The 113,829-nt window shown below is 69.0% G+C and carries 109 protein-coding genes and 1 pseudogene (2 of these 110 running past the window's edge); 57 read left to right on the forward strand and 53 right to left on the reverse strand.

Annotated elements, in window-relative coordinates; translation table 11 throughout:
• Both pta and JOF29_RS20490 read left to right on the forward strand, forming a co-directional pair.
• Positions 1-631: the 3' end of a phosphate acetyltransferase gene (gene pta, locus JOF29_RS20485; RefSeq protein ID WP_209695765.1), read on the forward strand. It extends 1,505 nt beyond the left edge of the window; only the last 631 of its 2,136 coding nucleotides appear in the window; the start codon falls outside the window, past its left edge; its stop codon occupies positions 629-631.
• A complete protein-coding gene (locus tag JOF29_RS20490) occupies positions 624-1,814 on the forward strand; it encodes an acetate/propionate family kinase (RefSeq protein ID WP_209695766.1) in 1,191 nt (396 codons plus the stop codon). Before pta ends, JOF29_RS20490 begins: the two co-directional genes overlap by 8 nt.
• Here JOF29_RS20490 and JOF29_RS20495 read toward each other — a convergent pair.
• Positions 1,784-2,521 (reverse strand): site-2 protease family protein, encoded by a 738-nt coding sequence (locus tag JOF29_RS20495; RefSeq protein ID WP_209695767.1) that lies wholly within the window; start codon positions 2,519-2,521, stop codon positions 1,784-1,786. The two genes, JOF29_RS20490 and JOF29_RS20495, sit on opposite strands and share 31 nt — an antisense overlap.
• A gap of 302 nt (positions 2,522-2,823) precedes the next feature.
• The gene (locus JOF29_RS20500; RefSeq protein ID WP_209695768.1) at positions 2,824-3,315 is read right to left on the reverse strand and encodes a DUF2231 domain-containing protein; all 492 of its coding nucleotides are present in this window, start codon (positions 3,313-3,315) and stop codon (positions 2,824-2,826) included.
• Positions 3,316-3,435: 120 nt separating this feature from the next.
• Between JOF29_RS20500 and JOF29_RS20505 the strand changes: the two genes are divergently transcribed.
• Positions 3,436-4,431, forward strand: a complete 996-nt coding sequence (locus JOF29_RS20505; RefSeq protein WP_209695769.1) for a lysylphosphatidylglycerol synthase transmembrane domain-containing protein — start codon at positions 3,436-3,438, stop codon at positions 4,429-4,431.
• Here the strand turns inward: JOF29_RS20505 and JOF29_RS20510 are convergent.
• Positions 4,418-5,062, reverse strand: a complete 645-nt coding sequence (locus JOF29_RS20510) for a response regulator (protein WP_209695770.1) — start codon at positions 5,060-5,062, stop codon at positions 4,418-4,420. The genes JOF29_RS20505 and JOF29_RS20510 overlap by 14 nt on opposite strands.
• Entirely contained in the window at positions 5,059-6,000 is a 942-nt protein-coding gene (locus tag JOF29_RS20515; protein WP_209696240.1) for a sensor histidine kinase, read from the reverse strand. Before JOF29_RS20515 ends, JOF29_RS20510 begins: the two co-directional genes overlap by 4 nt.
• A 190-nt stretch (positions 6,001-6,190) precedes the next feature.
• Between JOF29_RS20515 and JOF29_RS20520 the strand changes: the two genes are divergently transcribed.
• Positions 6,191-6,709 (forward strand): hypothetical protein, encoded by a 519-nt coding sequence (locus tag JOF29_RS20520; RefSeq protein ID WP_209695771.1) that lies wholly within the window; start codon positions 6,191-6,193, stop codon positions 6,707-6,709.
• Here the strand turns inward: JOF29_RS20520 and JOF29_RS20525 are convergent.
• The 6 genes from JOF29_RS20525 to JOF29_RS20550 all read right to left on the reverse strand — a co-directional run bounded on the left by JOF29_RS20525 (position 6,697) and on the right by JOF29_RS20550 (position 10,730).
• Positions 6,697-7,983: an ArsB/NhaD family transporter gene (locus JOF29_RS20525; RefSeq protein WP_307863500.1), complete on the reverse strand. Its 1,287-nt coding sequence runs from the start codon at positions 7,981-7,983 to the stop codon at positions 6,697-6,699. The two genes, JOF29_RS20520 and JOF29_RS20525, sit on opposite strands and share 13 nt — an antisense overlap.
• A complete protein-coding gene (locus tag JOF29_RS20530) occupies positions 7,980-8,480 on the reverse strand; it encodes a CBS domain-containing protein (RefSeq protein WP_307863502.1) in 501 nt (166 codons plus the stop codon). The genes JOF29_RS20525 and JOF29_RS20530 overlap by 4 nt, the downstream gene beginning before the upstream one ends.
• Before the next feature lie 87 nt (positions 8,481-8,567).
• Positions 8,568-9,134, reverse strand: coding sequence for an Asp23/Gls24 family envelope stress response protein (locus JOF29_RS20535; RefSeq protein WP_209695772.1), 567 nt, complete (start codon positions 9,132-9,134; stop codon positions 8,568-8,570).
• A gap of 1 nt (position 9,135) precedes the next feature.
• Positions 9,136-10,026: a DUF6286 domain-containing protein gene (locus tag JOF29_RS45415; protein ID WP_209695773.1), complete on the reverse strand. Its 891-nt coding sequence runs from the start codon at positions 10,024-10,026 to the stop codon at positions 9,136-9,138.
• The gene (locus JOF29_RS20545; RefSeq protein ID WP_209695774.1) at positions 10,019-10,201 is read right to left on the reverse strand and encodes a hypothetical protein; all 183 of its coding nucleotides are present in this window, start codon (positions 10,199-10,201) and stop codon (positions 10,019-10,021) included. Before JOF29_RS20545 ends, JOF29_RS45415 begins: the two co-directional genes overlap by 8 nt.
• A gap of 34 nt (positions 10,202-10,235) precedes the next feature.
• Positions 10,236-10,730 carry an Asp23/Gls24 family envelope stress response protein gene (locus tag JOF29_RS20550; RefSeq protein ID WP_209695775.1) on the reverse strand — a complete coding sequence of 165 codons (495 nt, stop codon included), beginning with the start codon at positions 10,728-10,730 and terminating at the stop codon, positions 10,236-10,238.
• Positions 10,731-10,940: 210 nt separating this feature from the next.
• Here JOF29_RS20550 and JOF29_RS20555 point away from each other — a divergent pair, with 210 nt between their 5' ends.
• The 4 genes from JOF29_RS20555 to JOF29_RS20570 are packed head-to-tail and all read left to right on the forward strand — an operon-like array spanning position 10,941 to position 12,614.
• A complete protein-coding gene (locus JOF29_RS20555) occupies positions 10,941-11,495 on the forward strand; it encodes an RNA polymerase sigma factor (RefSeq protein ID WP_209695776.1) in 555 nt (184 codons plus the stop codon).
• The gene (locus tag JOF29_RS20560) at positions 11,486-12,028 is read left to right on the forward strand and encodes a cupin domain-containing protein (RefSeq protein ID WP_209695777.1); all 543 of its coding nucleotides are present in this window, start codon (positions 11,486-11,488) and stop codon (positions 12,026-12,028) included. Before JOF29_RS20555 ends, JOF29_RS20560 begins: the two co-directional genes overlap by 10 nt.
• Entirely contained in the window at positions 12,025-12,396 is a 372-nt protein-coding gene (locus JOF29_RS20565; protein WP_209695778.1) for a hypothetical protein, read from the forward strand. The genes JOF29_RS20560 and JOF29_RS20565 overlap by 4 nt, the downstream gene beginning before the upstream one ends.
• Before the next feature lie 38 nt (positions 12,397-12,434).
• Positions 12,435-12,614: a hypothetical protein gene (locus JOF29_RS20570; RefSeq protein WP_209695779.1), complete on the forward strand. Its 180-nt coding sequence runs from the start codon at positions 12,435-12,437 to the stop codon at positions 12,612-12,614.
• Here the strand turns inward: JOF29_RS20570 and JOF29_RS20575 are convergent.
• Together JOF29_RS20575 and JOF29_RS20580 are read right to left on the reverse strand one after the other, a co-directional pair.
• On the reverse strand, positions 12,606-13,427 hold the full coding sequence (locus JOF29_RS20575; protein ID WP_209695780.1) for an alpha/beta fold hydrolase: 822 nt from the start codon (positions 13,425-13,427) through the stop codon (positions 12,606-12,608). The two genes, JOF29_RS20570 and JOF29_RS20575, sit on opposite strands and share 9 nt — an antisense overlap.
• Before the next feature lie 26 nt (positions 13,428-13,453).
• Positions 13,454-14,515 carry a substrate-binding domain-containing protein gene (locus tag JOF29_RS20580; RefSeq protein ID WP_307863504.1) on the reverse strand — a complete coding sequence of 354 codons (1,062 nt, stop codon included), beginning with the start codon at positions 14,513-14,515 and terminating at the stop codon, positions 13,454-13,456.
• Between the two features lie 101 nt (positions 14,516-14,616).
• Between JOF29_RS20580 and JOF29_RS20585 the strand changes: the two genes are divergently transcribed.
• The 8 genes from JOF29_RS20585 to JOF29_RS20620 all read left to right on the forward strand — a co-directional run bounded on the left by JOF29_RS20585 (position 14,617) and on the right by JOF29_RS20620 (position 22,071).
• A complete protein-coding gene (locus tag JOF29_RS20585) occupies positions 14,617-15,000 on the forward strand; it encodes a MarR family winged helix-turn-helix transcriptional regulator (protein ID WP_209695781.1) in 384 nt (127 codons plus the stop codon).
• Between the two features lie 102 nt (positions 15,001-15,102).
• A complete protein-coding gene (locus JOF29_RS20590) occupies positions 15,103-16,737 on the forward strand; it encodes a purine-cytosine permease family protein (protein WP_209695782.1) in 1,635 nt (544 codons plus the stop codon).
• A gap of 351 nt (positions 16,738-17,088) precedes the next feature.
• Positions 17,089-17,391: an urease subunit gamma gene (locus tag JOF29_RS20595; RefSeq protein ID WP_209695783.1), complete on the forward strand. Its 303-nt coding sequence runs from the start codon at positions 17,089-17,091 to the stop codon at positions 17,389-17,391.
• A gap of 11 nt (positions 17,392-17,402) precedes the next feature.
• On the forward strand, positions 17,403-17,813 hold the full coding sequence (ureB, locus tag JOF29_RS20600; protein WP_209695784.1) for an urease subunit beta: 411 nt from the start codon (positions 17,403-17,405) through the stop codon (positions 17,811-17,813).
• Positions 17,806-19,503: an urease subunit alpha gene (locus JOF29_RS20605; protein WP_209695785.1), complete on the forward strand. Its 1,698-nt coding sequence runs from the start codon at positions 17,806-17,808 to the stop codon at positions 19,501-19,503. Before ureB ends, JOF29_RS20605 begins: the two co-directional genes overlap by 8 nt.
• Positions 19,504-19,864: 361 nt before the next feature.
• Positions 19,865-20,737 carry an urease accessory protein UreF gene (locus tag JOF29_RS20610; protein WP_504739546.1) on the forward strand — a complete coding sequence of 291 codons (873 nt, stop codon included), beginning with the start codon at positions 19,865-19,867 and terminating at the stop codon, positions 20,735-20,737.
• Entirely contained in the window at positions 20,730-21,431 is a 702-nt protein-coding gene (gene ureG / locus JOF29_RS20615; RefSeq protein ID WP_209695786.1) for an urease accessory protein UreG, read from the forward strand. The genes JOF29_RS20610 and ureG overlap by 8 nt, the downstream gene beginning before the upstream one ends.
• Complete coding sequence (locus JOF29_RS20620) at positions 21,415-22,071, forward strand: urease accessory protein UreD (RefSeq protein WP_209695787.1); 657 nt, start codon at positions 21,415-21,417, stop codon at positions 22,069-22,071. The genes ureG and JOF29_RS20620 overlap by 17 nt, the downstream gene beginning before the upstream one ends.
• Before the next feature lie 99 nt (positions 22,072-22,170).
• Here JOF29_RS20620 and JOF29_RS20625 read toward each other — a convergent pair whose 3' ends face one another.
• Positions 22,171-23,721, reverse strand: a complete 1,551-nt coding sequence (locus JOF29_RS20625; RefSeq protein ID WP_209695788.1) for a GntT/GntP/DsdX family permease — start codon at positions 23,719-23,721, stop codon at positions 22,171-22,173.
• Positions 23,722-24,028: 307 nt separating this feature from the next.
• Positions 24,029-24,322, reverse strand: coding sequence for a hypothetical protein (locus JOF29_RS20630; RefSeq protein WP_209695789.1), 294 nt, complete (start codon positions 24,320-24,322; stop codon positions 24,029-24,031).
• 140 nt (positions 24,323-24,462) lie between these two features.
• Between JOF29_RS20630 and JOF29_RS20635 the strand changes: the two genes are divergently transcribed.
• Both JOF29_RS20635 and JOF29_RS20640 read left to right on the forward strand, forming a co-directional pair.
• Entirely contained in the window at positions 24,463-26,676 is a 2,214-nt protein-coding gene (locus tag JOF29_RS20635; RefSeq protein ID WP_209695790.1) for a family 43 glycosylhydrolase, read from the forward strand.
• The gene (locus JOF29_RS20640) at positions 26,673-29,459 is read left to right on the forward strand and encodes an alpha-glucuronidase family glycosyl hydrolase (RefSeq protein WP_209695791.1); all 2,787 of its coding nucleotides are present in this window, start codon (positions 26,673-26,675) and stop codon (positions 29,457-29,459) included. Before JOF29_RS20635 ends, JOF29_RS20640 begins: the two co-directional genes overlap by 4 nt.
• Positions 29,460-29,610: 151 nt before the next feature.
• Here JOF29_RS20640 and JOF29_RS20645 read toward each other — a convergent pair whose 3' ends face one another.
• Complete coding sequence (locus JOF29_RS20645; protein ID WP_209695792.1) at positions 29,611-30,594, reverse strand: LacI family DNA-binding transcriptional regulator; 984 nt, start codon at positions 30,592-30,594, stop codon at positions 29,611-29,613.
• Positions 30,595-30,607: 13 nt separating this feature from the next.
• On the reverse strand, positions 30,608-30,877 hold the full coding sequence (locus tag JOF29_RS20650) for a hypothetical protein (protein ID WP_209695793.1): 270 nt from the start codon (positions 30,875-30,877) through the stop codon (positions 30,608-30,610).
• A 47-nt stretch (positions 30,878-30,924) separates the two neighbouring features.
• Here JOF29_RS20650 and JOF29_RS20655 point away from each other — a divergent pair, with 47 nt between their 5' ends.
• Positions 30,925-31,713 carry a MerR family transcriptional regulator gene (locus JOF29_RS20655; protein ID WP_209695794.1) on the forward strand — a complete coding sequence of 263 codons (789 nt, stop codon included), beginning with the start codon at positions 30,925-30,927 and terminating at the stop codon, positions 31,711-31,713.
• On the opposite strand, the gene JOF29_RS20660 is transcribed toward JOF29_RS20655, so the two are convergent.
• The 6 genes from JOF29_RS20660 to JOF29_RS20685 form a co-directional block, all read right to left on the reverse strand.
• Positions 31,646-33,604 carry an APC family permease gene (locus tag JOF29_RS20660; protein WP_307863509.1) on the reverse strand — a complete coding sequence of 653 codons (1,959 nt, stop codon included), beginning with the start codon at positions 33,602-33,604 and terminating at the stop codon, positions 31,646-31,648. The two genes, JOF29_RS20655 and JOF29_RS20660, sit on opposite strands and share 68 nt — an antisense overlap.
• 87 nt (positions 33,605-33,691) lie before the next feature.
• Positions 33,692-34,366, reverse strand: coding sequence for a response regulator (locus JOF29_RS20665; protein ID WP_209695795.1), 675 nt, complete (start codon positions 34,364-34,366; stop codon positions 33,692-33,694).
• Positions 34,363-35,784 carry a sensor histidine kinase gene (locus JOF29_RS20670; RefSeq protein ID WP_209695796.1) on the reverse strand — a complete coding sequence of 474 codons (1,422 nt, stop codon included), beginning with the start codon at positions 35,782-35,784 and terminating at the stop codon, positions 34,363-34,365. Before JOF29_RS20670 ends, JOF29_RS20665 begins: the two co-directional genes overlap by 4 nt.
• 25 nt (positions 35,785-35,809) lie before the next feature.
• The gene (locus tag JOF29_RS20675) at positions 35,810-37,873 is read right to left on the reverse strand and encodes an APC family permease (RefSeq protein ID WP_307863510.1); all 2,064 of its coding nucleotides are present in this window, start codon (positions 37,871-37,873) and stop codon (positions 35,810-35,812) included.
• A 40-nt stretch (positions 37,874-37,913) separates the two neighbouring features.
• Positions 37,914-38,072: a hypothetical protein gene (locus JOF29_RS43350; RefSeq protein WP_245357685.1), complete on the reverse strand. Its 159-nt coding sequence runs from the start codon at positions 38,070-38,072 to the stop codon at positions 37,914-37,916.
• Positions 38,073-38,871: 799 nt separating this feature from the next.
• Entirely contained in the window at positions 38,872-39,366 is a 495-nt protein-coding gene (locus JOF29_RS20685; protein WP_209695797.1) for a DUF1990 domain-containing protein, read from the reverse strand.
• A gap of 69 nt (positions 39,367-39,435) precedes the next feature.
• Here JOF29_RS20685 and JOF29_RS20690 point away from each other — a divergent pair, with 69 nt between their 5' ends.
• Positions 39,436-41,262 (forward strand): hypothetical protein, encoded by a 1,827-nt coding sequence (locus tag JOF29_RS20690; protein WP_209695798.1) that lies wholly within the window; start codon positions 39,436-39,438, stop codon positions 41,260-41,262.
• A gap of 361 nt (positions 41,263-41,623) precedes the next feature.
• Here the strand turns inward: JOF29_RS20690 and JOF29_RS20695 are convergent, their stop codons facing one another.
• Complete coding sequence (locus JOF29_RS20695) at positions 41,624-42,697, reverse strand: sensor histidine kinase (protein WP_209695799.1); 1,074 nt, start codon at positions 42,695-42,697, stop codon at positions 41,624-41,626.
• Positions 42,690-43,367 carry a response regulator transcription factor gene (locus JOF29_RS20700; RefSeq protein ID WP_209695800.1) on the reverse strand — a complete coding sequence of 226 codons (678 nt, stop codon included), beginning with the start codon at positions 43,365-43,367 and terminating at the stop codon, positions 42,690-42,692. Before JOF29_RS20700 ends, JOF29_RS20695 begins: the two co-directional genes overlap by 8 nt.
• Before the next feature lie 88 nt (positions 43,368-43,455).
• Here JOF29_RS20700 and JOF29_RS20705 point away from each other — a divergent pair, with 88 nt between their 5' ends.
• The 7 genes from JOF29_RS20705 (at position 43,456) to JOF29_RS20735 (ending at position 48,897) form a co-directional block, all read left to right on the forward strand.
• On the forward strand, positions 43,456-44,046 hold the full coding sequence (locus tag JOF29_RS20705; protein WP_209695801.1) for a M15 family metallopeptidase: 591 nt from the start codon (positions 43,456-43,458) through the stop codon (positions 44,044-44,046).
• Positions 44,046-45,146 (forward strand): lipid II:glycine glycyltransferase FemX, encoded by a 1,101-nt coding sequence (locus JOF29_RS20710; protein ID WP_245359244.1) that lies wholly within the window; start codon positions 44,046-44,048, stop codon positions 45,144-45,146. The genes JOF29_RS20705 and JOF29_RS20710 overlap by 1 nt, the downstream gene beginning before the upstream one ends.
• A gap of 95 nt (positions 45,147-45,241) precedes the next feature.
• Positions 45,242-45,784 carry a VanZ family protein gene (locus JOF29_RS20715; RefSeq protein ID WP_307863513.1) on the forward strand — a complete coding sequence of 181 codons (543 nt, stop codon included), beginning with the start codon at positions 45,242-45,244 and terminating at the stop codon, positions 45,782-45,784.
• A gap of 9 nt (positions 45,785-45,793) precedes the next feature.
• The gene (locus tag JOF29_RS20720; protein WP_209695803.1) at positions 45,794-46,801 is read left to right on the forward strand and encodes a D-isomer specific 2-hydroxyacid dehydrogenase family protein; all 1,008 of its coding nucleotides are present in this window, start codon (positions 45,794-45,796) and stop codon (positions 46,799-46,801) included.
• A complete protein-coding gene (gene vanA / locus JOF29_RS20725; protein WP_209695804.1) occupies positions 46,794-47,861 on the forward strand; it encodes a D-alanine--(R)-lactate ligase in 1,068 nt (355 codons plus the stop codon). Before JOF29_RS20720 ends, vanA begins: the two co-directional genes overlap by 8 nt.
• Positions 47,858-48,466 (forward strand): D-Ala-D-Ala dipeptidase VanX, encoded by a 609-nt coding sequence (gene vanX, locus JOF29_RS20730; protein ID WP_209695805.1) that lies wholly within the window; start codon positions 47,858-47,860, stop codon positions 48,464-48,466. The genes vanA and vanX overlap by 4 nt, the downstream gene beginning before the upstream one ends.
• Positions 48,463-48,897: a GNAT family N-acetyltransferase gene (locus JOF29_RS20735; RefSeq protein WP_209695806.1), complete on the forward strand. Its 435-nt coding sequence runs from the start codon at positions 48,463-48,465 to the stop codon at positions 48,895-48,897. Before vanX ends, JOF29_RS20735 begins: the two co-directional genes overlap by 4 nt.
• A gap of 429 nt (positions 48,898-49,326) precedes the next feature.
• Here the strand turns inward: JOF29_RS20735 and nicT are convergent.
• Positions 49,327-50,187, reverse strand: a pseudogene (gene nicT, locus JOF29_RS43355) (Nickel transporter NicT); the annotation flags it as partial.
• A gap of 69 nt (positions 50,188-50,256) precedes the next feature.
• Positions 50,257-50,838: a DUF5134 domain-containing protein gene (locus JOF29_RS20745; RefSeq protein WP_209695807.1), complete on the reverse strand. Its 582-nt coding sequence runs from the start codon at positions 50,836-50,838 to the stop codon at positions 50,257-50,259.
• A gap of 140 nt (positions 50,839-50,978) precedes the next feature.
• On the opposite strand from JOF29_RS20745, the gene JOF29_RS45420 reads away from it, so the two are divergent.
• From JOF29_RS45420 to JOF29_RS20760, 3 genes are all read left to right on the forward strand, one after another.
• Complete coding sequence (locus JOF29_RS45420) at positions 50,979-52,973, forward strand: cytochrome c oxidase assembly protein (protein ID WP_209695808.1); 1,995 nt, start codon at positions 50,979-50,981, stop codon at positions 52,971-52,973.
• Positions 52,970-55,288, forward strand: a complete 2,319-nt coding sequence (locus tag JOF29_RS20755; RefSeq protein WP_486327220.1) for a heavy metal translocating P-type ATPase — start codon at positions 52,970-52,972, stop codon at positions 55,286-55,288. Before JOF29_RS45420 ends, JOF29_RS20755 begins: the two co-directional genes overlap by 4 nt.
• A 110-nt stretch (positions 55,289-55,398) precedes the next feature.
• Positions 55,399-56,919 carry a heavy-metal-associated domain-containing protein gene (locus JOF29_RS20760; protein WP_209695809.1) on the forward strand — a complete coding sequence of 507 codons (1,521 nt, stop codon included), beginning with the start codon at positions 55,399-55,401 and terminating at the stop codon, positions 56,917-56,919.
• Positions 56,920-57,364: 445 nt separating this feature from the next.
• On the opposite strand, the gene JOF29_RS20765 is transcribed toward JOF29_RS20760, so the two are convergent.
• Entirely contained in the window at positions 57,365-57,751 is a 387-nt protein-coding gene (locus JOF29_RS20765; RefSeq protein WP_209695810.1) for an RNHCP domain-containing protein, read from the reverse strand.
• A gap of 435 nt (positions 57,752-58,186) precedes the next feature.
• Here JOF29_RS20765 and JOF29_RS20770 point away from each other — a divergent pair, with 435 nt between their 5' ends.
• From JOF29_RS20770 to JOF29_RS20780, 3 genes are all read left to right on the forward strand, one after another.
• On the forward strand, positions 58,187-59,491 hold the full coding sequence (locus tag JOF29_RS20770) for a globin domain-containing protein (protein WP_209695811.1): 1,305 nt from the start codon (positions 58,187-58,189) through the stop codon (positions 59,489-59,491).
• A complete protein-coding gene (locus JOF29_RS20775; RefSeq protein ID WP_245357687.1) occupies positions 59,439-59,906 on the forward strand; it encodes a DivIVA domain-containing protein in 468 nt (155 codons plus the stop codon). Before JOF29_RS20770 ends, JOF29_RS20775 begins: the two co-directional genes overlap by 53 nt.
• Before the next feature lie 71 nt (positions 59,907-59,977).
• Positions 59,978-61,141 (forward strand): nitric oxide synthase oxygenase, encoded by a 1,164-nt coding sequence (locus tag JOF29_RS20780; protein ID WP_307863515.1) that lies wholly within the window; start codon positions 59,978-59,980, stop codon positions 61,139-61,141.
• A gap of 5 nt (positions 61,142-61,146) precedes the next feature.
• On the opposite strand, the gene JOF29_RS20785 is transcribed toward JOF29_RS20780, so the two are convergent.
• Positions 61,147-62,574 carry an alpha-amylase gene (locus tag JOF29_RS20785; RefSeq protein WP_209695814.1) on the reverse strand — a complete coding sequence of 476 codons (1,428 nt, stop codon included), beginning with the start codon at positions 62,572-62,574 and terminating at the stop codon, positions 61,147-61,149.
• Positions 62,575-62,708: 134 nt separating this feature from the next.
• Complete coding sequence (locus JOF29_RS20790) at positions 62,709-63,365, reverse strand: aldo/keto reductase (protein WP_209695815.1); 657 nt, start codon at positions 63,363-63,365, stop codon at positions 62,709-62,711.
• Between the two features lie 38 nt (positions 63,366-63,403).
• On the opposite strand from JOF29_RS20790, the gene JOF29_RS20795 reads away from it, so the two are divergent.
• From JOF29_RS20795 to JOF29_RS20830, 8 genes are read left to right on the forward strand one after another with little or no spacing between them, the layout of a single operon-like run.
• Positions 63,404-63,823 (forward strand): nitroreductase family deazaflavin-dependent oxidoreductase, encoded by a 420-nt coding sequence (locus tag JOF29_RS20795; RefSeq protein WP_209695816.1) that lies wholly within the window; start codon positions 63,404-63,406, stop codon positions 63,821-63,823.
• A 49-nt stretch (positions 63,824-63,872) separates the two neighbouring features.
• Positions 63,873-64,517: a phosphatase PAP2 family protein gene (locus tag JOF29_RS20800; protein ID WP_209695817.1), complete on the forward strand. Its 645-nt coding sequence runs from the start codon at positions 63,873-63,875 to the stop codon at positions 64,515-64,517.
• 1 nt (position 64,518) lies between these two features.
• Positions 64,519-64,998 (forward strand): GtrA family protein, encoded by a 480-nt coding sequence (locus JOF29_RS20805; RefSeq protein WP_209695818.1) that lies wholly within the window; start codon positions 64,519-64,521, stop codon positions 64,996-64,998.
• 19 nt (positions 64,999-65,017) lie between these two features.
• Positions 65,018-65,389, forward strand: coding sequence for an ArsR/SmtB family transcription factor (locus tag JOF29_RS20810; protein ID WP_209695819.1), 372 nt, complete (start codon positions 65,018-65,020; stop codon positions 65,387-65,389).
• Positions 65,376-66,089: a cation diffusion facilitator family transporter gene (locus tag JOF29_RS20815; RefSeq protein WP_372446318.1), complete on the forward strand. Its 714-nt coding sequence runs from the start codon at positions 65,376-65,378 to the stop codon at positions 66,087-66,089. Before JOF29_RS20810 ends, JOF29_RS20815 begins: the two co-directional genes overlap by 14 nt.
• A complete protein-coding gene (locus tag JOF29_RS20820) occupies positions 66,050-67,285 on the forward strand; it encodes an MFS transporter (RefSeq protein ID WP_209695820.1) in 1,236 nt (411 codons plus the stop codon). Before JOF29_RS20815 ends, JOF29_RS20820 begins: the two co-directional genes overlap by 40 nt.
• A gap of 43 nt (positions 67,286-67,328) precedes the next feature.
• Positions 67,329-68,249 carry a class I SAM-dependent methyltransferase gene (locus tag JOF29_RS20825; RefSeq protein ID WP_209695821.1) on the forward strand — a complete coding sequence of 307 codons (921 nt, stop codon included), beginning with the start codon at positions 67,329-67,331 and terminating at the stop codon, positions 68,247-68,249.
• 12 nt (positions 68,250-68,261) lie between these two features.
• Positions 68,262-69,122 (forward strand): phosphotransferase, encoded by an 861-nt coding sequence (locus JOF29_RS20830; RefSeq protein ID WP_209695822.1) that lies wholly within the window; start codon positions 68,262-68,264, stop codon positions 69,120-69,122.
• Here the strand turns inward: JOF29_RS20830 and JOF29_RS20835 are convergent, their stop codons facing one another.
• On the reverse strand, positions 69,123-69,821 hold the full coding sequence (locus JOF29_RS20835; protein ID WP_209695823.1) for a FadR/GntR family transcriptional regulator: 699 nt from the start codon (positions 69,819-69,821) through the stop codon (positions 69,123-69,125).
• A 91-nt stretch (positions 69,822-69,912) separates the two neighbouring features.
• Here JOF29_RS20835 and JOF29_RS20840 point away from each other — a divergent pair, with 91 nt between their 5' ends.
• Positions 69,913-70,512, forward strand: a complete 600-nt coding sequence (locus JOF29_RS20840; RefSeq protein WP_209695824.1) for an Rv1733c family protein — start codon at positions 69,913-69,915, stop codon at positions 70,510-70,512.
• A 183-nt stretch (positions 70,513-70,695) separates the two neighbouring features.
• Here the strand turns inward: JOF29_RS20840 and JOF29_RS20845 are convergent, their stop codons facing one another.
• The 3 genes from JOF29_RS20845 to JOF29_RS46030 are packed head-to-tail and all read right to left on the reverse strand — an operon-like array spanning position 70,696 to position 72,234.
• Positions 70,696-71,556 carry an alpha/beta hydrolase gene (locus JOF29_RS20845; RefSeq protein WP_209695825.1) on the reverse strand — a complete coding sequence of 287 codons (861 nt, stop codon included), beginning with the start codon at positions 71,554-71,556 and terminating at the stop codon, positions 70,696-70,698.
• Positions 71,557-71,566: 10 nt separating this feature from the next.
• A complete protein-coding gene (locus JOF29_RS46025) occupies positions 71,567-71,995 on the reverse strand; it encodes an SDR family NAD(P)-dependent oxidoreductase (RefSeq protein ID WP_344746388.1) in 429 nt (142 codons plus the stop codon).
• Between the two features lie 29 nt (positions 71,996-72,024).
• Positions 72,025-72,234 carry an SDR family NAD(P)-dependent oxidoreductase gene (locus JOF29_RS46030; protein WP_344746390.1) on the reverse strand — a complete coding sequence of 70 codons (210 nt, stop codon included), beginning with the start codon at positions 72,232-72,234 and terminating at the stop codon, positions 72,025-72,027.
• A 169-nt stretch (positions 72,235-72,403) separates the two neighbouring features.
• Here JOF29_RS46030 and JOF29_RS45425 point away from each other — a divergent pair, with 169 nt between their 5' ends.
• The gene (locus JOF29_RS45425; protein WP_307863516.1) at positions 72,404-73,537 is read left to right on the forward strand and encodes a LuxR family transcriptional regulator; all 1,134 of its coding nucleotides are present in this window, start codon (positions 72,404-72,406) and stop codon (positions 73,535-73,537) included.
• 12 nt (positions 73,538-73,549) lie between these two features.
• Here the strand turns inward: JOF29_RS45425 and JOF29_RS20860 are convergent, their stop codons facing one another.
• Together JOF29_RS20860 and JOF29_RS20865 are read right to left on the reverse strand one after the other, a co-directional pair.
• On the reverse strand, positions 73,550-74,065 hold the full coding sequence (locus JOF29_RS20860; protein ID WP_209695826.1) for a pyridoxamine 5'-phosphate oxidase family protein: 516 nt from the start codon (positions 74,063-74,065) through the stop codon (positions 73,550-73,552).
• A gap of 10 nt (positions 74,066-74,075) precedes the next feature.
• A complete protein-coding gene (locus JOF29_RS20865) occupies positions 74,076-75,104 on the reverse strand; it encodes a serine hydrolase domain-containing protein (protein ID WP_307863517.1) in 1,029 nt (342 codons plus the stop codon).
• A 239-nt stretch (positions 75,105-75,343) separates the two neighbouring features.
• Between JOF29_RS20865 and JOF29_RS20870 the strand changes: the two genes are divergently transcribed.
• Positions 75,344-75,811 (forward strand): glycoside hydrolase family 31 family protein, encoded by a 468-nt coding sequence (locus JOF29_RS20870; RefSeq protein ID WP_245357688.1) that lies wholly within the window; start codon positions 75,344-75,346, stop codon positions 75,809-75,811.
• Positions 75,812-76,018: 207 nt separating this feature from the next.
• Here JOF29_RS20870 and JOF29_RS45430 read toward each other — a convergent pair whose 3' ends face one another.
• Positions 76,019-78,229: a molybdopterin-dependent oxidoreductase gene (locus tag JOF29_RS45430; protein ID WP_307863518.1), complete on the reverse strand. Its 2,211-nt coding sequence runs from the start codon at positions 78,227-78,229 to the stop codon at positions 76,019-76,021.
• A 629-nt stretch (positions 78,230-78,858) separates the two neighbouring features.
• On the opposite strand from JOF29_RS45430, the gene JOF29_RS20880 reads away from it, so the two are divergent.
• Complete coding sequence (locus tag JOF29_RS20880) at positions 78,859-79,650, forward strand: ferritin family protein (protein ID WP_209695828.1); 792 nt, start codon at positions 78,859-78,861, stop codon at positions 79,648-79,650.
• Between the two features lie 173 nt (positions 79,651-79,823).
• On the opposite strand, the gene JOF29_RS20885 is transcribed toward JOF29_RS20880, so the two are convergent.
• The 3 genes from JOF29_RS20885 to JOF29_RS20895 are packed head-to-tail and all read right to left on the reverse strand — an operon-like array spanning position 79,824 to position 81,928.
• The gene (locus JOF29_RS20885) at positions 79,824-80,234 is read right to left on the reverse strand and encodes a hypothetical protein (RefSeq protein WP_209696252.1); all 411 of its coding nucleotides are present in this window, start codon (positions 80,232-80,234) and stop codon (positions 79,824-79,826) included.
• Positions 80,234-81,610 (reverse strand): DUF4331 domain-containing protein, encoded by a 1,377-nt coding sequence (locus JOF29_RS20890; protein ID WP_209695829.1) that lies wholly within the window; start codon positions 81,608-81,610, stop codon positions 80,234-80,236. Before JOF29_RS20890 ends, JOF29_RS20885 begins: the two co-directional genes overlap by 1 nt.
• A 39-nt stretch (positions 81,611-81,649) precedes the next feature.
• Positions 81,650-81,928: a hypothetical protein gene (locus JOF29_RS20895; RefSeq protein WP_209695830.1), complete on the reverse strand. Its 279-nt coding sequence runs from the start codon at positions 81,926-81,928 to the stop codon at positions 81,650-81,652.
• Positions 81,929-82,214: 286 nt separating this feature from the next.
• Between JOF29_RS20895 and JOF29_RS43375 the strand changes: the two genes are divergently transcribed.
• Positions 82,215-82,760, forward strand: coding sequence for a divalent metal cation transporter (locus tag JOF29_RS43375; RefSeq protein WP_307863519.1), 546 nt, complete (start codon positions 82,215-82,217; stop codon positions 82,758-82,760).
• An 891-nt stretch (positions 82,761-83,651) separates the two neighbouring features.
• On the opposite strand, the gene JOF29_RS20905 is transcribed toward JOF29_RS43375, so the two are convergent.
• On the reverse strand, positions 83,652-83,903 hold the full coding sequence (locus tag JOF29_RS20905; protein WP_209695831.1) for a hypothetical protein: 252 nt from the start codon (positions 83,901-83,903) through the stop codon (positions 83,652-83,654).
• A 336-nt stretch (positions 83,904-84,239) separates the two neighbouring features.
• Positions 84,240-86,843, reverse strand: a complete 2,604-nt coding sequence (locus tag JOF29_RS45435) for an AAA family ATPase (protein ID WP_209695832.1) — start codon at positions 86,841-86,843, stop codon at positions 84,240-84,242.
• Positions 86,844-87,796: 953 nt separating this feature from the next.
• Between JOF29_RS45435 and JOF29_RS20915 the strand changes: the two genes are divergently transcribed.
• On the forward strand, positions 87,797-88,414 hold the full coding sequence (locus JOF29_RS20915) for a 3'-5' exonuclease (RefSeq protein ID WP_209695833.1): 618 nt from the start codon (positions 87,797-87,799) through the stop codon (positions 88,412-88,414).
• Between the two features lie 619 nt (positions 88,415-89,033).
• Here JOF29_RS20915 and JOF29_RS20920 read toward each other — a convergent pair.
• Genes JOF29_RS20920 through JOF29_RS20930 form a run of 3 tightly spaced genes read right to left on the reverse strand, consistent with a single transcriptional unit; the run spans position 89,034 to position 90,633 of the window.
• The gene (locus tag JOF29_RS20920; protein WP_209695834.1) at positions 89,034-89,888 is read right to left on the reverse strand and encodes a helix-turn-helix domain-containing protein; all 855 of its coding nucleotides are present in this window, start codon (positions 89,886-89,888) and stop codon (positions 89,034-89,036) included.
• An 18-nt stretch (positions 89,889-89,906) separates the two neighbouring features.
• Positions 89,907-90,419 carry a DUF6879 family protein gene (locus tag JOF29_RS20925; protein WP_209695835.1) on the reverse strand — a complete coding sequence of 171 codons (513 nt, stop codon included), beginning with the start codon at positions 90,417-90,419 and terminating at the stop codon, positions 89,907-89,909.
• The gene (locus JOF29_RS20930) at positions 90,409-90,633 is read right to left on the reverse strand and encodes a hypothetical protein (RefSeq protein WP_209695836.1); all 225 of its coding nucleotides are present in this window, start codon (positions 90,631-90,633) and stop codon (positions 90,409-90,411) included. Before JOF29_RS20930 ends, JOF29_RS20925 begins: the two co-directional genes overlap by 11 nt.
• A gap of 208 nt (positions 90,634-90,841) precedes the next feature.
• Between JOF29_RS20930 and JOF29_RS20935 the strand changes: the two genes are divergently transcribed.
• Positions 90,842-91,645: a tyrosine-type recombinase/integrase gene (locus JOF29_RS20935; protein WP_209695837.1), complete on the forward strand. Its 804-nt coding sequence runs from the start codon at positions 90,842-90,844 to the stop codon at positions 91,643-91,645.
• A complete protein-coding gene (locus JOF29_RS20940; RefSeq protein ID WP_209695838.1) occupies positions 91,591-92,178 on the forward strand; it encodes a tyrosine-type recombinase/integrase in 588 nt (195 codons plus the stop codon). The genes JOF29_RS20935 and JOF29_RS20940 overlap by 55 nt, the downstream gene beginning before the upstream one ends.
• A gap of 13 nt (positions 92,179-92,191) precedes the next feature.
• Here the strand turns inward: JOF29_RS20940 and JOF29_RS20945 are convergent, their stop codons facing one another.
• Positions 92,192-93,553: an acyl-CoA dehydrogenase family protein gene (locus JOF29_RS20945; RefSeq protein WP_245357690.1), complete on the reverse strand. Its 1,362-nt coding sequence runs from the start codon at positions 93,551-93,553 to the stop codon at positions 92,192-92,194.
• Between the two features lie 95 nt (positions 93,554-93,648).
• Here JOF29_RS20945 and JOF29_RS20950 point away from each other — a divergent pair, with 95 nt between their 5' ends.
• Genes JOF29_RS20950 through JOF29_RS20965 form a run of 4 tightly spaced genes read left to right on the forward strand, consistent with a single transcriptional unit; the run spans position 93,649 to position 97,932 of the window.
• Positions 93,649-94,443 carry a TetR/AcrR family transcriptional regulator gene (locus tag JOF29_RS20950; RefSeq protein WP_209695839.1) on the forward strand — a complete coding sequence of 265 codons (795 nt, stop codon included), beginning with the start codon at positions 93,649-93,651 and terminating at the stop codon, positions 94,441-94,443.
• Positions 94,440-95,717 (forward strand): acetyl-CoA C-acetyltransferase, encoded by a 1,278-nt coding sequence (locus JOF29_RS20955; protein WP_209695840.1) that lies wholly within the window; start codon positions 94,440-94,442, stop codon positions 95,715-95,717. The genes JOF29_RS20950 and JOF29_RS20955 overlap by 4 nt, the downstream gene beginning before the upstream one ends.
• 9 nt (positions 95,718-95,726) lie before the next feature.
• Positions 95,727-97,073: a 3-oxoacyl-ACP reductase gene (locus JOF29_RS20960; protein WP_209695841.1), complete on the forward strand. Its 1,347-nt coding sequence runs from the start codon at positions 95,727-95,729 to the stop codon at positions 97,071-97,073.
• Position 97,074: 1 nt separating this feature from the next.
• Positions 97,075-97,932 carry a MaoC/PaaZ C-terminal domain-containing protein gene (locus tag JOF29_RS20965; RefSeq protein WP_209696254.1) on the forward strand — a complete coding sequence of 286 codons (858 nt, stop codon included), beginning with the start codon at positions 97,075-97,077 and terminating at the stop codon, positions 97,930-97,932.
• On the opposite strand, the gene thrS is transcribed toward JOF29_RS20965, so the two are convergent.
• From thrS to JOF29_RS20980, 3 genes are all read right to left on the reverse strand, one after another.
• Complete coding sequence (gene thrS, locus JOF29_RS20970; RefSeq protein WP_307863525.1) at positions 97,842-99,248, reverse strand: threonine--tRNA ligase; 1,407 nt, start codon at positions 99,246-99,248, stop codon at positions 97,842-97,844. The two genes, JOF29_RS20965 and thrS, sit on opposite strands and share 91 nt — an antisense overlap.
• A gap of 115 nt (positions 99,249-99,363) precedes the next feature.
• Entirely contained in the window at positions 99,364-100,209 is an 846-nt protein-coding gene (locus JOF29_RS20975; protein WP_209695842.1) for an acyl-CoA thioesterase, read from the reverse strand.
• Between the two features lie 169 nt (positions 100,210-100,378).
• A complete protein-coding gene (locus JOF29_RS20980) occupies positions 100,379-101,293 on the reverse strand; it encodes a proteasome assembly chaperone family protein (RefSeq protein ID WP_209695843.1) in 915 nt (304 codons plus the stop codon).
• 151 nt (positions 101,294-101,444) lie between these two features.
• Between JOF29_RS20980 and JOF29_RS20985 the strand changes: the two genes are divergently transcribed.
• From JOF29_RS20985 to JOF29_RS20995, 3 genes are all read left to right on the forward strand, one after another.
• The gene (locus JOF29_RS20985) at positions 101,445-102,461 is read left to right on the forward strand and encodes a hydroxyacid dehydrogenase (RefSeq protein ID WP_307863526.1); all 1,017 of its coding nucleotides are present in this window, start codon (positions 101,445-101,447) and stop codon (positions 102,459-102,461) included.
• 121 nt (positions 102,462-102,582) lie between these two features.
• A complete protein-coding gene (locus tag JOF29_RS20990; RefSeq protein ID WP_245357691.1) occupies positions 102,583-104,673 on the forward strand; it encodes a DUF2264 domain-containing protein in 2,091 nt (696 codons plus the stop codon).
• Complete coding sequence (locus tag JOF29_RS20995; RefSeq protein WP_209695844.1) at positions 104,670-105,197, forward strand: ferritin; 528 nt, start codon at positions 104,670-104,672, stop codon at positions 105,195-105,197. The genes JOF29_RS20990 and JOF29_RS20995 overlap by 4 nt, the downstream gene beginning before the upstream one ends.
• A 1-nt stretch (position 105,198) precedes the next feature.
• Here JOF29_RS20995 and JOF29_RS21000 read toward each other — a convergent pair whose 3' ends face one another.
• Positions 105,199-107,109 carry a DUF2207 domain-containing protein gene (locus JOF29_RS21000; RefSeq protein ID WP_209695845.1) on the reverse strand — a complete coding sequence of 637 codons (1,911 nt, stop codon included), beginning with the start codon at positions 107,107-107,109 and terminating at the stop codon, positions 105,199-105,201.
• A gap of 32 nt (positions 107,110-107,141) precedes the next feature.
• A complete protein-coding gene (locus tag JOF29_RS21005; protein WP_209695846.1) occupies positions 107,142-109,046 on the reverse strand; it encodes a DUF2207 domain-containing protein in 1,905 nt (634 codons plus the stop codon).
• A gap of 94 nt (positions 109,047-109,140) precedes the next feature.
• On the opposite strand from JOF29_RS21005, the gene JOF29_RS21010 reads away from it, so the two are divergent.
• On the forward strand, positions 109,141-111,291 hold the full coding sequence (locus JOF29_RS21010; protein WP_209695847.1) for an elongation factor G-like protein EF-G2: 2,151 nt from the start codon (positions 109,141-109,143) through the stop codon (positions 111,289-111,291).
• Here JOF29_RS21010 and JOF29_RS21015 read toward each other — a convergent pair.
• The 3 genes in view from JOF29_RS21015 to JOF29_RS21025 are tightly spaced (each overlapping or abutting the next) and all read right to left on the reverse strand, a layout consistent with a single transcriptional unit that may run on beyond the window.
• Positions 111,249-112,541 carry an AAA family ATPase gene (locus JOF29_RS21015; RefSeq protein WP_209695848.1) on the reverse strand — a complete coding sequence of 431 codons (1,293 nt, stop codon included), beginning with the start codon at positions 112,539-112,541 and terminating at the stop codon, positions 111,249-111,251. The genes JOF29_RS21010 and JOF29_RS21015 overlap by 43 nt on opposite strands.
• Positions 112,538-113,413 carry a tetratricopeptide repeat protein gene (locus JOF29_RS21020; RefSeq protein WP_209695849.1) on the reverse strand — a complete coding sequence of 292 codons (876 nt, stop codon included), beginning with the start codon at positions 113,411-113,413 and terminating at the stop codon, positions 112,538-112,540. Before JOF29_RS21020 ends, JOF29_RS21015 begins: the two co-directional genes overlap by 4 nt.
• Positions 113,410-113,829: the 3' portion of a hypothetical protein gene (locus JOF29_RS21025; protein ID WP_209695850.1), read on the reverse strand. 30 nt of this gene lie beyond the right edge of the window; the window shows 420 of its 450 coding nt (coding positions 31-450); the start codon falls outside the window, past its right edge — the gene reads right to left on this strand; the stop codon is at positions 113,410-113,412. The genes JOF29_RS21020 and JOF29_RS21025 overlap by 4 nt, the downstream gene beginning before the upstream one ends.

A 113,829-nucleotide genomic window follows, 5' to 3' on the forward strand; every position in this document is an offset into this window, starting at 1 on the left:
GATGGTGTCGGGCGCCGTGCACACCACCGCGCACACGATCCGTCCCGCACTCGAGGTCGTGAAGACCGTGCCGGACGTGTCGGTCGTCTCGTCGGTGTTCTTCATGTGCCTGGAGAACCAGGTCCTCGTGTACGGCGACTGCGCGGTGAACCCGGACCCGACCGCGGAGCAGCTCGCGGACATCGCGATCTCCTCGGCCGCCACCGCCGCGGCGTTCGGGGTCGAGCCGCGGATCGCGATGCTCTCGTACTCGACCGGGGCGTCCGGCGCAGGCACCGACGTCGAAAAGGTGTCCAAGGCAACGACCATCGTCCGCGAACGCGCACCCGAACTAGCGGTCGAAGGCCCGATCCAGTACGACGCCGCGATCGACGCCGCCGTCGCCCGGACCAAGCTCCCGGACTCCCCCGTCGCCGGAAAGGCCACCGTGTTCGTCTTCCCGGATCTCAACACCGGCAACAACACCTACAAGGCCGTGCAGCGCTCGGCCAACGCGGTCGCGGTCGGCCCGGTGCTGCAAGGTCTCCGGAAACCGGTCAACGACCTGTCCCGCGGCGCCACGGTCCGGGACATCGTCAACACCGTCGCGATCACTGCGATCCAGGCTCAGCAAGGCGGCACGCATGAGTGAGCACGTACTGGTGATCAACGCGGGATCGTCCTCGCTGAAGTACAGCCTGGTCGACGCCACCTCCGGTACGGCGGCCGCGAGCGGGCTGGTGGAGCGGATCGGTGAGGAGCAGAGTCACCACGTGCACCACGGTCCGTCCGGGGACTTCGACGACGATCAGCCGGTCCCGGACCACGAGGCCGCGCTGGAGGCTGCGGTGCGGGCCTTCGACAAGCACGGGCCTTCGCTCTCCGAGGCCGGCATCGTGGCCGTCGGGCATCGCGTCGTCCACGGCGGTGACCGGTTCGCGGCGCCTGCGCTGGTGGACGACGAGTTGATCGCGGCGGTCACGGACCTGGTACCGCTGGCCCCGTTGCACAACCCCGCGAACCTCGAAGGGATCGAGGTCGCGCGGCGGCTCTTCCCGGACCTGCCGCACGTCGCGGTCTTCGACACGGCCTTCCACCAGACGTTGCCGCCGTACGCCTACACGTACGCCGTACCGTCGTCGTGGCCGGCCGACTACGGCATCCGGCGGTACGGGTTCCACGGGACGTCGCACGCGTTCGTGTCGGCGCAGGCGGCCCGGGTGCTCGGCCGCGAACCCGGCGACCTGAACGTGATCGTCCTGCATCTCGGCAACGGCTGCTCCGCCGCCGCCGTCCGCGGCGGAGTGTCCGTCGACACGTCGATGGGGCTGACGCCGCTGGAGGGGCTGGTGATGGGCACGCGGTCCGGCGATCTCGATCCGGCCGTCCACGGGCACCTCGCCCGCGTCGCCGGGCAGTCCGCCGAGGAGACCGACCGGATGCTCAACTCGGAGTCCGGGCTCAAGGGCCTGACCGGTGCGAACGACTTCCGCGAGGTACTGCGGCTGCGCGCGGACGGTGACGAACGGGCGCAGCTCGCGTTCGACATCTACTGCTACCGGCTGAAGAAGTACATCGGCGCGTACTACGCCGTACTCGGGACCGTCGACGCGATCGTGTTCACCGCCGGCGTCGGGCAGCACTCCGCCGAAGCCCGCGCCGCCGCACTCGCCGGGCTGGAGCCGCTCGGCATCCACCTGGACCCGGCCCGCAACGCCGACCCGAGCGACAACGTCGTCAGTACCGACGACAGCCCGGTCAAGATCCTGGTCATCCCGACGAACGAGGAGTGGGAGATCGCCCGTCAGTCCGTGGGCGTACTCACCGGTGGGTGACGCGCCTGCCGGCCCTCCGTGGTCGCGGCCAACGCGATGACGTAGCCGACGGCAAGCAACCACAGTCCGCCGGGATCCTTGGTGACCAGCTCCGCGACACCGGCCAGCGCCACCAGAACGCCGACGGCCTGGCCGGCGGCGGACGCGATCGCCGTCGCCTTGTTCGGGTCGCCGTACCGGTGCCACAGCACGGCGCGCAGTACCCGCCCGCCGTCGAGCGGTACGCCGGGCAGCAGGTTGAAGACGCACAGCGCCAGGTTCATCACCGCGAGCCACAGTACGGACATCTCCGGCAGACTGTGACCCCTTGCCCGGAGCAACAGTCCACCTCCGAGGCCCAAGCCGCCGAGGCCGAGGCTGGCAGCGGGGCCGGCGGCGGCGATCAGGAACGCACCGCGCGGCGTCTCCGGGTCGCCGTCGAGAACGCTCACCCCGCCCAGCATCCAGAGCGTGATCCGCTGCACCGGAACCCGGAACCGCAGCGCGGTCAACGCGTGCGCGAGCTCATGGACGAGCAGCGACGCCACGAAGGCGACGGCGACCAGTACGGCGGTGATCCAGTACGCCGCCGTACTGCGGTCGGGAACCAGGTACGGCAGCGTCGTCCAGGCCAGTGAGCCGCTGACGACCAGCACCATCCCCAGCACCGACCAGTGCGCACCGATCGGGATGCCGGCGATCCGGCCGAAGCGGAGCGTTTCCTTCATACCTGTTCCTCACTGTGCGGCGGGCCAGGCTTGCTGGATCGTGAGACGGGACCCGTCGTGCAGGTGCGCGCCCTGGTAGAGCCGGCCCTGCCAGAGCGGTTGGCCAGCCCGGCCAGGGGCTTGGGCGCGGCCGTGCAGCTGTCATGCGCGACGGTTCCGCCGTACCGCTTCCGCAACCCCTCGATCTCCAGCAACACCCGACCCACCTCCGCTCAGCCGGTCCCCCTCCGCCAGTGTAGGTTTCCCCCGAAACACCAGCTACCGCCGCGATCAGGGCGCGGGCGGGCTGTCCGCTCGGACAGTTACGGCTGGGCGGCCCAGTCGCTCCAGCTGGCTTTGGCGCCGGAGTCGCCGATGCGGATGACGTCGTAGACGGCGCCACCTGCGACCAGGAGAGCGACCACGGTGAGTGTCGCGGTGACACCGCCCGACGCGGGTGCCAGGAACACGCGCTTCACCGGCGTGCGACCGGCGCCCTCCCGCTGGCGCCACCACACGAGCAGGGCGAGAACCGCGACGGCGACTGCTGCGTAGATAGCGGTGTCGCCGAGCGCCGTGTGTTTGCCGATCAGGGGGCTTGGCGTCAGCCGGTGTTCGAGCCACTCGCCGGCGTTGGTGGTGATCGGAACCAGGACGACGACCAGCAGCGACAGAACCAGGTTGGGACCGGCGAGCCGCCGTCGGGCGGCGGGCCAGAGGGCGGTCAGCGCGAGCAGCAGAGCCGCCAGCGGGAGCAGTACGACGATGGCGTGGACGAGCAGCACGTGGGCGGGGAGACCGTTGACAGTCTTCATGCGATTTCCTTCGGATGGGGACTGGGTTGCTCACGCTGGCAGCCGGATCTTGGGGAATTCTTGGAGCCTCAGCGTGCACACAGCGACCGTGCACACTGGAGACCTGGAGGGGAGCGACCGATGGCCACAGCGACCAGGGCGCGACCGGCCTGGTACCACCGGGTCTGGTCCGCGGTCTTGCTCGTCGTCCTGGTCGCGATCGTCGAGTACGTCGTACTCCCGAAGCTCTCCGTCGCCCGCGAATCCCTCGACCGGGTCGCCCACCTGAACCCGCTCTGGCTGATCACCGCGATCACCCTCGAAGCCGGCGCCCTGGTCTGCTACTCGCTCTTCAGCCGCGCACTGCTGTCCGGCAGCCCGGTCCGCTTCTCCTGGATCCTGCGCTCCGACCTCACCGGCTACGGCGTGAGTCACGTCGTCCCCGGCGGAGCGGCCACGGCCACGGCGGTCCGGTTCCGCCTGCTGGTCAACGGCGGCGCAAAGCCTGCCGACGTCACCGCGACAGTCACCGCCGAGGGCATCGGCTCGCCGCTGGCGCTCGTCCTGATCGCCTGGTTGTCGACAATCCCCGCAGTCGTGCTCCGCGACGCGACCCCGGCCTACCTGACGCTGTTCCTGGTCGGCCTCGTCGCGCTCGCCTGCGGCCTGCTGGCCGTCCGCGAGCGGTCCAGACTCGAGCGGTTCGCCGCCGGCCTCCTGCGCGCGACCGTCCACCGCCTCCCGGAGCGCGTCGGCCCCTGGATCTCGACCGTCGCGCTCCGGCTCCGCGACCTGCTCGCCGACCGCGAGGTCCGCAAGGCGTTCCTCCTCTGGGCCACCTTGAACTGGCTCCTGGACGCCGCCGTCCTGTGGACGTTCCTCGCCGCCTACGGCGCCCCGATCAGCCCGGTCCCGGTCCTGCTCGCGTACTGCGCCGCCAACCTGGCCGCCGTCGTACCCCTCACCCCCGGCGGCATCGCCGTCGTCGAGGGGATCGCGATCTCCAGCCTGCTCGGGTTCGACGTCCCGGGTCAGGTGGCCGTCCTCGCCGTCCTTTCCTGGCGGCTGCTCCAGTTCTGGGCGCCGGTCCCGCTGGCGGGTCTGTGCTACCTGAGTCTCCGGGTCAAGGCTCGATGAGCCCGGCGCGGATCGCGTAGCGGGTCAGCTCGGTACGGTCGCGCATCCCGAGCTTCTGCAGGATGTTGGCACGATGACGTTCGACGGTCTTCTGGCTGATTGTCAACAATCGGGCGATCTCCTTCGACGGATGACCCTCGGCGATCAGCTTCACGACCTCGTCCTCGCGCGCGGTCAGCACCTGCCCCGGCACCCGCTCACCCCGCCGGACCCGGTCCACGTAGTCGCGGACCAGCGTGCTCATCACGCCCGGGTACAGGAACGACTCGCCCCGCCCCGCCGCCCGGCAGGCGTCGACCAGATCGCGGTCGGCGACCGACTTCAGCACGTAGCCGCTCGCCCCGGCCTTCAGCGCCGCGAAGAAGTACTGCTCGTTGTCGTACATCGACAGCATCAGCATCCGCGGTGGATCACGCCGGCGGGACAACTCGCGGGCCGCCTGCAGCCCGGTCATCCGCGGCATCGCGACATCCAGTACGGCGAGATCGATCGGCGTGTCCCGGAACGCCTGCAGCGCCTCCGCCCCGTCCCCCGCCTCGGCCACCACCTGCAGATCCGGCTCGCTGTCCAGGATCAGCCGTACGCCGCGCCGTACCAGCGCATGGTCGTCCGCCAGCAGGATCCTGATCATCGCCGCTCCAACGGCACGGCCAGCCGTACCGACGTACCCGACTCCCCAGGGCCGACCGTCAGCTCCGCCCCGATCAGCATCGCCCGCTCCCGCATCCCGCGAATCCCGGTCCCTTCCTCGGCTGCACGCATCCCCGTCCCGTCGTCGTCCACTTCCAGGATCACCGCCTCGCCCTGCCGCTGCAGCGAAAGGCGCACGCCGGCGGCCTCCGAATGCCGCGCTGCGTTCGTCAGCGCCTCCTGCGCGACCCGATAGATCACCAACTCCCGCTCGGCCCCCAGCTCCGGCAGACCGGGCGACGTGACCCGCCGTACCCGCATCCCGTGCGCGGAGAACTCGGTCGCGAGCGCGGCCAGGGCGCTCTGCAGCCCGAGGTCCTCCAGCACACCGGGCCGCAGCCGCCGCGCCACGCTACGCACCTCGTCGAGGGTCGCCCGCGCGGTCTCCTGCACCTCGAGCAGGTCCTGCTGAACGGCCGGTGGCACGCCCGACGACAACTGCTTCAGACCGAGCAGTACGGCGGTCAGCCCCTGCCCGATCTCGTCGTGCAGCTCCCGCGCGATCCGGTGCCGCTCCGCCTCCTGCGCCTCGAGCGCCATCGCGTTGCTCCGGCCGCGCTCCAGCTCCAGCCGTTCGAGCATCGCGTTGAACCCGTGGACGAGGTGCTCGACCGCGCTGTTCCGCGATTCCGGCAACCGCCGTCCGGGGCGTTGCAGATCGACCGAGTCCATCAGCCGCGCCAGCCGGTCCAGCGGCGCCAGACTGGTCCGCAGGAGCATCGAGTTCAGTACGACGATGCCGATCAGACCGAGCACCAGGACGACCGCCTCCGACACCAGCACGGTCGCCGACACCGTGACCGGAGCCAGCGCCAGCGCGGCGGTGCCGACCACGAACACCAGCCCGTTGATCAGGCAGACCCGCCAGTACAAAGGCATTCCGTTCACGTCTCCACCTTCCACTACGCGCGTCCGTCAAGTCCATGCAGGCAGCCGAAAGTGGGTGCCAGCACTCATACCGCGCCCCTGTCCCGCCCAGCAGACTGGAACTGCGGCGAGGCGCGGCCGGCGTGCCGACGGGGATCGACGGCGGTCGCCTCGCCGCATCCACACGGCCCCGGGAGGCATCATGCTGTTCACGCCGACGGCGATTCTCGTCGCACTCGTCATCCTCGCGGTGCTGGCCGCGCTCGAACCACGGGTGGTCCCCCGCGACCGCCTTCTCGTCGTACTGCGGTCCGGCCGCGTCGACCGGGTCGTCACCGCCGGAGTCGCACTCCGGGTGCCGTTGCTCGAAAGCTACGTCTGGTTGCCGAGGGCATCCACCCGGCATCCGCTCGTGGTGACCGCGCGCAGCCGTGAAGGCGTCGAGGTCCGGATCGCGGCCGAGGCCGGCATCGAGATGGCCGACCCCGCCGCGGCCGTCGAGCACACGCTGCACCCGCTCGATCTCGCACTCGACGAGATCGAGCGCGCGCTGACCCGGACGATCGCCCGCTGCGATGTGGCCGCCCTCGCCGAGCTCCCGTCGTACCTCGAGCTCGCGGTCGACGTACCGGGGGTGCGGATCTCCGCGGTGGACGTCGGCACCGTGGAGATCGCGCTCACGCCGTACGCGCTCCGCTCGGCCGGCGGTCAGACGAAGTAGCGCAGCCACACGTACACCCAGGCGAGTCCGATGCTCAGCGCGGTCACCACCACGCCGTACCGCGTGAACTGCCAGAACGTGATGTGGTGCCCGCTGCGCGACGCGATGCCGAGGGCAACGACATTCGCGCTCGCGGCCACCGCCGTACCGTTGCCGCCGAAGTCGGCGCCGAGCGCGAACGCCCACCACAGCGACTTGCCGGCCTGCGGCTCCTGCTCGACGACGCCCTCCACGACCGGCGTCATCGTCGCGACGTACGGGATGTTGTCGAAGAACGCGCCGAGCACACCGGAGCCGAACAGCAGAGCGGTTGCCGCCAGCAAGTACCGGTCGCCGATCGCGGCCACGGCCCAGTCGCCGATCGCCTCGATCACACCGGTGTGGGTGAGCCCGGACACCATCACGAACAGACCGACGAAGAACACCAGCGTCGCCCATTCGACCTCCCGCAGTACGTCGCCGACGTCGACCTTCGAGACCAGCACCATCACGCCGGCGCCGATCAGCGCGACCAGCGACGGTTCCAGGTGCAGCACCGAGTGCAGCGAGAACCCTGCCACCATCAGTCCGAGGACGATCAGGCACTTGGCCAGCAGCCACGGGTCCCGGATCGCACGCCGCTCCTGCAGCGCGAGGACGGCCGCGACCTGCTCCGGGTTGAACCGGAAGTCCTTGCGGAACAGGAATCGCGACAGCACCACGAACAGCACGAACACGACCACCACGATCGGTGTCATGTGCACCAGGAAGTCGTTGAACGTCAGGCCGGCGCGGCTCCCGATGATGATGTTCGGCGGGTCGCCGACCAGCGTCGCGGCACCGCCGATGTTGGACGCCAGCACCTCCGCGATCAGGTACGGCTGCGGCCGGATCCGGAGCCGTTCGCAGACCACGATCGTGACCGGCGCGACCAGCATGATCGTGGTGACGTTGTCCAGGAACGGCGAGGCGACCGCGGTGATCAGCATCAGCAGCACCATCAACCGGTACGGCCGGCCGCGGGACCGTTTCGCGGCCCAGATACCGAGGTAGTCGAACACCCCGGTCTGCTTCACGATCCCGATCACGATCATCATCCCGAGCAGCAGGAAGATCACGTTCCAGTCGATCCCGGCGTGCTCGGAGAAGAACACCTCGGTGCCCGGCGCGAGCCCGAGGACCAGCATCGCGGCGGCGCCGATCAGCACCACCTTGACCTTGTCGGCCTTCTCGGTCGCGATGTAGAAGAACGCCAAGCCGAAGATCACCAACGCGACGAAAGGCCTCACGCTCACCCCGGCGGCTGGTCCTCGAGCCCGGCGACCGCCAGGCTCGTCAGCAGGCGGTCCAGCGTGATCACGCCGGTCAGCTCGCGGTCCGCGCCGACCACCGCGATCAGCGGGCTGCGGCCGCGGGCCATCAGCGCGGCGATCTCCAGCAGGGTCGCGTCCTCGGTCAGCGTCAACGGCCGCGCGACCGGACGCGGCAGGCAGTCGCCTACCGTCAGGCCGCCGAGTTCGCGCCAGAACCCGTCGGCCGACGACTCGTCGACGGTCCGGGACAGCATCGGATCGTCCTGGTACGCCGCCGGGATGCTCAACCGCAGTACCTGCGAACCCGGCAGCACCGCCACCGGACGGCCGGCGTCGTCGACCACGACGAGGCCGGGCAAGCGCCCGACAGCCATCAGCTGTACAGCCTTGACCACCGGGTCGGCCACCGTGACCGTCGGCAGTCGTACCGCTATGTCCACGGCCCGCATCGGCGCCCCTTGCCCAATCGCAACACTCACCAGACCTCCCCTGACGACGTACTCAGGAGTGAAGTCTTGTTGCGCAGGGCGTGCCGAACCATGGGGTCCACACCCCAACTTCAGGGGTCAGACGACGCGTGGCGGTGCAGTCGTCCTGTCGTTGCGGGCGACGCGGAGCCGGACGCGATGCCGGAGCCGGGGAAGGCCGAGTACTGCGTGCAGGTCCGCGGCGGCCTGGGTGACCGCGACGCGTACCTTCTCGAGGTCCGCACTCGGCTCGATCGTGCATTGCAGGTCGGCGACGAGTTCACCCCGGTCCGCGACCACACGCCCCGAGGCGTCGCGGATCTCCGGGTGAGCGGAGAGGTCCGCCGCGGCGGCTGCAACTGCAGCATGCGCGTCGGCAAACAGCCGCCCTGCGCCGACCCGGGAGGTCAGGTGGAAGCGGCCGTTGACTCGGCGGGGCAGGTGTGCGGCCAGCCACCACAGGCCGAGTAGTGCGACGACTACGCCGGCGGCGCCTGTTGCCCAGGGCCACCAAGTTGCTTGGGTACGGTCGGGCGGGGTGTGCAGGGTGAGCTGATGCGGCGTACCGGAGTGCCACCAGACGACGGCGAGCACGCCGGCTGCGATCAACGCGAGGGCGACCACGACACCAACAGTTCGATCGAGAGCGATGACTCCGCGGCGCATGTCAGTCCTCCCTGAGATCGACGCGTACCCCGGGCTGGGGTGTGACAGTGCTCAGTCGATCACCAATCGCCGTACCGACCTCGTCGTGCACCCGTGACGGATCCCCGAACGTCGTCACGGTCGCGTGCAGCCGGCGCCGCTTGGCGACCACCGACGCGGCCGTCACGGCATCCACGTGAGACGCGCTGTCCGCCGCGAGCCGGGCCGCAGCCGCCGGGCGGATCCACACGATCTCCCCCGCCGCCGAGTGCGTACGCCGACGCGGCTTCACGGCCAGCGCCAGCAGAACCACCCCGACCACCATGGCCGCAATCCCCGCCGGCCGCAGCCACCCGGCCGGCTCGAGAACCACAGTCCGCCCGAACCAGTCCTCCGGGATCACCTGCCCGCGAAGCAGTCCGGTCGACCGCAGCATCTCCGCGATCCCGACCGCCCCGAGCGCGACGAGGAGCAGCGCACCCACGATCCCGAACCCCCAGGCAGTAGGCCCGGCAACCGGCGCCTTGGCCGCAACCGCCTCCGCACGATCGGCCACCTCCGCTTCGGCCGACGTACGCGGCTCAACAGCAGTGATGTCGACGTCCACGCGGTCCACACCCAGCCCGGTGAACCGTTCCACGTCGTCGGCGACAGCCTGCCGTACTTCGGCCGCCACGTCCTCCAACGGACGCCCCCAGGCCGCGGCGACCTGGACCTCGATCCGGGTACGGCGACCCGCCACGACGGCCCGCGCCTTCGGCAGCCCGCGACCCAGCACGCTGTCGCGGCGTACCGCACCGTGCTTGCGGGCGGTGATCTCCGCGATCCGCTCCACCGCCCGCTGGGAGATGGCGAGCCGCCCTCGATCACCCCCGTGGTGGACCGAGGACGGCTCAGCTACGGTGTCAGCCACGACCACGGCGCGAGATCAGGTCGTCGATGCCCTTCGTCCCGTCGGACAGGAATCGGCCCACGACGAGCCCGACCGCGCCCAGGACGAGCGCGAGCAGGAAGCCGGGGAACCCGCCGGCCGCGGCGGCGATGGCGATCAGCAGACCGGCGAACAGACCGATGGTCGACGTGCTCACGTACTCTCCTCAGGGATCAGGGCTGGTGGACGGGCTACTGGACCCGGCGTTCGGCCTGGGTTTCCGCGGTGTCGTCGTCGTCCTCGTCGTCACCTTCGAGGTGCACGTCGCTGACCGCGATGTTCACCTCGGTGACCTCGAGCCCGGTCATCCGCTCGACCGCGGAGATCACGTTCCGGCGGATCGCGTCCGCGAGGTCGGCGATGCTCACGCCGTACTCCGCGACCAGCTCGATGTCGACCGCGGCCTGCTTCTCGCCGACCTCCACCGAAACGCCCTGGGACAGGTTCGTCCGGGAGCCGGGGATCCGCTCGCGGAGCATCCCGACCGCGCGGGCCGCGCCGCCGCCGAGCGCGTGCACGCCCTCGATCTCCCGGGTCGCGATCCCGGCGATCTTCGACACCACGATGTCCGCGATGGTGGTCTTCCCGGAGGCGTCCGCTCCGGTGCCCTCGGCAACGATGTCCTTGGTCGCCGGGTCGGCGCCACGTCGTGCGGTGGTCTTGCCGGCAGTCACGGTCTCGGTCATCGGACGATGCCTTTCTGGTCAGCGGTTGTGCCCGTACGGCGGTTGGACAACGGCACCCGCCGAATCGTCACGCGCCGGATCGGGAATTTCCGGTGCCCGGCGCCGGACACACGCCCAAGGGTGACATGTCTCACGCCGTCGATCCGGGAGGTTACCGTGACAGGTGTGCCATCGGTGTCGTCCTCACAACATGAACCACCTGGAGCCGCGATGACGGGCGGTCCTGCGCTGATCGAGCTGGACGAGGCGACCCTGGTCGCGCGCGCCCGCGATCGCGACCCGGGATCGTTCGAGCTGCTGGTCCGGCGGTACCAGCGGCGGATCTACACGCTCTGCCTGCGGATGCTGGACGGCGCCAGCGGCGAGGCCGAGGACCTCACCCAGGAAACCTTCGTCACGGCGTGGCGGCGGCTGCCGGAGATCCAGAACGACGCGGCGTTCGGCGGCTGGCTCTACCGCACCGCGACGAACAAGTGCCTGACCGTCCTGCAGCGCCGCCGGCCGACCGTGGACCTCGACGACCAGCACCCGGCGACGGACGACGACCCGGCCCGTACGGCGGGCACGACCGCCGCGATGGATGCGCTCTCACAGGCGCTCCGGCAGTTGCCGCCGCAGCAACGGGCCTGCTGGTTGCTGCGCGAGGTGCACGGCCGCTCATATCAGGAGATCGCCGATCTGGTCGGTACGACGCCGACCGCCGTCCGCGGACGGATAGCCAGAGCCCGCGCCGAGCTCGCGGAGGTGATGAAGCCATGGAGGTGACCGATCTCCACCCACTGGCCTGCGGCCGAACGGTCGAGGACGTCTGGGACGAGCTCGACAGCGGGACGCCGAGCGCGCACCTGGCCGAGTGCCCGCACTGCCGGACGGCACGCGCGAGCCTGGAGCAGCTGGCCGCGGCGACCGCGGACCTGATCGACGACCCGGTCGACGTCCCGACCGGACTGCTGGACCGGATCATGACCGCGGTCCGCGCGGATGTGAACCTGGGCCGGACGCTTCCGCTCGGGTCGGCGGACGTGGAGCTGTCCGTGCCGGCGCTGGCCGCCGTACTGCGGTACGCCGTCGACGCCGTGCCAGGGATCCGCGCCCGGCAGTGCCGGATCGAGCTGGTCGACAATCGGCCGGACACGGTCCGGGTGTCGATGACGGTCGCGCTGAAGTTCGGCGCCGGGCAGGTCACCGCTCTCGAACAGGCCCGGGAGCGGGCCGCCACCGCGCTGTACGCCCAGATCGGGTACACCGTCGAGAGCCTCGACTTCGAGATCGTCGACGTCTGGACGGACCCGCGGTGACGACCGACGATGCCGCTGAGGTGGAGCGGGTTCAGCTGGCCGAGACGGCCGCTGTTGCTGCTCGCGCGGTGGCTGGTGTGGTGCGGCTGCAGCCCGGACTGGTCGGGTTGCTGAAGCAGCTCGCGGCGCAGGCCTGGGAGCGGGCGACCGGCCGCCCGGTTCCCGACATCGCGGGCATCGACGTCGACCTGCACGCCGACGGCAGCGTCCAGGTCGGCGCCCGGATCGTGACCGCCGCCACCCACCGCGCCGCCGAGGTGGGCGCCGCCGTCCACGCGGCCATCAGCACCGCGGTCGAGTCCGTCACCGGTACGGCACCGCAGGTCCGCGTCCGCATCGTCGAGATCGACCTCGAGCCCCAGCGCTGAGCTGCCGCGGACAGCTGGTCGCCATTAGGGTCGTATGTATGGACAAGTGGAGGTCCGGCCGACTGGCCGACGAGGCTGCGGTTACGCCGGCGTACGACGACGGCGCGTTCGAGGTGGTGACGCTGCCGCACACCGTCGTACCGCCGTTCTCACCACGCGGGGCCTCGTTACGCTCACCGCGACCCACCCGACGCTCGGCGCCGCGGCGGTCACCGTGACGGCGGTCTGAGCCACGCGCCGAGTGCGGTACTCAGCGCCACCGGGGCGTCGTACTGGATCAGATGGCCGGCGTCCGGAATCTCGGCGTACGACGCACCCGGGATCAGCCCGGCCAGCCGGCGTCCGGTCTCGGTCGGGATCCACTCGTCCTCGCGTCCCCACACGACCTGGACCGGGATCGTCAGCTCGCCGAGCAGCCGCTCGTTCGTGACCAGGAACTCCTCGTCGTACTGCGCGATCTGCCGGTAGAACGCCGGCTGCCCGACCTCCGTGCACCACGGACCGACCAGCTCGGCCAGTTCCTCGTCCCGCAACCCGCGATGACTCGCTGCACTCACGTACGCCCGCACGATCGCCTCATGGATGTACGCCGGCAGCTCGTCCAGCGTCTCCGGATGCCGCTTGACGAACCGAAAGAACGCCGACCCGCTCGGCGGAACAGCGACCACGTCGACGAGCATCAGCGATGCGTACGCCGCCTTCTCGACGAGCGCCGCCCGCAACGAGACCGCGCCGCCGAAGTCGTGCGCGACGACCCGCGGCCGGTCCAGCTCCCAGTGCTCCAGCAGCGCCGCGAACGCGCGAGCCTGCGCGTCGAAGTCCACCGGATGCGCCGGGTCCTTCGACGACTCGCCGTACCCGGGCATGTCCCACAGGTACACGGTGAAGTCGGCGCTCAGCGCATCGGCGTACCGCGACCAGACCCGGGACGAGAACGGTGTCCCGTGGCAGAACACCACAGGCGGTCCGTCGCCGGCTCGTCCCCATGCGATCGATCGCCCGTCCCATGCGAACCGTTCGTCGACGTCCATGCCATCCACCTAACCAGGTACGCGGCTCAGGCAAGATGCGCGATCCGCTCCTGGACGCGGAACTCGAGCCCGTCCGCGACCGCCAGGTACACGTCCTGGTCGACCAGGTTCCCGTCGAGGCGGAGCAGACCGCGCGGGCTGTCGTAGAAGTGCCCGGTCGGCAGTCCCGCCGACACCGCGACGGAGCCGCTGATCTCGCCGAGGCGGGCGAGGAAGCGGATCGCCTCGTAACAGGACTCGCCGACCGCGTTCAACGCCGGCGCAAACGCACCGAAGCGGGCGTAGTACTGCCTGGCGAACTCGCTGCTCTCCACCGTCGGCAGCCCGTCGAAGTACGCCGCGGCCGCATACACCCCGTGGTTCGCGCCCGCTCCGCCGCCGAGCAGCGTGTTCTCCTCGATCGCGGGACTCAGCCTGAGCATCCGCTCGCTCAATCCGCCGGCCGCGAACTGGCGGTTGAAATGCACCGCGTCCTGGCCCATCAGCAGCATGATGACGCCGTCGGCGGCGGTCGTCCGCAGCCGGTCGATCACCGCCCGGAAGTCCGACGTACCGAGCGGCACGTACGCCGAGTGCACGATCTCGGAACCCGTTCCCTGCAAGGCCTCCCGCGCCACCGAGCCGGTCACCCGCGGATAGACGTAGTCGTTGCCGACGACAACCCAGCGCCGCGCACCGACCTGCTCGCGCAACCAGTGAGTTGCCGGGAGCAACTGGTTCACCGGCCGCTCGCCGAGCATGAAGACTCCGGGTGTGTCGTCGGCGCCCTCGTGCATGGCAGCGAACGCGTACACCACCCGCCCGCCGATCCGCCGCGTCAGCGCGATCCGCACGGCGGAGATGTGCCAGCCGGCAACCGCCTCGACGCGCCCCGAGTCGACCAGCCGCCCGACCTCTTCCGCGACGACCTCGGGCGCGCGACCCGCATCCACCTGAACGAGCTCGACGGGCCGGCCGGCGATCCCGTTCGCGGCGTTCAGCTGCTCGACGGCGAGCTGGCCGCAGGCCAGGCAGGACGGGCCGTAGATCCCGGTCGGACCCTGCCGCGGCACGACGAAGGCGACCGGCAGCACATCGGTACGCCGCACGTCCACCTCCTCCGGGTCGTCGTTCAGTCTGACCGAACCGGAGGCGGATGTTCGAGTGAACCAGCTATATTCCCAGCACCTGAACCTGAGAGGGGGCCGGCGTGCTGCTCTTGCTGAAGCGGATCGAGCGACAGCTCGAGGTCGGGCTGCGGCCGCTGCTCGACGAGTTCGGGCTGACGATCGAGCAGTGGCGGATCATGGCCGCGCTGCTCGAGGAGCCCGGCCAGCCGATGTCGGTACTCGCGGAATCCGCCGTACTGCCCGCCGCCAGCCTGACGCGCCACGTGGACAAGCTGGTCGAGCGCGGCCTGGTCCTACGCCGCATCCACCCGAACGACAAGCGGCGGATCGTCGCGGCGCTCTCCCCCGTCGGCGGCACGGTCGCCGACCGCCTCGCGACCACCCAGCGGGGCCTGGAGGCGGGCCTCACGAAGTACTTCCAGATGGAAATACGCGAACGTAGCAGCCCGGCAACACAGCGGTAACACGGCGTTCCTAGGTTCCTTCCATTCGGGTGCATCCCCCGCCGGCAGCGTCGCCGGCCCGCCGGAGCACCGCTCGCCCGAAGGTGCCGCAGGAGTTCCGCCATGACTGTTGAACCCTCGCTCGACGACCGCACCACCGCCACACCGGCAACCTCCACCGCGACCCGCGAGACGCTGGAGGACTACACGCTCCGGTTCGCGCCGCGCAGCTACCGGAAATGGTCGACCGGCGTCGTCGCCGTCTCTGCGCTCGGCGGGATCGCGTACCTCGCCGACTTCGCGATCGGCGCGAACATCGGGATCTCGTACGGGACCACGAACGCGCTCTGGGGGATCGCGATCTTCGCCGTGGTGATCTTCCTGACCGGCCTGCCGCTGGCGTACTACGCCGCGCGGTACAACATCGACCTCGACCTGATCACCCGCGGCAGCGGCTTCGGGTACTACGGATCCGTAGTGACCAACGTGATCTTCGCATCGTTCACGTTCATCTTCTTCGCGCTCGAAGGCTCGATCATGGCGCAGGGCCTGCACCTCGGGCTGCACGTCCCACTGTGGCTCGGGTACGCCGTGTCGACGCTGGTGATCTTCCCGCTGGTGATCTACGGGATGCGAGTATTGTCAACATTGCAAGTGTGGACAACGCCGCTGTGGCTGATCCTGATGGTGCTGCCGTTCGGCTACCTGCTCGTCTCGCACCCGTCGTCGGTGTCCACGTTCTTCTCCTACGGCCCGCACGCCGACTTCGGCTCGATGCTGCTCGCGGCCGGGGTGTGCCTGTCGCTGATCGCTCAGATCGCCGAGCAGATCGACTACCTGCGGTTCATGCCGCCGAGGACCCCGTCGAACTCACGACGCTGGTGGACCGCTGTGCTGCTCGCCGGACCGGGCTGGGTGATCTTCGGCGCGCTGAAGCAGGTGATCGGGCTGTTCCTCGCGGTGTACATCATCGCCCAGGTCGACGGCGGTTCGGCGATCGCGAACCAGCCGGTGCACCAGTTCCTGGAGATCTACCGCGGGTTCCTGCCCGGGTGGCTGGCGATGACGCTGGCCGTCGTACTCGTGGTGATCAGCCAGGTGAAGATCAACGTCACCAACGCGTACTCCGGTTCCCTGGCCTGGACGAACTCGTACACCCGGCTGACCCGGCACTACCCCGGCCGGCTGGTGTTCCTCGGGTTCAACCTGGTGATCGCGCTGGTACTGATGGAGGCGAACATGTTCGACTTCCTGAACACGATCCTCGGGTTCTACGCGAACTGCGGGATGGCGTGGATCGTCGTGGTCGCCTCGGACATCGTGTTCAACAAGTACCTGCTTCGGTTGTCGCCTCGTGAGCCCGAGTTCCGGCGCGGGATGCTGTACGCCGTGAACCCGGTCGGCTTCGTGTCGATGGCGCTGGCCGCGGGCGTGTCGATCGTGGTGTTCTTCGGCGGGCTCGGGTCCGGGATCAAGCCGTACTCACCACTCGTCGCGATCGGTCTGGCCGTCGTACTGCCGCCGGTGCTGGCCATCGTCACGCGCGGCAAGTACTACCTGCGCCGGGTCGACGACGGACTCGACCTCCCGATGTACGACGAGCACGGAAACCCGTCCGGCGAGGTACTGACGTGCCACGTCTGCCGGCAGGAGTACGAACGCCCCGACATGACCGCCTGCGCCACCCACGACGCAGCCGTCTGCTCCCTCTGCCTCAGCACAGACAAGATCGCCGACCACGTCCTACCCGCCCACTAGCCCTCCCACCGGCGCGGGGTTCCGGCGCCGGGCTCCGGCGCCGGGCTCCGGTGCCGGGCTCCGGTGCCGGCTTCCGGTGCCGGCTTGGGGAGGATTTCCTGCCCGAATCGGCACAAAATCCTCCCCAGGTCGAGTACATACGGCCCGCGACCCGGCGTCCGGGTGGGAAGCTGGCAATCTGGACAGGACGTATACGCCCACCGCCCGCGACCGTACGCCAGACACCCGGCTGAATCACCGGACCCTGGACGCAGATGTCCTGTCCAGATTGCACAACATCCCCGAACTCCGAAGGGAGCCAGCGGTCGGTGCGCCTCCCCCTGAGTGAGGGGCGCCTCCGCGACGACACCGATGAACTTCACTCCCGCCGACGTCGAGAAGCTGCTGCTGTCCGTGGCCGGTATGGTCGCTCGCGACCGGCTGGCCCGGGGAGTACTGCTCAACCACCCCGAGGCCGTGGCCCTGCTCAGCACCTGGGTCATCGAACGGGCGCGCGAAGGCGCGCGGGTGGCCGATCTGATGGAGTCGGGCCGCGCGGTCCTCACCCGCGACCAGGTGATGCCGGGCGTCGCCGAGCTCCTCCACGACGTGCAGGTCGAGGCAACCTTCCCGGACGGGCGGAAGCTCGTGACTATCCACAACCCGATTATTTGAAGGCAGATGCGATGGCCGACGACGTTACACTTAGCAAGGAAGAGCAGGGGGCGGACGCGTCAGCCGCCCCGCCGGGGGCAGTTCGGGTGCGGCCCGGCACCATCCAGCTCAACGCCGACCGTTCGGACGACGAGCGTCTGCGGCTGGTGGTTGTGAACGCCGGCGACCGGCCGATCCAGATCGGGTCGCACCTGCACCTGCCGGATGCGAACTCGGCGCTGGAGTTCGATCGGGAGGCTGCCCAGGGCTTTCGGCTGGATATCCCGTCGGGCACGTCTCAGCGGTTCGAGCCGGGAGCCTCGCGGGAGGTCGCGCTCGTCGCGCTGCGCGGGAACCGGCGGGTGCCGGGGCTCCAGATGAAGCCGGAGACCCAGGCGCAGCTGGACCAGTCGCCCGGCACGGGTGAGGTGAGTCGTGGTTGAGATCTCGCGGGCCGCGTACGCCGCGCTCTACGGGCCCACCGTCGGGGATCAGGTGCGGCTCGGGGACACCGATCTGTGGGTCGAGGTGGAGCGGGACCTCACCGTGGGTGGTGAGGAGGTGGTGTTCGGGGGCGGGAAGTCGATCCGGGAGTCGATGGCGCAAGGTACGGCGACCAGGGCGGACGGGGCGCCGGACACCGTGATCACCAACGTGCTCGTTGTCGACTGGTGGGGCGTCGTGCGCGCCGACGTCGGGATCCGGGACGGGCGGATCGTCGCGCTCGGGCGGGCCGGGAACCCGGACATCGCGGACGGCGTACACCCGGACCTGCGGATCGGTCCGTCCACCGACGTGATCGCCGGTGAGGGCCGGATCCTGACCGCGGGCGCGATCGACTCGCACGTTCACCTGCTCTCCCCCTCGCAGCTGCACGAGGCCCTCGCCACCGGGATCACCACGATCGTCGGCGGCGGCACCGGGCCGAGCGAAGGTTCGAAGGCGACCACGGTCACCCCGGGCGCCTGGCACCTCGAGAAGATGCATCGCGCGCTGGACGCCGTACCGCTGAACGTCCTGCTGCTCGGCAAGGGCAACACCGTCAGCGCCGAGGCGCTCGCCGAGCAGGCGCTCGCGGGTGCCGCCGGGTACAAGGTGCACGAGGACTGGGGTTCGACGCCTGCCGCGATCGACTCCGCGCTGCGCGCCGCGGACGAGTGGGGTCTCCAGGTCGCCCTGCACGCGGACAGCCTGAACGAGGCCGGGTACGTCGAGTCGACGCTGAACGCGATCGCGGGCCGCGGCATCCACGCGTTCCACGTCGAGGGCGCGGGCGGCGGGCACGCGCCGGACATCCTGTCGATCGCGTCGTACCCGCATGTCATCCCGGGCTCGACCAACCCGACGCTGCCGCACACCGTCAACACGGTCGCCGAGCACCTCGACATGCTGATGGTCTGTCACCACCTCAGCCCGGACGTCCCGGAGGATCTCGCGTTCGCCGAGTCCCGGATCCGCGCGACCACGATCGCCGCCGAGGACGTGCTGCACGACCTCGGCGCGCTCTCGGTCACGTCGTCGGACGCGCAGGCGATGGGCCGGATCGGCGAGGTGATCACCCGTACCTGGCAGGTCGCGCACGTGATGAAGCACCGGCGCGGACCGCTCGGCGCGGTCGCGGACAACGAGCGGGTACGGCGGTACGTCGCGAAGTACACGATCAACCCGGCGATCGCGCACGGCATCGACCACGTCGTCGGGTCCGTCGAGGAGGGCAAGCTCGCGGACCTGACGCTCTGGGACCCGCGGTACTTCGGTGTCCGCCCGAACCTGGTGATCAAGGGCGGCGCGATCGTCTGGGCGGCGCTCGGCGATCCGAACGCGTCGATCCCGACGCCGCAGCCGGTGCTGATGCGGCCCGCGTTCGGGGACGCGATCGGGGCGGATCTCTCGTACACGTTCGTGTCGCCGGCCGCGCTGGACGACGGGCTCGCGGACCGGCTCGGGTTGCGGCGGCAGCTGCTCGGCGTACGGCCGACCCGCGAGGTCACGAAGGCGGACCTGAAGAACAACGACGCGTTGCCGGCGATCGACATCGACCCGGAGACGTTCGCGATCAAGGTCGACGGCGAGCTGATCGAACCCGCGCCCGCCGACGTGCTGCCGCTCGCCCAGCTGTACGCGATGTTCTGATGAGGCTCTGATGGGTACGCCGGAGTTGGTCGCGCTGATGCTCGCGGACGGACGGTTGCCGACCGGCGGTCATACGCAGTCCGCCGGCCTCGAACCCGCCGTCCGAGCAGGCCTAGGTGCCAACGGCAACCACCTGGAGGACGTCGCCGAGTACGCCCGCGACCGCCTCCACACCGTCACCCGAGTCGAGGCCGCCGTCGCCGTCGTCACCCGCCACCTCATCCTCTCCCCGTCGACCAACGACCCACCCTCACCGAGTCGTGCGAATTGGCTCCACCGCGATTCGCCGAGTCGTGGATCGTGGTCGGGAAAACCTGCAAATCACGACCTGGATCCACGACTCGTCGAACGGGCGGGCCGGTTGTCCGCGACGGACTGGCGGGCGGACGGCGGGGGTCAACTGGGTGGGGCGGGACCCGGCGAGCGAGACACCAGGCCCGGACCGGACAAGCCGCCCGCCGGGATGGGACCCGACAGGCCGACCGCTGGGGTGGGACCCGACAGGCCGACCGCTGGGGTGGGAGCCGACGAGACCCCCGCTCGGGTTGGACCCGGCGAGCCAGACACCGGGCCGGGACCGGACAAGCCGGCCGCTGAGCGGGGACCCGACAAGCTGCCCGCTGGGGTGGGACCTGGCCAATCGGTGATTGGGGTGGGACCTGGCGAGCCGGTCGGTGGGGTGGGACCTGGCCGATCGGTGGTTGGGGTGGGACCTGGCGAGCCGACCGGTGGGGTGGGATCGGGCCAGTCGGTGGTTGGGGCTGGGTTGGGCGGGTGGGGGGTTGGGTTGGGGTGGGTCGAGGGGGTTTGGGCTGCTCGGACGCCTAGTCAGGTACTGCGGGGGGTGTCGCGGCGGCAGGGGCGGTTGTTGTTGCGGCTGGCGGGGCGGGTTTGGCCGGAGGTGTTGGAGTATCTGCCGGATGACGGGGAGGTGCCGCGGCCGATTGTGCTCGGGGTGGTTGCCGCGGTCAACGGATTGTCGGCGGAGCAGCTTGCCCGGACCGTCGCGTACGAGGACGCGCAGACTGTCGTGTCCGCCTCGCTCAAGCTGCTCCCGGTGGACCCCGCGGACGCGGCGGCCTGGCTCGCCGGACTTCACGACGACATCGAGCGGCTCGTCAAGGACGTCGCGCCGCTCACGGATCCGGACACGATTCCCGCCGACGGCGCGCCGTTGATCGACGTGTTCGCCCACCAGCATTCGACCGAAAGAATGAGGCTGTTCAATGCCTGACACCCGCTCCTTCCGCCTCGGCGTCGCCGGCCCGGTCGGCACCGGTAAGAGCTCGCTGATCGCGACCGTCTGCCGTGAACTGTCCGCCGAGCTCCGGCTCGGCGTGATCACCAACGACATCTACACCGACGAGGACGCCCGCCTGCTCAAGGCCGCCGGCGTCCTCGACCCCGAACGGATCCGCGCCGTCGAGACCGGCGCCTGCCCGCACACCGCGATCCGCGACGACGTCACCCCGAACCTGATCGCGGTCGAGGACCTCGAGCGTGACTTCGCCCCGCTCGACGTGGTCCTGGTCGAGTCCGGCGGCGACAATCTCACCGCGACCTTCTCCCCCGCGCTCGTCGACGCGCAGATCTTCGTGCTCGACGTGGCCGGCGGCGGCGACGTGGCCCGCAAGGGCGGACCCGGGATCGCGCGTGCAGACCTTCTGATTGTCAACAAAACCGACCTCGCGCCGTACGTCGAGGTCGACGTCGAGCAGATGGTGCGCGACGCCGAAGCTGCCCGCGGCGGCAAACCGGTGATCGCCCTGTCGCGGAAGGACCCCGCCTCGGTCGCCCGCCTGACCGAATGGGTCCGTTCGATGCGGTCCGCCGTACGCACCGGCGATCACACGCCCGTCGATCCCGGCCCGATGGCGCCGCACTCACACGCCGGTGAGAACGGCGAGGTCATTGTCCACACGCATTGAGGTCGTCGCCGACCCCGTCCGCGACCGGTGCCTACTGACCACCGGCCACTTGTCACCACGCCTGCTCCCGGGCCGCCCCGGCGTCGTACGCGTCGCTCTGGTCGCGGCCGGAGCGCTGCTGCTCGCGGGTGACGAGGTTCGGATCGAGGTCGACGTCGCGGGCGCCGTCCGACTGGAGATCGTCGAGACCGCCGGAACCGTTGCCTACGGCATGCGTGGCGGCTCGGCCCGCTGGGACGTCGACATCAGGCTGACCGACGGCGCGAGCCTCCAGTGGTACGCCGAACCGTTCGTCGTCGCCGCCGACGCCGACGTCACCCGTACGACGACCACCCGCCTCACCGCCGGGTGCACCGCGCAGCTGCGGGAGTCCATCGTGCTGGGGCGCCACAACGAGACCGGCGGCCGCCTGCACACCAGCACCCGCGCGTGGCTCGACGACCAGCCGCTGCTCGCCGAGGACCTCGAGTTCCGCCACAGCTGGGCGATCCTGGGCACCGCCCGCTGCCTCGACACCGTCACCACGCTCGGCTTCCGGCTGCCCGACGACCCGGAGACCCTCCAACTCGAAGGCCCCGGCTCGATCGCCCGCCAGCTGGTCCACGAACAACACCAAAGCAGCCTCCAAACGCGACCCTAAAACCGCCGAGTCGTGTGGATTGGCTCCAGGCCCGTTCGTCGAGTCGTGGATTGTGGCGGGAAAACGCGACCGAAATCCACGACTCGGCGGCTGGGGGCGCTACAGGAAGGTCGACAGCAGCAGGGTCATGCCGAGACCCATCACCGAGATGACGGTCTCCATCACGGACCAGGTCTTGATGGTTTCGCCGACGGTCATCCCGAAGTACTCCTTGACCAGCCAGAACCCGGCGTCGTTCACGTGCGAGAAGAACAGCGAGCCGGCACCGATCGCGAGCACCACCAGCGCGATGTGGGTGGTGCTCAGGCCGCCCGCCAGCGGCGCGACGATGCCCGCGGCCGTGACCGTCGCGACCGTCGCGGAGCCGGTGGCCAGGCGAATCAGTACGGCGACGATCCAGCCGAGCAGCAACGCCGACAGGTTCGCGGCGATGGCGATCTTGGCGATCGCCGTACCGGTGCCGCCGTCCACCAGGACCTGCTTGAAGCCGCCGCCCGCGCCGACGATCAGCATCACAGCGGAGATCGGCAGCAGGCTCTCGCCGATCTTCTTGCTCAGCGCGGGGATGCCGAAGCCGACCGCGGTGCCGAACGTGTACATCGCCAGCAGTACGGCGATCAGCAGCGCGACCACCGGATCGCCGATGAACTGCAGCACCGGGTAGATCGCGTTGTTCTTGCTCATCCAGATGTCGGACGCGGCCTTGATCAGCATCAGCGCGACCGGCAGCAGGACGGTGCTCAACGTCGCAGCGAAGCTCGGCGTCCGGGTCCGCGTCGTACCGTCAGCGGGCTGCGGCGAGGCGTGCTGCGCATCGTGCGGCGCCACCTCGGCCACGTCCTGGGGCGTGGCGGTCTGCGGCGCGGCGTGGGCCGCCACCTGAGTCCCGCCCTGGGGAGCGGTGTGCGGCGCCGGCTCGGAGTCGTGGTGGCCGGAGCCGACCTCGAGCGCGGCACCGGCCGCGCCGATCGGGACCCACTTCGCCGCCAGCCGGCCGAACAGCGGTCCGGCCACGATCACGGTCGGGATCGCCACCAGAAGACCGAGCGCGAGTGTGATGCCGACGTTCCCCTTCAGTACGCCGATCGCGGCCAGCGGACCGGGGTGCGGCGGCACGAAGCCGTGCAGCACCGACAGGCCGGCGAGCGCCGGGATACCGAGCAGCATCGCGCGGGCGCCGGTACGGCGTACCGCCAGCACCACCACCGGGATCAGCAGCACCAGGCCGATCTCGAAGAACATCGGGATGCCGATGATGAACGCGATCAGCGCCATCTTCCACGGCAGGCCGCCGGGTTTGCCGCGCAGCAGCGTGTCGACGACCTGGTCCGCGCCGCCGGAGTCGGCGAGCAGCTTCCCGACCATCGCACCCAGCGCGATCAGGACGCCGACGTACCCGAGGACGCTGCCGACGCCGTTCTCGTACGACTTCGTGACGTCGCCGGCCCCGATCCCGGACGCGACGCCGACGAACAGCGCGCCGATCGTCAGCGAGAGGAACGCGTGCACCTTGAGGGCGACGATCAGTACGACGATGATCGCGATGCCGAGCACCGCCATGATCAGCACCCGGGTGTCGTGCCCGTTCCACGGCGCGTGCACGTCCGCCTCTGCCACCAGCGGAAGACCGACTTCGTAAGCGAGACTCATGGTTCTTCACCGCTCTCCGGTCGCGACTCCTGTTTTCGCAGTCTCCCACCAACATCCGGATTTCGCCGTGCGGCGCGGCGCGGACGGCGTACCGCTGCTGCTTGTGCACGGATTCCCTTGCACGAGCCGGATCTGGCTCGGCCCGCACCCGGAGGTTCAGATCTGTCTGAGGTGCACCGCCGCGCTCCAGCAGCAGGCCCGCAAGCGCGCGGACCAACTCACGGGCGTACCTACCGGCGGACGCGCGAGCTGGTGATGTCGCGCGGCTGGCACCGGCTGCCCGTCGTCAGCGCGGTCCTTCGGCGCCTCAACCGGCATCTTCCGTGACGGCTGCCCGGACCTGATCGACCGACGGGACCGGTGTCGGGCGGCCCGCCTCGTCGCGGTACAGGCGGCAGGAAAGGCTCGGCTGGCCGTCCGGGCCGAAGGGGTCTGTGCCGTCCACCAGCAACGTGGGTGAGCCCGACATGCCGTAGTGCTCGGCGTCCGCGGTGGTCTCGATCAGGCGGGTCGTGACCGGGTGGTCCGCGGCCTGCGCCAGCCGGTCCAGCAGCACGGACAGATGCGGGCAGTCCGCGACGTGCAGTACTTCCAGTCTCATGGCACCAGCGTGAAGGTTCGAGGTCTTGCGGTCGAATTATCGATCACTTACTGTCTGACCCAGCGGCCGAATGTTATCGATAACTTTCTTCCGGACCTGCACGTTGCGAGACCTCCCCGCCCATGTGAGGACCCACCGTCATGCCTAGAAATCGCTTCTTCCGACCCTTGCTCGCCGGCCTGGTGGCGGCGACCGTGACCGTCGCCGGGCTGCCGTCCGTCGGCGCCGCGCCCAGCAGACCGACGTACACGAATCCACTGATGAGCGACGTCGCCCAGGCGTTCTCCGACGCCGGCCTGATCCGCGCCAAGGACGGTGCGTGGTACGCCTACGCCACCAACACCAGCCTGACCCGCGAGAACGCCCAGAACGGCGGACCGGCGCACCTGATCCCGGTGGTTCGTTCCACCGATCTGGTGCACTGGACGTTCCTCGGCGACGCGTTCAGCGAGGCCAACCACCCGCAATGGGCCGGCTGGCCGCAGAAGGGGTACTGGGCGCCGGACGTCCGGTACGTCGACGGCGAGTACTACATGTACTACTCGGCCCCCGGCTCCACGTCGCTCGACGCCGCGATCGGTCTCGCCACCGCTCCGACGCCGGCCGGACCGTGGACCGACGTCGGTCATCCCGTCGTGAACTTCGTGAAGGACAGCGAGGTGATGGAGATCGACCCCATGATGTTCATCGACTCCGACGGTACGAAGTACCTGTACTACGGCTCGTTCCGCAAGGGCGGCATCCACGTCGTACGGCTGACCGCCGACGGCCGCAACACGGCCGGCGAGTCCACGCAGGTCGTCTCCGGCGAACGCGGTGAAGGCACCTGGGTCCAGAAGCGTGGGCCTTGGTACTACCTCTTCTACTCCGGCTACGGCTGCTGCATGGGCAGCGATGGAGGGGGCGGCTACCCCTTGCTCGCCGGGCGGTCCACCTCCCCCACCGGCCCGTTCGTGGACGAGAACGGCCGCTCGCTGACCTCCAACCAGCCGGGAGGTTCGATCGTGAACTCGTTCAACGGCAACTCGCTCGATGCCACCGGCCACAACGCGATCACCGTCGACCGCTCCGGCCAGGAGTGGAACCTGGTGAACTCCGACATCCGCGCCGACCACAGCTGGGGCGGCCGCCCGCAGTCGATGGACCGCCTGGACTGGGTCGGCGGATGGCCGACGGTCCGCGCCGGGCAATGGACGTCCGACACGCCGCAACCCGCGGCCGACGCGGCGTGGACGGTCGGCAGCTCGTTCGACTCGTCCGATCTGGCCGGCTGGCGCGCGGTCGCGGGCGAGTGGACCGGCAACGACGGGTACGCCGCGTCGACGTCGCCGTCCGCGCTGCTCGTCAGCCAGAAGAGCGGAACGGCCGACTACCGCGTCGAGGCCGATCTGCGGACGTCGTCCGGTCCGGCCGGTCTCGTGTTCGGGTACCGCTCGGCCCGCAACTACGCGGTCGCCTGGCTCGACCCCCAGCGCGGCGTCCTCCGCGTCGATCAGCGCGTCGGCGGCAAGGTCGTCAGTACGACGGAACGCCCGCTCTACCAGGGATTCCGGTACGACACCTGGCACTCGGTCACCGTCGAGGTCCGCAACGGCCGCGCCGCGGTGCAGGTCGCACCCTCGATCGGCGACAACCCGCTCGGCGAGATCGACGTACAGCTCGCTCCCGGACTCACGGGACCCGCGCAGCTTGGGCTGACCGGGACGGCGCAGGGCGACAACCTCGCGATGAACAAGCTGTACCAGCCGGTGACGCACAAGATCGCCGATCCGCAGGTCGGGAAGCTGCTGCCCGGGTACAGCGACGAGTTCACCGGGCAGGACACCGGCTGGCAGTGGACCGGCCCGAACCAGGGCCAGGTCGCGAACGGCCAGCTGAACTGGGACACCCAGGCAACGAACCTCAGCACCGACGCCACCGTGGCGCTGCGGGATGCTCCGGACGGCGACTTCACCGTCGAGACCAAGCTGACCCTTCCGTTCGCCAGTACGACGGGAAACGGCCGCGCTGGGCTGATCGCGTGGACCTCGCGGACCAACTCGTTGCAGCTGGCACCTACCCGGACCAACGCCGTACAGCAGGCGTTCCTGTGGCCGGGCGCCGATCCGAGCCCGTGGCCGGAGGCGATCCAGCTCGGCCCGAGCGCCGACACGATGTGGCTGCGGTTGCGGCACACCACGCGGGACGGTCAGCACCTGTTCCAGGCGGCGACGAGTCTGGACGGGAAGCACTGGCAGTGGGGTAGCTACTGGTACCTGCCTGCCGGGCCGCTGAAGTTCGGGCTGATCTCGATGGGTGGCGCCGGGTCCACCGCGCACTTCGACTACGTGCGTACGTACGGGGCGAGCTCGTGACGATCACGCGCCGCACTTTGCTTGCCGGTGGCGCGGCCGGGGCGCTCGCCGCGGGGTTGTTGCCGAACCTGCCGGCATTCGGGGCGCCGGCCGACGAGGACGGGTACGACCTCTGGCTCCGGTACCGGCTCGTCGCGAACCCGGATGACCTGGCCCGGTACCGGACCGCCTTCACCCACATCGTTGTCTCCGGCAACCACGCCGTACTGCGGTCCGCGGGTGCCGAGCTGTCCCGCGGGCTGTCGGCGCTGCTCGGCCGGTCGGTGCCGGTCACGAACCAGCTCGGCAAGGGCGCGGTCGTCGTCGGCGTCGGAGATCTGGCCGCGGAGAGCTTCACGATCAAGCGCCGGGCAGATCGGGTGGAGATCACCGGCGGCGACGAACGGGGCGCGCTGTACGGCGCGTTCCGGTTCCTCCAGCATCTGCAACGTCACCGTCCGCTGTCGGGCCTCGACATCGCCGACCGGCCCGCCTCGCCGCTGCGGATGCTCAATCACTGGGACAACCTGAACGGCAGCATCGAGCGCGGCTACGCCGGCAAGTCGATCTTCGCCTGGGACGAGCTCCCGGGGCTCCGGGAGCGCTACGTCGACTACGCGCGGACCATCGCGTCGGTCGGTGTCAACAATACGGTTGTCAACAATGTGAACGCCAGCGCGGACTTCCTGCGCAGCGAGCGGCTGACCGGGCTCGCGGCGCTGGCCGGCGTACTGCGGCAGTGGGGCCTGCGGCTGTGGTTGTCGGCGAACTACGCCGCGCCGATCACGCTCACGGCCGACCGGCCGTCGCCGGTCACCGTGGCCGACCCGTTCGATCCGGGCGTGCAGAAGTGGTGGCAGGACAAGATCGACGAGATCTACCGGCTGATCCCGGACTTCGGCGGGTTCCTGGTCAAGGCCAACTCCGAAGGGCAGCCGGGCCCGCTCGACTACGGGCGCACGCATGCCGACGGCGCGAACATGCTCGCCGACCGGTTGGCGCCGTACGGCGGGAGGCTGGTCTGGAGGTCGTTCGTCCACGGAGGCTTCTCCGACTGGGCGCAGTACGAGTACAACGTGTTCCATCCGCTCGACGGGCAGTTCCACGAGAACGCCGTCGTCCAGACGAAGAACGGCCCGATCGATTTCCAGGTCCGGGAGCCGGTGAATCCGCTGTTCGGCGGGCTGCCGCGGACGAACCAGCTGGTCGAGCTGGAGATCACGCAGGAGTACACGGGGCATTCGACGCAGCTGTGCTATCTGGTGCCGGAGTGGAAGACAATTCTCGGATTCCCGACGTACCAAGGTCCCGGCACCGGGCCGACGGTGGCGGACATCGTCACCGGAACCGCGTACCAGCAGCACAACGTCGGGATGGCGGGCGTCGTCAACCTCGGCGACGACCGGAACTGGACCGGGTATCAGCTCGGCGCGGCGAACACGCACGGGTTCGCACGGCTGGCCTGGAACCCGCGGCTGTCCGCGGACGAGATCGTGACCGAGTGGATCGAGCTCACGTTCGGGCTCGACCAGCAGGTCGGATCGGTGCTGAAGGCAATCATGTTGCAGTCGTGGGAGACGTACGAGAGTTACACGTCGCCGCTCGGCATGGGATACCTGACGTATCCGCTCGGCGCGCATTTCCGGCCGGATCCGAATTCGACGCACAACCTTTCGCATTACACGACCAGCGAAGGGACCGGGTTCGACCGGACGGCGGTGTTCCCGCAGTTGTACGCCGATCATTGGCGCGACGTCTACGCTTCGCCGGACAATTGCCCGGACGAGTTGTTGCTGTTCATGCACTGGGTTCCGTACACGCATCGGCTGAAGTCCGGGAAGACGGTCATCCAGCACATCTACGACAGCCATTTCGCCGGGTACGAGCGGGTGCTGGAGTTCCGGCGGGCGTGGGGACGGCTGGCGGGGCGGGTGGACCAGGCGCGGTACGCCGACATCGCGGCGACGTTCGACGCGCACGTCGTCGAGGCCGAGCGGTGGCGGGACACGATCGTCTCGTACTTCTACGGGTTCTCGCGGATCCTGTCGACGGGGGCGGAGTGGTTACAGGTTGAATACCCGAACCGCGGGCTGCTGATCGGTGGGAGGGCCAACGATCTGCCGCTGGACATCACGAACGCGTTCCGGACCTCGCAAACCGTCGCGACGTCGGTACGGCCGGTGGACTCGTCGTGGAAGGTCGGGACGACGTCGGTGGCGATCGGGTCGGGAGCGTCGGCGAGCATCACCGTGCCGGTCACTCCCCCGTTGGTCACGGAGCTGGTGGATCTGGCGATCGACACTGGGCAGACCGCGTTGGGTGCGGCGCATCAGACGTTCGTGGTCACGCCCGACGCCGCGCAGTGTCATCTGGCGTTGGACATCGGGACGGCGGACAGTCCGCTGGTGCCGGGGTATTCGCGGGTGTCTCCGAGTACGACGTGGGACGCGACGCGCGGGTACGGCTGGGTCGGTACGGCGCCGCAGCCTCGTGATCGCGGGAGCAGCTGGGACGCGCTCCGGCGGGACTTCGTCGGCGACTATCCCGCGCGGACGTTCCGGATCACGCTGCCGCCGGGCACGGTGCGGCTGTCCGCGCTGGTCGGCGACGGCGGCCCCGACTGCCCGCCGACGATCATCGCCGAGGCCGGCAAGATCCTTGCCACGTCGTCCGATCTCCCCGGCGGCGTCTTTACCTGGATCCACGCCGACCTCGACGGCGGCCCCACCGGCCGCACCGCCGACCTCGTCCTCGACAGCGAACCCGACCGCTTCTGGCACCTGGGCGCACTCGTCCTCACCTAAACCCGCCGGACCGGGCGCCGCACCTCACCCACCTGCTCGGCGCGGATGGCGCGGCGCGTCTGCCCGGAGGCGGCGCGGAGGGCGCGGCGCGTCTGCCCGGAGGCGGCGCCGCCCGCGCGCCTGGAGCTGGAGGTGCCCGGTGTGCAGCCGGTCAGGTGGGTGGTGCGGTGGTTTCGCGGAAGAGGATCTGGGTGGGGGCTGCGGGCAACGGGTCTGGTTCGGGTTGGTTGCGGATTGCGGCGATCAGGCGGCGCATGCCGTGGCGCCCGGAGGATTCGCGGTCGACGCGGACGGTGGAGAGGGCCGGCGTACCGTAGCGGACCAGCGTGAGGTCGTCCCAGCCTGTGACGCTGAGGTCCTGCGGGACTCGCCAGCCGCGTTCGAACGCGCCCCGCAGCACCCCGGTCGCGATGTGGTCGCTCGCCGCGACGACCGCCGTCACGGGTGTGTCGGCCGGCAACGACTGCACCGCCTCCATCCCGGTCTCCGGATGCCACGGCCCGTCGTACACACCGTGCGACCGCAACCCCAACCGCTCACACGCCTTCAAGTACCCCGCCCGCCGAAGCTGCGCCGACTTCCAGTCCTGCGGACCCGCCACGTGGAAGAACTCCCGATGCCCCAGCGCAGCAAGCCTCCCGACCAGCTCCTCCATCGTCGACTCATCCGTCGCCACCGCCTCAACAGCCCGCAACCGATCGTCGAACTCGTCGGTCTGTACGACGACCCCGCCGGTCTTCACCGTCAACGGCGTCACCGACAGCACCCCGTCCACCTGCCCGCGCCCGAGGATGTCGTCCGCCAGCCGGCTGAGCGCGGCCGGGTCCTCGTTCACCCCGATCACGATCTCCACCTGGTACCCGAGCCGCTGCGCCTCCTCGCACGCCGCCTCGACGGTCCGCTCCGGCCCCGTCCACCCCGGCAGGATGATCGCCACCACCCCGGTACTGCGCGTCCGCATCGCCCGCGCCGTCAGGTTCGGCCGGTACCCGAGCTCGTCGACCGCCGCCTGGATCCGCGTCGACGACTCCGCCCCGACGGTAGGATCCGCCCGCAGGTACCGCGAAACGGTCTGATGCGAAACCCCCGCCAGCGCGGCCACGTCGTACATCGTCGGCCGCCGCTGCACACTCATACGGCAACGATACTCAGCCGCCGCTGCCACCCAGCAGCCGATCGAGGACCTCGGAAGCCTCGTCGTAGCCGGCATCAGCTATCCGTTGCAGCTCGCGCAGATCACGAGCGGCCGCGGCGCGCCGAGTCAGCAGTTCTCCGGCATGCAGGCACCCCTCGTCGAGGAGGTCGCTCAGCTCCTGTACGTCGGCACGCGCCTCGGCCAGGTCCGCGAGCCGGTCCAGAGCACGCTCGTTACCCTCGTCGGCCAGAGCGCGCAGAGTTTCACGGTCGAAGGTCGTCATACGGCGAGTCTGTGGCCTTGCCCCAAGGGAAAGGTCAAGCTGGTCTCGTGATCACCATCGGCCAGCTGGCGCAGTACGTCGGTGTCTCGACCAAGACGATCCGGGTCTACCACGAGAAGGGCCTGCTCCCGGAGCCGCCGCGGGACGCGTCCGGGTACCGCCGCTACACCGCCCAGGACCTCGTCGAGCTGATCAAGATCCGCACTCTCGCCGAGGCCGGCCTGCCACTCGCCGGCATCGCGAAGCTCTCCGCCGGATCCGCCGCCGAACTACAGGCCGCGGCCGAAGCTGCCGAATCCGACCTCACAGCCCGGATCGCCACGCTGGTCAGAACGCGCAGCCGCCTGCGCGACCTTGCCGCCGGCAACAACCCGTTCCTGCCCGGCGACGTCGAGCAACACCTGCGGCGGCTGCACGGCCTCGGCTTCTCCGACCGCTGGATCGCGATGGAGCGCGATCTCTGGATCCTCACCTTCGCGACGGACCCGGCGACCGCCCACCGATACTTCACCGATCAGGCCGAGGCTCAGGCCGATCCCGTACTCGGCCGACTGTACCTCGACTGCGACCGTGCCCACGACCTGTCGCCGGACGACCCCGCACTCGACGAGCTCGCGGAGCGGATCGTCGACGCGTCCCTCGCCCGCTACCCTGCCGACGAGCTCCGCGAACAGCTCGCCGACGCCGCACTCCCCCAGCTCGTCCAGTCCTCGGTCAACTCGTCCGCACCGGCCTGGGAACGCCTCGACGCGCTGATCCGCACCGGGCTCAGCCGACGTGTACCCAGGGGCGGTTCGGGCGGGTCGGCTCGGCGCGGCGCAGGACCTCGCGGGTGACCGGCGGTACGTCGCCCTCGCCGGAGATCAGGTAGCGGTACAGGAAGTGGAACGGGTTCCCCTCGGCCCACGCGAAGTAGATGTGCGGCATCACGTGCCAGTCGTCGCGGATCTTCAGCAGCAGCGCGGCGATCGCGTTCGGGACGCTCGGGCTCTCGACCCGCAGGATCTGGTAGCCGAACCGCTCCTCGCCGCGCACGTCCAGCTCGGTCTCGAACTGCGACGCGTCGGTCAGCGTCACCTCGAGGAACAGGATCGGCAGGCCCTCCGGCAGGTTCCGCACCTCGCGCTGCTCGGCCTCCTTCTCCTGGTACTCCGCCTCGTCGCGAGCGTCCGGCTCGTTCGCGATGATCCGGAGGTCGCCGTGCACGGCGGCCGCGGAGATCAGCCGGACGGCCTCTTCGTCGAAACGGACCTCGGTCGCGCGCAGCTCCAGCGACCGGGTGGCGCGCGAGATCAGCGAGGTCAGGATGATCGCGACGATGAAGAACGACGCGATCTGGACACCGTCCGGCCGCTCGATGATGTTCGCGATCGTGGTGTACAGCAGCACCAGGCTGATCACGCCGAAGCCGACGGTCTTGAACCGCTCCCGCTTCCGCCGCGCCGACAGCGTGACCGCGATCGACGCGGACATGATCAGCACCAGTACGCCGGTCGCGTACGCGCCGCCCTGTGCGTCGACGTTCGCCTTGAACAGCACCGTGATGACGAACCCGATCATGGCGAACACGAGTACCAGCGGCCGGGTCGCCCGGGCCCAGTCCGGGACCATGCCGTACCGCGGCAGGTACCGCGGCACGATGTTCAGCAGCCCGGCCATCGCGGACGCTCCGGCGAACCACAGGATCAGGATCGTGCTGACGTCGTACACGGTCCCGAAGACGTTGCCGAGGTGCTCGTGCGCGAGGTACGCCAACGCCCGCCCGGACGCGGAGCCGCCGTCCTTGAACTCGTCCGCCGGGATCAGCACGATCGTCGTGAAGCTGCTGGTGATCAGGAAGCCGCTCATGATCAACGCGGCGGTGGTGAGCAGCTTGCGGGTGTTCCGGATCCGGGTCGCCGGGTGCGCCGGGTCGTCGTCCGGCGCGCCGTCGACCTGCGGCATCACCGCGACCCCGGTCTCGAACCCGGACAGGCCGAGGGCGAGCTTCGGGAACACGACCAGCGAGATGCCGATCATCACCCAGATGTTCGAGTGCTCGGTGGTCAGCATGCCCCGCCAGTTCGTGACCAGTTCGGGTGCGGTGATCACGTGCCACAGCGCGTTCCCGACCACGATCAGGTTCAGCCCCAGGTAGGTCCCGACCAGCGCGACCGCGATGCCGATCGCCTCGCCGAACCCACGCAGGAACACGCCGGCGAGCAGGGCCAGCAACAGCAGGGTGATGATCACCTCCTTGCCGTGCAGCCACTGCGGGACGTACGGGTTCTCGACCAGGTGTGCGGTGGCGTCCGCCGCCGACAGCGTCATCGTGATGATGAAGTCGGTCGCCATGAAGCCGAGCAGGACCAGGATCGTGAACTTGCCCTTCCAGCGGCCGAGCAACCGATCCAGCATCGCGATCGAGCCCTCGCCGTGCGGGCTCTCCGCCGCCACCCGCCGGTACACCGGCAAGGCGCCGAACAGGGTCAGCAGGACGAGGATCAACGTTGCCACCGGCGACAACAGACCGACCGCGGCCGCGGCGATCGCCGGCTGGTAACCGAGCGTCGAGAAGTAGTCGACACCGGTCAGGCACATCACCTTCCACCACCGGTGCGTCGGATGCGGCGCCGGCCGATGCGGCCCCGCGTGCCCGACCGGGCGGTCGTGCAGCAACCAGCTGAGCACCTTGCCGTGGGTAGGCGGCGGCACACCGACCGTCTCGTTCTCACGCGCTTCTATCACTGCCGGGAGCCTAACCAGCGGTTCAGGCACGCTCCGCGGTTTCTAACGCCTCTCTAACACCGATGTCGGCAGGACCACGTCACCCCGCTAAGGCTCGAAGCGGTATCCCATGCCGGGCTCGGTGATCAGGTGGTCCGGGCGTGCGGGGTCGAGCTCGAGCTTCCGGCGCAGCTGGGCCATGTACACCCGCAGGTAGTTGGTCTCGGCCTCGTAGCCGGGACCCCACACGTCCTGCAGCAGCTGCTTCTGGCCGATCAGCTTGCCCGGGTTCCGGACCAGGATCTCGAGCAGGCTCCATTCGGTCGGAGTGAGCCGGACGTCGCCGTCAGCGGTCGTGACACGCCTTGCGGCGAGGTCGATCGTGAAGGCCTCCGTCCGGATGGTGGCGGCGCCGGTGTCGGCCGTCGTACGGCGAAGTGCCGCGCGAATCCGGGCCAGGAGCTCGTCCATCCCGAAGGGTTTGGTCACGTAGTCGTCGGCGCCCGCGTCGAGCGCCGCCACCTTGTCGGCCTGGGCGTCGCGGGCCGACAGCACGATGATCGATGCCGTGCACCAGCCCCGCAGTCCGTGGACGACCTCGACACCGTCGAGATCCGGCAGTCCGAGGTCGAGGATGACGAGGTCGGGTGGACGTTTGCCGGCGGTCGCCAGGGCGGAGGCTCCGTCGGCCGCGGTGTCGACCTCGTAGTGGCGGGCGCGCAGGTTGATGGCCAGGGCGCGGAGCAGCCGGCGGTCGTCGTCGACGATCAGTACGCGGGTCATGACGCCACCGGTAACGTCACTGTCATGGTCAGGCCTCCGCCGGACGTCGGTGACGGCGTGAGCGCCCCGGACATGGCTTCGGTGAATCCGCGGGCGATCGCCAGTCCGAGGCCGACGCCGCCGTCCGCGGGATTGTCGCCGAGCCGCTGGAACGGGGTGAACATCCGGGCGAAGTCCTCAGCAGGTACGCCGGGACCGGTGTCCACCACCGTGACGCGTACGGCGTCGCCGTCGTTCGACGCGCCGACGCGCACGGCATCCGTACTGTAGCGGCGGGCGTTGTCGACCAGGTTGGCGATCACCCGTTCGAGCAGACCGGCGTCGGCGAGGACGAGCGGCAGATCGTCGGGTACGTCGACCACGACGGCGTCCCGCGGCATACCGACCAGTGCCTTGCCGACGATCTCGTCGAGCACGAGCGGGCGGCGATCGACGCTCAGGGCGCCGGCCTGCAGACGGCTCATCGCGAGCAGGTTCGCGATCAGGTCGTCCAGCCGGTCCGCGGACTCCTCGATCGTCTCCAGCAGCTCGCGCTGCTCCTCGGGGCTCCAGTCGACGTCGCTCTGCCGGAGGCTCGAGACGGCAGCCTTGATCCCGGACAACGGGGTACGGAGGTCGTGCCCGACGGCGGCGAGGAGCGCGGAGCGGAGTTTGTCGACCTCGGCGAGTTGACGCGCCTGGGCAGCCTGGCCGGCCAGTTGCCGGTCTTCCCAGGCCCGCGCCGCAGCACCGGCCAGCCGGGACAGCAGCTTGCGGTCCTCCGCGAAGAGCTCCGGGCCTTCGGCAACCAGTCGCAGGCCGTCCCGGGCCGGAACCGAGATGACCGGGCTGCCGCGCAACGGCGGGCCCGCGAGGGCGAGGACCTGGTCCGTCTCGCCCCGCCGGCCGAGCAGCGCGACGGAGACCATCCCGAACGTGTCGCGGACCTCGTCGAGCACCGCGCCCAGCGCGTCGCCGGTCATGGGTTCGGAGGTGATCCGGGACAGCACCTCCGCTTCGCTGCGACTGCGCGCGGCCGCGATCCGCCGGCTCGTCGCGAGATCGACCGTGACGCTGACCGTCACCGCGACGATCACGAACACGACCAGCGCGATGATGCTGTCGCGTTGCTCGACGGCGAACGTGTGGTACGGCGCGGTGAAGAAGAAGTTTGCCAGCAGCACCGACCCCAGGGCGGCCACGACGCCGGGGAGGATGCCACCGGTCACCGCGATCAGTACGACGAGCAGCAGGTACAGCAGCAGGATGCTCTCCAGCGCGAGACTGTCCCGGACCGGTACCAGCACGAGCGTCAGCGCCGGCAGGCAACCGACGACCAGGCCGAGTCCCGTCCACAGCCGGGCTCGGCGGCCGTGCCTCGACGACATGATCGTGCCGAGTGGGCGTCCGGCAGCATCCGGCCTGCGGTTCTGCTCCACGAAGCCACTGTGGCACGTCGTCCCGTCACACGGGAGACCCCGGCCGCACGCGCTCACCGGCTTTCCGCACCGGGAGCGCCGCGGGTGGCTCGATGCGCCGGGCCTCGAGGACCTCCGCCGAGCCGAGCTGCCACGGCACGTTGATCACCATCACGCCAGGCTGGAACAGCAGCCGGGCCTTCAGCCGCAGTGCGCTCTGGTTGTGCAGCAAGGCCTCCCACCAGTGCCCCACGACGTACTCCGGAATGAACACCGCGACGAGGTCACGCGGACCGGTCCGGCGCAGATCCTTCACGTACTCGAGCACCGGTCCGGTGACGTCGCGGTACGGCGAGTGCAGGACCTTCAAAGGCACCGGGATCTCCCGCTCGGTCCACTCCAGCAGAAGCGCGTCGGACGCCTCCTGGTCGGTGGCGACTGTCACCGCGGTCAGCGACGTCGGCCGGGTCGCCCGCGCGTAGGCGAGCGCCCTCAGGGTCGGGGTGTGCACCTTGGAGACCAGGACGATCGCGAACACCCGTGGCGGCAACGTGACGCCACCCGGGCCGGGTGTCAGCTCGACCTCGACACGGTCGTAGTACCGCCGGATGCCCTTCATCAGCGCGAAGACCGCGGGCATCGCGATGACGACGAGCCACGCTCCGTGCGTGAACTTGGTGATCAGCACGACGACCAGCACGACCGCGGTGAAGACCGCTCCGAAGCCGTTGATCGCCCGGGAGCGGTGCATCGACGGCTTCGACTGTGTCGACGCCGGTTCGCGCAACTGCCGGGTCCAGTGCACGACCATGCCGGCCTGGCTGAGCGTGAACGACACGAAGACGCCGATGATGTACAGCTGGATCAGCCGCGTCGTACTGGCGTGGAAGACCCAGATCAGCAGGCCGGCCAGCGCCGACAGGATCACGATGCCGTTGCTGTAGACCAGCCGGTCCCCGCGCCGGGAGAACTGCCGCGGCAGGAAGCCGTCGTGTCCCAGCAGCGATGCCAGGATCGGGAACCCGTTGAACGCGGTGTTCGCGGCCAGGACCAGGATCGCCGCCGTGAACGCCTGGACCGCGAAGAACCCGACCGTGTGGTACCCGCCGAACACCGCACCGGCGACCTGGGCGATCACCGTCCGCTGCTCGTAACCCGCCGGCGCGCCGATCAGCCGCGACGGAGTATCGCTGACATGAACGTGCGACGTCAGCGCCAGCACAGTGATGCCGGCGAACATCGCGACCGTCACCCCACCCATGATCGCCAGCGTCGCCGCCGCGTTGTGACTCTTCGGCGGCTTGAAGTTGGGTACACCGTTGCTGACGGCCTCGACCCCGGTCAGCGCCGTGCACCCCGAGGCGAAGGCGCGCATCGCGAGCAGCAGAACGGCCAGACCGGTCACATGGCTCGCCGGAACGATCCCGTACGACGCGGACTCCGCCTGCGGCGCGTTGCCCGCGAGCATCCGGACGAAGCCGGTCACGATCATCACGAGCACCACCGCGATGAACCCGTACGTCGGAACGGCGAACGCCGTACCCGACTCCTTGACGCCTCGCAGGTTCATCAGGGCCAGCACCACGATCATCCCGATCGACACCGCGACCGCGTGCGGCGCCAGCGCGGGAAAGGCCGAGACGATGTTCTGCACGCCGGCGGCGACCGACACCGCGACCGTCAGCACGTAGTCGACGAGCAGGGCACTGGCGGCGACGAGGGACGCGTTCCGGCCGAGGTTCGCCCGGCTCACGGCGTACGCGCCGCCTCCGCTCGGGTAGGCGTGGCAGGTCTGCCGGTACGACGCGACGACCACGAGCAGCAACGCGATCACCACGGCCGCCACCCACGGTGCGAGGTGCAGCAACGCCAGGCCGCCCAGGCTGAGCATGAGCAGGATCTCCTCGGTCGCATAAGCGTTCGAGGACAACGGGTCGCTGCAGAACACCGGCAACGCGAGCTTCTTCGGCAGCAGCGTGTCGCCCAGCCACTCACTCCGGAGCGGCCTCCCGACCAGCAGCCGCTTCGGCAACTCCAGCACCTTCACACCACCAGCCAACCGCGGGCGGACCGTCAGGAACCCTGATCTTGACGCGCCCTTGACGCCCACCCCGAAGATCTTGACGCCGCCTTGACGCCCAACCTTCCTGCTACTGGAGGTGGTGAACCTCCTGCAACGCGTAGACAGGGGTCGGCAGGTTCTCGTAGCGGGCCTTGAGATGGAGGGAGAGGTAAAGGGAGTAGTGGCGGGACTGGTGGAGGTTGCCGCCGTGGAACCAGTGGGACTCCTGCTGGGTCGGTTTCCACATGTTGCGTTGCTCGCCTTCCCACGGGCCGGGGGTCCTTGGTCGTGTCGGTGCCGACGCCCCGGCACTTGCCGACGGCATCGGCTGCCTCCTGGGAGATGAGGTCCGCGGCCCAGCCGTTCATCGAGCCGTAACCGGTCGCGTACACGACGAGGTCGGCGGGCAGCCACCGCGCTGTCGAAGAACCTCGCCTACGCGGTGGCGTCTGCCGTCGTGCCGTCGTGCCGTCGTGCCGTCGTCGCGTACGACGGTGTCCTCGGTCAGGTGTGAGACCTGGCCGTGGGCGAGCCTCACGTCGCCGGTTCGGGCTCGGGCAGGGGTTGACGGCCGCCGCCGGTGAGCGCGGCCACGGAGCGGCTGGATCTCCATGCACACAGAACCGCCTCGAACGGTCTGATTGTGGCCCGTGCGGGGAGGTTGTGCATGCATGCAGGTCCACTCACCGCCACCCACGCCCCCTCCACCGCTCCGCCGCTCCGCCTGGCCGCCTGGCCGCCTGTTCCACCGGTCCGCCTGTTCCACCGGTCCGCCTGTTCCACCGGTCCGCCGGTTCCACCGGTCCGCCGGTCGGCCGGGGCCGACGTCATCCTCGGCCGATCGGGTCGCCCGCCGAACGGCACGCCGGCCTCGAGCCACCATCTCAGGGGTTGACCGCTGACATGGTGGGTTGTCTTCCCGCAGGCCAGGGGCCAACCCGCAAGCTGAGGGGTCAACCCCTCCCGTTCCTGCCGCCCGCGTCTCGTTCGACGTCGCGGGCTGATCCCGCCGCGGCCCGACCTTCGGCCAGGTGTCGACGCGTGGCTCAGCGCAGTGCCCTGAAGTACCGCCATCGGTAGAACTGCTGCGCGACAAGTGCGAGCGGATAGACCAGCGACCTCAGCCCGGGCGCGGGGCGCGTTCGCGAGCGAAGGGTCAGCCAGACCGAGCCGTCTGTACGACGCTCCACCAGGAACGTCTCCTCCCCGCGGACGGGATGGCCGGCGAGCGTGCCGTAGGCGAACCCGACGCGGGTCGGCTCGTCGACGACGGCGACCACCTGGACCGGTTCGTGGATCCGGAACGGGCCGAGGCGGGCGATCAGCCAGTAGCGCCGGCCGGGCAGCACCGTGGGATCGCCTTGGATCGAGAAACCGCTGCGGGTCTTCACACCCCACCGGAGGAGTTCGGTGGTGACGTCGGCCCAGTGGGGTCCGCGTGAGCCGATGCGCACCGTGTGGTGGTAGCACCGCACGCCGCCGGTCAGCGTCGCGCCGGCTGTGTCGTCGGTCGGCGCGCGCATCGACAGGTTGGCTCGCATGGAGGCAATTGTCCAGTTGCTGACGTCGCGCTGGTGTTGGGGTGGTGGAGCAGGGAAGGGTTGGTGGGTATGACGGACAAGGCGCGTGAGGCGACCGGGTTTCAGGAGCAGGCGGCATACGACGAGTCCATCGATCTGCGGACGGACTTCGTCATGGTGTACGGGCTGAACGACACGACGGCGGAGCGGATCGGGCGGTGGCGGGAGGCCGGGTATCGGGTGCACCTGATGACCGGGATCTCGTGGGGGACGTACCAGGACTATCTGGACGGCCGGTGGGACGGCGCCGAGCACTGGGACGATGCGCAGACCGCCGCCGACGGGAAGCCGATTCTGCACGGTGAGAGCACCGACATTCCGTACATGGTGCCGACGTTCGGCTTTACCGAATACCTCGTGCAGAAGCTGCGGCCGATCATCGGGCTCGGGGTGGAGGGGATTCATCTCGAGGAGCCGGAGTTCTGGGCGCGAGCGGGGTATTCGGAGTCGTTCAAGCGAGAGTGGCAGGCATTCTTCAAGGAACCGTGGCAGCCGCCCCACAGTACGCCGGAGGCGCATTACCGGTCGGGTCAGCTCAAGCAGCACCTGCTGTCCCGCAGCCTCGACCGGGTGACGTCGGTACTGCGTGACGAGGCGCTCGGACTGGGCCGCGAAGTGCACTTCTACGTGCCGACGCACAGCCTGCTGAACTACACCCAATGGCAGATCATCAGCCCGGAATCACGCCTCCGCACCCTCCCCTCGATCGACGGCGCGATCGCGCAGGTGTGGACCGGCACGTCGCGGACGCCGAACGTGTACGACGGCAAGGTCGCCGAGCGGACGTTCGAGACGGCGTACCTCGAGTACGGCATCGCGCAGGACCTCACCCGCGGGACCGACCGGCGGATGTGGTTCCTGCACGACCCGATCGAGGACCACCCGGACCGGACCTGGGAGGACTACCTCGCCAACTACCAGCGGACCCTGGTCGCGTCGCTCCTGCACCCGGGCGTCTCGCGGTACGAGGTCGCGCCGTGGCCGCACCGGATCTTCAACCGCCCGTACCTGCGCGAAGGCAGCACCGAACGCGAGCTGATCCCGCCGGACACCGCGACGAGTTACCTGATCGCGATGAACAGCCTCCGCGACCTGGACCAGCCCGACGTACGGTGGGCGCACGAGGGACCGCGGATCGGCATCGCGCTGTCCGACACCGCGATGTTCCAGCGCTGGTCCCCCGGCGGCGACGGTGCACATTCGAACGGGGGACATTACGACGGCCTGCAGGACGCCCTCGCACTTGAGGGCCGTGAGCAACTACATTTCTCCGACTTCTACGGCCTCGCCCTTCCCCCGCTGTACGAGGGCCAACGCGTCGCCCCGGTGCAGCTGGAGAACGTCATCGACACCCCCGACGCGCTCGACGACACCGACGTACTCGTCCTCAGCTACGAGTTCCAGAAGCCGCTCGCGCCGGGCATCCACTACGCGCTGGCGGGCTGGGTGAACCGCGGCGGCAGCCTGCTGTACGTCGGCAACGGCGCGGACCCGTACCACGAGATCCGTTCCTGGTGGACCGGCCGCTACGACACCTGCGCCGACCACCTGGCCGAGGCGCTCGGCGCCGACCCGACCCGCGACGGCATCCAGCCGATCGGCCAGGGGCCGCGTCCGCTTCCTCGCGTCCCGACCGGCCGACTTCACCGAGAAACCGGCCGAACTCGTCACCGCGCTCCGCGAACTCGCCGAAGCCGGCGGCCACACCTGGCAGCCCACGAACTGGCTCGCCGTCCGGCGCGGCCCGTACCTGATCGGCGCCGTACTCGACGGCACACATGTTGTCGAAGGCACCTATCTCGACCTGCTCGACCCGCGCCTCGGGATCGTCCACCGCCGCGAGCTCGGCCCCGGTGAGCTGACCTGGCTCCGCGACCTCACGTACGACGACGCACCGCTGCTCGCGTCCGCCGGCCGGATCGTCGACTGGCACCGGGACGGATCCACCATCACCTTCGCCTGCGAGGCCCCGCGCGGTGTGTCAGTCACCACGGCGCTCCGCCTCCCCACCGCCCCCGCAGCCGTCAACGTCGACTCCCACTACGACCCTCAAACCCAAGTCCTCCACCTCCACCACCCCGGCCTCCCCACCGGCACGCCCATCACCGTCACGATCTGATCACCGAGTCGTGGATATCGGCGCCAAATCACCGCCGATCTCCACGACTCGGCGGCGGGGTTCGGCGCCAATTGCCTCGACTCGGCGGCCCGGGCTTGGTCAGGACGGGAGTTCTACCGTGACGCGCAGGCCGCCTTCGGGGCGGGGGGTGACGGTGAGGGTGCCGTCGTGGGCGCGGGTGATGCTCTTGACGATCGCCAGGCCGAGGCCGACGCCGGAGTGCTGGTCGGTGCGGATCCGCTCGCTGCCGCGCTGGAACGGCTCGACGAGGGTGGCGATCAGGTGCGGCGCCAACTGCACGCCGGTGTTTTCGACGATCAGCACGACCGTCGGCGTGTCGACCCGGGTGGTGACCCACACCGAGCCGTTGTCCGGCAGATTGTGGACAATCGCATTGTGGACAAGGTTCGTCGTCAGCTGCAGCAGCAGCGCGGGCGAGCCGACCGTCGGCGCCTGGTCACCGCCGGTCTCGATCGTGATCCCGTTCTTCTCCGCCAGCGGCAGCAGTGTCTCGGTGGCCTCTTCGGCGATCAGCGACAGGTCGACCCGCTCGCGGCTGAAGGACCGCTGGTTCGCGCGGCTGAGTACGAGCAGCGCCTCGGTCAGGTCGATCGCCCGCGCGTTGACCGCATGCAGCCGATCGACGAGTACGCCGTTGTCGTACGTCAGGTCGTTGCGCGCCACGTCGAGCAGCGTCTGGGTGATCGCCAGCGGCGTCCGGAGTTCGTGCGAGGCGTTCGCGGCGAACCGCTGCTGCTCGGCGATGTGTGCCTCGAGCTGGGCGAGCATCGTGTCGAACGCGTCGGCCAGCTCCCGGAACTCGTCGCGCGCCCCCGGCAGCCGGATCCGGTGCGACAGCGACCCGGTCGCCGCGATCCGTGTGGCCTCGGTGATCCGGGTCAGCGGGTCGAGCATCTTCCCGGCCAGGATCCACCCGCCGAGGAGTCCGAAGACCAGCAGGAACGCCATCACCACGGCCGCTACCGGAGCGAACGAACGCCACAGCAGATGCGGGAAGGTGTACGTCGTGGTCATGATCACGACGCCGCCGGACTTGAACTGCATCAGCCCGAACCAGCCCGCGATCAGCAACAGCACCCCCGCGACCATGACGAAGCCCGCGTAGCTGATCGCGAGCTTGAGCCGGACGCTCAGCCCGGGCTCCCTATCCACGCTCCGCGTCCCCGGCATCGATCCGGTACCCGGCCCCGGCCACGGTCGCGATCACCCACGGTTCGCCGAGCCGTTTCCGCAGCGCCGACACCGTGATCCGTACGGCGTTCGTGAACGGGTCGGCGTTCTCGTCCCAGGCCCGCGCGAGCAGGTCCTCCGCACTCACGATCCCGCCCTCGGCCGCGACCAGTACCTCGAGTACGGCGAACTGCTTCCGCGTCAGCGCGACGTACCGCCCGTCCCGGTACACCTCGCGGCGGAACGGGTCGAGCCGCAGGCCCGCGAGCTCCCGCACCGGCGGCCGGCTGTACGCGCGCCGCCGGTCCAGCGCGCGCAACCGCAGCACCAGCTCCTGGAACTCGAACGGCTTGGTCAGGTAGTCGTCGGCGCCGAGCTCGAACCCGGAGGCCTTGTCGTCCAGCCGGGACGCCGCGGTCAGCATCAGGATCGGCGTACCGCTGCCGGAGGCAACGATCCGCTTGGCGATCTCGTCGCCGGACGGGCCGGGGATGTCCCGGTCCAGGACCGCGATGTCGTAGGTGTTGATGCCGAGCAGTTCGAGTGCCGTGTGGCCGTCGCCGGCGATGTCGGCGGCGATCGCCTCCAGGCGCAGGCCGTCCCGGATGGCGCCCGCCATCTCCGGCTCGTCCTCCACGATCAGCACCCGCACACTGCCGATGCTACGGGTCGGCCCATATCGTCCGCGTATCCAAAACCCGATACCGGCTGACAACACGGTCCCGCCTTCACTGGATGCTATGACCGTCAGCCAACCGACCCGGCGTGCCAGATCGACCCTCCGGGCGGCCTTCCTGCTCGCCAACGTGGCGATCGTCAGCGTCTTCGTCCACCAGTCGCTCGCGACCTCGCTGCCGACCGTCGGCCGCGGCGGGCTCGGCGAGGCGGACGGCGCCGTACCGGACGGCGTCACGGTGTTCGACGACAAGGTCCCCGGCGTCGCCAACCTCGACCCCGAACTGCTCGGCGCACTCCGCCGGGCCGCGAGCGCCGCCGCCCAGGACGGGGTCGTCTTCTACGTCAACAGCGGGTGGCGTTCCCCGGCGTACCAGGACAAGCTGCTCCAGGACGCGATCGACCGGTACGGCTCGAAGGAGGAGGCGGCCCGCTGGGTGGCGACGCCGCAGAACTCGCCGCACGTGAAGGGCCAGGCGATCGACATCGGGCGCTCGGACGCGACGGCGTGGCTGGCCGAGCACGGGGCCGTGTACGGGTTGTGCCAGATCTACGACAACGAGCCGTGGCACTACGAGCTGCGCCCGGAGGCGATGCAGCATGGTTGCCCGCCCCGGTACGCCGATCCGACGCACGACCCGAGGATGCAGGGGTGATGCTCTCCGTCGCGCCGATCAGCTCCGCCGAGCACCTCGCGTTCGTCCGGGCGCAGCACTCCGTCAGCTTCCTGCAGACACCGGCCTGGGCTCACGTGAAGACCGAGTGGCGCAGCGAGTCTCTCGGCTGGTACGACGGCGAGCGGCTGGTCGGCGCCGGGCTCGTCCTGCACCGCCCGGTCCCCCGGCTGGAGCGGTACACGCTCGCGTACCTCGCCGAAGGACCCGTCATCGACTGGACGGACGCGCTCGACCAGTGGCTCCGCCCGCTGGCGACGTACCTCAAGGCGAACGGCGCGTTCGCCGTCCGGCTCGGCCCGCCGGTACGCACCGGCACCTGGACCGCCGCGCAGGTCAAGGAAGGCATCGCGGACCCCGCGATCCGGCGGCTCACCGATCTGCCGAGCGTCGAGGCACCCGGCAGCCGGGTGACCAAGCAACTCGAAGCGGCCGGCTGGCTCCCGCAGAATCCGGTCGACGGGTTCGGGACCGGGCACCCGCAGTACAACTTCGAGCTCCCGCTCGGCGGTTCCGAGGACGACGTACTGCGGGGCATGAACCAGCTGTGGCGGCGCAACATCAAGAAGGCGGCCAAGGCCGGCGTCGAGGTCACGGTCGGCGATGATCTGAAGGCGTTCCACGAGCTGTACGTGCACACCGCCGAGCGTGACCACTTCACGCCGCGGCCGCTGCGGTACTTCGAGACGATGTTCGCCGCGCTCCGCGCCGAGGACCCGGACCGGATCCGGCTGTACCTCGCGCACCACGAGGGCGAGCTGGTCGCCGCCGCGATCATGGTCCGGGTCGGCGCCCAGGCCTGGTACTCGTACGGCGCCTCGGCCACCGAAAAGCGCGAGGTTCGCGGGTCGAACGCCTGTCAGTGGGCGATGATCCGCGACGCCATCGCGGCCGGGTGCGACGTCTACAGCCTGCGCGGCATCACCCCGACGCTCGACGCCGACGACCCGCACGTCGGGCTGATCCAGTTCAAGGTGGGCACCGGCGGGCAGGCCGTGCGGTACGTCGGCGAGTGGGACCTGCCGCTGCGGCCGCTGATCTACCGGGCGTTCGACGTGTACCTGCGCCGGCGCCGCAAATGACCTGACATATCGTCGGCATATCGAAAATCCGATACACCGCGGCAACCTCGCACCTGGTTCACTGACCGGATGCACCTAAGCCCCCGCGATCCGGCGTGAATCTGAGCGGCACGCGCTTCTGGTTGGGTACGTTCACCGGGGTCGCCCTGCTGGCCATGCTGCTGTTCCCCGTCGCCGCGGCCGCGGTGTGGGTGCTGGCGCGCCGGCGGGGACTGCGCGACGCGCTCGCCGAGGTGGCGATTGTCTACTGGACGCTGCCGCTGGTCTGGATGACGATGCTCCCGGGCAGTCACGCCGGCGTCGCGCCCGGCCGGGTCAGCCTGATCCCGTTCCGCGACCTGCTCAGCGACTCCGCGCCGCAGATTGTCGGCAATCTACTGCTCTTCGCGGTTCTCGGCTTCTTCGTCCCGATCCGCTTCGCCGTCGGTCTCCGGCGGGTGCTGGCGATCGCGGCCTGCTGCTCCGTGGCGATCGAGGTGTCCCAGTACGTGTTCCGGCTGGACCGTGTGTCGTCGGTGGACGACGTACTGCTGAACACCGTCGGCGCCGGCCTCGCCGCGCTGGCGTCGTACCGCTGGTGGACATGTCGTCCGCGTATGAAAAACCGGATACGCGCTCGCAACGCCGTCCGCTCTTGACTAGGACGCATGAAACCAGCGCGTACTGCGGAACTGTCCACCTCCGCGCCCGTGCGGACGGGAATCACCGTCTTCGGCTGCGAACCGGACGAGGCGATCCTGTTCCGCGAACTCGCACCCCGGCTCGGCGTACTGCCGACCATCACCGCGGCCGCGGTCGCTGAGGAAACCGCGGAACTCGCCTTCGGGAATCGCTGCGTCAGCATCGGCCACAAGACCCGGGTGACGAACGAGGCATTGCGCGCGCTCAGCCGCACCGGCGTCGAATACGTGTCCACCCGGAGCATCGGCTACAACCACCTCGACCTGCAGTACGCCGAGAGCGTCGGAATCACCGTGGGAAACGTCTCCTACTCCCCCGACAGCGTCGCCGACTACACGTTGATGCTGATGCTGATGGCGATCCGCAACGCCAAGTCCGTCGTCCGGCGCGCGGACATCCACGACTACCGCCTGCACGACGTCCGCGGGCGGGAACTGCGGGACCTGACCGTCGGCGTCGTCGGCACCGGCCGGATCGGCGCCGCGGTCCTGAACCGGCTGCGCGGCTTCGGCTGCCGGGTGCTGGCCTTCGACAACCGCCCGAAGACCTCCGCGGACTACGTGCTCCTGGACGAACTGCTCGCGCAGAGCGACATCCTCACGTTGCACACTCCGCTGACCCCGGAAACGCACCATCTCCTGGACAAGCAACGCATTGCGCAATTGCTCCCCGGCGCTGTCGTGGTGAACACCGGACGCGGCGCGCTGATCGACACCGAGGCCCTTGCCGTTGCGCTGGAAGAAGGCCGGCTCGGCGGCGCCGCACTGGACGTTCTCGAAGGCGAGGAAGGAATCTTCTACGCCGACCACAGCAATCGCCCGATCAAAAGCTCGCTGCTCCTGCGATTGCAGGCCCTGCCAACGGTCCTGATCAGTCCGCACACCGCCTATTACACCGACCGCGCCCTCCAGGACATGGTCGAGAACTCCCTTGTCAATTGCCTGAACTTCGAAAGCAGGAAGCACCATGGGTAAGTTGAAGGTCGGAATCCTGTTCGGCGGCGTGTCCGAGGAACACGGCGTCTCGGTCAAGTCCGCAGGCCAGGTCGCGCAGCACCTCGACACCGACAAGTACGAGCCGTACTACATCGGCATCTCGCAGAGCGGCGCGTGGAAACTGTGCGACGGCCCGGACACCGACTGGGAGAACGGCGACTCCAGCCCCGTCGTCCTGTCGCCGGACAGCAGCGTGCGCGGCCTGCTGGTCCTGGAGTCCGACCGGCTCGGCTCGCGGATCCGCCAGGGCACGTACCGGACCGTCAACCTCGACGTGATCCTGCCCGTACTGCACGGCAAGCGCGGCGAGGACGGCGCGATCCAGGGCCTGCTCGAACTCACCGGCATCCCGTACGCCGGTTGCGACATCCAGAGCTCGGTCCTGTGCATGGACAAGACGCTGACGTACCTCGTCGTGCAGAGCGCGGGCATCCCGACGCCGAACTTCTGGATCGTCGGCGCCAAGGAGACCGTCGACCCGGACCAGTTCAGCTACCCGGTCTTCGTCAAGCCGGCCCGCTCGGGGTCGTCGTTCGGCGTCAGCAAGGTGACGAGCAAGGACGAGCTGGCCGGCGCGATCGAGACGGCAGCGCAGTACGACGCGAAGATCCTGATCGAGGAGGCGGTCGTCGCCAGCGAGGTCGGCTGCGCGATCCTCGGGAACGAGCCGGAGCTGACCGTCGGCGAGGTCGACCACATCGCGCTGTCGCACGGGTTCTTCAAGATCCACCAGGAGAGCACGCCGGAGAGCGGTTCGGAGAACTCGACCCCGATCGTCCCGGCCGACATTCCGGCGGAGACGCGGTCGCTGGTCCAGGAGACCGCGAAGGCCATCTACCGCGCGCTGGGCTGCACCGGGCTGGCCCGCGTGGACCTGTTCCTCAAGGAGGACGGTTCCGTGGTCCTGAACGAGGTCAACACGTTCCCGGGTCTCACGTCGTACAGCCGGTATCCGCGGATGATGACGGCCGCCGGGCTGCCGCTCGGCGAGGTGATCGACCGGCTGGTGTCGGCGACGCTCTCGGGGAGTCCACGGTGAAGTCTGACCTGGTCTACGTGGACGAGTTCGCCGCCGGGATCCGGTGGGACGCGAAGTACGCGACCTGGGACAACTTCACCGGCAAGCCGGTGGACGGCTACCGGGCCAACCGGATCGTCGGCACCCGCGCGCTGTGTGCGGCGCTCGAACGCGCGCAGCGGAAGGCCGAGCCGCTCGGGTTCGGTCTGCTGCTCTGGGACGGGTACCGCCCGCAACGGGCCGTCGACAACTTCCTGCGCTGGTCCGAGCTGCCCGAGGACGGCCGCACGAAACCACGGCACTACCCGAACCTGGAGCGTGCCGAGATGTTCGCCCAGGGGTACGTCGCGACCCGGTCGGGACACAGCCGCGGCAGCGCCGTCGACCTCACGCTCTACCACCTTGACACCGGCGAGCTGGCCCCGATGGGCGGCGACCACGACCTGATGGACTCGATCTCGCACCACGGCGCGAGCGGCGTCACCGAGATCGAGGCGCGGAATCGCGAAACGCTCGCGTCCGTGATGGAGGCCGCCGGGTTCGGGCGCTACGCCAGCGAGTGGTGGCACTACACGCTCCGCGACGAGCCGTACCCGGACACCTACTTCGATTTCCCGATCGCATGATCCGGCCGGCCCGCCCCGCCGACAGCGCAGCCGTCAACGACCTGCTGGAGCAGCTCGGCTATCCCCAGGACGACCTCGCCGCGACCGCCGCCCGGATCCGGTTCTGGGCCGATGACCCGGCCAGTGCCGTCTACGTGGCCGATGCCAACGGCAACCTTCTCGGCCTGGTCGCTGTGCACGTCGAGCCGTTCATCCAGTTGCCCGGCTTCTCCGGCCGCATCGTCGCCCTCGTCGTCTCCGAATCCGCCCGCCGCCAGGGCGTCGCGGGCGAACTGATGACGGCCGCGGAGTCGTTCGCCGTTCGGCACGGGTGCGTACGGTTCGAGGTCACCAGCGCCGACCACCGCGCCGACGCCCACGAGTTCTACCAGCACCGCGGCTACGCCAACCAGGCCGGCCGGTCCTCGCGGTTCATCCTCTCGGCGAGCTGACGTTGAACCACGTCCGCAGCCCCGCGACCCGCCGGAGTACGAGCTGGTCGAGCAACAGCACCGCGAGCCCCGGTTGCGCCGGAGCGTGTGCCGGTGAGTGGATCTGCATGCACGCATAACCTCCCCGCACGGACCACAATCAGCCCTTTCGAGGCGGTTCTGTATGCATGGAGGACCAGCCGCCCTCGGACCGCGCCCCGCCCGCCCCGGGAACGGACCCCGCGAACCTACTGAGTACCGCCTGACCACTTCTCCTCGATGTGGGCGTACTTCCAGATGGCGTGCGCCCCCAGCCAGGTGAGCACGAACAGTGCGACGATCGCGTAGCCGACGTTGTTCAGGTCCACGGCGGCGATCGCCGCCAGGGGGGCCGTCGTCGATGTGCAGCTTCTCGGTCAGGATCGAGATCAGCTCGATGCTGCCGATCACCAGCGCGACGGCGACCGACAGGCCGGTGATCGTGATGTTGTAGTAGACCTTGCGCACCGGCTTCGCGAACGCCCACCCGTAGGCGAAGTTCATCAGGCAGCCGTCGATGGTGTCGAGCAGGCTCATCCCCGCCGCGAACAGGATCGGCAGGGTGAGAACGGCGTACCAGGGAAGACTGAACGCCGCGGCACCACCGGCGAGCACCAGCAGGCTGACCTCGGTCGCGGTGTCGAAGCCGAGGCCGAACAGGAAGCCGATCGGGTACATCTGCCACGGCCGGGTCACCGCCTTGGTGACGCCGGACAGGATCCGGTTCATGAAGCCGCGGTTGTTCAGGTGCTGCTCGAGCGTCGCCTCGTCGTACGCGCCGGTGCGCATCCGCCGGAAGACCTTGATCACCCCGACGAGTACGGCGAGGTTCAGCGCGGCGATCAGGTACAGGAAGACGCCGGACACCGCGGTACCGATCACGCCGGTGACCTGCTGCAGGCGGGACGAGTCGTCCGCGACCTGACCGGCCAGCGCGCGGACCCCGATGCCGAGCAGGAAGCACAGCGTGAACACCACGGTCGAGTGGCCGAGCGAGAACCAGAACCCGACCGACAACGGCCGCCGCCCGTCCGCCATCAGCTTCCGGGTGGTGTTGTCGATCGCGGCGATGTGATCGGCATCGAACGCGTGCCGCATGCCGAGCGTGTACGCCGTGACGCCGAGCCCGACCCCGAACACGCCGGCCGACCCGAGCAGGTAGTGCCGCGGCGCCACGATCAGCGCCAGCACCCCCCAGCCGACCAGGTGCAGGAGCAGTACGAACGCCGCCATGCCGCCGACCGACGTCCACTCGCGACCGGTCACATCCATTCGCTTCACGAGCCGCCAGTTAACGCCTTTCCCGGCCCAGATGCAACCAAGTCGCAGGAAGCTCCCGAACTACAGCGCCGGAGTCATCAGGGCGAGCATGGCTGCCATGCCGCCGGTCGCCAGGCCGTGGCAGCAGCACAGCATGCGGTGACCGCACTCCCGGACCATCCGGCCGAACCACCACGCCGCCGAGAGCACCAGCAGACCGACCACCGACCAGCTCAGCAACCCTGTCCAGGTCTGCCCTCCTCCGTGGTCCATCCCGGCCATGTCCGACATCCCCACCATCCCCGTCATGCCGACGGCGAGCATCCACACCATCCCCAGGTTCATGCCGCCGTGCAGCAGGGCGCCGGTGCGCGCGGTGACGCCGTGCGAGCTGGAGAGGTGCCGGAAGAACACCAGCGCCAGCCCCGAGAACACCGCGATCTGTACCCAGGTGACGCTCGGTGCCGACGGCAGCCACAGCATCAGCAGCATCGCCGGGCTCATCAGGACGTGGTTCACGTCCACGACCGTCTCGATCCCCCGGCCGCGCCCGGACGCGACCCGCCACAGGCCGTACAGCCCGGAGACCGCGAAAACCCCCGTCAACGCTGTCAACGCCGTCAATGCGATCGACGAGTCTGCCGGAAACATTCCGTGCGACATCCAGGCGGGACCTTCCTCGCGAGCGGGCGACCGTACTCTCCAACTCCGGACAGTGCAGTGAAGTTCCGGGAACTGTTCGGCCCGGTCCTTCGTACTCATGTGTTGGGGGCTCAAGGCAATTGCAGCAGATCAGGAGAGACGTGGCACCGACACGCCACCGGCCGTGGCTGATCCGGTACGTCGTTCTGCTCGGCGTGCTGGCGGTCGCCGTACCGCTCGTCACCACCGGCGTGATGGGTCCGGACAGCTATCTGCCGATCGCCCGCGACGACCCCGGCCGGGCGACCGGACTGATCACGACATTCGTCCGGGCTGTGGCGGATCTCTCGTCGCTGGTCACGGTCGGTGCGCTGGCGTCGGCGCTGTTCGCGGGCAAGGTCCGGCCGGTCCAGGACAAGGCCTCGCGGCGGCAGCTCGAGGTGGCGGAGTGGTTCGAGCCGGTCGTCGTACGGCGGGCCGCGACCGCCTGGGTGATCAGCTCGGGACTGCTCATCGCCCTCGACTCGGCGGATTCGAACGGGTATTCGCTCGGCAAGCTCGCCGACCCTCAGGCGCTGTGGTTCGCGCTGTTCTCGGGTGACGCCGGGCGGTCGTGGATGGTGACGTTCGCCACCGCGGTCGTGGTGCTCGTCACCTGTGTGCTGAGCGTGCGCTGGATCGGGTACGCCGTCGCCCTCGGGGCCGCGCTGGCGGGTTCGCTGGCGCCGGTCGTCGTCGGGCAGATCCTGGTCGGTCCGCGGCACGACTTCGGCAGCGACGCCGGTATCTTGCAGACGGTCGCCGGTCAGGTACTGCTCGGGATGATCGTCGTCCAGGCGCTGCGGGTCGTGACCGGGCGCCGGGTTCGTGCGCTGGACCGGGTGCACTGGCGCAGTACGGCCGCGGTGCTGTTCGGCGTACTCGTGGTGACCGAAGGCATCCTGCTCTGGTTCAAGCTCGCCGGCTCGTCGCCGTTCGCGAGTGCTACCGGGTGGTTGAGCCTGGGGCAGTTCGTGGCACTCGGTGTGGTCGGGGCCGGACTCGCCGCGGTGCACCGGGGCCGGATCACGGGTGCCGCCGTACTGCTGGCCAGTGGTACGGCGGGCTTCGTCGCGGCCGGTCTCGCGATGACGCGGATCCCGCCGCCGCAGTTCTTCGTGCCGACGTCGATCAGTCAGATCTTCTTCGGGTTCGACGTCAAGGTCCCGCCGGGGCTCGGCGCGCTGGCCGGGCAGTGGCGGCCGAACCTGCTGTTCGTCACGGCTGCGGTCGTCGCCGTCGCCGGCTATCTCGTGGGCGTCCGGCGGCTCGCGCGGCGGGGCGAGCGCTGGCCGGTCGCGCGGACGATCGCCTGGACGCTCGGCTGGGTGGTCATCGTCGTGGTGACCAGCTCCGGCCTCGGGAAGTACTCCGGCGCCGACTTCGCCGTACACATGGCCGTGCACATGGCGTTGAGCATGCTGGCGCCGATCCCGCTGGTGCTCGGCGGGCCGATCACGCTCGCGCTGCGGGCGCTACCGGCCGCGACCAAGGACGCCGATAAGGACGCACAGCCGGGGCCGCACGAGTGGGTGCTCGCGTTCCTGCACTCGCGGCCGTTGCAGGCGTTGTACCACCCGTTGTTCGTGTTCACCGTGTACATCGGTTCGTACTACGCCTTGTACCTGACCAACGCCTTCGGGACCCTGATGAAGTTCCATTGGGCCCACCAACTGATGAACCTGCACTTCCTGGTCGTCGGCTGCCTGTACTTCGGTCTCGTGATCGGCGTCGACCGCACGCCGCACCAAATGCCGTCGCTGGCGAAGCTCGCCGTACTGCTCGGCGCGATGCCGTTCCACGCATTCTTCGGCGTCATCCTGATGTCCGACGGCGCGATCATCGGCAAGTCCTTCTACGACCACCTCGAACTGCCCTGGACGCGCGACCTCGCCGCGACGCAGCACGTCGCCGGCGGGATCGCCTGGGCGGGCAGCGAGATCCCGTTGCTGATCGTGGTCGTCGTACTGGCACTGCAGTGGGCGGTCCAGGACGGCCGGGCCGCGCGCCGGATCGACCGGCACCTGGACAGCGGCCTCGACCACTCGTACGACGCCTACAACGCGATGCTCCAGCGGCTCGCCCGGCGTACCGAATCCACCCAGGAGCGCCGGTGACGCTGACCCAGCAGGAACCGCGGACCGCGACCGTCGAACTGCTCGTCGGCGGGATGACGTGCGCAGCGTGCGCCAACCGGGTCGAGCGGGCGCTCAACAAGCTCGACGGCGTGACGGCCACGGTCAACTACGCGACCGAGCGGGCGATCGTCACCGGGTCCGGAGACGATCTCACTGACCGCGCGACGACCGCCGTCGACCGCGCCGGCTACCAGGCGACACTTCGGGATCCGGAGTCCGGCGACGAGCTCGCGGAGCAGTTGACGGCGCGCCGGATCAGCTCGCTGCGGCGGCGGCTCGTGCTCGCGACGCTGCTGGCGATCCCGTTGATGGACGCGACGATCGTGCTGGCCGCTCTGCCGTCGCTGCGTTTTCCTGGGTGGGATCTCGCGTGCCTCCTGGTGGCGCTGCCGATCGTGACGTGGGCGGCGTACCCGTTCCATCGCGCGACCGTGCGGAACTTGCGGCACCGGGCGGTGAGTATGGACACGCTGGTGTCGCTCGGGATCACGGTCTCGTTCGGGTGGGCGGGGGTGTCCGTCCTGTGGCCCGGAGCGTCGAGTGGGTCGGGATGGCTTTCGCTCGACACCGGGAGCCTTTACCTCGACGTCGCCGCAGGGGTGACGGTGTTCCAGCTCGCGGGGCGGTACTTCGAGACGCGGTCCCGGCGGCGTGCCGCTGACGTGTTCGGGGCGATCGGACGGCTGGCTACGCCGGTCGCCCGGGTACTGCGGGACGGCGCCGAGGTCGACGTACCGACCGGTGAGGTGGTGAAGGGCGACACGGTGGTGGTCCGGGCCGGCGAGATCATCCCGGTGGACGGGACGGTCGTCGACGGAGTGGCTGCGGTCGATACCAGCGTGGTCACCGGGGAGCCGGTGCCGCGGGCCGTCGGCGTCGGAGGACAGGTTGTTGGTGGAACCATCAGTACGGACGGGCGGTTGGTGCTGACGGCGACCGCGGTCGGGGTGCATACGCAGCTCGCGCAGATGGCGGCGATCGCGGAGCAGGCCCAGGAGCGGAAGGCGCGCATCCAGCACACGGTCGACCGGATCATCGTGTGGTTCGTCCCGTCGGTGATCGTGCTCGCCGTCGCGGTCGCGGTCGGCTGGATGCTGTCCGGTGCGTCGGTCGCGCAGGCGGTCGGCACCGGGATCGCCGTACTCGTCATCGCCTGCCCGTGCGCGCTCGGTCTCGCCACTCCGACGGCTCTGATGGTCGGTATCGGGCGCGGCGCGACACTCGGGATCCTCATCAAGGGCCAGGACGCCCTGGAAACCAGCGGGGTGATCGACACCATCGTTCTCGACAAGACCGGCACCCTCACCACCGGCGACCTCACCATCACGAACGTCGAACTCACGGGCGACCTCACCCGCGAAGAGGTCCTCGGCTACGCCGCTTCGGTAGAACAAGGCTCCGAACATCCCATCGCCCGAGCCGTAGAACACCTGGCGATCGCCGAAGGCGTCGTCGCCCAGCCCACCACCAACTACACCACCCATCCCGGCCAAGGCGCCACCGCGACCGTCGGGGGCAAACAAGTAGCCGTAGGCAACCACACGCTCCTGCGGACGATCGGCGCCGGAACCCCAGCCGGCGGCGGACTGCGTGGTGGACTGCTCCCAGACGCCGACGGCGCACCGGGTGGTGGACTGCAGCCACACGCCGACGGCGCACCGGGTGGTGGTGCCGGCCGCGATGAGCCTGGTACGGGTTCGGTTGTTTGGGTGGTTGTGGACGGGCGGATTGTTGGGCAGTTGGAGGTTGCTGATCGGCTGCGGAGTATTGCGGGGGCCGCGGTGCGGGAGTTGCACCGGGCCGGGCTTCGGACGGTTTTGCTGACCGGGGATTCCGAGGCGGCTGCGCGTGAGGTTGCTGAGGAGCTGGGAATTGACGACGTGCGGGCCGGGGTGCTGCCGGCGGACAAGGCGGGGGTGATTGCGGAGCTGCAGGCCGATGGGCATCGGGTTGCGATGGTTGGGGACGGGATCAACGACGCGACCGCGTTGGCGACCGCCGATCTCGGGCTGGCTGTCGTCTCGGGGACGGACATCGCGCTGAAGTCCGCGGACATCGTGCTGGTTCGGGAGGACCTCGGGGTGATCCCGGACGCGATCGGGCTCGCGCGGCGGACCCGGCGTACCATCCACCGCAATTTGGTCTGGGCCTTCGCCTACAACCTGGCCGCGGTCCCGATCGCCGCCGCCGGACTGCTCAACCCGCTTGTTGCCTCCGCAGCTATGTCGCTGTCCTCGTTGTTCGTCACCTACAACAGCCTGCGCCTGCGGAACTTCGGCGATCCAGACGCGTGATGCCGTCGGACACGCGGCTCCGGCCGCGCCGTCGCCCGATTCCGGGAACAATTGCTGGTGCCGGTGTGGCGCGGCCTCGGAGTTGTACTCGTGCGAGCTGGAGGTACGGCGTGGGTCAACCGGACGGCGGGTACGACCGCCTCGCGGCAGCACAGGTACTCGCCCGAGTCGCCGGCCAACTGCCGGCGGTCGAGCACCTCCCGCCACCCTTCGAACTCGCCGTCGAACTCACCCCCCTCACCCCCTCCCCCGGCAGCCACCTCACCTCCGCACAACTGCGCTACCTCCACTCCGCCCTACACCCCTGCGAACCCCACCAGATCACCACCGCCACCCACCGCCTCCACTGGCAAGACAGCACCACCACCCCAAACCTCGCCCACTGCACCCCGGGCGCCCCGGGCGCCGCGGGTGGCGCGGGTGGCGCGGGTGGCGCGGGTGGCGCGGGCGCCGCGGATGGCGCGGATGGCGCGGATGGCGCGGATGGCGCGGATGGTGTGGGTAGCCCGCACAGCGCGGGTGGTGCGCGCAGTGCGGGTGGTGTGGTTGTGGCGGTTGTGGCTCGGGAGACCGTGCTGTTGTTGCGGCGTGCGCTGGGTGCCGACGGCGGGGTGCGTGGTCGCGCTGCTGGGATGTCGGCGCGTGAGCGGGCTGTGCTGGATGCGACGACGACCGATCGGGAGGCGGTCGAGATTCTGGGTGTCGGGTTCGAGACCACTGCGCGGGCGCTTGTGCAGCACGCGTGGCTTGTCGGGCAGACGCCGTACCGGACGGCCGGCGAGCTTGCGCGTGGGCTGCATGAGTCGGGCATCTTCGGAGTCGTCGCGAACACCTGGTACTGGGGGTTGCAGTCCGAGACGTACCGGCGCGGCATGATCCCGGTCACCCTCGAGCCCCGGCCGGACGGCGGCGTCGCGTACACGACCGCGTCGCGAACGCTGCTACGCACGATGAAAGACGCCCGGATCGCCCGATCCACCCGCAACAACTCCAGCCAGTCCCGGCCCAACCGCGACGGCTCCGGCCCGACCAGCCAGTCCCGACCCGACTACGAAAGCCCCGGCCCGGCCGGGCAGTCCCTGCCCGACGGCGAGGGCTCCAGCTCGGCCAGGCCGTCCCTGCCCGACGGCGAGGGCTCCAGCTTGGTCAGGCAGTCCCGGCCCGACTACGAAAGCCCCGGCCTGGCCGGGCGGTCCTGGACCGGTTATGACGACGCCGGGCTCGTGCGGCAGTACGGGCCGCTTGCGTATGCCGAGGTGCCGCGGTGTCTTGCGAACATGCCGGTCACCGTCGCCGGCGAGCGCCACGCCCTGCTCCCCGCGGCCGTCGAACTCTTCATCGACACGTTCGTCCGGATGCTCGACGTCGTACGTATCACCGGAAGTCCCGATCCTCAGGAGGAATCCAGCATGTCCGAGGTGTTCGAAGTACCCGACATGACCTGTTCGCACTGCACGAACACCATCACCGGCGTGCTCGAGTCGCACGGCGCTACCGTGGACGAGATCAGCCTCGACTCGAAGCAGGTCGTGGCCGCGTTCCCGTCCGCCGAGGCGCGCGAGCAGGCGTTCGAGGCGATCCGCGACCAGGGCTACACAGTGGTCGACACGGCGGTGCCGCCGGCCGGCTGAGCCGGTCGAGTCCTGCGCGCCGGCGATGAGACGCGGCACCTCACGGACACGACCTGCGGTCAATCCCGGCGGGCGATCCCGGCGGGCAACGACGCCCTTCCCCGGTGCAAACTTGTTACCCCACCGGCCGAGGTGAGCCAAACCGCCCGCAACCTCAGGGGTTCACCTCGCATATTGCCCGTTCACCTGCCGCACACCGTTGGTGAAGGGGCCACGTGATGGGTGAACCTCTCAGATCGTGTCTGCCGCACGGCGGGCGAGCCGTTCCGGTTCAGCGACGACCCTGCCGTCCACGGATTCAGGCTTGGTGGTCCGCGCCGTAAGTTCGTCGGGGGTTCGGGACAGGAACCGGGGGCCCGCGACACAGCTACCCCCCACACGACCAACCCCCGACGAGCATCCGGCGTCGAGCATCCGGCGTCGAGCACTTGACTGGACGGTTGGCTCAGGTGTTCGCCTTGCGCGCTCTGGGTTTCCGGACCGGCGGGTCGCCGGCGGGATCCGGGGCGAACGGGATGAACGGCATGCTCAACGGGAGCGCGGCGAGGCGCATCAAGAGGAGGGCGTTGTCGTCGCCGGCGGTCTTGTTCAGGCGGAGCCGGCCGCAGTTGGTGCAGCGGTGGATAAGGACCCAGCGGCCCTCGCCGCGGACGGTGACGGCGATCGGCTCCATGCCGCCGGAGCAGTCCGCCTTGCGGTCACCTGGGACGTTCCGGTCGAGATGCCGTGACCAGAGGCAGCTCGGGCAGTGGTTGCGATGGGTGGTACCGGGCGCGTCGAGGGAGACCTCTACGCCGCAGTGCTCACAACTGAACGAACGTGCGAATGCCAAACCGATGAACCTTTCAGAGCGAAGCTGCAGGACAGGACAGACATCGGCTTCCCTGCTTTCGGTCCGCACCGGCTCGTCCGGCGCACGCGCCCACAGCAGATCAGCACGCCTCGACGGGTGTCAATCGATTAACTGACAGCAGCCGCCATCTACTTGCTTCAGGCAACCACAGTCGGCCGGAAAAGCCTTGTAGGTCAAGCGATTGACTCTCGACCTCGCCTGGAGATATTCGAGACGATTCAGTCCGATCCGCCGTTTCAAGCTGTTGGGCCGGGGGTAGATCGGGTATGCATGGTGCACTGGACAGCCTCGGGGATCGAACGTGGGAGGGCAACCTTGTCAAGGCAGTACCCGTCGGCTCGAGGTGCCGACAACCGAGACCACCTGTCCGTTTCGTCCGAGGAGCTGCCGTTCCGAGCTGGATAGCCGAGCACCATGGACGCAGATGCCCTACAACGCAGCTGGGACCGGGTGACGACGTACGGAGACCAGGTAGCCCTGTACTTCTACTCGCACATCTTCGTGTCTCATCCCGAAGTACGCTCGATGTTCCCGCTGTCGATGGCGAACCAGCGGGACAAGTTCGTGAGCGCGCTCGGCCGGATCGTCAGCCACGCCGACCAGCTCGACAAGGACGCGGCCTTCCTGCAACACCTCGGCCGTGATCACCGCAAGTACGCCGTCGTCGCCGCGCACTACAACGCGGTCGGCGCCTCGCTGTGCGCAACCCTGAAGCACTTCCTCGGCTCCGAGTGGGACGAGGACCTCGCCGCGCACTGGACCGCGGCGTACCAGGTGGTAGCGCGGATCATGGTCGAGGCGGCCGAGATGTCCTCGGAGTCCAGCCCTGACTGGTGGGACGCCGACGTGCTCTCCGCCGAGCGGCGCACGATGGACCTCACGCTGCTCAGGGTCCGGCCGCGGCGCGCGTTCCAGTTCCTTCCCGGCCAGTCGGTGTCGATGGAGATACCGCAACGCCCCCGGCAGTGGCGCTACTTCAGCCCGGCGAACGCTCCGCGCGCCGACGGCTCGATCGATCTGCACGTTCAGCAGATCGACGGCGGTCAGGTGAGCCCGGCGGTGGTGCGGTCGCTGAAGGCCGGCGACACCGTCAGGCTGGGAGCGCCGATCGGTGAACGGCTGACCCGGCGGGTCGGCGACACGACCGACCTGCTGATGGTCGCCGGCGGAACCGGCCTGGCTCCGCTGCTCGCCGTACTCGAGCAGATCGATCACGAGTGGCAACGGTCAGGTACCGGGCCGCTGGTCAACCTGCTCCACGGAGTCCGGATGCCGTGGCATCTCTACGACCGCCCGCGGCTGCGGGAGCTGGCCCAGAACCGGTCGTGGTTCGACTACATCGAGGTCGTGTCCGACGACTCGTCCTACCCGGGCACCCGCGGAAAGGTCGGCAGGGTCGCGGCCCGCCAGTTGCTGCACGGGCGTACGGCGATGGTGTGCGGCGGTCCGCAGATGGTCGCACACACGCTCGAGCAACTGGCCACCGCCGGTCTGCGGCCCGATCAGATCAAGTACGAGCACTTCTACTACGCGGCCGCCGGCGAGCACACCGCCGGGCCGGCATCACCAGGTCAGGAGACAACAAGTGACGAACACCAACCACCGGCGCGTCTCTCGGCACTATCAGACGCCGGATTCGATCCGGGGCGAGACGTTCCGGCGCCGGATGCGGGGCCTGGACGCGGGCACGGTCTATGGGTACCTCGATCGGCTGGCTGACCAGGTGGAGACGACCGGCAAGGAGCTCAAGGAGAGCCGGGTCAAGCTCGAACGTCTCCAGGCCGAGCTCCAGCGCGGGCGCGCGGAACTGCAGCGCGTGCAGGCGGAGCTGGACCAGTACGAGCAGGCCGGCGACCGGGTGAACGAACAGGTCGTGCAGATGTTCAGCCAGGCCCAGCTCGTGGTCGAGGAGATGGTCCAGGACGTCACCCGGGACACCCGCGAGCGGATCGGCCAGGCCCGCGCCCACGAGCGCAGGATCGTCGCCGAGGCGATGGACACGGCCGGGCAGCAGGTCCGTTCGTACGCGCAGTCGGCCCAGGCACAGATGCAGTCGATCGTGGACTCGTTCGCCACCGAGGTCGACCGGATCGGCGACGGGCCACGGCCCGGCGAACGCCCGGGCACCATATGAGCAGGGCCCCGCGCATGGGGCGGCGGCCGTCCCCGGGCCCCGGGAGGACCCGGACACGGTTCAGCCATCCGGTGGGCCGGCCCGATCCCGAGCGGAGCCTGAGTGACCTCGACACCGAGACGCTTCGGGCCGAGGCGACCGCGTTCCTAGGGCTCTTTCACGCCGAGAACCCGCAGGCCGGATCGATCGGGCCGCGGCTCGCCGCTGTGATGCGCGAGATCGACCTGACCGGGACGTACTGGCACACGCCGGAGGAGCTGGCGTTCGGCGCCCGCGTCGCCTGGCGCAACAACGAACGCTGCATCGGCCGACTGTACTGGCGCAGCCTGCAGGTGCGGGACCTCCGGACGGTCTCCGACGCCGGCAGCGTCGCCACCCACTGCTTCGACCACCTCCGCGCGGCGCACAACGGCGGGAAGATCCGGCCGATGATCAGCGTGTTCGCACCCGAGACGCCGTACCGGCCGGCGCCCAGGATCTGGAACGAGCAGCTCATCCGGTACGCCGGGTACGAGCAGCCCGACGGGACTGTCCTCGGGGACCCCCGCTACCGCTCCTTCACCAGCGAACTCGTCCGGCGCGGGTGGCAACCACCCGAGCGTCCCGGGGCGTTCGACGTACTCCCCCTCGTCGTGGAGACCGTCGAGGACGGACCGCAGCTGTTCCGGCTTCCCGAGGAGGCGGTGCACGAGGTCGCGCTCGAACACCCCGAGCTCGCCTGGTTCGCGGGGCTGGGCATCCGGTGGCACGCGGTCCCGGTGATCAGCAACAGCCGACTGGTGATCGGCGGCGTCTCCTACCCGGCGGCACCCTTCAACGGCTGGTACATGGGTACCGAGATCGGCGCCCGCAACCTGGGCGACGCCGACCGCTACGCGCTGGTCCCGGACATCGCCGCGCGGATGGGGCTGGACACCTCCGACGAGACGACCCTCTGGCGGGACCGGGCACTGGTCGAGCTCAACCGCGCTGTGCTGCACTCCTTCCAGGCGAAGGGCGTCACGATCACCGATCACCACACCGAGTCCCAGAGGTTCATGATCCACCTGGAACGCGAGGAACGCGCCGGCCGGCACTGCCCCGCCGACTGGACCTGGATCGTCCCGCCGATGTCCGGCTCCCAGACCCCCGTCTTCCACCGCTACTACAACACCGAACCCCAGGTCCCCAACTTCTTCACCGACGCCGCTGCCACCCACCGAGCCCTCCAGGGAGGCCCTCCGGCGTTCCGCTGACAGCTCTACGAGACCTTCGCATCCGCGTGCAGGGCCAGGCCGTCGGTGGCGGCGACGTCGGCGCGGAACCAGCCCGACGAATCCACGGTGTACGTCGAGCCGCTGCAGTGGCCAGGGGTGTAGTCGCCGTGGAAGACGTCGCAGTACGTGCCGGCCGGCAGGTCGGTGTGGTAGCTGCGACCGGTCAGGGCGGTGCTCTCGTCGTTCAGGATCAGGTAGCCCTTGTCGCCGCGGCCGAACGCGATCGCGTCGTTGCCGTTGTCCCACCATTCGGTGACGGCGGTGCCCCGGACGGCGTTGTGGAAGCCGACCATGTTGGCGATCACCCGCCACTCGTGCTCGCACCGCCAGCGGTTCGTGAAGCACGTCGTGTCGACGGTCTGCCCGGTGCTCGTCGACGGCGGGCCTTCGTCGTTCGAGCTGTACTCGTAGCTCGACATCACCTTCGGCGTACCGTAGGTCCACGCGAGCATGAACGCGTTCGCCATCGCGTACCGCCCGTTGTCGCGGAACGTCAGTACGCCGGTCCCGCGCTGGGTGTCGTGGTTGTCGGTGAACACCACCGCGTGGTCCGACGGCAACGGCTCCGCGAACGTCCGCAGGTACGCGAGCCGCTCGGTGTTGAAGATCTTCGCCAGGTCCTTCCCGTACCGGAACTCCAGCACGTCACCGTTCCCGACGTACTCGTCCGGGGTGATCGGCTCACCCGCGCCGTAGATCACCTCCTGGTACACGTACGCCGGCCGCGACAGCCGGGACGTGATCGCGGCGATGTCCGTCGCCGGGATGTGCTTCGCCGCGTCGATCCGGAACCCGTCGACGCCGATCGACAGCAGGTCGTTCAGGTACGCCGCGATCCGCCCGCGCACGTAGTCGGACTCGGTCGCCAGATCGGCCAGGTCGACCAGCTCGCAGTTCTGCACCTCGTACCGGTCGTTGTAGTTGACGATGTCGTCGTTGCCGTTCCGCCCGCAGTGGTGGAAGTCCTGCGTCTGGTAGGTCCCCGGGTAGTCGTAGTGGCTGTACGCCGACCCGGCGCTGCCGGTGCCGCCCGACGAGCCGCCGGTCATGTGGTTGATCACGGCATCGGCGTACACCTTGACGCCGGCCGCGTGGCAACTGTTGACCATGGCAACGAACTGGCCGCGGGTCCCGCGCCGGGTGTTGTCCAGCTTGTAGCTGACCGGCTGGTAGTCCTGCCACCAGGGGTACCCGGACCCGGGCAGTACGACGTGCTCCTGCGGCGGCGAGACCTGCACCGCGCCGTACCCCTTCGGGCCGAGCACCTGACCGCACTCGCGGGCGACCGAGTTCCAGTTCCACTCGAAGAGCTGGACGATCACGTCCCGGTCCCCACTGGGCGCCGCCTGCGCCACCGGACCGCTCAGACCGGCCAGGGACAGACTCAGCAACACGATCAGCAAACGGCGCATCGGCAAACTCCCTCGGGGCGGTGGGTACTCCATGAAACCATCCGGCGGCGAACGCGCGTCGTACCGGATCCATCACCTCGCCCGCCATCCACGGGTACGTGTACCGCGCGGGGTCCCAGAAGTGCTGGTGGGCGTCAACGCGCATGAGTCAGCCCTGCCTCCTGCAGGTCGGTCCACAGCGCGGGCGGGATCTCCACGTCCAGCAGTGCCAGATCGTCGTCGAGTTCGTCGACGGACCGTGCACCGATGAGCACGGTGCAGACCCGCGGATGCGCGAGCGGGAACTGCAGGGCAGCCGCAGCCAGCGGTACGTCGTACTTCCGGCACACGTCTCGGATCGCGACCGCCTTCGCGACGACCTCGTCCTGCGCCGGGACGTAGTCGAACGATGCCCCGGGCGCCGGATCGACGAGTACGCCGCTGTTGAACACGCCTCCGATCACCACCGACACCTCGCGCTCCTCACACACCGGGAGCAGCTCGGCCAGCGACGACTGGTCGAGCAGCGTGTACCGGCCGGCCAGCAGAACGACGTCCAGGTCGCACTCCTCGACCAGCGCCGTCAGCGGCGCCGAGTGGTTCATCCCCGCCCCGATCGCGCGGACCAGACCGGCCGCTCGCAGATCGCGCAGCGCGGCGTACGCGGTGGTCGCCGCCCCGGTCGCCTGGACGAACGGCCAGCTGGCCCACGCCACGCTGCACCCGTCCCGGTCCGGCACCCGTCGCATCCGGTACGGCGACGACGTCACCGACGCTGTCCTGACGGCGGCTCGGGTGATGACTGTCGACATCGGGCATATCACGCAGGGCTTACGCGTTGAACCTCGACATGAGTGACTGGAATCAGCAGACCATCGACGAGTTCCGCGCGAACGAAGGCCGTGTCGGCGGGCCGTTCGAGGGAGCGCCACTGGTGCTTGTGCACCACCACGGACGCAAGAGCGGCAAGGACTACGTCGCCCCGATGATGTATCTGGCCGACGAGACCGACCCGAAGACGGTCTACGTCTTCGCCAGCAAGGGCGGCGCGCCGACGAACCCTGACTGGTACACCAACCTGACGGCCTCCGGCACCGCGACCGTCGAGGTCGGCACCGAGACATACCCGGTCGCCGTCCAGGAGATCAAGGGCGCCGACCGCGACCGCATCTACACCGAACAGGCCAAGCGCTACCCGGGCTTCGCGGAGTACGAGGTGAAGACCGCCGGCATCCGCACGATCCCGGTCCTCGCCCTCACCCGCAGCTGACCTGGCTCGCAGGCAGCTGATTCCCGAGCATCCCGTACGCTCGATCCGTGTGAACCTGAGAAGCAGTCGGCTCGTGATCTGGCTCGGCGTGTTCGTGTTCGTCGCGACGCTGCTGGATCTGGTCACGATCGGCGTACTGCGTTCCTGGGATCACGACGTCATCCCGGTGGCCCGCCCTGCCGGAGAGCCGTCGTCGACGTGGTGGCAGGCGCTCGCGGACATCGGCGGGTTCGCCGTACTGACGGTCGTTCTCGTCGGCACCGCGCTGGTCCACCTCTATCGGCGCCGCCCGGTCCGGCAGCTGGTTCGGGCGGCCGTCTGGATCGCGATCGTCGAGGCGGCCATCTGGCTCACCAAGCTCGCCGTCGGACGTACGCCACCGCGCTCGCACGTCGACCGCCTCTGGGACGGCGGCATGTCCTGGCCCTCGGGCCACACCGCCGACAGCCTCGCCCTGCTCCTGATCGCGGTCACCGTGCTCACCACCGCCGGCAGCCGTCTCGACCAGCTCACCGTCTGGGCCGTGCCCGTCATCTCCGCCGGTGTCGCCGTCGCGACGGTCCACCTTCACTACCACTGGCCGACCGACACCCTCGGTGGCTGGTCCCTCGGCCTCGTACTCGGGATGCTGGCCCGCCGGTCCCTGCGAGCACCCCGGGTCCAGGCCGACTTGTGCGTACCGCAACACTCATAGCGTGGCATCGACGACCCACACGCAACCCAAGCCCGCCGGCGAGCGCTTCACCGCAGCCATGACCGCGGTCACCCGCAGGCTCCCCGGAAAGCTCTCGACGATCGTCCCACCGAGCCTGCTCGGGTTCGCCCTGATCAACGGCTTCACCTTCGGCGTCGACCTGGCGCTGCTCACCGCGCTCCGCTCCTGGGCGCGGCTCCCGCTGTGGGTCGCGATCACGATCGCCTACTGCTCGGCGTTCGCCTTGAGCTACGTTCTTAACCGCGCGTTCAACTTCCGCTCACACGCACCGGTCGGCCCACAGCTCACGAAGTACGCGATCGTTGTCGCAGTCAACTACTTCGCCCTGATCCTCGGCCTCACGACGGCCCTGTCCGCCGGCGGCCTCGAATACCACCTCTCCCGCATCACCGCCGGCCTCTGCGAAGGCATCTTCATGTACTGCGCACTCCGCTGGCTCGTGTTTCGCCAGTCGACCTAGGAGGCGATAACATCGCCGTATGGCGATGCGTTTGGGGGAGCTGGCCGACGAGGGCGCGGCGTTGTCGGTGGCGGCTTGTCTGTTCCATGGGTTCAGTGATGCGTCGCGGCTTGCGATCGTTCGGCATCTGGCGCTGGGCGAGCATCGGGTGGTGGAGCTGACCGAGCATCTCGGGCTGGCGCAGTCGACGGTGTCGAAACATCTGGCGTGTCTGCGCGACTGCGGGTTGGTGGAGTCCAGGCCGCAGGGCCGGGCCTCGCTGTTCCGGCTGACGCATCCGGACGCGACGCTCGAGCTGTTGTCGGCGGCGGAACGGCTGCTCGGACTTACCGGTGATGCTGTCGCACTCTGCCCCGTCTACGGAACGGCGGCAACTCGTGAGCGAGCCTGAGAGCCGGCCGTTGCAGCTCACTCCCCCGCCGAGCACCTGGACCACCGACCCGGACCAACGCCGGAAGCTGAGCCGCCGCGCACAACTCCTGGCGGGAGCATCCGTCACCTACAACGTCGTCGAGGCCGTCGTCGCAGTCTCCGCCGGCGCCGCCGCGGGATCGGTCGCACTGGTCGGGTTCGGGCTCGACTCGGTCGTCGAAGTGTCCAGCGGGTTGGTTATTCTCTGGCAGTTCCGTCACCGCGTTCCCGAGACACGGGAACGCCGGGCGCTGCGGCTGCTCGCGTTGTCCTTCTTCGGCCTGGCCGCCTACGTGACAGTCGAGTCGCTGCGCTCACTCGTCGGCGGCAGTCACCCCGACACCTCGCCGGTCGGCATCGGCATCGCGGCCGCGTCGCTGATCGTGATGCCGTTCCTCTCCTGGGCCCAGCGCCGTACCGGCAAGGCCCTCGGCTCCGGCGCGGTCGTTGCCGACGGCACCCAAACGCTGCTCTGCACGTATTTGTCCGCGGTCCTGCTCGCGGGCCTGCTGCTGAACGCGACCCTCGGCTGGGCCTGGGCCGACCCGATCGCCGGCCTCGTGATCGCCGCCGTCGCCGTCCGCGAAGGCCTCGAAGCCTGGCGGGGCAAAGGCTGCTGCGCCCCGGCAACAGCCGCCGGATGCGGGTGCACCGACGGCACCTGCACCGACGGTCGCTGACCGAGGTGCCGCCACCGCAGCGTCTCTCCGCCTGGCGCTTCATCATGGCGTTCGGCGCGGTCAGCCTGTTGATGGACTTCGTGTACGAGGGTGCGCGGTCGATCACGGGCCCGCTACTGGCCGGGCTGGGCGCATCAGGGGCGGTGGTCGGGATCGTCACCGGCATCGGCGAGGCGGCCGCGCTGGGACTCCGGCTGGTGTCGGGGCCGCTCGCGGACCGGACGCAGCGGTTCTGGGCCTGGACGCTGGCCGGGTACGCGCTGACCGCGGTCACGGTCCCGTTCCTCGGCCTGGCCGGAGCGTTGTGGGTGGCGTCGTTCCTCGTGGTCGCCGAACGGGTCGGCAAGGCCGTGCGGTCCCCGGCCAAGGACACCCTCGTCTCGCATGCCACCGCCGTGACGGGCCGCGGGAAGGGATTCGCAGTACACGAGGCAATGGACCAGATCGGCGCCGTCATCGGTCCGCTGACGGTTGCGGGTGTACTCGCCCTCACTGGCGACGACTACGCCCCGGCGCTCGGTGTGCTGGCCGTGCCAGGCGCTGCGGCCATCGTCTTGCTGCTGTGGCTGCGGGCCCGCGTACCGAATCCCGCCTCCTACGAGATCGTCCCGGTCAGCTCCGTTCCCCGCAGCACGGCGTCCGAGCGCCTGCCGCGCGCGTTCTGGGTGTACGCCGCCTTCACCGCGTCGTCCATGGCGGGATTCGCGACGTTCGGCGTGCTGTCGTTCCATCTGGTCCAGGAGCGCCTCGTACCGACCGCCGCCGTGCCGGTGATCTACGCCGCCGCGATGGCCGTCGACGCGATCGCCGCACTGGCCACCGGTTGGCTCTACGACAGAGTCGGCGCCCGAGTCCTCGCCGTACTGCCGTTCCTGGCGGCTGCCACCACGGTACTGGCGTTCACCCGGAACGCCTGGCTCACCGTCGCCGGTGCGCTGCTGTGGGGTGCCGCGGTCGGCATCCAGGAATCCACGCTCCGCGCCACGGTGGCCGACCTGGTGCCGGTCGGCCGGCGAGCGACTGCGTACGGCGTCTTCGCAGGGATCACCGGCGCTGCGACCTTCGTCGGCGGCGCGCTCACCGGCGCCTTGTACGACGTCTCCGTCCCAGCGCTCGTCGTAACGGTCGTGGTGATCCAGGCCCTGGCTCTTGTGTTGCTGCTGATCACACGGCCACCTCGGTCGTCGAACGCGTGATGATCGCGCGGAATGTGTCGGAGGTGCCGCCTACAGTGCGGGCATGACTTTCACCAGGCTGGACGGCGACTCGTGGGATCTTGCCTCCGGCGTCGGCACCACCGCGACGATGTCGGCCGCCGCGCGTGCGGTCGCGAGCCGAACGGAGCCGCGGCTGATCGACGACCCGTTCGCCGCTCCGCTCGTCCAGGCCGTCGGCGTCGACTTCATCATCCAGCTGGCGAGCGGCGACGTACCGATCGAGCAGACCTGGATCGACATCGCGAAGATCCGGACCAGGTTCTACGACGAGTACTTCGTCGCGGCGACGAGCTCAGGCATCACGCAGGTGGTGATCCTCGCCGCCGGCCTGGACTCCCGCGCGTACCGCCTCCCCTGGCCAACGGGCACGGTCGTGTACGAGCTCGACCAGCCGGAGGTCATCGACTTCAAGACCCGCACCCTCGCGGCCCTGGGCGCTGGTCCCACCGCCGACCGCAGACCGGTAGCGGCCGACCTCCGCGAAGACTGGCCCGCTGCCCTCCGCAGCGCCGGCTTCGACCCCACACAACCAACCGCCTGGAGCGCCGAGGGCCTTCTCGGCTACCTACCCCCCGACGCCCAGGACCGCCTCCTCGACACCATCACCGACCTCAGCGCCCCTGCCAGTCGAGTAGCCACCGAAAGCAAACCCACCCCGACCCCCACCGAAGAAGCCAACACCAAACAAGGCCTACAGACCCTCGCTGACACCTGGCGCACCGAAACCGACATGCCCTCCCTCCGGTACTTCGGCCCGCGCAACGAAGCAGCCCCCTACCTGACCGCAGCCGGCTGGACCCTGACCACAACCACCGTCCAATCCCTGCTGACCACGAACAACCTCACGGCGCTGGACCCCGACCCGATGAACATGGGCGCCATGCAGTACGTCACCGGCATCCGCGCGGAGAAATCGAGGGACAGGACAGGATCGCGGGTGTAGCGTCACCGAACCATGGACCTGCCCGACGTTACGCGTGCGATCGCCGCCGCGACCTCGATCGCCGCATCGCTCGACCTCCAGGCCGACGATGCAACCGTGCTCCACAACTCGAACAAACTCGCAGTGCGGCTGACGCCGTGCGACGTGTTTGCCCGGATCGCGCCCGTCGGGCAAGAGGTTGCACGGTTCGAGGTCGAGCTCGCTCAACGTCTCGCCGACGTCGGATCTCCGGTCGCCGGCTTGGAGTCCCGGGTGGAGCCGCTGGTGTACACCCGCGACGGCTTCGCGGTGACCTTGTGGACGTACTACGAGCCCACGACGCCTGGCCTCTCACCGCCCGACTACGCCGACGCGCTGGCGCGGCTGCACGACGGCATGCGCAAGGTTGATCTGCCGAGCCCACGGTTCACCGATCGAATCGCTGCAGCGCAGGAAATCGTCGGCAACCCACACCTCTCGCCGGGACTCGCCGACACCGACCGAGGCTTCCTCAGCAGCAGACTCGAAAGCCTGCGCCGGACGATCGACGATCGCGCTCCCGAGGAGCAACTACTGCACGGCGAGCCACACCCAGGCAACCTGCTCAGCACGAAGAACGGCCCGCTGTTCATCGACTTCGAGACCTGCTGCCGCGGACCCGTCGAGCTCGACCTCGCGCACGTCCCCGAGGCGGTCTGCGACCACTACCCGAACATCGACCAGGACCTGCTCGCCGTCTGCCGGGAACTCGTTCTCGCGATGGTCGCCGCCTGGCGCTGGGACATCGGCGACCAGTTCCCGAACGGAGGTCGATTCGGCGTCGAATTCATCAACGCCCTCCGCGAAGGCCCGCCCTGGCCGACGCTCGACGCCATGGCCAAGCGCGTCCCGTAATCAGTCGGGCAGGATCTCGCCGAGGAAACAGTCGGTGGCCTGCATCGCGGCGTCGACATCCTCCGCCCGGAGTGCCTCCAGCAGCCGGCTGTGATCCACGTAGTTGTCGTCCCGCAGTTCCGGCCCGATCACCGCGGCCACGCTGTCGCGCGTCAGGTCGGCGAACGCGACGTACAGCTCGCTGAGCAACGGATTCTTGGCCGCCTCCACCACGGTCAGATGGAATGCGACGTCGGCGTCGACGAACCCCTGCACGTCCCCCGCACGCCAGGCCGTGTCGCGTGCCGCACATGTGCGCTCGAGCGCCTTCATGTCCTTGGCGGTACGCCGGGACGCCGCGAGCCGGGCCGCCTCCGTCTCGTAGGCACGACGTACCTCGATCACCGAACGCAACTCGGCCATCGCCAGCCGGCGCCGCATCATCGCGGGCAGCTCGCTCGGCGCCCGGACGTAGGTCCCGTCCCCCTGGCGTGCCTCCAGTACGCCGGAGTGCGCGAGCGCGCGGACCGCTTCGCGCACCGTGTTCCGGCCGACGCCGAGGGCGGCGACCAGCTCCGGCTCGGTCGGGATCCGCGCACCGATCGGCCACTCGTGCGTACTGATCATCTGCTGCATCGAAGCGATCACCTGATCGACGAGCCCGGTCCGGCTCGGTGACGCAAGCGGCACGGTCCACACACCTCCCAAACGCCTGGTCATCCAATCATCCCACGAATGCTAGACTGATTCCACCGACTCGCCCAGACAGGCGCCCGGCCCGCGACGGCCGCCACGGAAGGAGCATCGCCGCATGAACGGCTCGTCCTCGACCCTCCACCGACCCGTTCCCGGGCGACTCCGCTGGACCTGGCTCTTCCGCCCCAACCCCCTGCGCCGCCGGACCGACAAGCTCCAGGCCGCCACCCTCGCACTCTGCACACTCGTGGCCGCGGCGACCGTCCCGCTGATCACCCTCCTGGCGCTCCACGTCCACCGCTCGGCGGTAGCGGATCTCCACCTCGCCGAACACAGCACCACGCAAACCGCCGCAACCACCACCGGCACAGGCCAGTCCCCGCTCGGCTCCTCAGGCCCGATCTCCTCCACCCTCGCGGCCCCCGCCCGCTGGATCACCCCCACAGGCGACCTCCGCACCGGCTGGATCCAGGTCCCTGCAGACACCCCGCCAGGCACCGAACGACAAATCACCATCACCGCCGACGGCCGCTACCTCCCCTCCACCCACAACAGCACCGTCCTGATCCCCACCATCTTCGGCCTGGCAATGCTCGCTGTCGCAGTACTGCTCTGCACGCTGACCTACCGCGGCATCCTCACCATCCTCGAACGCCGCCGCGCCGTGGCCTGGGACGCCGCCTGGGCAGACCTGTCCCGCACGTCAGCGAGCTAAGTCCGGCGGTTGCTCGGTTGGACGACGTCCCCACGCCGAGATGAGTGGTGCGAGGGTCAGGTCGAGTCTGCCCGCGTGGATGGCGGCCAGGTGCGCGTCGAACTCGGCGTCGTCGGCGGCCGGCCGCGAGCAGTTCGCCGCGGACGGTCGGGTACGTAGATGACATCTCACACCATCTGTGGGCTACTTCACGAAGCGTTGGAGGAAGTCGAGAGTTGTCTGCGCGACCACCTCCCATCCGCTGTCGATGGTGAGCGAGTGGCCGCGTCCCGGCATCTCGACGATCTCGGTGACGTTGTGCGCGTTCTTCGCCTGCCGCTTGTACGTCGCGTTCGCGATCGCCCACGGGACCTGGTGATCGTGTTCGCCGGAGATGACGAGCATCGGGCCGCGCTCGGGGTTCTCGTTGTCGGCCTGCAGTTCGGTCCGCGGGTTGAAGTTCGCGAACGCGGCCTGGAACACGGGTACGCCGGACCCGGCGACGTGGAACTCGTCGTACAGCGACCGCGCCTCCTCCTCGCTCAGCGCGTTCGCGAAGCCGTACCGGAACTGCTCGAAGGTCAGCGCCACGGCCCGGCGCCGGTTCGCCGGGTTGAGCAACACCGCCGACGACGCCTTCAACGCGGACAGCGGCAACGGCAGCACGCCGCGTGACGGCGCCGGATCGATCGCGACGGTCGCGGCGGCCAGCCCGCGCCCGGCGAGGATCTCCACCAGCAGCCCGCCGAACGAGTGCCCGACGATCGCGGGCTTCCGGTCCAGCCGCTCGATGATCGACTGCTGGTACGCCGCCACGTCGCCGATGCTCTTCCCGGCGAACACGCCGGGTTCCTCCCGCGCCTCCGTGACCGTCGCCGGGTCGTCCGGCCAGCCCGGCGTGACCGCGGCGTACCCGTGCTGCTCGAAGAACCCGGCCCACCGGTCCCAGCTGGTGTCGAGCAGCCACAATCCGTGGACGAACACGACCGGCGTCTTCCCGGAGCGGTTGGCGCGCTCGACCTCGTCGGCATCCTGCGCGGCACGTACGTCGTTGTTCTTGGACATCGAAACCCCCTCAAATGGTGCTGATCAGTCCCCCGTCGATGACAAAATCGCTCCCCGTGACGTTGCCGGCCCGGTCGCTCGCCAGCAGCAGCGCCAGGTCGGCGACCTCCTGCGGCGTCGTGAACCGTCCGGTCGGGCTGTCGGCGGCCGCGCCGGCCGACACGTCCTCCGGCCGGACCCCTTGTGCCTTCGCGATCGTCTGCGCGACACCGTCGGACCCGAGCCACAGGTCGGTCTGCACCGGACCTGGGCTGATCGTGTTGATCCGGACCCCACGCGGGCCGAACTCCTTGGACAACGACTTGCACACGTTGCTCAAGGCACCTTTCGCGGCGCAGTAGTCGATCACCGCCGGGTCGGGCAGCTTCGCGTTCACCGAGCTGATCGTCACGATGCTCGCGCCGGGCCGGCCGAGCAGGTGCGGGAGCGCGGCGCGCATCGCCCGTACGGCAGCCAGGAAGTTGATCGTCAGCGTCGCCGACCGTCCGGATCGGTCAGATCCACCTTCACGGCGGTCACCCGGAACCGGTCGGCGAGCAGTTCGAGCTCGTCACTTCCGTGCAACGCTCCGGCCACGACCGTGGCGCCCTCCTCGGCCAACGACCTGGTGATGGCCAGGCCGATGCCCTTGCTGGCTCCGGCGACGACGACGACCTTGCCGGACAGGTTCAGGTCCATGCGCGTTCTCCGGGTTCGCTCGGCGTTCGGTTCATCACGTTAGGCCGCTGCGGACCGCCGCGCACCACGTGATCACGTAGTCCGCCACCAGAGTGCTTGCCCACCGGCCGGGGCAGCGCGACGATGTACGGGACGCGGCCGCCGGAATGCGCCCGAGGGCGGAGGCGGTGTGGACAGAGCGAGCCACGGGGACGACGTACAGCGGGTTCTCGATCGTCTGGAGTACGGCGGTCAGCGCGTGACCGTCCCCGATGCGATCCAGCTGTCCTGGCAGCGTTCCGCGGCGGCAGGGCTGCCCTCCGAGCATGTCGCCGTACCGTTCGATGCCGATGTGGACAACGAGAGCCGGCTGAGCTGGGCCGCGGCACCGGCGCTCGCCGCGGTCAGTGCCGACCTGGCCGACGTACCGGTGGCGCTGCTGCTGAGTGATCACGCAGGGCATCTCGTCGATCGCTGGACCGGATCAGGTACGACGCCGGACGCGATGGACCGGCTCGGCGCGGCGCCAGGGTACGTGTGCCGTGAGGACCTGGTCGGCACGAACTCGATCGGTCTGGCGCTGCTGACCTCCACGCCGACCGTCGTCCGCGGCCCCGAGCACTACGCCGACAACCTCACCACGGTCTCGTGCGCATCGAATCCAGTCATACACCCCGCCACCGGCCGGCTGCTCGGCGTCGTCAACGCCACCTGCCCTGCTGGCGCGTACAACCCGATCCTGCCCGCGTTGCTCGGCCGTGTGGTCGCCGAGACCCGCCATCGGCTCATCGAAGACGGGCCAGTACCGTCGCCGGCACTCCGCGAGGCGTTCCTGCAGGCCCGCCGCCGGACCCGTGCGCCGCTCGCCGCAGTCAGCGCCAACACCATGTTCTTCAACACCACGGCCGGACCCATCCTCTCCGCGCCCACGGACCGCGCGTTGCTGTGGCAGTGGGCCGAGCGTGCAATCCACCAGCACAACGGGAACCACACTGCCGTCGTACCGCTGACGTCCGGACCGCGGGCGGCGCGCTGCGAACCCGTGTACGACGGGACGGCCGTAGCTGGCGCCCTTGTGTGGCTAGGCTCCCGAACCCACGACGCCCCGGCCGCCGACCCCGCAACCGACTCCCGCTGGTCAAGCCTGACCGACGCCGAACACGCCATCGCCGAACAAGTAGCCCGCGGCCTCACCAACCGCGAGACCGCCGCCCTCCTGTTCATCTCCCCGCACACCGTCGACTACCACCTCCGCCAGATCTTCCGAACCCTCGGAGTCCAGTCCCGAGTCGAACTCGCCCGCCTCGTCGAACGCAACCGCTGAGGTCGCCTCGGCCTAGGCCCGTGGCCAGCGGTAGCGGGTTTGGGAGGAGGTTTGGCCGGAGGTGAAGGCGAAGGCTTGGGTCGGGACGACCTTGTAGAGGAGAGCGGAGCCGGTGCGGATGGCGTCGCCCAGAGCGTTGAAAGTGCCGTCTGCCCGAGTGAAGTGCCAGCCGTAGGCCTCTTCGAACGCGGTGGCCACGGACTGCCTGGTGGCCTGGTCGGCGACGGGGGCGGCGGTGCCTTCGACCACGTAGTCGGTGCCGGCCAGCGTGCCGGTTCCGGTGGTCAGGGTGCAGTACTGGTTGGCCTTGAGGTTGACCACCTTCTGCTCCTGCGCGCCGGTGGTGAACCACAGCGCGTCGTACGCCCAGATCGCCAGCAGCGGCGTGACGTGCGGACGGCCGTCGAGGCGGACCGTGCACAGCTGGAACTTCTGAATCCGGCGCAACGCCCCTTCGGTCTCCTCCCAAGGTTGCGCGCCGGCGCCCGGCGTGGAGAACGAGCCGATGGTGGTTTCCGGTGCGGACATAACCTTCTCCTTAGTGAGAATCGGCGACGATGCCGGCGACCGAGAGCGCGGTCTCGAAGTTCGGAGCCAGGTGCGTCTTCGTCAGCGCGAAGGCGATCCCGCGGTCCGGGTCGGCGTACGCATAGCTTCCGCCACCGCCCAGCCAGCCGATGGCTGCGGACTTCTCCTCGGCCGGTGCGCCGATCCGGCCGATCGGGTAGCCGAGCGCCATCCGCGCCGGATTGCCGAACCCCTGGTCCACGCCCTCGAACGCGGGCGCGGTCAGCTCGGCCAACTGCGCGGAGTCCGCGAGCTTGCCGGTCAGCAGCGCGCTGTACATCGTCGCCAGCCCGTGCGCGGTGGCGACACACACGGACGGTACGTCGGCCTTCAGCAGCTCGGGATCGTTGCCGAGCTCGGCACTCGGCCCGCTCTCCCACGGAGCCAGGATCCCGCCTGGTGCAGCAGGCTGTTCCAGCTGATCGAGGCGCGCCAGCACGGGCAGCACAGCCTCCGGTACGGCGAAGTACAACTGGCCCTCGATCCCCAGCGGCACCGTGATCCACTCCCGCAGCAACTCGCTCATGCTCCGGCCGGTCGCCCGCCGGGCGACCTCACCGACGAGGTACCCGAAGGTGTACGAGTGGTACCCCATCGCCGTACCCGGCCGCCAGCGCGGCTCGGCAGCGGCCAGTGCCGCACAAACTCGCGACCAATCAGGTAGCTCGGCCGGCGTGATCTCGCGCGGCATCGCCGGAAGACCGACCGTATGGGTCAGCACATGCCGCAGCGTCGCCGTCGCCTTGCCACGCGCGCCGAACTCAGGCCACACGTCGACGACCGGACTGTCGTACGTGAGGTACCCACGCGCGACCAGCAGATTTGCAAGCGTTGCGGTGACGTTCTTCCCGGTAGAGAAACTGAAGATCGGCGTACCACTACCCACCCCTGCCACCGCGTCGACAATCAGCCCACCGTCCCGATACACGGCAACCTGCACCCCCGTCTCCGCGCCGGCCTCGACCAACGCGTCGATCTCCCGCTGAACACGTCCCTGCACGCCACTCACCCCTCGCCACTCGCCTACCTGTCGCACGCTACGTCGGAACGCCCCAAGTGATCTCGACATCCCTACCGGTAGGGCTCGGAACTCTTGGACAACCCGGCGCCACCTGCTTATTTTCACTACGCGCGGGCCTTCGGCGCCCTGCTCCGCTCGGCCGGCAAGGCCCCGGTCACCTTCTCCCGGACGCGGAGCTGTATCTGCGGGCCACCGCCGCGTCGGCCTTCCTGCCGATCATGCAGTACCACTCCGAGTTCAACCACCACCAGCGGCCGCTCCGTGACCGGACCCCGTGGCACGTCGCCGAGACCACGGGCGACGACCGCGTCGTCCCGATCTTCCGCGCGTACGCCGCACTTCGCGAGCAGCTCGTCCCGTACCTGGCGGCCCAGGCCCGGCATACGATCAGCACCGACCGTCCCCTGCTCCGCCCGCTCTTCTTCGACCACACCGACGACCCGGAGATCTGGAATCACCCGTACCAGTACCTCCTCGGCGACGACCTGCTCGTCAACCCCGTCCTCGAACCGGGCGCAACCACCTGGACGACGTACCTCCCCGCCGGCACCTGGTACGACGCGTGGACCGGCAAACTCGCCCACCCCGGCCTCATCACCCGCGAAGTCCCACTCGACGTGATCCCCGTCTACACACGCCCCCCAGCCCTGAACCTCTCCGACGGCAGGACTGACCTGCACAAATGAGAGCGAACGCAAGCAAGACCGGCACCAGCATGATCGGCGTCACCGCACGCACTTCTCTCGGGCCGCACGGGCCGGCTCTCATCGAGTGGCCGGGCCGTGCTGTCCTTCCGTCAGAGGGTGATCGCGGCAGCGACCTTTGCGGGGTCTTATCGGTCGGAGACGCCGACGGCCGCGCCGCCTTCGGAGCAATCGCTGTCCCGGATGGGGTCACTCGACCATGAAGACGGTGTTGTGCAGTCCGCTCGACCCGTTCGGGCGCGGCGGAGCCTGGTCGGCCGTCTGCAGCCGGCCCGTCCCGTCCGTCGCCCGCACGGTCAGCCTGTGCGTGCCGGGGGTGGCGTTCCAGCGGAAGGTCCACTGGCGCCAGGTGTCGACGGTGTCCTGCGCAGCCAACTGCGCCTGCTGCCACGGACCGTCGTCCAGCTGAACCTCAACCTTCCGGACACCGCGCCGCTGAGCCCACGCGACCCCGGCCGCGACGGCCGGACCGGCCTTCAGTGTCGCGAAGCCCTTCGGCACGTCGATCCGCGAAGCAGTCTTGATCGGGGCTTCCACGGCCCACCCGCGCTCGGTCCAGTACGCCGTGAAGTCCTGGAACCTGGTGACCTCGAAGTCGACGATCCATTTGGTCGCTGACACGTATCCGTACAGCCCAGGAACCACCATCCGGACCGGGAACCCGTGTACGAAGGGCAACGGCTCACCGTTCATCGCCACCGCGAGCATGGCGTCCCGCCCATCGGTGAGTGCGCTCAACGGCGTACCGATCGTCAGGCCGTCGACGCTCGTGGACCGCACGGCGTCTGCTCCGCTCCGGACACCAGCTTCCTTGAGCAGGTCGGCGATCGGTACGCCGATCCAGCGCGCGTTCCCGACGTACGGGCCGCCGACCTCGTTCGAGACGCAGGTCAAGGTGATATCCCGCTCGACCAGCCGCCGGTTCACCAGGTCGCCGAGCGACAGCCGCAACTCCTTGTCCACCATCCCGTGCACCCGCAACACCCACTGATCGGGGTCGATCCGTGGGACCTCCAGCAGCGTGTCAACACGGTAGAAGTTCGGGTTCGGCGTCACGAAACGGGCGACACCTGGCACATCCGCCTGCGCTCCTGCTGGAATCGCTGGAGCCGGATCGGTGGGGCGCGGAACGCGGAACTTCGCCCTGGCCGCCTCGCCCGTCCCGGTCGAGACCAGGGCCGACACGCCCACACCGCCGCCTGCGGCCGCTGCCAGCGCCGACACCGTGAGTAGAAAGCGGCGCCGGTCGAATCCTGCCGGTGCCTCCCGTTCGTCACCAGCATGCAGCGCCGCAACGTTCTCCGACGGGTGCCCCAGGGTACGAACGACCAGATACATGCCGATGACGGCGACAGCGAAGCTCACCGATGCCGGAACGAGCCGCAGGACCACGCTGGCGGTCGCCGAGCGACTCGTCACCGCGAAAACGATGCCGACGGCACCTAATAGTGCGGCGATCCCGACCGCCGCACGTCGTAGCTGGGGACGCGCACTGCTGCCGAGTACGCCGGCGACCGTTGCGACGAGGACGAGCGTGGCACAGATCCCGATCCGCAACAGTGTCCGATCAGCTGTCCCGAGCTCACGCACCGCCCAGTCCTTCACCGGGCCTGGGGACCAGTCGATGACCTGTACGCCGACCGCGTCGACAGGCCACGGCCCGCCCGACAGGTCAGCGGCGAGATAGCCGAGGCCGAGGGCGGCTCCCGCCGCGATCAGCCCACCCGAACCGCCGGCAGCACGTCGTATCGCCTTCTCGCTCATGTCAGGTATTCGAGGCCCGGTACGTCGCGGATCGGTCAGGCCCGCGATGACCTGAGGAACCTTGCCGACAGCACCCATCCGGATCGACGCCGGCGCCGAATCATCGCTGTCAGGTGTGAGCGAAGCCGCCCGCGTCCCGCGCTCACAGGGCAGGTGATGGCAGCGATAGCTCAGGCGCGCCCGGCTCCCCCCGCGGCTCCGCGTCGGGGCGCCCACCGGTCGACGGGTCGCCCGCCGTCGTCCTGCACGGCCTGCCATGATCCAGCTGACCTGACCTGACCTGACGATCAATGTCTGCAGGTAGTGATCGGCCGCAGGGAAGGGCGGGTGCCAGACGGCACGCCGCTTGCGGGGGTGCGCGATCCGGGTCAGTGCTTCACCGAGCTCCGTGCGGATCGAAGCGGGATCGGAGCCCCGGCGCTTGGCGATCTCCCGACAGGTGAGGCCGCCGAGGTATGCGTCGATCAGGTCGTGGCGGCGACCGGACGCGACCTCCCCGCCAAGCTCCAGCTCGAGCCTCCCGGCCGCACGCCCCTCGGACTCCGGCAGATCGGAGCGCGCCCGGGTCGCACCAAGACTGCACCGCAGGCGTACCCGTACGACGATCTTGGGCCAGGTACGGTCGGACGGCCGCACCTGCGAAGAGGCTTCCCCGGGCCAGGAGCACCATCGGACCGGACGACGCATCACCCGTCAGCGAACGATGGTCCCGGCATCGGACGCCGACGTACGCGCTCGGGCCGCGGGCCCGGGGAAGCATTCGTTGCCACGTCGTCACACCCGCGAACGCACTCAGGAACGCCGAGGCGCGCCGGCGGGACAACGCGACCGGCCGGACGGGCAACCACCGCTATCCCGCCGGTGGAACAACAGCTCGCCCAGCCGGCCGATCAGTTGAACAGGCCGAGCAGGCTGTGACCCCAGTGGCCGCCGCCGCTCCAGCGGGAGCTGATCTCGACGTACAGCCCGATGACGAGGTTGAGACCCGAGTGGTAATCCATAACAGTTCTCCTTGTTGTTGTGGGTTGGGGGACGAGTCGCCGGCCCGGGTTCGATCTGGCGGAATCCGGACCCGGGCTGTACAGGTCGACGACACGCAGCAAAGGTTGCTCCCAGCTACCAGTTCGGAGCATGGAACGACCCAGATGGGTATGACGACGAGACGATCTGAACTGCTACGACACGGGTGGGGCGGCATGAAGGCAAGCGACCTCGTTCCGACCTTTCAAGCCCATCCGCAGGTGGCGATGCCCCGAACACCTGGTATGAGCTTCGATGTCGCAACCTACGCAGCCACGGCACAACGACTGCGGTGGGACGACCTCGACCTCGGCCAGTTCCGCACCCAGCGGCTGTCCTCCGGGGCGTTGCAGTGCCTGCGGTACATGAGCGACGTCGAGACTCACACCGTCTGTTACCTGCGGGACCTCCTGGTCACCCCCTCGCACGCGGACCCTGAGGTGACCACATTCCTGACGATGTGGAACTACGAGGAGTACTGGCACGGCGAGGTGCTCGACGCAGTCCTCGACGTGCACGACGTACCCACCGGCCCCGAGCACACGCGGGCACTGCGCAAGCGCCTCGGCTGGCAGGATCGTGTGTCACCGATCGTGCAATCCCTGCTCGCCAACGTCCTCGGCCCGGACTTCATCGCCACGCACATGACCTGGGGCGCGATCAACGAGTGGTGCACTCATGCCGGGTACATGCGGTTCATCGCCGTCGAGGACAACCCGCTCCTGACCGAGATCTTGCACCGCATCGCCAAACAGGAGACCCGCCACATCGCGTTCTACAACAGCCAGGCGCGTAGCCGGCTGCAGGACAACCCTCGCGCCCAGCGAATCACCCGCTTCGCCCTTCGGCACCGCTGGGGAATCGTCGGCTCCGGAGTCATGCCCGAGGAGGACGTACGCCACCTTCTGAGGTACCTCTTCGGTGGCCCCGACGGTCTGACCCAGGCACGCAGGATCGACGCCAAGATCGACACCCTGCCAGGCCAGGACGGCCTGCATCTGGTCGAAGGTCAGCTGTACAAGTACGGCGTCGCCTGACCATGCCGCTACAGATCGCATGAGGTGCGCCTGACCGGCGCCCGTACGTCGCTCGGCCCGGACGAATCTGTCGACCATGCGGGCCTCGGATTCGTTGCGACGCGGATGGGTGATCACGTCGGAGACCGCCGGAAGTGGTTTAGGCTTCCGGCGGTCTGCAGCTGGATCGCGCCCTACTGCGGCCAGGCGGCCTCTGTCACCGAGCCTCCGGCGACGTCCACCGTCAACCGCACGGGTCCGTCAGGACGGACATACAGCTCGTAGCTGCCTTGTGGGACTTCGAAGAAGACCGCCGAGTGCACAATCTCCCCCGCCGGCGAGGGCCGAGGCACTACCGCCACGTGCGGCAACACGCCCGCGTGCCCATGAGCATGACTATGCCCGTGGGTGTGGGTGTGGGTGTGGTGTTCGGTGTGGCTGCTGGAGGTGTTCGTGCTCCCGGCTGGCCGGAGTTCGATCTCCTCGCCGTCCAGCTCTGCCGGCATGGTGATGACGAGTGCCCCGATATCGCCGCCGATGTCGAGCAGGACGGACGATCCCTTGCCCGCATGCGGATTCTCGGCCGACCTCGCGTCGCCGGCCATCACGCGGCCGGGGTGCCGGGCTTGGACTGGTATCCGCCCGCCGGGGTACCGAGGTACGGGAACGACGTGAGGTAGTCCGAGTTCGTGTTCGACGTACCGTCCTTGATCGCGGACGTCGCCGCGTCAGGCTTGAACGTCGGATCGACCAGCGGAATGGTGAGACCCGCGACCGCGCGAAGCTCCACGGTGACCACGTCGTCGAAAACCCTGCGTCCGTTGGGGAAACCTGCCGCGTCGCCGGCTACCAGCCCCAGCGGGTTCGGCGACTTCGAGGGCGGGACCGCGACGTTGAGGCGCAGCAGATCGGCCTGGACCGAACCCGTGGAGTTCTGGAATCCCGGTACGACTCCCTTCGGAATCCCGGTCAGCAGGATCGCCGCCAGATCCGCGCGGGGCTTCTTGTACGCGGCCAGGTTCGGGAACACCCCCGGGTACAGCACCGGCAGCAGCCCGGCGAGCTCGGGCTTCGTCACGTACTCGGCGAACCGCTTGTCGTCGTGCGGAGCTTGGCTGTTCCACTTGTCCTTCTCGGCCATCGGCACGATGACCTCGTTGAACAGAGGATTTCCGAGCCGGGACACCTGTTTGTGGGGCCCGTGCCAGATCGGGATGCCAAGCACGTCGTCGAGGATCTTCGATGCTTGGCGGCTCGCGGACGCGTAGACGCCGATCACGGCCTTAGGGTCCATGACATCGGTCGGCTTGCGCCCGTCGCGGGTGAGGTCCGTGATCGGGACCTGGAGCGCGATGGTGTGCACGTTGGATCCTTGCAGACCGTTCACGCCCATCGCGGCGGCCGACGGGATCAAATGGGCCATCTGGAACGGGCGCAGCGTCCCGAGATCGAAGATGCTGCCGAGGTCGGCGAAGAACCCGTCGGCTCGCTGGCCGGCGAAGACCTTTCGGTGGGTTCCGATCGTGTGGATCGCCTCGGCGGCGAGCTTGGCGTAGTTCGGCGTACTGCGAACGCCCACGTTCACCGGCGGCGCGGCCAGGTTCCGGGCCAGGATCCTCGAACGACCGTTCTCTACCCTGGTGACCGAGAAGTACTGCGGCCGGTTCCAGGTCTGGTCGGTGATGGACTTGATCGGCCCGGTGTTGTACAGGAACGTCTTCTTGTTCCGGATCTCGGCGTGGAACCGGAACTGGTAGCTGATGTCGGCCCGGCCGGTGCCGGTGTTGGAGATGTGGATCTGGTACAGCACGTCGTCACCGAACTCGTAGAAGTTCGGGCCCCCGTACGGGTTCTGGAACGGGATGAAGTTGGCGATCAACGTCACCGTGTCCGGCTGATCCGGGCTGACGAACGCGTAGACATCGGTGTTGTCCGCGACCGGGTCCTTCGAGATCTCAGGTGCTTCGCGATGCGAAGACATGACTTTCCTCCAGTGAAAGCTTGGTGTGAACTGCTCGGATCAGGCGGTGGTGACGCCGGCCAGGCGCGCGGCCAGTTCGCGATCGGTGACGACAACCTCGCGGTCCCCGACCAGGATCGCCATCTCCCCCTTACGCACGTCCTTCACGTGGACGACGAACGACTCGGCAGTCGCCAGGTCCGCCGCCTGCAACTGATCCCCACCCGCGGCCTCGGCGGCCCGCTCGCCGAACAACTTCGACCCCGCCATGGCGCCGACCGTCGCCGCGGTCCCCGCTCCCGCGAACACCAGGAAACCCCGGCGTGTTGCGTCACTCATGTCTGTCCCTTCCCTCTGGGTGGACGCCGGCGACAACCGCCCCGCGCCGAGCCACCTGCGACTCGATCGCATCGGATGTGATCTGGATCACATCCGCGCCCGGAGGAGGTTCGACGCAGGTGACAGGCCGGATGGGTCGGAAACAGAACTTCTTCCGGCTATCCGCATCACGGGCAACTCCGGAGACCTGACGAACTGTTGCCGACGGAAGAACCCCTCGTGCCGACGAAAGCGCCGCCTGTGCCGACGGAAGAGCCGCCTGCGTACGCACTGGCGCCTGTGCTGGGTGGTCGTCGGCGCGGACCTGGTGGCCGTGCTCGTGCAGTACCTGGCCGCCAAGGCGAGCATCTCGACCGGGCGGACGCTCCCCCAGCTCTGCCGTGACCACTTCAAACGCTCGACCTCGACCGGCCTGTGGGCACAGGCCGAGGTGGTCGCGCTGGCCACCGACCTGGCCGAGGTGGTCGGCGGCACCCTTGCGCAGCCGGATGGACCGGCTGGCGCGATCGCGCTCAACCTGCTGTTCCACATCCCGCTGCTGCTCGGCGGCGTGATCACCGGCGCGGTGTCGTCAGCGTTTACGGGTTCGGGACAGTTCCCGTGGGTCGAGCTCAAGCGAGGTGGTAAAGGTGCGGGTTCGGCCCGAAGTAGACTCCGGGGCTACTCCCTCGCGGTGGTGCGTCGACGTTCGCTCATCCCATGCGGCCCGGTAGTACGTGCGGGCGCAAGCGAGCCCCGCACCAGCCGTACCGGGATTTCGCGGGCGCAACGAGCGTTTCGCGGGCGCCAGCCCGCACTCCGCCAGCGGCAGCCGGCAACACCCCGGCAATAGCCGGAAGCACCCCGGCGATAGCGGGCGCACCCCCGGCGCTAGGCCGGAACGACGTGCCGGCACTCGCCGGAGGGTGGGTGGGTAGCGCACGTCGCAGGGGCGGGAGGGTGCGGAGCGACCGGAGCACCTGCGTAGCACGCGGGGGGGACGCCGCTCCATCACACGATCAGCCTTACCGGATGCGCACGCCTGAGATGGCTCGGGCGATGACGAGGCGTTGGATTTCGGAGGTGCCTTCGAAGATGGTGTAGATCTATTGCAGCTGAGCAGGCTCTCCGCCTCAGAAGGGTCGAATCGGCCTCTGACCTGCAAGTTCGCTGCTCATTGGTGTCTGATGATGATCAACTCGTGCCGATGTCTCACGGAGCAGTGACGGACCAGGTGGTTGCTGAAGGCAACCTCTATTCGCAACGGCCCGCCGATGATCGTCAGACGTATCGGCGATTCAGGCTCAGGCTTGGAGCTCTACTACAAGCTTTCGACGCGACATGTGGATGTCGTGGACTTGGCGGGACGACCTCCCTCGGCTGGCCTGGAACGTCGGTAGGTTCCCAGTCCTCGAGGCGCTGACTGACGAAGATCTGGCAGGCGTCACTGCAGCCCGTCGACGACTATTTCAGTTGGCTCAACTCGCTCAACAAACTCCAGGCGACGCAGACCGCCGTCGGCAGGGCTGAGCACTTCAGAGGGGAACAACATCCTTGCCTCCTCGCCAGCTGACGACGCCCCGGAGTCTTTCAGCTGCCCTCTGAGCTCCTGGTGAGGCGGAGCGCCTACCAGTACCCCGCAGTCGAGCGTCGGTTAGCCTAACCGTCATACACCCATACGCTGGCCTGTTCGGATGCGGACACCAGCGCAAGGCCCGACACGACTACGACCACCGCCGGGCCGCTACCGCGCCTCGTACTCCTGGTCCAAGCCCTGAACCTCGACGTACATCTCGCGACCTTCGGCAGCGTTGTGCGGGACCATGAACAGGTAGTAGTCCATGCTCCTGAGCCCCTCAGCGACCAACGCGTGATCGAGCTGGACCTTCCTAGCGACCTCGTAGCTAGTGATGGTTTTACCACCCGACTCCGCTAGTAGATCGCGGCAGGCAACCCAGACGCGTCGCAGGATCTGCGGTGCCGTCTCTTCACTCATTGAAGTCCTCCCCTTGTCACGGGCAGCCTGGAAGGCGTGCACCCCGCGGTGTCATCGAGCGATGCTACCGATCCCTGCTCCGCGCTGGCCATTGGACTCTTTGGAGCTCTAGAGCACGATCGGAGGCGCTGGGGTGCGCCCGCGAGCGAGTCTCGTTGCCTCGCGGAAAAGCAGAGTGCGCCTGTGAACGGCGACTGGTACGCCGCTTGAGCCAGCCGATCTCGTGGCGCCTCCCCATGCAGAACCGGGTTCCCATATCGGAAGGCTCATGAAGCCGTCGAAATTCCACCGAGGCAAACCGTGGGCTGAGGCGGACCACGGGGGTCAACCCCGTGGCTACTTCTTCTGATACCCGTGAATACGGGCCTTCCATCCCTTCAGCGTCTCGAGTGCCTTCTCGAGTTCTTCGATGGTCGGGGCCGTGTAGATGCGGTCCGGATGGTTGTCGTGTCGCCGCGCCCAGGCCGAGGTCTGTCCGTAGCACGTCTGGAACTCGTCGTTGTCGTTCTCATCGAAGAAGACCAGAGCTCTCAGCTTCCTCGGGTTGACCTCGAGCTTCACCGGGTCGACTACGGCGCAAGCGACCTCGACGTTGATCATTCGCTCCCAGGTCTCTGACAGGTGGCCGGCGAACTCGGAAGCCCTTGCCTCGTACTCGAAGTCCAGGAGGTCCGGTTGGTCGCGCTTCAACGCCTGCAACTGGATGCTGAGGAAATGAATCCTGACGTTGACGTCCTTCGCCGTCCACGGATGCGACTCCACGCAGAACCCGGGCTTGGTTCCCCTCCGGGAGATTCCGCGGTCTGTCGTGGCCACGCCGTCAGCGCCGGCGAGCCGCTTGAGTTCCGCTACGAAGCTGATGTCGTGGGTGAAGACCACGACCTGTCGATCTGCGGCAAGCTCGATGATTCGCTTGGCGACTCTGCCTCTATTTGCGTGGTCGAACGAGCTGACTGGGTCGTCAAGGACTACGGCCGACTTCGTTTGCTCGAACTGCAGCTCGGTGAAGAAACCCGCGAGGCCCAATGCGGTCTGCTCTCCCTCGCTCAGAACGTCTCGAATCGGCGGTGGCCTGGTGACGCCCTCGAATGCCGGCTTCAGGACGACGACTCCCTTGCTACTCCCAGCCTTACGCATAACAACTCGCTGTAGCCCGTACCGCTCGACCTCCGTGGCGAACTGCGAAGCCACCGCGTCGGTGACGTAAGCCTCTGTCAGCTTCGAAGCCATCCGAGTTATTGAGCTCGTCTCTAGCGACCTGCGTGCATCGTCGAGACGGCGTCGCTCCTTGAGCCTCTCGACCTCGGCGTTGATCGCATCGGTCGCTTCAACCAGCGATCGTTGCCCTTCGAGCTCGGAGACATCTCTACGAAGGTCCGCGACGGTTTGCATGTAGCTAGTGGGGTCGATGCCCGCTGCCCGTAATTTCACCGACTCAGCATGCTGCTCAAGCTCACCGATCGGTGGAGGCAATGGCAGGTCTGTCGAGGGCAGTGCGGAGCCTGCCAGGCCGTTCAAGAGGTCCTCGGCAGTTCCGTTCGCCGAGCCCAGCCAGTTGCTCACAGCGGTGGCCAGCGCGGGGATCGAGTCCGCAACTGCGGCCAGATCTGGTTGGAGGAGGTCTCGCAAGCGCCGCACCCATTCCAGTGGTTCGCGCTGACCTACGACCGCCCGCTCAGCTGCGGCCGCATCGTGCTCCGTCCGGTTAGCCATGAACGCGCTGAAACTCTGCAGTCTGTCCGCACTGGACGGGGCTAACTGCTGTTGACAGAGGACGCAGTGAGCCTCCACGCCAGTCACGGGGAACTGCTGGTCCCGGTACGCCTCGCTCTCGGAATAGCGTGCGGCCGCATCCCAGAGCGCCCGCCAAGCGCCGCTTCCAACTCCCCGAAGCGGTTCTGATTCGAAGGTTTGTTGAGACGCCAGTTCTGCTGCTCGCCGAAGATCGATGGCACGACGGAGTGTGTCTTCGATCGTCCGCCGAGCCGTTGAACCTACCCGGGCTTCGACCTCTCGGCAGTGACCGGCGAGGCGAACTAGAGCAGCCGCCAACGCTACCAATCGGTTCCGCTCACTCTCGGGGTTGCTCGCTTCCAGGCGAGCGAGCTCGCCCAGCTTGCCTGCGCGAGCGAGCTCGCCCAGCTTGCCTGCGAGTTGTTCGTCGAGCTCCTTGCTGGCGGTGGTAGCCATAGCTATCTGCTCGGCGGTTGTCTCGGCTGTCAAGGAGGCGATAAAGCCCGCTGCGGTCGTCTCAGGCGCAATCAAGGGCAGCGACCGTTGAACCCCGTCAACGACTGCCAGTCGCTGGCGCAGATCGTTGATGACTCGATCGGTGATCCTCGCGAGCACTTCCAGGAAGACCAGCGCAGATGGGCGGTAAACCGCCTCGGACGCCAAGTCTACGTAGGCACGGCCGCAGACGGTGTCGTAGAAACGTACCTGAGCAAGCTCCGCGCTGAGCGCTTCTCCCATGCGCCAGACCTTTGTGGCGCCGCCGTCGACGTCGTAACCGACCTCCGCCTCCTGCGCCTTGTTTGCGTCCTGGTCGAAGACGTCGCGATGGATCTCGACATCGATCCTGGCGTTGACCGATCGACGAAGCAGGCGTGCGTAGCCGGACTTCCCGCTGCCGTTGAAGCCGTAGACGATGGTCAGGCCGGTTGGCGCGAACTTCAGCCGCTCGCCGTCGGCGAGATTGTTGATGGCCGCACCGACACCGACCTCGCGCAGCAAGACCCGGCCGCCCGCCACCGCAGCTCCGGGAATATCGGTCGCCTTGACAGTAACGGTGGGGCCGACCTGTCGGTCAACCAGCGAGTCCGATATCTGCTTCACGGTCGTGTCGTCGGGTTGTACGCCTTTGCACATCTCGGCGACCAGTCGCTGTTGCCAGACCGGTCGGTCGGCCAGCCAGTTCGCCAGATCTTCCTCGATTGTCACGGTTGCCATCCCCTATCCGGGCATGGCAAAGAGACCCTGCAACGGATCATGGTTCCCCCCACGATCAACTTTCCCCAGACGACTAACGTCGCCTACTCCCCGTAGCGGAGTATGCCCGTCGTGATCCCAGCTGCCAAGGTCTTCGCTGACATTTCAGCCGGTTTGCCCGCTCTGCTCGTCGGCGTGGACGAACTAAGCGAGCGGACACCGCGCCGTCAGGAAGCTACATAGTGTGAGGGCCTTTCGACGAGGGATTCGGGACGGCACGCCGAAGACCGGCACACCGGCACACATCTTGCATGCGAGGCGTGTCAGCGATCTGCAACGAGTATTCGGCTCTGTCGTGGGACGCACGTTGAGCATGTGTGGACGACCTCCCACCCCCGTTCGGGCGCGATCTGACCGCACGCCAGCACGTCTGCGAGCACTGCGGCGACGCCTACACCGCGGCCAGATCCGACCAGCGCTTCTGCTCAGATTCCTGCCGCCTCCGGAACTGGCGACGCCGCCGACGAGTGTTGTCAGCAGAGGCAATCGAGGCTGAACACGTCACCGTGCTCCTCGCAGAAGTCGACCGATTGCGGCACCAAGTCGCGGAGCTCCAGCAGTCCAACGCAGCGCTCCGGGAGGCACTTTCCGAGGCGCAGAAGGCCTTCATCACCGAGGTGCCGTGGCCTCGGCGGGCACATGGATCTTGGAGATGAAGTCGCCTCCAAAGCCGCCGAGCTACGAGCGCTGGTTCCGTTCTGCCTTTGCGACTTGTGAAGCTGTTCGGGTCCAGCCAGATCTGCGTGCGTTGGCTCATCAAACCGAGCGACGCGCGACGGTTCGGATGAAGCGGCGGAGCCACCGGCGACGGCAGACTTGGAGTGGCTCGATACGTCCACAGCACAGGGACGGCACACACGCGACCGCCTCGGGGCCGCACGATCATCAGAGGTAGGTGACAAGGGATGGAGCAACCTACCGACCGGACGGCTGTCGACTACGCCGTTGACGACGTCGAGGGCGACGGGCAGCGGCCACCGGATCTGGTTGAGATCTCGATTGTTGCGATCAAGGGCGGCTTGGTCGGCCAACCGCGGAGCTGGTTGGTTCGCCCACCTCGGCCGATCACTCCGATGGTGCAACGGTTCCACAAGATCACGGACGACCAGCTCGTAAACGCTCCGACGGTTGCCGGCATCGAAGCCGAACTACGCCAGGCGCTGAACAACAAGGTATTCGTTGCCCACAACGCCAGCGTCGATCTCGGAGTGCTCGGCCGCGAAATGCCGGACCTCGAACCCGCTCGCGTCGTGGACACTCTCAAGCTCGCGAGACGACTACTACCGGGTCGCGACTCGTACAAGCTCGGGGCGCTTGTCGATGCGTTCGGGCTAGCCAGAGGCCTTCCAACCGACCTGGTGCCGCACCGCGCGACCTACGACGCGCTGGTCTGCGCCCGGCTCCTGTCGCACTTGGCGACGCTTCCCGGCCGCCAGCCGCTCACACTCGCCGAACTGCTGGATGCCACAGCCGGCAAAGCCGCAACAGGTACCACGGCGGATGAGGCCGCCACACTCTTCTGAGCCGCTACAACTGCTACCTGGAGCGGTGGCACAGTTCATTGGAGCCCGAGAGTGGCCAGCCGGTGCGCGTCGACGCCAAGGATGTCCGGGCGATTGCGAAGGTCTGTGATGACGCTATTGACCAGTACTAGGTCCCGGATGGGCCGGAGGGTTGGCCACTGGGAAGGATAGTTACGTCTAGGCCGCAGGTCGTGTCTAGGGCTTGATGGTGTCGCATCGCGCCGAAGCGAACGGCGTTGATGGCGGCTACGCCTAGGGCGTCGACGAGTTGGCCGATGCTGGCATGATCACAGGTCGTCGAGCCACTCGGTGCCTGTCACGTCCCTGTGCGGGCCGCGGTGATATCCCAGGATGCATGCGTCGTCAGTGCGCGGGTTTCGGCCGTCGCAGTCCATTTCCTGTGCTGAGCGGAGTACCGGCCACTCGAGCGCCGGCTTCCTGGTCAGATCCACTTGCCCGTCCTCTCATCACAGCTGCTGCTTGGAGCGGCCAGGGCGACAGGGCAGGGGAATCACACACCGCCCGATGCGCGCTCGGAGCTCTCCCGCCGCCCTGACCGTGGTTAGACAGTAGAAGTTCAGAGGACGCGAGAACTACGAACTTGCACGACCTTGCACGACTATTCCAATGCCTCGAGGGCAGAAGCGATCAAGCGTCTTGCGGGGGCTCCGACGACGGCGATCTTGGATAGGCGGGCGAAGGCATCGGCGTACATCGCGACCTCGCCAGGCTGGGTGATGGTTAGGTAGCCGGAAATCAGTTCGACGTTGACCTGGGCGTCGTCGAAGATCCAGAAGTCCTCGACCGGAGGCATGGCGGTGCGGTCCGCGCCTAGGGGCAGGATGCCGAGGGAGACCGACGGGAGCTCGCTGACGGTGAGTAGATAGCCGAGTTGGCCGGCCATGACGTCGGTGTCACCGATGATGTTTCGGAGTACGGCTTCCTCCACGAGGACGGCGAACGTGCGGTCCTTCTGGTGGAGCAGTTTGAGGCGTTCGTTGCGCACCTTGACGGCATCTTCGACGTCGTCCGGGAGGCCGCGGCGGGCCGCCGTACCGCGGAGGAGAGCGCGGGTGTAGCTCTCAGTTTGTACTGCGCCGGGGATGAGCCACGGCGAGTACGTGCGGAAGCGTCGGGTGCGTTGCCACAGCGGCATGACGGACTCGTGGGCGCGTCGAAGGCCACCGCGTTCCATCCGCTTCCATTGGACGAACATGCCCTCGATCGCCTCCAGCGAAGCGACGAGATCTGCGGTCTGGTCTGAAGCCCGGCACCGCGTGGCCCACAGACGAATGTCTTCGGCAGACGGTGAGGTCTTGCCGTTCTCGATACGAGATACCTTCGACTCGTGCCAGCCGCATGATGACGCGAGCGCCCGTGCGGTGAGACCGGCAGTCTTCCGGATCTCACCGAGACGGGCACCGAAGTCGCGTTTGGCCTTCTGGGCGTTCGAGAAGGCGGGTGGTGTCGGCAACGGTTTACAGGCCTCGTGTCAGCTCGGTTGGTACTCCTTGTGCGGGATCGCGCGATCCCACGCAGCCTCGAATGCTGCTACGCACAACTTAGCCAGATCGGGATCGTCAGAGCGCTCATCACCCACCCAGGTCCCATTGCCGTCGCAGAAATTCCACAGGACAGTCTGCTCGTCGAACACCCAGAAATCGTTCGGTGGAACCAGCAGACCGGCCGTCTGTCGTCGTGGCAGCCATCGCACCTGCTCGCCGGCCGCGACGTTGTGTGGCTCAGTGACGTCGTACTCGAACTGCACGTACTCACTGATCGGCTCCGACACGATGCGAGTACGCCGCACCTCGACACCTCTACCGGTCGTGCTACGCACCAAGTCATGAAACGTCTTCCAACGGACAGCGGGATCGAAGTGGTTGCCCGCTTTCCACTCGTTCCAGTCGGGGTCTTCCGGTTCGTACAGATCCCGGGTCTCAAGATGAAGCGCGCTGCGCTGAGCGGAGCGGAACAGTTCGAACGCGAGAGGTTCAGCTGTCACCCATTGCTCCTCTCAGGACCGACGCCATTCGAGCGGGGATCCGCACCACCGTCTCGTTCTCTTGCACGGGCGCTGTGGCGTTGACCTCGGCCATCGTCTCAGGGTCGAGCCTGAATCCCTGGATCACGATGCTGTCGTCGGCCTCGTCGACCCAGACCGTCGGGCAGTTCGTGTTCGGGCACGGGTTGTCCGTGCCGATATAGCGCAGTGCCATGTGTCTACTCCGTCCGCGAGCTTGCATGGACTTGCAGGATAGACGGGATGGTGTCAGATGCGAAGAGCAACTGGCGCTTCGCACACCGCAGGCACGATGGAACGCGGAGGCGTCCCTGCGAGTTGCCGTCGTACGCCGCCTTGGATGTCGAATCCCTCCGCGCTCCGCACGTTGAGCTGCCGCACATCGGCGACGGGCGGAGGCGGCAATGGCGTACGTGAAGGATCAGTGGACTCGGGGCGTGAAGCAGGCGGACGGGTCGACGGTACGGGTTCGGACTTCCAGGTGGAGACACGGTAAGCGGTGGCTGGCGGGGTGGATTGATCCCGAAGGGCGGGAGCGGACCAAGGCATTCTCTACGAAGGCTCCGGCGGAGCGGCATGCGAATGCTATGGAGACGGATCGGGAGCATGGGGAGTACATCGATCCGGAGGCTGGGAAGGTTCGGTTTGGGGAGGTTGCGGAGCGGTGGCTGGCTTCGCGGGTGGTGGATCCGGCATCCGTGATTCGGTACGAGCCGTCGCTGCGGTTGCATGTGGATCCGGTGTTTGGGCTGCGGCAGTTGCGGACGATCAAGTCGTCGGAGATTGCGGCTTGGATTGCTGATCTGGATTCTCGGTTCGGGCCGTCTACTGCGCGTACGGCGTACCTCGTGTTGCATGGAACGCTGGAGATTGCGGTCGATGACGAGGCCATCAAGAAGAACCCCGCTAAGGGCCGGGCGGTCAAGGTGCCGGCGGAGAAGAGCGGGAGGACGGTTGCCTGGAGCGACGATGCGGTGTGCCGGATCGTTGAGGGGCACGCGCCGGAGTACCGCCCGATCGCCTCCGTCGGAGCGGCCTGTGGGCTGCGGCAGGGTGAGTTGTTCGGGCTGGCGGAGGAGGACATCGACTTCGACGAGATGGTCATCCACGTTCGGCGGCAGGTGAAGACGCTTGGGCGGGAGTTCGTGTTCGCGTGCGGAAGAACGACACCGAACGGACGATGCCGATGTCCGGCGGGACGGCGTTGATCCTGACGGAGAACATCAAAGCGAACAAGCCACGCCCGTACACGTTGCCCTGGGAGAAGACGGACGGAGAGCCGCGGACGGTGAAGCTTCTGTTCAGGTGGACCGATGGCAAGCACATTCGTGCTCGGACGTACGACGAGCTGGTCTGGAAGCCGGCGTTGTACTACGCGGGCGTGATTGCGGAGCCGAAGACGGACCGACGCGGTCGACGACAGTATGCGTCTAGCCGCGAGAACGGCATGCACGCGCTGCGGCACTACTTCGCGAGTATCACTCTCGCAGATGGGGTCAACATCAAGGAGCTGGCTGAGTACCTAGGCCACAGCAACCCGGGTTTCACGCTGAGGCTGTACACCCACATGCTGCCGTCATCACATGAGCGTGCGCGAAAGGCCGTCGACTCCAGGCTCGCCAAGCTCTTCTCTCTGAAATCTCACGGAACAGTCACGGAGCAGGCCGCCGTACGCTCCCCCACTGCCTCCTGGGAGCCGGACGACGGCCTGTACCCCGACCAACCTCAAATCAGTCTCTGACCTGCACAAACGCCTACCTGATGCGCATGCCGGAGATCGCGCGGGCGATTACCAAACGCTGGATTTCGGAGGTGCCTTCGAAGATGGTGTAGATCTTGGCGTCTCGGTGCATGCGTTCTACGGGGTATTCGCGGGTGTAGCCGTTGCCGCCGAGGATTTGGATGGCTTCTTCGGTTACCTTGACGGCTACTTCGCCGGCTTTGAGTTTGGCCATGGAGCCTTCGCCGTGGCGGTAGTCGGGGGTTTCGCCGCGCATGAGGGCGGCGGACATGTTGGCGGCGCGCCAGACGAGGAGGCGGGCGGCGTCGATTTCCATGGCCATGTCGGCGAGTTTGAAGGCGATGCCCTGGTTGTCGATGATCGGGCGGCCGAACTGTTCGCGGGTCTTGGCGTATTCGAGGGCTACTTCGTACGCCGCTCGCGCGATGCCGATCGCCTGGGCGCCGACGATGTGGCGGGTCATCTCGAAAGTCGCCATCGAGGCGTTGCGGCCGGTCGAGGCGGCGGCAGAGGCTGAGCCGGTGCGGGCAGCGGCTTCCCGGGCGGCGGCGGCTTCGCGGGCGCGGGCGAGGCGTTCGTCGAGTTTCTGCTTGCCGCCGAGGACGTTGGCGGCGGGGATGCGGACGTTGTCGAAGAAGACGTCCGCGGTGTGCGACGCGCGCAGGCCGTGTTTGCGGAGCTTGGTGCCCTGCTGCAGGCCGTGGACCTCGGTCCGGGGTACGACGAACGCGGCCTGGCCCTTGGTACCCAACGACGGGTCGACCGTGGCGACCACCACGTGGATGTCCGCGATGCCGCCGTTCGTCGCCCAGGCCTTCTGGCCGTTGATGACCCACTCGTCGGTCGCCTCGTCGTAGACGGCGCGGGTGCGGATCGCGGAGACGTCGGAGCCGGCGCCCGGCTCGGAGGAGCAGAAGGCGGCCACGCGTACGTCGTCAGGTGTGCCGTAGCAGCGCGGCATCCACTGGCTCCACTGCTCCGGCGTACCGTTCGAGAAGATCGCCGACGACGCCAGCCCCGTGCCCTTCAGCGACATGCCGATGCCGGCGTCGCCCCAGAACAGCTCCTCGTGGACGAGCGGCATCAGCAGGCCGGACGGGTCGACGAACAGGTTGATGTTGGCGTCGAGCCCGTACAGGCCGATCTTGGCCGCCTCCTGGATGACCGGCCACGGGGTCTCCTCGCGCTCGTCCCACTCGGCGGCGGCCGGGCGGATGACGTCGGCGGCGAAGGTGTGGGCCCAGTCGCGGATCTCGCGCTGCTCGTCGTTCAGCTGCAGCGAGAACGGGCTCCAGCCGGGTTTGGACCGCTCGGCGCCGAGCTCACCGGCGAGCGCCATCACGTCGGCCGAGACAGCGGGCTTCGGATCGGTCATCGTCATCAACATCCTCCAGCGGCGGCACTACGATGTTACCGACGAGTGTAACTGTCGTTTGCACCAAGGGGTACCGCTGTGGCTAAGATCGGTCCATGAGCTCCGCGCTGCTCGCGATCGGACGCCGCCGGACCACGGCGGAGCGTCGGCGCGACCGGGAGCGGGACATCATCCGTGCTACCCGGGAGATCTTCGACGAGCGCGGCACGATCGACGCCCAGATCGACGATATCGCCAAGCGGGTCGGGATCAACAAGGCGCTGATCTACCGGCACTTCGCCGGCAAGGAGGAGCTGTTCGCCCTCACGCTGGTCGACTATCTCCAGGAGCTCGACGAACGCCTGCAACAAAATGACGGTCCGCGCCGCACGCCGCTCAACCGGCTCAGGTCGCTGAGTGAGACGTTCGTGGACTTCTGTCTCGGCTACCCGGCGTTCACCGACTGCGCGATGAGTCTGCTCAGACGGACCGGCGAGGAGCTGTTCGGCGAGATCACCGAGCCGGTGATGGTCAAACTCGGTACGGCGATGGCCGCGCCGCTGGACCGGATCGCGAACATCCTCGAGGCGGGTCAGCGGTCCGGTGTGTTCGACGACGTCGATACGGCGTACCTGGCGAACCATCTGTACACGCAGACCCTCGGGTCGTTGCACATGGCAAGGGTCGGGTTGATCGTGTCGAGCGGGCAGCCGGGGCATCCGGTGGTGCATCATGCCGATGTCGGCACCGTCCGGGCGACCGCGATCACCGCCACCCTCGCCACCGCCGTGGGCCGGAAAGCGCTGACTGCAGCAACCGGCCGCAGCCCCAGAACAACCCCGCGAACCTCCGCCACCGCACGGACGTCCAAAGACACGAGCAGCAGGACCAGAGCAGGAGAGACATCGTGACCGAACCGCGCAAGGTGGCCGTGGTCGCCGGGAACCGGATCCCGTTTGCCCGGCAGGACAAGACCTACCGGCACGCCTCCAACTCCGACATGCTGACCGCCGCGCTGAACGGTCTGGTCGACCGTGCCGGTCTCGGCGGGCAGGAGGTCGGCGAGGTGGTCGCCGGCGCGGTCCTCAAGCACGCCCGCGACTGGAACCTGGTCCGCGAGGTGGTCCTCGGTTCCAAGCTCGCGCCGACCACCCCGGCGTACGACATCCAGCAGGCCTGCGGCACCGGGCTGGAGGCGGCGATCCTGGTCGGCAACAAGATCGCGCTCGGCCAGATCGACGCGGGCATCGCCGGCGGCGTCGACACCGCCTCCGACGCGCCGCTCGCCGTCAACGACCACCTGCGCAACGTGCTGCTCGACCTGAACCGCGCCAAGACGTACCCGGACCGGCTGAGGGTCCTCGGCCGGGTCCGCCCGAAGGACGTCGTACCGGAGATCCCGCGCAACGCCGAGCCGCGGACCGGGAAGTCGATGGGCGACCATGCCGCGCTCACCGCGCTGGAGTGGGGCATCACCCGCGAGGCCCAGGACGAGCTCGCCTACCGGTCGCACATGAACCTCGCGAAGGCGTACGACCGGGGCTTCCAGCAGGACCTGATCACGCCGTACCTCGGGCTCGAGAAGGACCAGAACCTCCGCCCCGACACCACGCTCGAGAAGCTCGCGAAGCTCCGGACCGCGTACGGCAAGGGTGAGACCGCGACGATGACCGCCGGCAACTCGACCCCGCTCACCGACGGCGCGTCGACCGTTCTGCTGAGCACCGACGAGTGGGCCGCCGATCACGGTCTGCGACCGCTCGCGTACCTGACCCACTCGCAGACCGCCGCGGTCGACTACGTGAAGGGCGCCGAGGGTCTGCTGATGGCTCCCGCGTACGCCGTACCGCGGATGCTGCAGCGCGCCGGGCTGACCCTCCAGGACTTCGACTACTACGAGATCCACGAGGCGTTCGCCTCCCAGGTGCTGGCCACGCTGAAGGCGTGGGAGGATCCGATCTTCTGCAAGGAACGGCTCGGCCTGGACGCACCGCTCGGCGAGGTCGACCGGGACAAGCTGAACGTGAACGGCAGCTCGCTGGCCGCGGGGCATCCGTTCGCGGCCACCGGCGGGCGGATCGTCGCCGCGCTGGCGAAGCAACTGGACGAGAACGGTGGCGGCCGCGGGCTGATCTCGATCTGCGCCGCGGGTGGCCAGGGTGTCGTCGCCATCCTCGAGAAGTAGGAGTGTGAGATGACGGATCGCTACCAGACCTTCACCCGGACGCCGCTCGGCAAGTCCCTGGTGAAGAACCTGGGTCTGCCCGACCCGCTGCCGCTGCCGCGCTGGACCGAGGGCGCGCCGGTGATCGACGGGCCGGTCGTCTTCGGCGCGATCGGCGAGTCCGACGCCGGCAAGGCGATCCAGGCCCTGCTGCGCGACATCGGCGCCGCCTTCAGTACGGCGACCGAAGGCGTCGCGTCCAGCGAGATCCGCCCGAAGGCCCTGGTCTTCGACGCGACCGGCGCGACCTCGACCGCGGACCTGTCCAGCCTGCAGCGGTTCTTCTCCCCCGTCATCCGCCAGCTCGCCCCGGCGGGCCGGGTGATCGTCGTCGGCCGTACGCCGGAGCTCGCCAACTCCACCGGCCAGCACGTCGCCCAACGTGCGCTCGAGGGCTTCACTCGCAGCCTCGGCAAGGAGGTGAAGCGCGGCGCCACAGTCAACCTCGTGTACGTCGCCCCGGACGCGCACGAGCAGCTCGACTCCACGCTCCGCTTCTTCCTCTCTCCCAAGTCGGCGTACGTCGACGGGCAGGTCGCCCGGATCGGCACCGGCCCGCTGGTCAGCAACGACCCGAACCGCCCGCTGGCCGGCCGTACGGCGCTGGTCACCGGCGCTGCCCGCGGGATCGGCGCCGCGATCGCGAACACCCTCGCCCGCGACGGCGCGACCGTGATCGGCGTCGACGTACCGCAGAACGCCGACCCGCTGCGCAAGGTGATCTCGAAGATCGGCGGGACCGAGCTCCTCCTCGACGTGACCGCGGTCGACGCGGCGCAGCGGATCGCGGCGCACGCGCAGGAGCGGCACGGCGGCCTGGACATCGTCGTCCACAACGCCGGTATCACCCGGGACCGGCGCTTGGTGAACATGCGGACCGACGCCTGGGACGCCGTCCTGGACGTGAACCTCCGCGCGCCCGAGCGGATCACCAAGCACCTGGTCGAGTCCGGCGCGCTCCGCGACGGCGGGTCGATCGTCGGCGTCTCGTCGATGGCCGGGATCGCGGGCAACAACGGCCAGACGAACTACGCGACCTCGAAGGCCGGCGTGATCGGTCTGGTGCAGGCGCTCGCGCCGGTCCTCGCGGAGAAGCAGATCCGGATCAACGCCGTCGCGCCCGGGTTCATCGAGACCGAGATGACCGCGAAGATCCCGTTCGCGATCCGCGAGGTCGGCCGCCGGCTGAACTCGCTGCAGCAGGGCGGGCTGCCGATCGACGTGGCCGAGACGATCGCCTGGTTCGCCGACCCGGCATCCGCCGGCGTGACCGGCAACGTGGTCCGCGTCTGCGGCCAGAGTCTGCTGGGTGCCTGACATGCCCACCCGGCGGTACGACGACTCCCCCGGCCTCGGCTCGCTGTACGCGCGGACCGTGCGGGCCACGCTGCGCCGCGCCGACTACGAGCCGAACGAGGACGGCCTCACGCTCGAGCTGCCGCGGTCGGCGGTCGACCAGGACCACCTGACGGCGTACCGCGAGGTCACCGGGTTCCAGGCCGGTCCGGCGCTGCCCCCGACGTACCCGCATGTCCTGGCCTTCCCGCTGCACCTGGACCTGATGTCCGACCCGTCGTTCCCGTACAAGCCGATGGGGATCGTGCACCTGTCGAACACGATCACGCAGAAGCAGCCGATCCCGTTGCACGCGGAGCCGTCGATCCGCGTGCACAGTACGCCGGAACGCCCGCATCCGAAGGGCACCGTGTTCGACGTGGTCAGCGAGGTCTTCGTCGATCACGAGCTGGTGTGGAGCGACCTCACCACGCTGCTCAGCCGGTCGGCCGGTACGCCGGACGCGCACGCCGGCCTGCTGACCGACCCGGTGCTCAGCGCGACCGCGTGGTGGGACCTGCACGGCAACCTCGGCCGCCGGTACGCCGCCGCGTCCGGCGACCGGAACCCGATCCACCTGTTCAAGCTCACCGCCCAGGCGTTCGGGTTCCCGCGCCAGATCGCGCACGGCATGTGGGCCAAGGCCGCCGCGCTCGCGTCCGTCCAGCGCGCCGGCGCGTTGCCGGACGCGTTCACGGTCCGCGTGGACTTCCGCAAACCGTTGCTGCTCCCGTCCCGGGTCCAGTTCGGCTACCAGCAGTCCGGCAAGACGGTCGACTTCGCGCTGTACGACGAGTCACACGACGTGACGCACGTGATCGGGCAACTGCAGGAGAACTGAACCTGCGGGCAGGCAGAACCCCCTCGAACACGCTCAGAACCCTCCCGAATCGAGGGTTCTGCGTGCGTGGGGATCCACTCCCGCCGGATCCGGTCCAGGATCTCGCCGATCGGAGCGGGGTCCCACCGCCGACCGTCACGTTCGCGGATCGCCAAGGCACCGTCCGAAGCCTCGCGGGCACCGATGACGGCCTGGTACGGCGCGAGCCGGTTCTCGCGGATGCGGGCGCCGAGGCTGCCCTCGTCGGCGTGCGCGATCTCCACCCGAAGCCCGCGGTCCGACGCCCGCCGCGCGACCTGGGCCGCGGCCTGCTCCTCGGCGTCCGAGATCGGCAGTACGACGACCTGCACCGGCGCGAGCCACGCCGGGAACGCCCCGCCGTGCACCTCGATCAGCTGCGCCATCGCGCGCTCGATGCTGCCGACGATCGCCCGGTGCACCATCACCGGCCGGTGTTTGTTGCCGTCGGCACCGACATACTCGAGCCCGAACGCGGCCGGCTGGTGGAAGTCGATCTGGACGGTCGACAGGCTGAACTCGCGGCCGGCCGAATCCTCCATCTGGATGTCGATCTTCGGACCGTAGAACGCCGCATCCCCAGGCGCGTCCTCATAGTCCACCCCGGATTCCTTCAGCACCTCGCGGAGCAGTTCGGCCGCCTGCGCCCAGCTCGCCGCGTCACCGACGTACTTGCTCGACGGGCTGTTGAACTCAGCGTCGACCGCGGGCAGCGCGAGCACATAGCGGGATGCCGCGATGCCCAGGTCGGCGTACGCCTGGTGGATCAGCCGCAGCGCGGACGCGGCCTCGGCGGCGACCTGGTCGAGGCGGCAGAAGATGTGCGCGTCGTTCAGCTGCATCGCGCGCACGCGGCTGAGTCCGCCGATCGCGCCGGAGAGCTCCGCCCGGTACTGACCGCCGAGCTCGGAGATGCGCAGCGGGAGTTCGCGGTAGCTGTGCGAGCGGGAGCGGTACATCAGCGCGTGGTGCGGGCAGATGCTCGGGCGCAGGACGAGTTCCTCGCCGCCCAGGTTCATCGGCGGATACATGTCGTCGTGGTACTTCGCCCAGTGGCCGGAGATCTCGTAGAGCTCCTTCTTGGCCAGCACCGGCGAGTACACCTGCTGGTAGCCGGCTCTTCGCTCCACTTCGGCGATGTAGCTCTCGAGTGCACGCCGTACGGCGGCCCCGGCCGGCAGCCAGTAGGGCAGGCCCTGCGCCGATGAGCGGGTCGGAGTCGAACAGGCCGAGCTCGCGGCCGATCTTGCGATGGTCGTACATGGTGGTCTCCTCGTTGAGAGGGGGCGAGAGACCACCGGGAAACGACGAAGCCCCGGGGCACTCGCCCCGGGGCTTCGGTCGACAGTCAGGTGTCAGCGCGCCGGGACATACTCCGGCGTCGTCGTGACTACAGCGCGCTGCGACATGTCCCTAAGTTAGCAGATCGGAGTCCAGCCCGACCGGACGAATCAGTCCCTCCTGCGCGACCGAGGCGATCAGGCGGCCGTCGGCGGTGTAGAGGCGGCCAGTGGCGAAGCCCCGGGCTCCGGAGGCCGACGGCGACGCCTGGTCGTACAGCAGCCATTCGTCGGCGCGGAACGGGCGGTGGAACCACAGTGCGTGGTCGAGCGAGGCGGGCTGGATCCGGCGGTCGCCGATCACGATGCCGTGTGGCAGAAGGCTCGCGCCGAGCAGGGTCAGGTCGCTTGCGTAGGCGAGCACACACGCATGCAGCGCGGGCTCGTCGGGGAGCTTGCCGGCGGCGCGGATCCAGAACTGCCGGCCGCTGACACCTGCCAGCCGTACGTCGAGGGACGCCCACTCGCGGTCCCAGTCCGCGGCGGGCCGGCCGCTCTGGGCTTCCAGGACCGTCGCGAGTCGGGGCGCCTCTTCCGGCGGTACGACGTCGTCCGGCATCGGGTCCTGGTGGTCGAGACCGGGCTCCGGGCGCTGGAACGACGACGACATGTAGAAGATCGGCCTCCCGTGCTGGGACGCGACCACCCGGCGGCTGCTGAACGTGCCGCCGTCGCGGGTCGGCTCCGCGCGGTACACGATCGGTACGGACGTGTCGCCGGCGCGCAGGAAGTACCCGTGCAGCGAGTGCACCACGCGCTCCGCGTCGACGGTCCGGCTCGCGGCGGCGAGCGCCTGACCTAGCACCTGCCCGCCGAACACCCGCTGCATCGACGTCTGCGGCTGCCGGCCGCGGAACAGGTCGACGTCGATCTTCTCCAGGTCGAGCAGCTCGACCAGGTCCTCCAAGGACTCAGGCATGCCTCATCCTGACAGGCCCAACCGCCCTACCACGCCGTACCCGCTGTGGAAACCATCACGTCGCCCGGGCACCCGTCGGCACGACGCACAGGCTGCGGGGGCGGAGCACAGGTTATTGCCGGTGCTCTGCCCCCAGTTCCTGTTCAGTGCCACCACACGGGAGGCCGCGCTACTTGTCGTCCTCGCGGTTGAGGCCGGCGAGGAACTGTTCGACCTCGGCGCCTAGTTCGTCGGCAGAGGGGGTGGAGTCGGCGAGGAGACTCTTGCGGCTGAGCGAGCCGGCGGCGGCGTCGTACTGCGTCTCGAGGGCCTTCACGACTGCGCTGGCGTCGTCGGAGGCATCGACCTGCTCGTCGACCAGGCGGCCGGTGACCGCGGCCTCGTCGAGCAGGGCCTTGCTAGGGAGCAGCAGGCCCGTCGCCGCGGAGATCGCGTGCACCAGCGCCAGCGCGGCACCCGGGAACCGGTTCTCGGCCAGGTAGTGCGGGACGTGGACGGCGAAGCCCATCGCGTCCTTGCCGGCCTCGCCGAGGCGGACCTGCAGCATGGTCCCGGCGCTCGCCGGCAGCCGCATCTCGCCGTCCCAGATGTTCGACCGGGTGACCAGCTCGGGCCGGGTCGCGTGCGCGGTCAGTCCGAGCGGACGGGTGTGCGGAACCCCCATCGGGATGCCGTGCACACCGACGGTCAGCGTCACGTTGTAGAGCTCGACGAGCTGCCGGACCGCACCGGCGAACCGGTCCCAGTGGTTGTCCGGCTCGACGCCCTCGAGCAACAGGAAGTCCACACCGGCGTCGTCCGTCACCAGGTGCAGCGAGAGGTGCTGTGGTGTGTAGTCGGTGAACCGGTCCTCGGCGAACGTCACCTCGGGCCGGCGGGCGCGGTAGTCGTGCAGCAGGTCGACGTCGAACCGCGCCAGCAACCGGTGGTCCAGCACCTCGAGCAGGTGGTCGGCGGTCACGCGTCCGGCCTGGCCGGCGTCCATGAATCCGTCCAGCGAGTGCACCATGACCTTCGGCGTCGCCGCCGGGCCGGTCGCCACCGACTCGTCGACGATCTCGTAGAGGTCGTCCGGTCGCAGCATCGTCGTCTCCTTCGCAGTTTCCAACTGGCACTTCTATTGTCCCCAACGCCGGGGCGCGCCGGACAAATTCCGGCCGCACCGAAGATTCCGGAGGTTCCACGACCCGGCACCGGCGCGACAAGTTCGGAAAGCGCTTGCTAGCGTGGTCCCCGTGAGCCTCGAACCGAACTCCGCCCCGACCGTCATGCTGGCGATGAACGCGGACAGCCGCGCCCGCGTCCTGGTCCCGCACGTCCGGCAGCGCCTGGACGCCGTCGCCACCGTGCTGCCGGCCGGCCCCGGCACCAGCTTCCTCACCGACCCCGCCGTACGGGCGGCGCTCGCGGACGTCGACGTCCTGCTCACCGGGTGGGGCTGCCCGCGGATCGGGCCGGAGGTCCTGGACGCGGCGCCGAAGCTGCAGGCGATCCTGCACGCGGCGGGCTCGGTCAAGGCGATCGTCGACCCGGCCGCGTTCGACCGCGGCATCCAGGTCTCGTCGGCGGCCACCGCGAACGCGCAGCCGGTCGCCGAGTTCACGGTCGCGGCGATCGTGATGGCCGGCAAGCGGGCGTTCCGGCTCGCGGCGCAGTACCGGCTGGAGCGGCGCAAGGGCGACGCACACGGGATGCCCGGCAACTACGGCGCCACGGTCGGCCTGCTCGGGGCGTCCCGGATCGCGAAGATGGTCGCCGAGCGGCTGCGGGCGTTCGACCTGCACGTCCTGATCAGCGACCCGTACCTGACCGCGGCCGAGGCGGCCGACCTGGGCGCGGAGCTGGTCGACAACGACGCGCTGTTCCGGCGCAGCGACATCCTGAGCGTGCACGCGCCGCTGCTCCCGGAGACCGAGGGGCTGGTGGACGCCCGCCTGCTCGGGCTGCTGAGGGACGGCGCCGCGCTGATCAACACCGCGCGCGGCAAGATCGTCGACTCCGGGGCGCTGCTCCGCGAGTGCGCCGCCGGCCGGATCGACGCGATCCTCGACGTCACCGACCCGGAGCCGCTGCCGCCGGACTCGCCGCTGCTCGACCTGCCGAACGTCTTCGTCACCCCGCACGTCGCCGGTGCCGTCGGCAACGAGATCGCCCGGCTCGGTGAACTCGCCGTCGGCGAACTCGAACGCCTCACCACCGGCCAGCCCCTGCAACACGCCATCAGCCCCGCCGAACTAGGAAGGCTCGCCTAGTGACTGTGCACATGGCCGGGCCTTCGGCGCCGGCGTGGTCATCGGGCTTGTCCTCCCGGTCGTCCCTCGTCGCTCCAGTCGCTTCGCTCCTTACGCTCCTCAGTCCAGACCGGGAGGCCCGATGACCCGCCTGATTCTGCCCGACACCGACCGTGAGCTGTCCCGCCAGACCGGATGGGTGCGGGCGCACTGGGAGGCGCTCGCCGATCACCTGCTGGACTCGCTCGTCCCGTTCTTCTCCCCCGGTATGTCGCTCGTCGAGCTGCCGGGCCGCCCGAGCCGGTCCGGTACGGCGTCCGACGCGCTCGAAGGTTTCGCCCGGTCGTTCATGCTGGCCGCTTTCCGGATCGCCGGCGTCCAGGGCAAGGGCTGCGAGCAGCTGATCGAGCGGTACGCGCGTGGTGTCGCGAACGGCGCGAACCCGGACCACCCGGAGGCGTGGCTGCGGCTCACCCCGCGGTCGCAGCAGATGGTCGAGGCGGCCGCGATCGCGGTGTCGCTGCACGAGACCCGGGAGTGGATCTGGGACCGGCTCGACGCGAAGGCGCAGCAGCACGTCGCGGAGTGGCTCGGCGGGTTCAACGGGTCCACGACGCACGACAACAACTGGCGACTGTTCCAGGTCGTCAGCGAGCAGTTCCTCGCGTCCGTCGGAGCGCCGTACAAGCAGGAGGACATCGACGGCGGCCTCGACCGGATCGAGGACTGGTACGTCGGCAACGGGTGGTACTCCGACGGCGACGGGCAGAACTTCGACAACTACATCGGCTGGGCGATGCACCTGTACCCGGGCCTGTGGGCACGGATGGCCGCGGCGACGCCGGGAGCGCAGTACGAGGACCGGCTGAAGCTCTACAAGGAGCGCATCAACCTGTTCCTCCAGGACGCGCAGTACTTCGTCGGGAACGACGGTGCACCGCTGTACCAGGGCCGGTCGCTGACGTACCGGATGGCGGCCGCGGCGCCGTACTGGATGGGCGCGATGCTCGACTCCACGCCACTCACCCCGGGCGAGACACGGCGGCTGTGCTCGGGAATCGCCCGGCACTTCGTGCAGCACGGCGTACCGGACGAGCGGGGCGTGCTCACGCTCGGGTGGTACGACACGTTCCTGCCGACGACGCAGCAGTACTCCGGACCCGGCTCGCCGTACTGGGCGGCGAAGGGGTTCGTCGGGCTGATCCTGCCGCCGGAACATCCGGTGTGGTCAGATCCGGAGGACTCGATCCCGCTCGACGACGCGGATCAGCAGAAGGCGATGCCGGAGCCAGGGTGGATCGTGCATGCCAGCCGGCACGATCAGGTCGTGCAGCTGGTGAACCACGGCGCCGATCACGCGCCGGTGGCGGAGCCTTCCGGCGCCGAGCCGGCCGGCGACCCGCACTACAACCGCTTGGCGTATGCCAACCATGCGGGGCCGGATTTGTCGGACAACGAGCCGGGGATCGACAACCTGATCTCGCTGGTGGCCGCGGACGGTACGGCGAGCGGGCGCGGGCGGATCCGGCGGCTCGCGGTCGACGGGCGTACGGCGTCCTCGTGGCACAAGGCGTGGCTCGGATCCGAAGGCCCGTGGGCGATCGAGGTCGCGTCGGTCGTGTGGAACGGCTGGGAGATCCGCTGCGCCCTGGTCGACGGGCCAGAAGGCGCAACGGTCCGCAGCGCCGGCTTCGCGGTCGCGGGAAACTCCTTGCCCGAAGCAACCTTCGCCCCGGCGGCTGCGCCGCCGGAGCCGGCGGAGAAGGTGGGCGCCGCCCACACCACCTCCGCACACACCACCTCCCCACACACCACCTCCTCACATACCACCTCCTCACATACCACCTCAGCACACACCACCTCCAACTCGACCTCTCCACTCACCACCTCTTCCTCCACCGAGCGGCGGGTAGCGCCGGCTTCTTGGGCGCGGAATGCGGAGGGGTTGTTGTCGGCGGTTGTTGGTTTGTATGGGTATGAGGAGTCCGGCGTGCACCGGGCGGTGGGGGTCAATCCGTTCGGGGCGCACTCGGCGACGCCGTACCTGACTGCTCAGCACCGCGGAGAGCCGCTCGTGCTGGTGAACGCCGTGGTACTCACCCGGGACACGCTCCGTCCGGAGGCGCTTGCCGAAGGCATCGATGTCTCGGTGACCGGCGCCACCGTGCGGATCGGCCTGCCCGGCGGCGACGCCGAGATGATCGAGCTGGGACAGAGTAGATTGACGGAATGAGTACGTACGAGAAACTCCTGCAGGACCAGATCCGGAACGAATTCACGGCGTCCCAGCAGTACGTGGCAGTCGCTGTCTGGTACGACGACCAGGATCTGCCCCGGCTGGCCGCGCACTTCTACAAGCAGTCCCTGGAAGAGCGCAACCACGCGATGATGATGGTCCAGTACCTGCTCGACAAGGACATCCGGCCGCAGATCCCGTCGGTCGGCGAGGTCGAGTCCGACTTCAAGTCCGCGATCGCGCCGCTGGAGCTCGCGCTCGCGCAGGAGATCACGGTCACCAAGCAGATCGAGACGCTCGCCCGCACCGCGCGGGACGAGAGCGACTACATCGGTGAACAGTTCATGCAGTGGTTCCTCAAGGAGCAGGTCGAGGAGGTCGCCGCGATGAAGACGCTGGTCAACGTCGCGAAGCGCGCCGGTGACAACCTGTTCCACCTCGAGGACTTCCTGGCCCGCGAGGTGGTCGGCGACGCCGGTGCCGACCCGACGGCACCGACCGCCGCCGGTGGCTCGGTCTGACCTACCAGCTGCCGCCTCCACCGCCGCCGCCCCCGCCGCCCGACGACGAGGACGACGTACTGGAGGAGGAGAAACCGGAGGAGGAACCACCTCCGGCCGACGGTGACGGTGACGGTGACGGGAGCTCGGCGAACGTGCTGGAGACCGTCGTGGAGATGCTCCCGGCGGTCCAGCCGGAGTCGTAGTACGAGCTGGAGCCGGTGTACCAGGACGGGGCCGCGGTCAGCCGGCCGGAGTCGACGAGCTGCTTGCACACCTGCTGCCAGCGGTCGGCCAGCCCCAGCACGATGGCCCACGGCAGGTACTTGCTGAAGATGTCCTCGCCGGCCTCGAAGCGGAGCTGGTCCGCCTCCGCGGTGCTGAGGTACTGCCGGAACCCGACGACCTGGTCGGTCACGGCGCGGCCGAGCGCGTTCCGGCGGCCGGCCCGGCGCTGCAGGATCAGGTCGACGACCGCGTTCAGTACGGCGAGCACCGGCAGCGCGATCACGATCGCCGGGCCGAGCCACGGTGGCGCTCCGAACTTGATCACGTAGACGATCAGCGAGATCAGCCCGACCAGGACCGCCAGGAAGACACCGCAGCCGAGCGGCACCCAGCCGTAGCCGGACGACTCCACGACGGTCGAGCGGTGCGGCAGCCGCGCGTACCAGTTCCGGTCCACGACCTGCTTCCACAGCGCGTCGCCCATGCTCTCGGCGGCTCGCTGCGGCCGGGTGTCCCCCATTGCCGGCCTGAGCAGCCGGACCTCGCCACCTGGCTGTTGCTTCGGGAACAGCCCCTTCAGCAACGCCTTCTCGTGCGCCGCGGTGGCGAGCCCTGCGTCCACCAGCACGGCAGTCCGGACGTCGTTCTCGCTCTCGATCCGGACGGCGCCACGGACAGCCAGGTCGACGAGGGTCGCCGCCACCTCGGTGGTGTCCACCTTGCCGTCGATCAGCAGACCGCCCTCCGCGGCGCTGATCTCCGGCGGCGCGAACGCGACCGGGATCGCCTTCTCCGCCAGCCGGTCCGGCACCGTCCGCGCGGCGAGTCCCGGGGGCGGGACGGTCCCCGGCGGCATCCCGTCGTACCGGAGGTCTCGGCGACGGCGGACGGTGAGCTTGCCGGCGGCGATCGCGATCACGGTCAGTACGACCGAGCTGATCGCGGCCGGCCAGCTCACGCCGTACCGTGCGAGGAAGCCCGGCGGGTCGACGACGATCGGCGTGTCGTTGCTCACGGCACCGGCTTTGATGCCGGCGACAATCGTCAGCTCCTCGCCGCGGACCACGTCCGTTTCCTGCGTGAACGTGGCCTTGCCGCCGACGATCGCCTTCTCGTCGCAGCTCGCCGTGGATCCGGACGGGCCTTCGTTGCAGGCAACCTTCGTCACGCCCTGCGGCACCGTCACCGTGACCACGACGTGGTCGAGCGGCGCCTCCCAGCTGTTGCCGGTCGCGTCCCAGTACAGCTCACTGTGGTCCGGGAAGTGCCGCAGCGCGCCACGCACGTCGTAGCTGATCTTGTACGTCGCGTCCCGCCCGGTCACCGTCTCGCCCGAGGCGCCGATCTTGATCCGCAGCACCTGGTTGCGGGCCTTGTTCGTCCTGGCCGTGGACGTGCTGAACTCGGCGGGCGCGTTCGGCGAGGACACCTGGACGTTCGACACGTCGTACCGCTGGTCCTTCGAGCGGTCGTCGACGTACGGCTCGCGGATCACCAGGTCCCGGAAGATCCCGTGCCGGCCGGAGTCCCCGAAGTGGTACTCGATCGACTCGGTCACGTGCAGCACACCGTCCGCGGACACGTCGTACGCGATCGTCATCGACCGCACCCGGTCACCGATCGCGGCCGACGCCGGTACGGCGTATCCGGCCAGGGCGATCGCGAGAACGAGCAGGCTGACGACGACCCCGAGCGCACGACGCATGCGCGCGACACTACCGAGAGTAGAGGTCGCGACTACCAGCTACCGCCGCCACCACCACCGCCACCGCCGCCGGAGAAGCCGCCGCTGAAGCCGGAGGAGCTGCCGCCGCCTCCGCCGGAGCTGGAGGGCGTGGGCGGCGAGTCGAAGCTGTGGGCGACCGTCGAGCCGACGGCGGCGGCGGTCCAGCCGGAGGTGTAGTACGACGGGCCGGAGTACCAGTACGGGTCCGGCGGGATGCGGCCGGCTGCGACGAGCTGCTCGCAGACCTTCTGCCAGCGGTCGGCGAGACCGAAAGCGATGGCCCAGGGCAAGTACTTCGAGAAGATGTCCTCGCCCTCCTCGAAGCGGAGCTGGTCCACCTCGGCGGTGGCGAGGTACTTCCGGAAGCCCACCAACTGGTCGGTGACCGCCCGGCCGGCCGGATTGCGCTGACCGCGGCGGCGGATCGCGACCCAGATGCCGATGGCAACGACCACGGCGATCAGCGGGACCGCGAGCACGATTTTCCGGCCCGGCAGGCCCGCGCCTGCCCCGGCGGACACCACTCCCATCAAGCCGGCGCCGACCACCCAGAGCGCGACCATCCCCAGGCACGCACCGCTGAAGCCCTTCTTGAACAGCGAGCCACCACCGGCCCGCGGCATCCGCAGGTACCACTGCCGGGCCTGCACCTGGTCCCGGAGCGCCTTGATCATCGCGTCGTGGGCGTTGCGCATCGTGTGGTCGCCGACCGCGCCGCGCTCCAGCACCACCTCGGAGCCGGGCTGCAGGGTCGGGAACAGCCCGGCCATCAGCGCCTGCTCGTGCGGTGCGGTCGCGGCCGCCGGGTTCAGCAGCACGGCCTTCTGGGTCTCGCCGTCGTTGTCGATCCGGACGCCGCCGCGGACCGCCATGTCGATCAGTGTCGCGGCCGTCTCGGTGGTGGTCGCCTTCGCGTCGATCAGCAGGCCGCCCTCGGCGACCGGGATCCGCGGCGGCGAGAACGCGACCGGGAGCTGGTCCTCGCGGAGGTCGTCCTTCACCGGCTCGGCCGAGGTCCCGTCCGGCGGGAAGGTGCCCGGCGGCATCCCGGCGAACCGCTGGTCCTTGTTGCCCAGTTTCGCGTACAGCGCGGCGATCACCAGGGCGAGCACGGTGACGACACCGGAGCCGATCAGCTGCAGCCAGGACAGACCGTTGCGCTCCAGCCAGCTCGGCGGGTTCACGACGATCGGCTTGTCGTTCTGGACGGCGCCCGCGGTGATCCCGGCGACGACGGTCAACTGGTCGCTGTTCGTCAGGTTGGTGGCCTCGAACACGCCCTGGCCGCCGACGACCGTGCTGGACGGGCAGGTCTGCTGCGCGCCGTACTTGCCGGTGAAGCACTCCGCCTTCGTGACGCCCTGCGGGACGTTGACGGTGACCTTGACGTTCTCCAGGGTGGCGTCCCAGCCGTTGCCGGTCGCGTCCCAGTACAGCTCGCTGTGGTCCGCGAAGTGCCGCAGCGCACCGCGGACCTCGTAGCTGATCGTGTACGTCGCCCGGGTGCCCTTCACCGTGTCGTTGGCGGACCCGATCTTGATCTGGGTGGTCTCGTACCGTCCCTGGTTGCGCGACGAGGTCGACGTGCTGAACTCGGACGGTGCGTCCGGCGACGACACCTTGATCTTCGAGACCTGGTACTCCTGGTCCTTCGAGGCGTCGTCGGCGTACGGCTCGCGGGTCACCAGGTCCCGGTAGATGCCGTGCCGGCCGGTGGTCGCGAACTGGTAGTCGATCGTTTCCGTGACCTGCAGTACGCCGTCCGTGGTGACGGTGTAGCCGATCGTGAAGTTCGTGACCTTGTCGCCGTACTCCGCCGGGTGCGCGCCGGCGGGCCCGGCGGACGTCACCGCGAATCCCGCCATCGCCAGTACCGCGAACAACGTGCTGATGACGACCCCGAGTGCCCTACGCATACCCCGGACCCTATCGATTCGCGGGGTCCGCGCGGTGAGGGCACTTGTGCGAAGTGTCCGATAGGGGAATCGTGGGTGGACCAGGAGGAACGTCATGGCAGACAAGACGAACGCTTCCCAAGGCACCGGAGCCGCGCCCGCTGTGGACAGCCCGGACGCCATCCGCAACGTGGTGCTGGTCGGTCCGTCGGGCGCCGGCAAGACCACCCTCGTCGAGGCCCTGCTGGTGGCCTCCGGAGTCCTGAACAGACCCGGCACCGTCGTCGACGGAACCACCGTGTGCGACTTCGACGACGCCGAGATCCGCCAGCAGCGTTCGGTGGGCCTGTCGCTGGCGTCGCTCCCGCACGACGGTGTCTCAGGAAAAGTGAAGGTGAACCTGATCGACACGCCCGGGTACGCCGATTTCGTCGGCGAGCTGCGGGCCGGGCTGCGCGCCGCGGACTGTGCGCTGTTCGTGATCTCGGCGAGCGAGGGCGTCGACGAGCCGACCCGCTCCGTCTGGCAGGAATGCCAGGAGGTCGGGATGCCGCGCGCCGTGGTGATCACCAAGCTCGACCACGCCCGGGCGAACTACCAGAACGCGCTGGCCACCGCGCAGGCGGCGTTCGGCGACAAGGTCCTGCCCCTGTACCTGCCCGCCGGCGACGGGCTGATCGGTTTGCTCACCCAGTCGTACTACGAGTACTCGGACGGCAAGCGCTCCACGTCCGCGCCGGACCCGTCGTACGCGGACCAGGTCGAGGAGCTCCGCGGCACGCTGATCGAGGGCATCATCGAGGAGTCCGAGGACGAGTCGCTGATGGACCGGTACCTCGGCGGCGAGGAGATCGACCAGAAGGTGCTGATCGAGGACCTCGAGCGGGCGGTCGCCCGGGGCTCGTTCTTCCCGGTCGTCCCGGTCTGCAGCGCCTCGGGTATCGGCACCTACGAGCTGCTCGAGGTGATCACCAGCGGGTTCCCGTCGCCGCCCGAGCACACCATCCCGGAAGCCTTCAACCCGCACGGAGTGGCCCGGAAGGGCCTGGTCTGCGCCCCGGACGGGCCGCTGCTCGCCGAGGTGGTGAAGACGACGTCCGACCCGTACGTCGGGAGGGTCAGCCTGGTCCGGGTGTTCTCCGGCACCATCAGGCCCGACGCGACGGTCCACGTGTCGGGCCATTTCACGTCCTTCTTCGGTGACCACAACGGAGCGTCGCACGGGCACGAGGACCACGACGAGGACGAGCGGATCGGCACGCTCTCGTTCCCGCTCGGCAAGACCCAGCGCCCGGCCGGTGAGGTGCTCGCCGGCGACCTGTGCGCGATCGGCCGGCTGACCCGCGCGGAGACCGGCGACTCGCTGTCCGACAAGGCTGATCCGCTGCTGCTGAAACCGTGGACGATGCCGGAGCCGTTGCTGCCGATCGCCGTCCAGGCGCACGCCAAGACCGACGAGGACAAGCTCGGCGCCGGCCTGCAGCGACTCGCCGCGGAGGACCCGACGCTGCGGATCGAGCAGAACCCGGAAACCCACCAGATCGTGCTCTGGTGCATGGGCGAGGCGCACTCGGACGTCGTACTGGACGCGCTCGCGAACCGGTACGGCGTGACCGTGGACACCGTCGAGCTCCGGGTGCCGCTGCGGGAGACGTTCGGCGGCCCGGCCAAGGGGCACGGGCGGCACGTCAAGCAGTCCGGCGGTCACGGGCAGTACGCCGTCTGCGACATCGAGGTCGAGCCGCTGCCGGAGGGCGCCGGGTTCGAGTTCGTCGACAAGGTGGTCGGCGGGGCGGTGCCGCGGCAGTTCATCCCGAGCGTGGAGAAGGGCGTCCGGGCGCAGATGGAGAAGGGCGTCGGGGGCGGGTACCCGATGGTCGACATCCGGGTCACCTTGCGCGACGGGAAGTCGCACAGCGTCGACTCGTCCGACATGGCGTTCCAGATGGCCGGCGGGCTGGCGCTACGGGAGGCGGCGGCCGCGTCCCGGGTGGCGATGCTCGAGCCGGTGGACCTGGTCTCGGTCCTGGTACCGGACGAGCTGGTCGGCGCGGTGATGAGCGACCTGTCCGGGCGCCGCGGACGGCTGCTCGGGACCGACAAGGTCGGCGAGAACCGCACCCTGGTGAAGGCCGAGGTGCCGCAGGTGGAGATCACCCGCTACACCATCGACCTGCGCTCGCTGGCCCACGGCGCGGCGTCGTTCAGCCGCGAGTTCTCCCACTACGAGGCGATGCCGGAGTCGGTTTCGTCGAAGCTCAAGTAGTCAGGCTTGTTGAGGCGGCGGCGTACGTCGCGGGATTTGAGGTACGCCGCCACGTCGTCGTACCGCTCGCTCTGGTTGGCGAACTCGATGTACGAGCGGACCCGGTGCAGCCAGTCGAGGGTCGACGGCTTCACCGCGGCGAGCGCGTCGGTCAGGTGCTGCATCCCGAGCGGCGGCTCGCCACCGGTGGACAGCGCCTCGTCGATCACCTTGTCGACGCCGCGCTCGATCAGCGCACGCAGGTCCGCGCCGCTGAACATCGCGGTCTGCGCGGCGAGCGCCTTCAGGTCGAGCCCGTCGGCCGGCACCTCCCGGGTCAGTACGCCGAGGATGTCCGCGCGCGCGGGCTCGTCCGGCGGCGGTACGAAGATCACCCGGTCGAACCGTCCCGGCCGGAGCATCGCCTCGTCCACGTCCCACGGCGCGTTGCTCGCGGCGAGCACCAGCAGGCCTTCGTTCTCGGAGCCGATCGCGTCCATTTCCTGCAGCAGTACGTCGACCAGCCGCCGCGCCTCGGACCCGCCGTGCTTGTGCCGGGCGAACGCCAGCGCGTCCAGCTCGTCGAGGAACAGCACGCACGGCCCGTTCGCGCGGGCTCGCTCGAAGGCCTCGTGCAGGTTCCGCTCGGAGACGCCGAGGTACGGGTCCATCACGTCCTCGATCCGGACGTTGATGAACGGCAGCCCGCACTCCCCCGCGGTCGCCCGCGCCAGCAGCGTCTTGCCGCAACCGGGAGGGCCGTACAGCATCACGCCGCCGCCGGACTTCCGCCCGTACTTCTCGTACAGCTCCGGCCTGCTCTGCGGGAGGATCACCATCCGGTGGATGACCCGCTTGATCTCGTCCATGCCGCCGACCTGGTCGAAGGTGGTGGTCTCCAACACCTGCTCCTGCTCGTACGGCGTCTCCGCCTCGGGACCGACCTTGATCCGGACGCCGCTGCGCTCCGCGATCATCCCGTCGACGAGCTGCTGCAGCCGCCCGGTGCCCTCGACGACGCCGCGCTGGCGGGCCGCTTCGAGCAGGTTCCGCAGCAGGGCGAGCCGCCCGTTCGCCGCGGCCAGCTCCCCCACCGGTACGAACTGGTCGTCGGGCAGGCCCTGGTGGTCCAGGAGTACGACGTACTGGTCGAGGGCCTCATCGGTCGCGCCCACGACGGTCAGCGACTCCGCCAGCACCAGCCGCAGCAGTACGTCCTCCGGGTTCGCCTCGACCGCCTTTCGCAAGGCGTCGATCCGGTTGTTACTCATGAGCCCCATCTCCGGTTGATCCAGCGGCGGACGAGTGGCGGGACGACCCAGGAGTACACGCAGAACACGAGCCAGATCATCGCGAACGCGAACGACAACGGGCCGAGGCCGACGGCGCGGAGGCCGTAGATCACCACGACCGCGCCGACCCAGACGACCAGCGGGTTCACCCGGGCGAACGGCCGCAGCGGCAGCATCAGCGGGTGGTTGAACAGCTTCGCCTCGCGGGCGGCCGCGCGCAGATCCTCGTCACCCGGCTGCGCGGCGGCGGCCGAGCGGAGCGAGTCGTACCCGGCGCGGGAGTCACCGGTCAGCATCGACGCCGTACCGTGCAAGGCGCGCGCATTCGGGTCCTCGGGGTCGTACGCGAGCGCTTCGGAGCTGTGGCGGTGCATGTCGCGGTCCTTGCCGAGCGCGAACGCCACCTGCGCGCGGGCCGCCGACACCGCCACGCTCTCCGGCGCGTGCGACGCGGCCCGCTCGACCAGTGCGCCCGCCTTCTCCGCCTGCCCGGCGGCGAGGCACACGTGTGCGTAACCGATCAGCAGGTCCGGGTCGTTCGGGTCGAGGCTCAGCCCCTGCAGGAACGCCGCCTCGGCCTCGGGCAGCCGGCCCTCCGACCGCAGCGACGACCCGAGCACGTGCAGCATCGCCGGGAACGGTCCGTGCTGCGCCAGGCCGTCCCGCAGTACGTCGACGGCCTCCGCGTTCCGTTCGAGGGCGTGCAGGGCCGCACCTCGGAACAGGTACGCGCGGTAGTCGAGAGCCTCGTCGCCGGACAGGCCCTGCAGCTCGTCGAGAACCCGCTCGGGGCGGGCGATCCGCAACCAGTGCGCGGCCATCTGCAGGCGGGACTCGCTCGGATCGTTCACCAGATCACCGTCACCAGGAGGAGGATCAAGGCCTCGGCGATCGCGCCACCGATCGTCGCCGCGATTCCCACGCCCCACAGCGAACCGTACTCCGCACCACGCAACTGGAACGCCCGGTCCATCGGCCGCTGCAGCCGGATCTGCGCCATGCAGCACAGCACCGCCACCACCCGGATCCCGACCCGGAGCCCCGACGTGATCCCGGAGTCGGCGTACAGCAGCAGGAACACGGCGACCACCACGACCAGGCCGGCGAGCCCGGACAGCAGGATCAGCCGGCGCTTCGCGGCGTCCACACCGAGCCGACCCGCGTTCAGGTAGGCGACCACGGTGGACGCGATCACGCCGCCGAAGAACGCGACGTACGTCTGGGACATCAGCCGCCAGGGGCGGACCGACATGTTCACGCCGGCGCC

The sequence above is a fragment of the Kribbella aluminosa genome (genome assembly GCF_017876295.1).
GTDB classification, from domain to species: domain Bacteria; phylum Actinomycetota; class Actinomycetes; order Propionibacteriales; family Kribbellaceae; genus Kribbella; species Kribbella aluminosa.

What these genes read in the sequence shown, in the direction of transcription:
- JOF29_RS20490 (WP_209695766.1), top strand. Translation starts at nt 624, where the DNA reads ATGAGTGAGCACGTACTGGTGATCAACGCGGGATCGTCCTCGCTGAAG.
- JOF29_RS20495 (WP_209695767.1), bottom strand. Translation starts at nt 2,521, where the DNA reads ATGAAGGAAACGCTCCGCTTCGGCCGGATCGCCGGCATCCCGATCGGT.
- JOF29_RS20500 (WP_209695768.1), bottom strand. Translation starts at nt 3,315, where the DNA reads ATGAAGACTGTCAACGGTCTCCCCGCCCACGTGCTGCTCGTCCACGCC.
- JOF29_RS20505 (WP_209695769.1), top strand. Translation starts at nt 3,436, where the DNA reads ATGGCCACAGCGACCAGGGCGCGACCGGCCTGGTACCACCGGGTCTGG.
- JOF29_RS20510 (WP_209695770.1), bottom strand. Translation starts at nt 5,062, where the DNA reads ATGATCAGGATCCTGCTGGCGGACGACCATGCGCTGGTACGGCGCGGC.
- JOF29_RS20515 (WP_209696240.1), bottom strand. Translation starts at nt 6,000, where the DNA reads ATGCCTTTGTACTGGCGGGTCTGCCTGATCAACGGGCTGGTGTTCGTG.
- JOF29_RS20520 (WP_209695771.1), top strand. Translation starts at nt 6,191, where the DNA reads ATGCTGTTCACGCCGACGGCGATTCTCGTCGCACTCGTCATCCTCGCG.
- JOF29_RS20535 (WP_209695772.1), bottom strand. Translation starts at nt 9,134, where the DNA reads ATGCGCCGCGGAGTCATCGCTCTCGATCGAACTGTTGGTGTCGTGGTC.
- JOF29_RS20550 (WP_209695775.1), bottom strand. Translation starts at nt 10,730, where the DNA reads ATGACCGAGACCGTGACTGCCGGCAAGACCACCGCACGACGTGGCGCC.
- JOF29_RS20555 (WP_209695776.1), top strand. Translation starts at nt 10,941, where the DNA reads ATGACGGGCGGTCCTGCGCTGATCGAGCTGGACGAGGCGACCCTGGTC.
- JOF29_RS20560 (WP_209695777.1), top strand. Translation starts at nt 11,486, where the DNA reads ATGGAGGTGACCGATCTCCACCCACTGGCCTGCGGCCGAACGGTCGAG.
- JOF29_RS20570 (WP_209695779.1), top strand. Translation starts at nt 12,435, where the DNA reads ATGGACAAGTGGAGGTCCGGCCGACTGGCCGACGAGGCTGCGGTTACG.
- JOF29_RS20575 (WP_209695780.1), bottom strand. Translation starts at nt 13,427, where the DNA reads ATGGACGTCGACGAACGGTTCGCATGGGACGGGCGATCGATCGCATGG.
- JOF29_RS20590 (WP_209695782.1), top strand. Translation starts at nt 15,103, where the DNA reads ATGACTGTTGAACCCTCGCTCGACGACCGCACCACCGCCACACCGGCA.
- JOF29_RS20595 (WP_209695783.1), top strand. Translation starts at nt 17,089, where the DNA reads ATGAACTTCACTCCCGCCGACGTCGAGAAGCTGCTGCTGTCCGTGGCC.
- ureB (WP_209695784.1), top strand. Translation starts at nt 17,403, where the DNA reads ATGGCCGACGACGTTACACTTAGCAAGGAAGAGCAGGGGGCGGACGCG.
- ureG (WP_209695786.1), top strand. Translation starts at nt 20,730, where the DNA reads ATGCCTGACACCCGCTCCTTCCGCCTCGGCGTCGCCGGCCCGGTCGGC.
- JOF29_RS20625 (WP_209695788.1), bottom strand. Translation starts at nt 23,721, where the DNA reads ATGAGTCTCGCTTACGAAGTCGGTCTTCCGCTGGTGGCAGAGGCGGAC.
- JOF29_RS20630 (WP_209695789.1), bottom strand. Translation starts at nt 24,322, where the DNA reads ATGAGACTGGAAGTACTGCACGTCGCGGACTGCCCGCATCTGTCCGTG.
- JOF29_RS20635 (WP_209695790.1), top strand. Translation starts at nt 24,463, where the DNA reads ATGCCTAGAAATCGCTTCTTCCGACCCTTGCTCGCCGGCCTGGTGGCG.
- JOF29_RS20645 (WP_209695792.1), bottom strand. Translation starts at nt 30,594, where the DNA reads ATGAGTGTGCAGCGGCGGCCGACGATGTACGACGTGGCCGCGCTGGCG.
- JOF29_RS20650 (WP_209695793.1), bottom strand. Translation starts at nt 30,877, where the DNA reads ATGACGACCTTCGACCGTGAAACTCTGCGCGCTCTGGCCGACGAGGGT.
- JOF29_RS20665 (WP_209695795.1), bottom strand. Translation starts at nt 34,366, where the DNA reads ATGACCCGCGTACTGATCGTCGACGACGACCGCCGGCTGCTCCGCGCC.
- JOF29_RS43350 (WP_245357685.1), bottom strand. Translation starts at nt 38,072, where the DNA reads ATGTGGAAACCGACCCAGCAGGAGTCCCACTGGTTCCACGGCGGCAAC.
- JOF29_RS20685 (WP_209695797.1), bottom strand. Translation starts at nt 39,366, where the DNA reads ATGCGAGCCAACCTGTCGATGCGCGCGCCGACCGACGACACAGCCGGC.
- JOF29_RS20690 (WP_209695798.1), top strand. Translation starts at nt 39,436, where the DNA reads ATGACGGACAAGGCGCGTGAGGCGACCGGGTTTCAGGAGCAGGCGGCA.
- JOF29_RS20705 (WP_209695801.1), top strand. Translation starts at nt 43,456, where the DNA reads ATGACCGTCAGCCAACCGACCCGGCGTGCCAGATCGACCCTCCGGGCG.
- JOF29_RS20710 (WP_245359244.1), top strand. Translation starts at nt 44,046, where the DNA reads ATGCTCTCCGTCGCGCCGATCAGCTCCGCCGAGCACCTCGCGTTCGTC.
- JOF29_RS20720 (WP_209695803.1), top strand. Translation starts at nt 45,794, where the DNA reads ATGAAACCAGCGCGTACTGCGGAACTGTCCACCTCCGCGCCCGTGCGG.
- vanA (WP_209695804.1), top strand. Translation starts at nt 46,794, where the DNA reads ATGGGTAAGTTGAAGGTCGGAATCCTGTTCGGCGGCGTGTCCGAGGAA.
- JOF29_RS20735 (WP_209695806.1), top strand. Translation starts at nt 48,463, where the DNA reads ATGATCCGGCCGGCCCGCCCCGCCGACAGCGCAGCCGTCAACGACCTG.
- JOF29_RS20745 (WP_209695807.1), bottom strand. Translation starts at nt 50,838, where the DNA reads ATGTCGCACGGAATGTTTCCGGCAGACTCGTCGATCGCATTGACGGCG.
- JOF29_RS20770 (WP_209695811.1), top strand. Translation starts at nt 58,187, where the DNA reads ATGGACGCAGATGCCCTACAACGCAGCTGGGACCGGGTGACGACGTAC.
- JOF29_RS20775 (WP_245357687.1), top strand. Translation starts at nt 59,439, where the DNA reads ATGCGGGGCCTGGACGCGGGCACGGTCTATGGGTACCTCGATCGGCTG.
- JOF29_RS20785 (WP_209695814.1), bottom strand. Translation starts at nt 62,574, where the DNA reads ATGCGCCGTTTGCTGATCGTGTTGCTGAGTCTGTCCCTGGCCGGTCTG.
- JOF29_RS20790 (WP_209695815.1), bottom strand. Translation starts at nt 63,365, where the DNA reads ATGTCGACAGTCATCACCCGAGCCGCCGTCAGGACAGCGTCGGTGACG.
- JOF29_RS20795 (WP_209695816.1), top strand. Translation starts at nt 63,404, where the DNA reads ATGAGTGACTGGAATCAGCAGACCATCGACGAGTTCCGCGCGAACGAA.
- JOF29_RS20810 (WP_209695819.1), top strand. Translation starts at nt 65,018, where the DNA reads ATGGCGATGCGTTTGGGGGAGCTGGCCGACGAGGGCGCGGCGTTGTCG.
- JOF29_RS20820 (WP_209695820.1), top strand. Translation starts at nt 66,050, where the DNA reads ATGCGGGTGCACCGACGGCACCTGCACCGACGGTCGCTGACCGAGGTG.
- JOF29_RS20825 (WP_209695821.1), top strand. Translation starts at nt 67,329, where the DNA reads ATGACTTTCACCAGGCTGGACGGCGACTCGTGGGATCTTGCCTCCGGC.
- JOF29_RS20830 (WP_209695822.1), top strand. Translation starts at nt 68,262, where the DNA reads ATGGACCTGCCCGACGTTACGCGTGCGATCGCCGCCGCGACCTCGATC.
- JOF29_RS20835 (WP_209695823.1), bottom strand. Translation starts at nt 69,821, where the DNA reads ATGACCAGGCGTTTGGGAGGTGTGTGGACCGTGCCGCTTGCGTCACCG.
- JOF29_RS20840 (WP_209695824.1), top strand. Translation starts at nt 69,913, where the DNA reads ATGAACGGCTCGTCCTCGACCCTCCACCGACCCGTTCCCGGGCGACTC.
- JOF29_RS20845 (WP_209695825.1), bottom strand. Translation starts at nt 71,556, where the DNA reads ATGTCCAAGAACAACGACGTACGTGCCGCGCAGGATGCCGACGAGGTC.
- JOF29_RS46025 (WP_344746388.1), bottom strand. Translation starts at nt 71,995, where the DNA reads ATGCGCGCCGCGCTCCCGCACCTGCTCGGCCGGCCCGGCGCGAGCATC.
- JOF29_RS46030 (WP_344746390.1), bottom strand. Translation starts at nt 72,234, where the DNA reads ATGGACCTGAACCTGTCCGGCAAGGTCGTCGTCGTCGCCGGAGCCAGC.
- JOF29_RS20860 (WP_209695826.1), bottom strand. Translation starts at nt 74,065, where the DNA reads ATGTCCGCACCGGAAACCACCATCGGCTCGTTCTCCACGCCGGGCGCC.
- JOF29_RS20870 (WP_245357688.1), top strand. Translation starts at nt 75,344, where the DNA reads ATGCAGTACCACTCCGAGTTCAACCACCACCAGCGGCCGCTCCGTGAC.
- JOF29_RS20880 (WP_209695828.1), top strand. Translation starts at nt 78,859, where the DNA reads ATGAGCTTCGATGTCGCAACCTACGCAGCCACGGCACAACGACTGCGG.
- JOF29_RS20885 (WP_209696252.1), bottom strand. Translation starts at nt 80,234, where the DNA reads ATGGCCGGCGACGCGAGGTCGGCCGAGAATCCGCATGCGGGCAAGGGA.
- JOF29_RS20890 (WP_209695829.1), bottom strand. Translation starts at nt 81,610, where the DNA reads ATGTCTTCGCATCGCGAAGCACCTGAGATCTCGAAGGACCCGGTCGCG.
- JOF29_RS20895 (WP_209695830.1), bottom strand. Translation starts at nt 81,928, where the DNA reads ATGAGTGACGCAACACGCCGGGGTTTCCTGGTGTTCGCGGGAGCGGGG.
- JOF29_RS20905 (WP_209695831.1), bottom strand. Translation starts at nt 83,903, where the DNA reads ATGAGTGAAGAGACGGCACCGCAGATCCTGCGACGCGTCTGGGTTGCC.
- JOF29_RS20915 (WP_209695833.1), top strand. Translation starts at nt 87,797, where the DNA reads ATGGAGCAACCTACCGACCGGACGGCTGTCGACTACGCCGTTGACGAC.
- JOF29_RS20930 (WP_209695836.1), bottom strand. Translation starts at nt 90,633, where the DNA reads ATGGCACTGCGCTATATCGGCACGGACAACCCGTGCCCGAACACGAAC.
- JOF29_RS20935 (WP_209695837.1), top strand. Translation starts at nt 90,842, where the DNA reads ATGGCGTACGTGAAGGATCAGTGGACTCGGGGCGTGAAGCAGGCGGAC.
- JOF29_RS20945 (WP_245357690.1), bottom strand. Translation starts at nt 93,553, where the DNA reads ATGACCGATCCGAAGCCCGCTGTCTCGGCCGACGTGATGGCGCTCGCC.
- JOF29_RS20950 (WP_209695839.1), top strand. Translation starts at nt 93,649, where the DNA reads ATGAGCTCCGCGCTGCTCGCGATCGGACGCCGCCGGACCACGGCGGAG.
- JOF29_RS20960 (WP_209695841.1), top strand. Translation starts at nt 95,727, where the DNA reads ATGACGGATCGCTACCAGACCTTCACCCGGACGCCGCTCGGCAAGTCC.
- JOF29_RS20965 (WP_209696254.1), top strand. Translation starts at nt 97,075, where the DNA reads ATGCCCACCCGGCGGTACGACGACTCCCCCGGCCTCGGCTCGCTGTAC.
- JOF29_RS20975 (WP_209695842.1), bottom strand. Translation starts at nt 100,209, where the DNA reads ATGCCTGAGTCCTTGGAGGACCTGGTCGAGCTGCTCGACCTGGAGAAG.
- JOF29_RS20980 (WP_209695843.1), bottom strand. Translation starts at nt 101,293, where the DNA reads ATGCTGCGACCGGACGACCTCTACGAGATCGTCGACGAGTCGGTGGCG.
- JOF29_RS20990 (WP_245357691.1), top strand. Translation starts at nt 102,583, where the DNA reads ATGACCCGCCTGATTCTGCCCGACACCGACCGTGAGCTGTCCCGCCAG.
- JOF29_RS20995 (WP_209695844.1), top strand. Translation starts at nt 104,670, where the DNA reads ATGAGTACGTACGAGAAACTCCTGCAGGACCAGATCCGGAACGAATTC.
- JOF29_RS21000 (WP_209695845.1), bottom strand. Translation starts at nt 107,109, where the DNA reads ATGCGTCGTGCGCTCGGGGTCGTCGTCAGCCTGCTCGTTCTCGCGATC.
- JOF29_RS21005 (WP_209695846.1), bottom strand. Translation starts at nt 109,046, where the DNA reads ATGCGTAGGGCACTCGGGGTCGTCATCAGCACGTTGTTCGCGGTACTG.
- JOF29_RS21010 (WP_209695847.1), top strand. Translation starts at nt 109,141, where the DNA reads ATGGCAGACAAGACGAACGCTTCCCAAGGCACCGGAGCCGCGCCCGCT.
- JOF29_RS21015 (WP_209695848.1), bottom strand. Translation starts at nt 112,541, where the DNA reads ATGAGTAACAACCGGATCGACGCCTTGCGAAAGGCGGTCGAGGCGAAC.